The following is a 109,464-nucleotide window of genomic DNA, read 5'->3' on the forward strand; positions in this document are numbered from 1 at the left end:
CAAACCTCTCTGAACGATGAAAATGCCCTCAGTTGTACCAAAACATTGCGTAACACGAACTCCGTGATACGTCGTAGTGTGGATCTGAAACGGGGGCTATGATGCCAAGACATTTCCAAATCGGCGAAAACAACGCCACCGGCCAGTGGATCACGTCGCAGACGCATCGTGACTGGTTGAAAATCGACGCCCGGCGGCAGTTTGAGTTCTTTGCTGGCAGTTGCCGGCCAGATCCCGGTTTCTACGTTCTGGGATATGACGGCACCCCCCTTGCCGACACGCTGCAGGAACTGCACACAACGACCCGGCTTGTACATTGTTTCGCGCTTGGGAAGATCGCCGGACAACCCGGTTGCGACGCGGTTATTGACCAAGGTGTCAACTATTTGCTGAGCCACCATTTCGACCGCGAATTTGGCGGGTTTGTATGGGGTGTGGATGGCGATGAGGTCGCTGATCCGAGAAAGCTGGCCTATGGCCACGTTTTTGTGTTGCTGGCAGGGTCCAGTGCATATGCGGCGGGCCATCCAGACGGCGAAAAACTGATTCAATTGGCAGAGGCCACGATTGATCAGCACTTTTGGGAAGAAGAACATGGCCGCCTGTGTGACGAATGGAACCGGGATTGGACGCCGTTTTCCACCTATCGTGGTATGAATGCCAATATGCACGGCGTGGAGGCGCTGCTCGCCGCGTATGAGGCGACGGGGCGAGAAAAGTTCCTGACCCGTGCGGGCCAAATCCTAAACTTTTTCATGGGCGAAATCGCTCCCGAACACGACTGGCGATTGCCCGAGCATTACCATGCAAACTGGGCGGTGGACCCGTCCTATAGCGGCGATCCCATGTTTCGCCCGGCGGGCACAACGCCCGGACACTCATTCGAACTGGCGCGTTTGCTGCTGCAACACTGGGACCTGCGCGGCCGGGCCGATGACCAAGCGCTTTCAACCGCGCGAAACGTTGTACAAACTGCCTTGCAGGATGCCTGGCATGCGGATGGGGGCATCATCTATACCCTCGGTGAGGGCGGTGCGCCGTCCATATCAGCCCGCTATTGGTGGCCCGTGACCGAAGCCATCGGTGTTCTGGCAACATTTTTGAAATGTGACCCGACACCGACGGACGAAGACTGGTATCGCAAGCTTTGGACCTTTGCGGGGGAACATTTCGTTGATCCGCAACACGCCGGATGGTTCCCCGAGATCGACCATGCGGGCAACCCCACCGACCATCAGTTCAAGGGCAAGCCCGACATCTATCACGCCCTGCAAGCCGAGCTCTTCCCGCTTTGCGGTGGAATTTCAAATGCTTACAAGGGCCTTCGTGGCATTCTTGGCTGAGAATTTTTTGAACGTCCCGTGGCCGTCGGCCAATGCTCACCGGCTTCACAGCGCTTTGGCGGACAGCCTATAGTGGTGCCAATCGCCATCAACACAGCGGCTGACTTGTTTTGAGCATCAATCTTTCCGTCGAAAACCTTCGTGTCCGTTCGCGCAGTGGCCGCGATCTTGTTCAGGTCGACGCGCTGGACGTTTCGACCGGAACCTTGCTGGGCATAACGGGGCCTTCGGGGGCAGGAAAATCCACCTTGTTGCTTGCGCTTGCGGGGTTGCAGAACAATGTGACCGGCCGTGTCACTTGGGGGGCAACCGACATCACCTCGGTTTCGAAACGCAAGCGCAGCCAGTTTCGCGCCCGGCAAATAGGATTGGTCTTTCAGGACTTCCATTTGTTTGAAGAGCTGACCGCAAAAGAGAATGCCGCCCTCGTGTCCATGTTCCGCCCAAAGGCTGAGCGTCAGGGTCTTCGCAAAGCTGCGGCTGCGATCCTTGGCCGACTGGGCCTTGATGATGACCAGCGGGCTGTCGGTACATTTTCCGGCGGGGAACGGCAGCGCGTTGCCGTTGCGAGGGCTTTGGTGACCGATCCGCCCGTGATCCTGGCCGACGAGCCCACGGCCAGTTTGCATCGCAACGCGGCAGACACCTTGGCGCGAGACCTGCACGACATCTGCCGACGGGGGGGCAAAACCCTGATTGTGGTGTCCCATGACGACAGCGTTCTGGGCCGGATGGACCGGGTGCTGACACTGCGTGACGGCAGGGTAGAGGCCTAGGTTCATGTGGCAATCTCTGACACCGTTTCTGCAGAACATAGTGTTGCTTTTGACGCTGTTGGCGCCGTTGGTCGTTGCGGGATCCTGTGTGCTGCACGGATACCGGACGGCTTCGCTTACACGCGCGCTGATGTGGCGGTATCGGTGGGCCAACATTTTGTTTGTCGTGTTGATTGCCGTTTCCGTTGGCTTGGGTGTTGGCCTTCTGGCCCAGGAGCGCGGACTTCGACAGGGCACCGCGTTGGCCGCGGAAAAATTCAACGTGGTTGTCGGCGCCCCGGGCAGCGACGTGACGCTGATGATGGCATCGGTCTTTCTTCAACCCTCCGCAGTGCCGTTGATCGACGGCGAGGTTTATGCACGCATAGCAGACCACCCGCACGCCACCCTGACCGCGCCTTTGGCATTTGGCGACTCGTATCGCGGGGCGGCGGTTGTTGGGACAACGTCCGACTTTGTCGACTATCTTTCCGGCGGGCTGGTCGCGGGTCGGCATTTTCAGAACAGCTTGGAAGCCGTGATTGGTGCCGCTGCCCCGCTGCAGGTCGGCGAAGAGTTTGACCCCGACCACGGCCGGACGCCGGCCGAAAAATCGGAATTCGAGGGCGCCCATACCGGTGCCGGACTGCGGGTTGTTGGCAAGATGGCCCCAACCGGCACACCGTGGGACAAGGCAATTTTGGTTGCTGTCGAAAGTGTCTGGGAATTGCACGGATTGGCCAATGGTCATGCGCCCACATCCGAAAACCAGCTGGGCCCACCGTTCGACGCGGCGTATTTTCCCGGGACCCCCGCCGCCATTGTTCACACCGATCAATTGTTCGCGGCCTACGCATTGCAGGCGGAATTCAATCAAGCCTCCGAGACGATGGCGTTCTTTCCCGGCGCGGTGCTTTCGCGCCTTTACCGGGTGTTGGGAGACATACGCCAAGTGATATCGGTGATGGCCTTCGTCACACAAATCCTGGTCGCCGTATCCGTTGTGGTCGGGCTTTTTGTTTTGACCTTGTTGTTCCGGCGGCAAATGGCACTGCTTTATGCACTGGGAGCACCGCGCAGGTTTATCACTGGCGTCATCTGGTCCTATGGGGCCTCCCTTCTTGTGGCGGGGGCGCTTGCGGGGATGGCCTTGGGGCAGTTGGCGACAATACTCCTGTCTCGTATCCTGTCGGCACGTACCGATATCCTGATCACCGCGCCATTGGGCTGGCCCGAGGTGCATCTGGTTGCAGGTTTCGTGGGGACAGCGTCAGTTTTGGCGCTGTTGCCGGCCTTGGCAGTGGGCCGGGTGACAAGCCCGGCCGATCTGCGGGGTTAAGCGGCCAACCCGCGCGCGCCCAGCTTCAGGAACTTGTCGCGACGTTGCTTGATCAACGCATCACGGTCCTTCTTGCGCAGCGGATCCAGCATTCCGGCAATGGCTTTGCCCACCGCCTCGATCGCCGCTTCGCGGTCGCGTTGCGCGCCGCCCACGGGTTCGCGGATGATCCGGTCTGCCACGCCCAGTTCCTTGAGATCTTGTGCTGTCAAGCGCAGCGCCTCGGCAGCTTCGCGCATCTTTTCGGCGTCTTTCCACAGGATCGACGCACAGCCTTCGGGCGAAATCACCGAATAGACAGAATGCTCCAGCATCGCCAGCTTGTTGGCCGTCGCAAATGCCACAGCCCCGCCAGAACCACCCTCGCCAATCACAACCGAAACCAGCGGCACGCCGATTTTCAGGCATTTCTCGGTAGATCGGGCAATTGCCTCGGACTGGCCGCGTTCCTCGGCGCCCTTGCCGGGATAGGCACCGGGCGTGTCGACCAGCGTGATCACCGGGATATTGAACCGGTCAGCAAGATCCATCAGGCGGATGGCTTTGCGGTACCCCTCGGGACGGGCCATGCCGAAATTGCGTTCGATCCGCGATTTCGTGTCCGAGCCTTTCTCCTGTCCGATCACCACCACGGGTTCGTCGTTGAACCGGGCCAGCCCCCCCATGACGGCGTGGTCATCGGCAAAGTTCCGGTCGCCGGCAAGCGGCGTGTATTCGGTGAACAATGCTTCGATGTAATCCTTGCAATGCGGGCGATCAGGGTGACGCGCCACCAGGCATTTCCGCCAGGGCGTCAGGTCCGTGTACAGCTCGCGCAGCAGTTCCGATGCCTTTTTGTCGAGGGCGCGAGCCTCTTTGTCCACATCCATCTCTTCGTTCGCCACGCCCATTGCGCGCAGCTCCTCGGCCTTGCCTTCGATCTCGGCCAGGGGTTTTTCGAACTCAAGATAGTGCATGTATCGCTCCACATTCGGTCGAAAGGTATATGCAACCGGTTTGTCCAAGATGCAACGGGAACTCGCATCCGCCTTCGCCCCGCTTTTGGCCGTTATTTGTCCGGTTGCAGCGCGGTGGCATACATTTTCAGGCCCTCAACGCCCTTGGGCGTGACCGCGTAGATGCCGGTTTGAACCCGCTCGAACCAGCCGTAGTGGTCGGCCGCCATCAGCCGCGTTGCGGTGGGCACACCGGTGGCTTTGGCTACCTCTGCGCCTTTGGTGGGGCCATGTTCAGCCAAATGCGCAGCGCACCGCAGGGCGTCTTGCCGATAAGCGGTGATCAAACCTGCGCGGGTCGCCCCGCCGGTATTCGGGTCCCCCACGCGCCGCGCAAATTCACGCAGCAACCGCGCCTTGCGGGGTTTGGACTGACGCGGTTGATAGGGGCCGGGGTCGCAATGCACCTCTACATGGCCGTCGCGTAACCGCACGGTGATCAAACCAAGACCAAGGCGCCGCGCCAATGCGATATTCGATTTCAGCGTTTTCGCAAATGCCTTAGTCGCGGAACGGGGTACGGCCAGATAGACCCAATCGGTCACCGTTTGCCGCGCGATGCCTTGGTGAAAAAGGGTCAGCGAGACCGCGGTTTTCAGTTCGACAATCACCGGGTCTTCGCCATCACGAACCGCCACCAAATCGGCGGCTCCGACCTCGCCCTTCACCTCGTAGCCCTGCCCCTGAAGGTAGGTCTTGATCGGCGCATAAAGCTCGGTTTCGCGGATCGTGTTGGCCATGTCAGCAGCCTAGCGCGATGGACGCAGCAGGGGAATCCCCTAGCCGTCGATCAGCGCGCGCATGGCCAGTTCCGGCGATGCCAGAACAGGAACGCCCGCGTCCCGCAGCAAAGGCAGGGCAACGTCCATCGACGCCTGAGCCAACAACACAACATTGGTGTCCCGGGCGTGGTTAAGATGCCGACAGATGCCCTCGGCAATCACGCTGGCGAAACGGGATTGGTCACCGTCTTCGAAGGCCGGCCACGCATTGGGCAGGTGCAACATGTCGATGGTTTCTACCCCGGCGCTTTGCAGCAAAGCTTGGCTTGGCTGGGCCGTGCTGTGCAGGCAATAGGCCAGACAGATCCGCCCGCCAATTTGTGCGGCGCGCGCCATCATCGGCGCATCGATTCTGAGCGCGCCCAGCGTGGCGGCCAATGGCCCAAGTGTGGAGCAGGTGCAAAGAACGCGTCCCTCGGCGGCGGCGATGGCCTCGATCAGTTCCGCGGTCAGCGCGTGGTCCTGCGGGTTGTCGCGCGCAGTTTGCAGCCAATCGGGCCGCACAATATGGGTCAGCTGCTGCCTCGGCGCCAGAAGGTCACGCAGCGCATCAAACCGTGCCACGTGCACCTCAGCTGTATGCAGGAGTGTTGCGCGCACCCTATCCCGCGATCAGTTCGGACTGGGCAACGATCACCTCGGCCTGTTTGATCGACGCGATGTCGACCAGCCGGCCCTTATAAACGGTAGCGCCTTCGCCGTTGGCCTTGGCGGCCGCCATCGCGGCAAGGATTTCGCGCGCCTCGGCCACGGCTTCGTCCGAGGGGGTAAAGACCTCGTTGGCCAGCGCGATTTGCTTGGGGTGGATGGCCCATTTGCCGACCATGCCCAACGTGGCCGAGCGGCGGGCCTGGGCGCGGTAGCCTTCGTCGTCGCTGAAATCGCCAAAGGGGCCGTCAACCGGCAGCACGCCATGGGTGCGACACGCGGCGACAATGGCGGCCTGGGCCCAGTGCCACGGATCGGACCAATGCTTAGCATCCCCTTGAAGCATATAGTAATTTTCCTGCGTCCCGCCGATGCCAGTGGTCTGCATGCCCATCGAGGCGGCAAAGTCGGCGGCGCCCAGGCTCATGGCTTGCAGGCGCGGAGAGCTGGCGGCGATTTCTTCCACATGGGCAATGCCGGCGGCGCTTTCGATGATCACCTCGAAGCTGATCGGTTTGGTGCGGCCCTGCGCGGCCTCGATCGCGGTGACCAGCGCGTCAACGGCATAGATATCGGCCGCACAGCCAACCTTGGGGATCATGATCTGGTCCAGCCGGTCGCCCGCTTGTTCCAGCAGGTCCACCACGTCGCGATACCAATAGGGCGTGTCCAAGCCATTGATCCGAACAGACAAATACTTGCTGCCCCAATCCACGTCACTAATCGCTTGAATGATATTGGCCCGCGCCTGTGGCTTGTCATCGGGGGCAACGCTGTCTTCGAGGTCCAGGTTGATGACGTCGGCTGCGCTGGCGGCCATTTTCTCGAACAAAGCCGGGCGTGAGCCGGGGCCGAACAGCTGACAGCGGTTCGGACGGGCGGGGGCGGCGGGTTGCAGGCGGAAGCTCATGGCGCATCCTTTAGTAATGATATTTCGTCGTGGTTGACCGAGTTGATATATTATTGCGCGCCGGTCTTCAAGCATGTTTTCGCGTGCGCAGAAGGAGTTTCTGCAATGCGGCGTCCGGCGGGCAATTCTTCGAAAGTTTAAACAATTCTTGCAAGTTTCGGCGCGCAGAAACAGCAAAGTTTAAAATATTTCGAAGCCAATCCCGGGAGGAATCGGTCAGCCTGTCGTCAAATCGAAAGGTGCCAAGATGATCAAAACTCCGTATCTGCTGTTTCTGGGCGACGCGCCCGACGGGCTCGCTGCAAAGGTGGCACAAGGCATCCGCGATTGGCGACCGGAAAATGCGGTGGGTCAGTTCCGGATGGACGGATGCAAGGCCGATCTGGGCCTGACCGATATGGCGTTGGCCGAGGGTCTGGCCGCCGGGGCCAGGACGCTGGTGATCGGGGTGGCCAACCGCGGCGGGGTGATCAGCCCCGCGTGGAAGGCGGTTCTGCTGGATGCGTTGAAGGCCGGGTATGACATCGCCTCGGGGCTGCACAACCTGCTGTCGGACGAGGCCGATCTGGTTGCGGCCGCCGCCGAACACGGGCGGGCGCTGCATGATGTGCGTGTGCCCTCGGTGGACTACCCGATTGCCAACGGCGTGAAACGCAGCGGCAAGCGCTGCCTGGCGGTGGGCACCGATTGTTCGGTGGGCAAGATGTACACCGCGTTGGCGATGGACAAGGACATGCAGGCGCGCGGCATGAACGCGACCTTCCGGCCTACGGGGCAGACCGGCATTCTGATCACCGGTGACGGCGTGCCGCTGGATGCGGTGGTGGCCGATTTCATGGCCGGCGCGGTGGAATGGCTGACGCCCGACAACGACGCCGATCACTGGGACCTGATCGAGGGGCAGGGCAGCCTGTTCCACGTGTCGTTCTCGGGCGTGACGATGGCGTTGATCCATGGCGGGCAGCCGGACGCGCTGATCCTGTGTCACGAGCCGACGCGCACCCATATGCGCGGGTTGCCGGGCTATGACCTGCCATCGCTGGAGACGCTGCGCGATACGGCGCTGCCGCTGGCCAAGGTGGCGAACCCTGCGTGTCAGGTGGTTGGCATCTCGGTCAACACTCAGCACATGTCCGAGGATGAGGCCGTGGCTTATCTGGCTGAGGTTGAGGCGCGCATGGGCCTGCCCGCGGTTGACCCCTTCCGCCACGGCGCCGGCCGTCTGGTGGATGCGCTGGCGGCGGTCTAAGGTGCAGGCATGACAATCGAGGTCTCTTACGACGCCTTCCCGCTGGCCGAGGTGTTCACCATCGCGCGCGGGTCAAAGACGCAGGCGCAGGTGGTCACCGCGACGGTGACGCGGGGCGGCCAAGTGGGGCGCGGCGAATGCGTGCCCTATGCGCGGTATGGCGAAACGATGGACAGCGTGGCCGATCAGATCCGGGCGCTGCCTGACGGGGTCACGCGCGCCGCGCTGGCCGATGCGCTGCCTGCGGGGGCCGCACGCAACGCGGTGGATTGCGCCTTGTGGGATCTAGAGGCCAAGACGGCCGGCCGCCGGGCCTGGCAACTGGCCGGGCTGGCGGCGCCGGGGCCGGTGATCACCGCCTTCACCCTGTCGCTGGACAGCCCCGAGAACATGCGCGCGGCTGCGGCCAAACACGCCCATCGGCCGCTGTTGAAAATCAAGCTGGGCACGCCCGATGACATGCCGCGGCTGGAGGCTGTGCGCGACGGGGCCCCCAAGGCGCAGATCATCGTGGACGCCAACGAGGGCTGGAGCGCCGAGGTTTACGCCGATCTGGCCCCGCATCTGGTGCGGCTGGGTGTAGAACTGGTGGAACAGCCCTTGCCCGCCGGGGATGACGGGATGCTGGGTGAGATTGCCCGCCCCGTGCCCGTTTGCGCCGACGAAAGCTGCCATGACCGGGCCAGCCTGGCCGACCTGAAGGGCAAGTATGACGTGGTGAACATCAAGCTGGACAAAACCGGCGGGCTGACCGAGGCGCTGGCGCTGCGCGACGCGGCGCGCGAGGCGGGGTTCGGCGTGATGGTTGGCTGCATGGTTGGCAGTTCGCTGGCGATGGCGCCGGCGGTTCTGGTGGCGCAGGGCGCGCAGATCGTGGACCTGGACGGGCCGCTGTTGCTGGCCCGCGACCGCGCGCATGCGCTGCAATACGACGAACAAGGTGTGCACCCGTCCGATCCGCGCCTTTGGGGGTAAGCCGTTGCAATTCTGTGCCTTTCGCGACTTAACTTGCGTCAACACGAGGCAAGGATTTTTTTGATGAGTGTACGCGACCGTCTTCGAATTATCGAAGAAACGCTGCTGTCCGATGACTGGGCGCGGCTGACGAAATACAAAATTGCGTGGAAGCGCCGGGATGGCGGCGAGAGCGTGGGGTTCCGGCAGGCCTATGACCGGGGCAATGGCGCGGTGATCCTGCCCTATGATCCGGCGCGGCGCACGGTGTTGCTGACCCGGCAGTTCCGGTTGCCGGCATTGCTGAACGGCTATGACGAGCTGTTGATCGAGGCCGCTGCTGGTTTGCTGGACGAGGCCCGGCCCGAGGATCGCATTCGCGAAGAGGCCGAGGAAGAGCTGGGCCTGCGGCTGTCGAATGTCACGCAGGTGTTCGACATGTTCATGTCGCCCGGATCGGTCACCGAACGGCTGTTCTTTTTCATCGCCACCTATACCGAGGCCGATCGTATCTCGGCCGGGGGTGGTCTGGCGGAAGAGGGCGAAGATATCGAAGTGCTGGAGATGACGATCGGCGAGGCCATGGCCCAGGTGGCCGATGGTCGCATCCGCGACGCCAAGACGGTGATCCTGCTGCAACACGCAGCACTGCATCTGTTTGCCGATTGACAGGCGGCGCCGAAACCCCGAAACCCGCAGAACGAAAGAACAAAGGAACCCGACATGACGCGCACCGTATATGTGAATGGGCAGTACCTGCCCGAGGATGAGGCCAAGGTCTCGATCTTTGACCGCGGGTTCCTGATGGCGGATGGCGTTTACGAGGTGACCAGCGTCATCGGCGGCAAGCTGGTGGATTTTGACGGGCACGCGACGCGGCTGGAACGGTCTTTGTCCGAGCTGGACATGGGCCAGCCCCTGACCAAGGACGAGTTGCTGGAGGTGCATCGCGAGCTGGTGCGGCTGAACGAGATTGACGAGGGCGGGGTGTATCTGCAGATCACCCGCGGCGCGCCGGCCGACCGTGACTTTGTCTTTCCGCCCGCGGATACGCCGCAGACGGTGGTTCTGTTCACGCAGTCCAAGCCGGGCCTGTCGGCGGCCACGCCAAAGCCGATCAGCGTGATCTCGATCGAGGATCAGCGCTGGGGCCGGCGGGATATCAAGACGGTGCAGCTGCTATACCCGTCTTTGGGCAAGATGATGGCCAAGGCCGCCGGGGCGGATGACGCGTGGATGGTCGAGGATGGCTTTGTCACCGAGGGCACGTCGAACAACGCCTATATCGTGAAGGGCCGCAAGATCATCACCCGCCATCTGGGCAACGAGATCCTGCACGGGATCACGCGCGCCGCGGTTCTGCGGTTTGCGCGCGAGGCGCAGATGGAGGTGGAAGAGCGCAATTTCACCATCGACGAGGCGAAGGAGGCGGACGAGGCGTTCATCACCTCGGCCACGATGTTCGTGACGCCGGTTGTGGCGATCGACGGCGAACAGATCGGCAATGGCGAGGGGGGCGGCATCGCGGCCCGTCTGCGCGAGATTTACATCGAAGAAAGCCGCAAAGCCGCCGTATAAGGCAGCAGTGTCCCGCCCCCTTTGGAAACAAACTGTTTCCGGGGGTAAACAGTTCTCGACCCAGATAAACTTTCCGTTAAACTTTAGCGGAATGGCGAGTCACGAGTATGGGGGTACGGGATGCTTGCACTGCTTGGCCTATTGGGCCTTTTGGGATCTGTAGCGGTATTCGAACAGGTCACCAACAACGGTGATGATGACAACGATTCCGACCGCGGCGGGCCCGATCCATTCGAAGGCACCGATGGTCGTGATTTTCTGGTTCTGGGTGACGGCGGTGTTCTGGCCAACGCGGGTGCTGGCGACGATGTCGTCACCACCGGTGCCGGCAATGACGTGGTCAATGGTGGCGAAGGCAACGACCTGATCGAGACGACACGCGGCAATGACGTGATCAATGCGCAGCAGGATGACGATCTGGTCAATGCCGGTGCGGGCAATGACCGCGTCGACCTTGGCTTTGGCGACGATGCGTATCTGGGCGGTGTGGCCACCGGTGCGGATATCGATCTGGAAGACGTGTTCAACGACGATCCTTCTGATGCAGTGTTCCTGACAACCACGGGCGTGGACTTTGCCCTGCAATCGGATGCGCAGCCTACGGACGAGGATGCCGCGCGGCTGGATGTGGACCTGCCCCCGATCTCGGTCAATGTGCCCGATGATGACGTGGTGGACGGCAACCGGGGTGACGACACCCTGATCGACATCAAGGGCAGCGACATTCTGAACGGTGGCCGCGGCGATGACCTGATTGCGGCGATTGATGCCGGCGAGGCGTCGCTGGACAATGGTGACCGTCTGGATGGTGGCTTTGGCGACGATACGATCTTTATGGATGCAGGTGACATCGCGCGTGGCGGCGGCGGGGCCGACAGCTTTAACATCCTGTCGCGTGTAGCCAACGAAGACATTCAGGTGATCCAGGACTTCGATCCGGTCGAAGACGCGCTGACAGTGATGGTGCAGCGCGGCACGCCTGAAGAGATGGATGTGACGATCGAGGCTTCGGGGGCTGAAGACACGCATGTTCTGGTGAACGGTTCTGTCGTGGCCCTGCTGCGGGGTGTGGCGTTTGATACACTGGACGCCGACCTGATCGTTGCGGTGCATGCGGACGGAGCGGCGGAACCCGAGCCTGAGCCCGAACCTGAACCCGAGCCGGTGAAAGTGGACGGCACCGATGGTGACGACGCGATCACGTTGGGTGACGAGGGCTATGATGTGGCGCTGGGAGCAGGGGACGACACGGTTTCGACCGGTGATGGTGATGACATCGTGGCCGGGGGTGAAGGTGCCGACGTGATTGAAACCAGCCGTGGCAGCGATGTGATCAACGCCAATCAGCAGGCCGACAAGGTGAATGCCGGGCCGGGCGACGATATTGTGACGCTGGGCTGGGGCAATGACAGCTATTTGGGCGGTGTATCCGACGGGGCCGATATCGACCTGAACCTGGTTTTCAACGATGACCCGAACAACGAGGTCTTTGCCAAGATGAAGGCGCTGAAGGGACAGTTCCTGACCGACACGCCATCAAGCCTGCCGAACCCCGAGGAAATTGACGTGTTCCTGCCGGGTATCTCGGACAACGTGACCGACAATGACACGGTGAATGGCAATCAGGGTGACGACACGCTGATCGACATCAAGGGCCGCGACATGCTGTTCGGTGACGAGGGCGATGACCGTATCGTTGCATTGGACACACGCGGCGCATCGCTGGACAATGCCGACACCGTTGAAGGCGGCGACGGCAATGACGTGCTGCTGACCGATGCGGGCGACACCGTGATCGGTGGGGCAGGGGCTGATCTGTTCGGCTCGTTCAGCCGCGTATCGGGCGAGGACGTGCAGGTGATCAAGGATTTCGATCCGGTTGAAGACGCCGTGACCGTTCTGGTCGAACATGGCGCGCCCGAAGACCTGGAGATGACGTTGGTGTCGACGAATGGCGGCATTGACACCGCGATCGAGATCAACGGTGCCCTGCACGCCATTCTGGAAGGTGTCACACCGGATCAGCTGGACAGCGCGGTCATCGTCGCGGCCCATGCCGACGCATAAAGTCGTGCCCGGCGGCGTTTAAGCGTCGTCGGGTTTTACCTTTTCGAAGGTTGCCAGTTGCTCGGCCGAGGCTTCGGTCTGATACTTGGCTTTCCACTCGGCCATGGGCATGCCGTAATAGGCCTCGCGCGCTTCGTCCTTGGACATCTCGATGCCCTCGGCATTGGCGGCCTCCATATACCATCGGCTCAGGCAGTTGCGGCAGAAACCGGCCATGTTCATCAGGTCGATATTCTGCACCTCGGGGCGTTCTTCGATCAGATGCTGGCGCAGGCGGCGAAAGGCGGCGGCTTCGATGCGCAATTGGGTCAGGTCGTCCATGGGGGGCTCCTTACGATTGGGGCAGAACGCGTTTGGCGTAGATATCTGCGTTAAGCTCGCGCACGTCGGCGGACAGGGCGCCGACATCCGGCAGGGCGGCCTCCAGCGTGGCAAGGATCAGGCGCGCCACGGCGGCCCGGTCTTCGGTGGTTCGGCCCGACAGGACAAGCGCGGTGACATGGGCAAAGCTTTGCGGTTCGGTTGCGATATGCCAATGCGGGCAGGGCAGGGCGCGCACCTTGATGGCGGCCTTGGTCGGAAACAGGTCCGAGGCCATGGCCATGTCAAACAGCCGGTCGCAAAGCGCGCCGATATCGTGGCCCTCGGCCAGATCGGCGGAATGTTCGATAATCAGGTGCGGCATGGGGGTCCTTATAGTTGTGCGTCGGTCAGGGCGGCGTTCAGGGCCGGGGCAAGACGCGCCGCCCAGTCCCGTTGGCCCAGTTCATCTGATATCAGGTCGTTGCGCAATTCGATCAAGGTGCTGGGCCGGCCCGGGATCTCGGCATGGCGGTCGATGGCGTCGCCGGGCAGGTGGCCGTTATAGGGCTGGTTGTGGCCCACGCACAGGTCCGGGTCGGCGCGCAGGTGTTCGATCAGCGGCAGCGACAGGCGCGCATCGGCGGCGTGCAGGATCGCCACCTGCCACGGGCGTGGCGCATAACCGTTCAACTGCGGGGTGAAGGAATGCACCGACACGATCACCGTATCGTCGCGCCGGGCGGCCATGCGGGTCAGGGCGTCGTGGTAGGGGGCATAGCAAAGGTCGATCCGTTGCTGCAGGTCGGTGGCATCTGCATGGGCGTTGGCGGGGATGACCGAGCCGTCGTAAAGCCGCATCAGCAACGTGGGGTCGTCCAGCCCCCGGTTCGGGTCGATCACCAGCCGCGAGAAGTTCGACAACACCACCGGGGCGTCCAAAGCCTCGCCCAGAAAGGTCGCCACGCCCGCAGCACCCGGATCAAAGGCGATGTGACGGGCCATATCGGCGACCGGAAGGCCCAGGTCACCGCCGTTTACAAAGGGCGGAACCGTGTTCGCCGCATGGTCGCAGGTGATCAAAAAACGGCCGTTTCGGGCCTCACCTTTAATTTCGAAAGGGATATAATTCATTCGCCTGTCACTTTTTGCGCACAGACACTCATCTAGGCGGGATTCGCCGGTTCTGCCAGTTGCTTGTCGAAATGTTAGCGCCTATCAAGGCGCCGATTCCAGCCGCATGATGCACATTCAGGAAGAGAGATTTTGCCCATGAGACGTATGCGTAACGTAAAAATCGTAGCGACGCTGGGCCCGGCGTCCAGCGATTATGACATGATCCGGTCACTGTTCGAAGCCGGCGCCGACGTGTTCCGTCTGAACATGAGCCACGGCACCCACCCCGAGATTGCCGAGCGCCACGCCATTATCCGCAAGATCGAAGCCGACCTTGGCCGTCCGATCTGCATTCTGGCCGACCTGCAGGGCCCCAAACTGCGTTGTGGTGTTTTTGCCAACGGCCCCGAAACGCTGAAGATCGGGCAGGACTTCCGTTTCGATCTGGACCCGGCCGAAGGTGACGCCACCCGCGTGCAGCTGCCGCACAAAGAAATCTTTGCCGCGCTGAAGCCCGGTTCGACCCTGTTGGTCAACGACGGCAAGATTGCACTGAAGGTGAAAGATTGCGGCGACGATTATGCCAATTGCGAAGTGACCACCGGCGGCGAGATTTCGAACCGCAAGGGTGTGAACGTGCCTGACGTGGTTTTGCCACTGGCAGCGCTGTCCGAGAAAGACCGCAAGGATCTGGAATTTGTGTGCGAGCTGGGTGTGGACTGGCTGGCGCTGTCCTTTGTGCAGCGGCCCGAGGACGTAAACGAGGCGCGCGACCTGGCCAAAGGCCGCGCTGCGGTTCTGTCGAAGATCGAAAAACCCGCCGCGGTTGAGGCGTTTGATTCGATCCTGAAAGTGTCGGACGGCATCATGGTGGCTCGGGGTGACCTGGGCGTGGAGCTGCCGGTGCAGAACGTGCCGCCGATCCAGAAACAGCTGATCCGCAAATGCCGTGCCGCCGCCAAGCCGGTGATCGTGGCCACGCAGATGCTGGAAAGCATGATCGAGAGCCCCGTTCCAACCCGCGCCGAAGTTTCGGACGTGGCCACCGCGATTTACGAGGGCACCGACGCGATCATGCTGTCGGCAGAATCGGCCGCGGGCAGCTATCCGATCGAAGCCGTGACCACGATGAACAACGTCGCGGTCGAGGTCGAAAACGACCCCACCTATCGCGACGTGATCGAGGCCAGCCGGACCTCGACCCGGCAGGGTATCGCCGAAGGCATCGTGGCCTCGGCCCGCGAGATCGCCGAAACCTCGGACATCCGCGCGATCTGCTGCTTTACCCATTCGGGCATGACCGCCGAGCTGACCGCGCGCGAACGCCCGCGCGTGCCGATCCTGGCGCTGACACCGTTTGCCAAGACCGCGCGCCGCCTGAGCCTGAGCTGGGGTGTCAGCTGTTTCTATGCCGAAAGCGTCGATCGCTTCAAAGAAGCGGTGATCGCTGCCATCCGCGCCGCGACGACTGCCGGTTACGCGGAGGTCGAGGATCACGTGGTGGTCACCGCCGGTGTGCCGTTCAATGTGCCGGGTTCGACCAACATTCTGCGGATCGCCCCGTGCGAAGAAAGATTGATTTTCGCATCCGAGCCGGAATAATGGCCTAACCATATTTCAGGAGAGGCCATTATGAGCACGGATATCTACCTTGTCGTTGGAACCATCTGTGGTGTTTTGGCCTTTCCCAGCCTGCTGGGCGCTTATTCAGAAGGGCGCCCGCCGCGCGCTGCGGCGATTTTGATCTTGATTGCGGGGGGGCTGATTGTTCTGGCGCTGTACCAGTCGCCTCAATCCATCAGTCTGGAAGACATCCCGAATGCCTTCGTGCGCGTCTTCAGTCGCCTGCTGAGCTAATTTTCGCCTTGCCATGGGGGGCTTTGCGCCCTAATAAGCGCGCTCAATCCGCGCGACCGGCCGATGTGGCATGCCGAGTCGCGTTTACACCGCCCGACGGAAGGAGACGGAAATGCCCAAGATGAAGACCAAGTCGAGCTGCAAGAAGCGGTTCAAGGTGACTGCGAAAGGCCGCGTGAAAACGGGTCAGGCCGGCAAGCGTCACGGTATGATCAAACGTACCAACAAATTCCTCCGCAATGCGCGCGGAACCACCACCATGTCGGCACCTGACGAGAAAATCGTCAAGTCGATGATGCCCTATTCGCGCTAAGGAGGTCTGAGAGATGTCGAGAACCAAAGGCGGAACCGTCACCCACGCACGCCACCGCAAGGTCGTAAAGGCCGCGAAGGGGTATTACGGCGCCCGCAGCCGCAACTTCAAAACTGCAACGCAGGCCGTCGACAAGGCGAACCAGTACGCCACGCGCGACCGCAAGCAGCGCAAGCGGAACTTCCGCGCGCTGTGGATTCAGCGGATCAACGCCGCCGTGCGTGCCCATGACGAAGCGCTGACCTACAGCCGCTTCATCAATGGTCTGTCGCTGGCAGGTATCGAAGTTGACCGTAAAGTGCTGGCCGATCTGGCCGTGAACGAGCCCGATGCCTTTACAGCCATCGTGGACAAGGCCAAGGCCGCACTGGCCTAATTGTCTGCAAACCGCATCGTATAGAGGGCCGTCCGGTTGGGCGGCCCTTTTTTTGCCACAATCCGGGCCAACCAGGCCCGAACAAATTTAGGAAAATCGCAAACTTCCCGTTTTTGTAACGAGATTTGGCCGCAATTGAGCGGCATTTTTTTAGCGTACCGTTTGGAATTAGTGTGCAGGGTGAGGGGTCTTGGCACGTATCAGCGAACTTCATTATTCGAATGCGTATGCGGCTTCGTCCGGTGTGGCGGAGTTTCTGGAGGTGTCGCTTGCACAGGGCGAGGTTGCCTCGGACTTTACCGTCACTTTCTACCAGGCCAATGGCAGCGCAGGCCTGACGGTTAACCTGGGCGATCCCGGGGTTGTGATGACGGTGGACACGCAATCCAACGAAAACGTCTATGTCATCTCGGCGGACAATTTTAACATTCGCCTGACCGACCCGAACGGGGGCGGGTCTAATAATTATGAGGCCTATGCGCTGGTCGAGACAAGCTCGGGCACGGTGGTGGATTTCTACGACATTGGCGGCGGCACGCAGAATATCGTGGCGCAAGATGGCCCGGCGGCGGGCGCAGTGTCGGAAAACCTGCCGGTGCTTGTGGGGCCGAACCAGACCACCACGACGCTTCAGTTCAACCAACCTGATCCCGACACGCTGACCTATGGCTCGGTCAACCCCGGAGACAGCGGTGCAATCTGTTTCACCCGCGGCACCATGATCGAGACGGCTACGGGCGCGAAGCCGGTTGAGAAGCTGCGCGCCGGGGATCTGGTGCTGACGGCGGATCGGGCGGCGCAGCCCCTGCGCTGGGTCGGGAAGCGCACCGTTGTGGCCGAGGGCGACATGGCGCCCATCGTCTTTGCGACGGGGATTTTGGGCAATTTCCGGCCGTTGGTTGTCAGCCCTCAACACCGCGTTTTGATCAGCGCCGCGACCCTGTCGCTGTTGTTTGGCGAGGAAGAGGCATTGGTGGCCGCGCGTCACTTGGTTGATGGGGAAACGGTGAACCGCCGTCATGGCGGCCTTGTGACCTATTACCACCTGATGTTTGATCAGCACGAGCTGATCTGGGCCAATGGCGCGCTTAGCGAAAGCTTTCTGGTGTCGGCGCACAGTCTGTCAATGCTGACCCCCGCGATGCGGGCCGAATTCCAGACGCTGTTCCCCGAACTGCTGGCCAATCCGGTGGTCGAGCCACAGCCCGTGCGCCGCACCTTGCAGGGATATGAGGCACGGTTGCTGGCCTTGGCCGCATAGGCGGTTGCATTCGCGCCAGTCGCTTTGTATCCCCGGCATCGTCAGGATAAAGGGCGCGTCATGGAAGAGCTCCGTCAGAAATACATTCAGGCCATCGCCGATGCCGCCGATGAAAGCGCGCTGGAAGAGCTGCGCGTGGCCGCGGTGGGCAAGAAGGGCGAGGTTAGCCTGAAGATGCGCGAGCTGGGCAAGATGACGCCCGAGGAACGCCAGGTGGCCGGCCCGGCGCTGAACGCGCTGAAGGACGAGATCAACAGCGCGCTGTCGGCAAAGAAATCGGCGCTGGCGGATGCGGCGCTGGACGAACGGCTGCGCACCGAGTGGCTGGATGTCACGCTGCCCGGCCGCCCCGAACGCCGCGGCACGATCCACCCGATCAGCCAGGTCAGCGACGAGATCAGCGCGATCTTCGCCGATATGGGCTTCGCCGTGGCCGAAGGCCCGCAGATCGAGACCGACTGGTACAATTTCGACGCGCTGAACATCCCGCCCCACCACCCTGCGCGGCAGGAGTTCGACACGTTCTATATGCATCGCGACGCAGGCGACGAACGCCCGCCGCATGTGCTGCGCACGCATACCTCGCCGGTGCAGATCCGGTCGATGGAGAAAACCGGCGCGCCGATCCGCGTGATCGCGCCGGGCCGGGTCTATCGCAGCGATTATGACCAGACCCACACGCCGATGTTCCATCAGGTTGAGGGGCTGGCGATTGACCGCGACATCTCGATGGCCAACCTGAAATGGGTGCTGGAAGAGTTCTGCCGCGCCTTCTTCGAGGTGGATCAGGTGGAGCTGCGCTTCCGCGCCAGCCACTTCCCGTTCACCGAACCCTCGGCCGAGGTTGACCTGCGCTGCAGCTGGCAGGGTGGCACGCTGAAAGTGGGCGAGGGCGACGACTGGATGGAGATCCTGGGCTCGGGCATGGTGCACCCCAAGGTGCTGGCGGCGGCTGGCGTAAACCCCGACGAATGGCAAGGCTTTGCCTTCGGTCTGGGGATCGACCGGCTGACCATGCTGAAATACGGCATCCCCGACCTGCGCGCGTTCTTCGATTCAGACCTGCGCTGGCTGCGCCATTACGGCTTTGCCGCGCTGGACCAGCCGAATTTGCAGGGCGGGCTCAGCCGTTGACGCAACATCCGTGAAGAGGGCCGCAAGGACCGATGAACGGGCTGACACCCTTGTGACTGCGTGTTTACGTTTCTGGCGCTAGGCTGCGGGCATGCGAATCTTTGCCCTGATCCTGGCCCTTCTGGCCGCCGCCCCCGCGCTCGCCAATGGTGACCGCTGCCACGCCGAAACCCCCTGCAAACTGGGCGACCGCAGCTATCACGTGAAAGAGCCCGACGGCTGGGACGGCCAAAGCCCCTTGCCGGTGATGCTGCATTTCCACGGCTGGCAGCGCCAGGGCGACCTGATCGTGAAACATCAACGTATCTCGGGCGCCACGCGGCGGCGCGGCGTGCTGCTGGTGGCGCCCAACGGGCTGGGCCGCAGCTGGGACTGGTGGAACGATGATACGGTCAACCTGGACTTCGCCGACGCGGTGCTGGCCGATGTGATGGCGCGATACCCCGTGGATCGCACCCGCATCTATGTCTCGGGCTACAGCTGGGGCAGCTCGATGGCGTGGCGCTATGTCTGCGCAAGGGGCGACGGGGTAGCGGCTCTGCTGGCCATATCCGGCACGCTGGACCAGCGTGAGAATTGCGATGAGGCCCCGGCCGAGGTGCGCCACGTGCACGGGCTGGCCGACACGGTAATGGATTACCCCTTTGGCCCCGGCGGCGACGAAACCCACCCCGTCGCCCTGTGGCGCCGCACGTTTGACTGCGGGCCGGGCGTCGATGCGGGCACATGGCAGCAACGCGCGTTTCTGACGCTGAGCCGTATCGAATGGACCAATTGCGCCACCGGCCGCGTCAGCCTTGATATCCACCCCGGCGGCCATTTCATCCCGCATGGCTGGATCGCCCGGCAGCTGGACGAGTTGCTGGGCCTGCCGAACTCTTACCCCTGACCCTTGCGCTGAACCCAAATCTTTGTCATTGCCTGCGGCAACTGATCTGACTGCCCGAAGGCGACGCGAGAGATGAAATTCACCCTAAGCTGGCTGCGCGACCATCTGGAAACGGATGCGTCCATCGAAGACATCACCTATGCCCTGACCGATCTGGGGCTGGAGGTTGAGGGCGTCGAAGACCCCTCTGCCGCTTTGGCTGCGTTTACGCTGGGCTTTGTGGAAAGCGCCGAGAAGCATCCCGATGCCGACCGTCTGCGTGTGTGCCAGGTGAAAACCGATGATGGCACGCAGCAGATCATCTGCGGCGCGCCAAACGCGCGCGAAGGCATCACCGTGGTTGTGGCCAAGCCGGGCATGTATATCCCGGGCCTTGATACCACCATTCAGGTGGGCAAGATCCGGGGTGTCGAAAGCTTTGGCATGATGTGCTCGGAACGCGAAATGCAGCTGAGCGACGAGCATGACGGGATTATCGAGCTGCCCTCGGGCAATGTCGGTGACCGGTTCGTGGATTGGCTGGCCGAAAATGACCCCGCCAAGGTGGACCCGGTGATCGAGATCGCCATCACGCCCAACCGCCCCGACGCGCTGGGCGTGCGTGGCATTGCCCGTGATCTGGCCGCGCGTGGTCTGGGCACGCTGAAGCCCGCGAAAACCGCCGAAGTGGCGGGCACGTTCGACAGCCCGATCAACGTGACCATCGACGACGACACCCGCGCCGAAGGGTGCGAGGTGTTCATGGGCCGCATGATCCGCGGCGTGAAGAACGGCCCGTCGCCCGCGTGGCTGCAGGATCGGCTGAAGGCGATCGGGTTGCGCCCGATCTCGGCCCTGGTCGATATCACCAACTTCTTCACCTATGACATGAACCGCCCGCTGCACGTCTTTGACGCCGACAAGGTGCAGGGCGACCTGCGCGTACATCGCGCCAAGGATGGCGACACGCTGGTGGCGCTGGACGAAAAGGAATACGCGCTGTCCGATGGCATGGTTGTGATCTCGGATGATCGCGCGGTGGAAAGCATTGCCGGTATCATGGGGGGCCTCGAAAGTGGCTGTACCGACGAGACGGTGAACGTGTTCCTTGAGGCCGCCGTTTGGGAAACCATCCAGATCGCGCGCACCGGTCGGGCGTTGAAAATCAACTCGGACGCACGGTATCGCAACGAACGCGGCATTGACCCAGCGTTTAACGCCCCGGCGATCGAGCTGGCGACGCAGATGATCATCGAGTTGTGCGGTGGCGAGCCGTCGCATGTGGTGACCGCGGGCGCGGTGCCCGATGTCAGCCGCGCCTATAAGCTGGACACGGATCGCGTGCAGTCGCTGGTGGGCATGGAAATTCCGGCCGACGAGCAACGCGCCACGCTGACCGCGCTGGGCTTTGTCATGGATGGCGACATGGCGGGCGTGCCGTCGTGGCGGCCCGATGTGCTGGGCGAGGCGGATCTGGTGGAAGAGGTGGCGCGCGTAGCCTCACTGACCAAGCTGCAGGGCAAACCGCTGCCGCGCACCCAGGTCGGCGTGCCGCGCGCGATCCTGACCCCGATGCAGAAACGCGAAAGCATCGCGCGGCGCACGGCGGCGGCGCTGGGTTACAATGAATGCGTGACCTACAGCTTTATCGACCAGAAATCGGCGGCGGCTTTTGGCGGCGGCGCGGATGCCACGATGCTGGACAACCCGATTTCAAGCGAGATGAGCCATATGCGCCCCTCGCTTCTGCCGGGCCTGTTGCAGGCAGCGGCGCGCAATCAGGCGCGCGGGTTCATGGATATGGCCCTCTTTGAGGTTGGCCCGGTTTTCCACGGCGGCGAGCCTGAGGACCAGGAGGCGTTGATCACCGGCATTCTGGTTGGCCATACCGGCCCGAAAGACCATTACGGCACCCGCCGCCCGGTGGATGTGTTCGACGCCAAGGCCGATGCCGAGGCGGTGCTGGCCGCCATCGGCGCGCCCGCCAAGGCGCAAATCCTGCGGGATATGAACGGATGGTGGCATCCGGGACGGTCGGGCAAGATTGCGCTGGGCCCCAAGAAGGTGCTGGCCGGGTTTGGCGAGCTGCACCCGCGTGCCGTTGAGGCGATGGATGTGAAAGGCCCCGTAGTGGCTTTTGCTATCCATCTGGCCGCGATCCCGTTCCCCAAGGCGCGCAAGACCACCAAGCCGGCGCTGGCCGCGTCCGATCTGCAATCGGTCGAGCGCGACTTTGCCTTTGTCGTGGATGCCGAGGTGGAGGCGCTGACGCTGGTCAATGCCGCGCAAGGTGCCGACAAGGCGCTGATCGACGAGGTGCGCGTCTTTGACGAGTTCATCGGCGGCGCGCTGGGCGAGGGTAAGAAATCGCTGGCCATCACGGTGCGCCTGCAACCCACCGACACGACCCTGACCGAGAAGGATATCGAGGCCGTGGGCGCGAAGATCGTCGAGAAGGTCACCAAGGCCACCGGCGGCACGTTGCGCGGGTAAGCCATGCAGATCCGGCGCGCAGAACCAAGTGACGTGCCGGCCCTGCGCGATATCGTGAACGCAGCCTACGCCGGTTATGCCGCGCAAGGGGTTGCCTTGCCGGATGTTGCGGGCGGTTTGGGCGACAATCAGGCCGCCGGGCAGCTTTGGCTGGCCGGTGATCCGCCGCTGGGCGTTTTGGCCGTGGCCACGACGCCGCCGCACGCGCATCTGATGAACGTGGCCGTGGCGCCGGATGCAGGCGGCAAAGGCGTGGGCCGCGCGCTGATCTTGCACGCGGTCGACACGGCACGGGCGGCCGGATGCAGCGAACTGCGCCTGACCACGCACCGCCTGATGCCAGACAACGTGGCGCTGTACGAACACCTCGGCTGGCACGTGACCGGCGACGAGGGCGACAAGATCTTTATGACCCGCCTGCTGTGACCGCAGGGACACAGGTCGCGACCTTGCGAAAATTCGCATTTGGGTCGCGGCGCGAAATGCGCGTATGAGACAGCCCTGCAATTCATCCAAAGGAGGCACCTATGCCTGCTGAACAATCCGCGCGCCGCGCGAAACTCACCCTGTTCTGAATTGCCCGCCCTCTTTGGCCGCGGGCGCTTTTTCCCGTGGAACCAAAGACATGAGACCCTCTGACGTTCAACACTTCCGGCGGCTTTTGCCAATGGACATGCCGTTCAGCTATTACGCGGATCGCGAGAGCCCGTGGTTGCTGGGCCAATTGATGGATCGCAATGCCAACGTGGCCGAATTGCGCAAGTCGGCGGCGGGCAAACTGTTGTCGCGGCCATTGGTCAAACCCTTGGTTGCGGGATGTGGCGGTGCGCTGTCGCAGCGCGATGTTCTGGCGCTGGCCCATGCGGATAAGGCCATCGATTGGCCGGACCTGTCCAAGCCTGCGTTGCAGGGGTTGGAGCAGGTATTTGCCACCGTGTGGCAGGATTTCGTTCTGAGCTTTGCCGAGTGGGGCAAGGGGCGCCGGTGGTACGATCAGACCACGCGCAACCGGCAGAACCTTGTGGTGCAGTTGGGCTTTGCCTCGGACCACGCCGCGTTGATGGGGCGGTATTTTGGCAAGCTGCAACGCAAAGATCTGGAGTTTGACGGGCACCCGATCCGTCTGACCGGGCGGCCTACGCTGGCCTGGGCGCGGCTGGATATTTGCCGCGAGACCGGGCATGCGCTGATCGAAGAGGTACAGTCGGACTGGCTGCGCTTTGCCCGCGACGAGGTCGAGGCGTTGCAATCCGGCCGCCCGCAGGTGCGCCAGCTTGCGATGGCCGAGCAATACGAGGCCGGGCTGGTGCGGTTGTACGGCAAAATCTGGCCCCGTGTTATGATGTTGGCGGTGCTGACATTGCTGTGCGATCAACTTGGGGTGCAGACGGTCTGGATGCATCAGCCCGAGGCCGGGGTTGCTCTGAAGAACATCCACGGCACGCCGCCGCCCCGGTCGCTTTATACCGATCTGCCGCGGCGGTTCTGCTTTGCCGCAACACGCGACCGGCCGCCGTTCCTGCGCAGCCTGCCCAAACAGCGAACCAAACGGTTGCCGAAATCCGGGCCGCTGTTCTGGCGGCTGGAACTTGTCGGGTGAAATTGGGTGGTGCAGGGTTTCTGTGCCACCCTTTTTGCGCTAGGCGTTGGGCAGCAAAGCGGAGGTTGCCACATGTCCCTGAATGTTTATCTGTCGGGCGAAATTCACACCGATTGGCGGGCCGAGATCATGGCCGCCTGTGACGGGCTGGACGTGACGTTTGACGCGCCGGTGACCGATCACGGCGCCTCGGACGATTGCGGCGTGGCGATCATGGGGGCCGAGCCCGACAAGTTCTGGCACGACAACAAAGGCGCCAAGCTGAACGCGATCCGTACCCGCAAGGGCATCGCGGAGGCGGATGTGGTTGTGGTGCGGTTTGGCGAGAAATACCGCCAGTGGAACGCCGCGTTTGACGCGGGCTATGCCGCGGCGCTGGGCAAATCGGTGATCGTGATGCACGGCCCCGATCATCAACACGCGCTGAAAGAGGTGGATGCCGCGGCGCTGGCGGTGACCGAGACGCCGCAGCAGGTGGCGCAGATCCTGCGCTATGTTCTGACCGGCGCGTTGCCGGGGTGATCAGGCCGGCACAAGCCAGCCTTTTTCCACCGCCGGGCGCACCGCGAAAGTATCGCGCCAGCGAATGACGTTAGAGAAACTCTCCAACTCAAGCAGTTCGTCGGTTTTGTAGAACCGGGTCAACGTCTGAATCCAAGGGATCAGCGCGATGTCGGCGATTGTGTAATCCGCGCCGGTGATCCATTCCTTGTCGGCCAACTGCCGGTCCATCACGCCAAGAATGCGCTTGCCCTCGTCGATATAGCGCTGCTTGGGGCGGGGGTCTTCGATCTCGGACCCGGCGAATTTGTGGAAATAGCCCAGCTGTCCGAACATCGGGCCCTCGCTGCCCATCTGGAACATCAGCCACGACATCGTGGCCTGCCGCGTCTGCGCGCCCGTGGGCAGGAACTTGCCCGTCTTCTCGGCCAGGTAGATTAGGATCGCCGCGCTTTCGAAAATCGACACCGCGTTGCCATCAGGCCCGTTGGGGTCGATGATCGCGGGGATCTTGTTGTTGGGGCTGATTTCAAGGAATTCCGGCGTGAACTGATCCTTTTCGGCAAAGGAAATCTTGTGCACCTCGTAGGGCAGGCCAACCTCTTCCAGCATGATCGAAACCTTGACGCCATTGGGTGTGGCCAGCGAGTAGAGCTGCAAAATGTCGGGGTTCTGGGCGGGCCAGCGACTAGATATTGAAAAATCGGACAATTTGGTCATTAATTGTGCACCAGTGCGTTCAGGATAGACATCACAGAAAACGTAAAGAGTTCTGTGCGCACTTGTAGTGTGAACAATGTGCAATGACGCGGAGGCAATGACCCTACCGCGCACAGGGTGGAAAAAGAGGGAAAGACTATGTTGCAAGAGTTTCGGGATTTTATCGCCAAGGGCAATGTCATGGACATGGCCGTGGGTATCATTGTGGGCGCCGCCTTCACCGCGATTGTGAAATCGATGGTGGATGACCTGATCAATCCCATTATCGGTATCTTCCTTGGCGGGCTCGACTTCTCGAACCTGTTCGTCGTGCTGGGCGACGGCGCGTTTGAAACGCTGGAGGCCGCGAAAGAGGCGGGTGTCGGTGTCTTCGCCTACGGCTCGTTCATCATGGCGATCATCAACTTTCTGATCATCGCTTTCGTGGTGTTTATGCTGGTGCGTTATGTGAACAAGGTGAAAGAAGCGGCCGAGAAAAAGGAAGAGGAAGCACCGGTCGAAGAGGCCCCCGCTGGCCCAACCGAATTGGACCTTCTGACCGAGATTCGTGACGCGCTGGCCAAGCAGGCCAGCTGATCCAAAGAAACGCCGCGTCGCCGGAAAGAACCGGCGGCGCGGTGCCGTTTTCCGTTTGACACCGGGCGCGCGCTTGGGTAGGTCAGCGCCACTAAGCGTGGCGTGATAGCTCAGCTGGTTAGAGCACAGCACTCATAATGCTGGGGTCGGCGGTTCAAGTCCGCCTCACGCTACCACTTATCCCCTTTTGGTATCAGGTTTGCATGCGCCTTGCGCTGGTTTGACCTTCGCGTATCGCCTGAAACATCACGAACCCGGCCGGTCCAAACAGGAAGGTGACGGGCAAACAGGGCAGCACCAGCCAGAATCGAATGCCCGCGTCGCGTGCCGTGCGGCAGATCCATGCGCCAACGAACAGGTCGAAAGCCAGAAAGTGGATCCACCCGGCCAAGAGGGCGGATTGGCTGGTAAAAAGCCGCTGTACCTCGGCCAGACTGCCGAAGCCGCCGCCGTTTTCCGCTGGCAAGGCAATCGAAATGATCACATAACCCAGCGACAGAATGACAGGCAGCGCGATACCGGCGATCACATCCGCCACGCGCGGGAACCAGGGTGAGGCCAGCAGTACCAACCACCCGGCCATGGCCAGCAAGCTGGTGGCGGAGAAAATGAGTTCTAAATCCATGATATATACTTTCATATGCAATCATATCTGTTGCAGATGTGGGGCAATATACTTGCATATGCAAGTGATTCGACTAATATCGCGGCCATGGAAAACGTATCGAGCATAAATGCCCTACGGCTGCTGCAGGCGGCGGACGAGTTTCGTTCCCGGCTTGCAGGTGAATTTTCGGCGGTACACGGAATCTCGGTGAACGAGTTCGTGTTGCTGATGCATTTGGACAACGCCACCAGCAAACGGTTGTCGCGGGTGGAACTTGCGGGGCGCATGCATGTCAGCGCCTCAACCGTCACGCGGATGGTGGCCCCGATGGAAAAGATCGGGATGGTCGCGCGTGAGGTTGACCCGCGGGATGCCCGGATTGCCTTTGTTGCCATCACCGAGGCCGGGCAGACGCGCTTGGACGAGGCCCGCCCAACCTTTGCGAAACAGGCAGGTTATGCCTTTCGCGACCGTTGGGAAGAGGGCGAGTTGCAACAATTGTCGGAACTGTTGGGCCGCCTTATTCCACCTGCTGCGGCGGACCTGTCGTGATCTACTGTTTCAGGGCCAGGTGGGGCGCCATGACGTCGATGCCAAGGGCTTTGCCCACGGCATAATAGGTCAGATGCCCCGCATGGGTGTTCAGGCCGGCCAAAAGGTGGGGGTCATCCTCGCAGGCCTGCCGCCAGCCTTTGTCGGCCAGCGCCAGCAGATAGGGCCGCGTGGCGTTGCCAAGCGCGATGGTGGACGTGCGGGCGACCGCGCCGGGCATGTTGGCGACGCAGTAATGCATGATGCCGTCCACTTCGAAAACAGGGTCCTCGTGGGTGGTGGCGCGCGAGGTCTCGAAACAGCCACCCTGATCGATGGCTACATCGACGATGGCGGCGCCGGGCTTCATGTCGGACAATTGGGCGCGGCTGACCAGCTTGGGCGCGGCGGCGCCGGGGATCAGCACCGCGCCGATAACCATATCGGCGCTGGCGACCAGCTCGGCAGTGGACCCGGCCGAGGCAAAGCGGTTCTTGAAGACATGCCCGAACGTGTCGTCAAGATAGCGCAGGCGGGGCAGCGACATGTCCAGAACGGTCACGTCCGCCCCCATACCGGCGGCGATCCGGGCCGCGTGGGTGCCCACCACACCGCCGCCAATCACCACAACCTGCGCCGGGCCAACACCCGGCACGCCGCCCATCAGCACCCCGCGCCCGCCATTGGCGCGCTGCAACGTCCAGGCGCCCATTTGCGGCGCCAACCGCCCGGCAACCTCGGACATTGGCGCCAGCAGGGGCAGGCCGCCATTGGCGTCGGTCACGGTTTCATAGGCGATGGCCGTTACACCCGAGGCCAGCAGATCGCGCGTCTGATCGGGGTCGGGGGCGAGGTGCAGATAGGTGAACAGAACCTGGCCCGCGCGCAGCATGGCGCGTTCCTGTGCCTGCGGTTCTTTCACCTTCACGATCATCTCGGCCTGTTCAAAGATATCGGCAGCACCGGGCAGGATCGTGGCGCCGGCGGCCACGTAATCGACATCGGTGAAACCGCTGCCCAGACCCGCGCCGGCCTGGATCAGCGCGGTATGGCCGCGTGCGGTGATATCGCGGGCGGCGTCGGGCGTCATCCCGACGCGGAACTCTTGGGGCTTAATTTCTGTGGGGCATCCGATGCGCATGTTGTCCTCCCTGACACTGATCCCAGCGTTGCGCGGATCGGGTGGGAAGGGGTTGCAATCTTTGTGCGCGACATGGCTCTTGTCCGAAGAATCGTGCATCATTGGCCCAAACAGGCGAAGGAGTTTCGATATGGCCGAGTTGGACAACACGGATCTGCGTATTCTGACCGTTTTGCAGCGGTCCGGGCGAATCTCAAACGCCGAGCTGGCCGACAAGGTCAGCCTCAGCGCCTCGGCCTGTCACCGGCGGGTGCAGCGGCTGGAGGGCGAGGGTTTTGTGAAGGATTACGTTGCCCTGTTGGACGCGCGCAAGATGGGGCGGCCCACAACCGTATTTGTCGAGATCACCCTGTCAGGGCAGGCCGATGAGGTGCTGGAGGCGTTTGAAAAGGCGGTTGCGCGGGTGCCGGATGTGCTGGAATGCCATCTGATCGCCGGGCAGTATGATTATCTGCTGAAAGTGGTTGCCCGCGACAGCGAGGATTTTGCCCAGATCCACCGCCGCCATCTGGCGCGTCTGCCGGGGGTGGCGCAGATGCATTCGTCTTTTGCGTTGCGGACCGTGTTCAAGACCACGGCCTTGCCGGTATAAGGCGACACAAAAGCGTTATGCGCACCTGCTAGACCCGCGCAATGCATGACAGGAGACCCCCGATGGAATTCGAAGACGACAGCAACAAGGATTGGCTGGAAGCCGAGCTGGAAGACACGCTGGACGAGGATTTTGAGCTGGAGCTCAGCGATCCGATGCTGTCGATGGAGATCCGCAAGATCTATAACAAGCAGCATCCCAACATGCTGGACCGCAAGGTCTATTTCCGCAACCTGCTGCGGTTGCAGGCCGAGCTGATCAAGTTGCAGGACTGGGTGCAGCAAACCGGTCAGAAGGTTCTGATCATCATGGAAGGCCGCGACAGTGCGGGGAAGGGCGGGGTGATCAAGCGCATCACCCAGCGGCTGAACCCGCGCGTGGCCCGCGTGGTGGCGCTGCCGGCGCCATCGCGGCGCGAGCAGAGCCAGTGGTATTTTCAGCGCTACGTGCCGCACCTGCCGGCGGGCGGCGAGATCGTTCTGTTTGACCGCAGCTGGTACAACCGCGCCGGGGTGGAGCGGGTGATGGGCTTTGCCAACGAAGACCAGGTTGAGACGTTTTTTCAGGACGTTCCCGAATTTGAACGCATGCTGGTGCGGTCGGGTACGATCGTGTTGAAATACTGGTTCTCGATCACCGACGAGGAACAGCAGCTGCGGTTTTTGATGCGCATCCACGACCCGATGAAACAGTGGAAACTGTCGCCGATGGATCTGGAAAGCCGGATCCGGTGGGAGCAGTACACCAAGGCCAAGGAAGAGATGTTTGCCCGCACCAACATCCCCGAGGCGCCGTGGTATATCGTGGAAGGCAACGACAAGAAGCGCGAGCGGTTGAACTGTATCGAGCATCTCTTGTCGCAGATCCCCTATGCCGAGGTGGAAAGCGAGAAGGTGCAGCTGCCCGAGCGGGTGTATAACGAGGAATACGAGCGCCAGGTTCTGCCCGACGAGCTGTACGTGCCGAAGGTTTATTAAAAGGCGCGCCTTGCGGCGCAAGTGATATCTCGGGCCCCGGCCATCCGGCCGGTGCCCTCGGGCGGGCGTGTGGGGCCCGGTTTTACACCCATTTGGCCAGGGGGGGCAGGCTCATCAGCACGGCGTTGGCGTCGTGGCCGGTGGCCAGACCGAACTTGGTGCCGCGGTCCCAGACGAGGTTATATTCGGCGTAGAGCCCGCGATGGATCAGCTGTGTGTCGCGGTCGGCCTCGAACCAGGGGGTGGTGCGGCGTTTTTCGACCAGCGGGGTGAAGGCGGGCAGGAAGGCGCGGCCGATATCCTGAATCAGGGCAAAATCGGCGTTCCAGTCGCCGGTATTGTGGTCGTCCAGGAAGATGCCGCCGACACCGCGCGCGCGTTTGCGGTGCGGGATATAGAAATATTCGTCGGCCCAGTCTTTCAAGCGCGGGTAAAGGTCGGCACCATGCAGGTCGCAGGCGCGTTTCTGTTCGGCGTGGAAATGGGCGGTGTCGTCGTCGTATTCGATGCAGGGGTTCAGGTCGGACCCGCCGCCGAACCACCAGGCGCCCGGCGTCCAAAACATGCGGGTGTTCATGTGCACGGCAGGGCAATGGGGGTTTTGCATATGCGCGACAAGCGAGATGCCCGAGGCCCAGAATTGCGGATCGTCCTCGATCCCCGGCACGCCGCGCGCGGCCATGGATTTCTGTGCCGCCTCGCCCAGGGTGCCGTAGACGGTTGAGACATTCACGCCCACTTTCTCAAAGACGCGGCCGTCGCGCATGACGCTCATCAACCCGCCACCGGCATCTGATCCATCATCAGAGGCGCGCGTGGTTTCGGTGACCTCGAACCGGCCAGCCGTGGCGTCTGACATGGGGCCGGCCTGATGGCTGTCTTCGAGCCCTTCGAAAGCAGCGACGATTTGGTCGCGCAGAGTGCGGAACCATGCCGAGGCAGTGGTCTTTTGGGTGTCCATGGTCGCGGTCATGGGGCCTCCGGATCGTTGTTCGGGCAAGGCCTAGCAGGTTTGGGCACAAGGGGCCAGAATCCGCCTGCGCGCGGCAAGGTGATTTGTGTCGCAGGGGTTTCGCGCTAAGATCAGGCTTGTCCAGTAAAGGGGTCGATATGCGGAAGTATTCTCTGATTTTGTTGTTGCCATTGGTGGCCTGCGCGTCCCCGCGAGAGAAATGCGAGTTGGATGCCACCGAGGATCTGAGCATTGTGAAGGCCCTGATCGCCGAGACCGAACAAAACCTTTCGCGTGGCTATGCCATTGAACGCACGGTGGAAACACGCCCGAACCTGACGTTCTGTTTTGCCGACAAGTTCAACACGGGCAACGCCGTGTTCACCTATTGCAACGAGTTTGAGACCGCCGAGGTGAAGACACCCGTTGCCATCAACGTGACGGCAGAGAAGGCGAAACTGGCCGATTTGAAACGCAAGGAAAGCGAATTGCGATCGCGGACCAAAGACGCCTTGGCGCAATGCGCGGTGGCCTTTCCCAGCACTTAATGCGCAGGCGTTGTGACGGGGTCGATCAGAGTGCGGCCGCCGTCCACCGTGACAACCTGACCGGTCATGAAAGACGCGCCCTCGGAGGCGAGGAATTGCGCCGCCTCGGCCACTTCGCCGGGTTTCGCGATACGCGACAGCGGCGTGTGTGATTTGATATCGGCCCGGTACTCGGCGTTGTCTTTTAACGCGTCCTGCAAGCTGGCTGAAAGGACCGAGCCGAAGGCGATGGCGTTCACCCGGATCTTGTTGGGGGCAAGGGCCACGGCCAGCGAACGGGTCATCTGGTCCAGCGCGGCGCAGCTGATGGAATAGCCCAGAAGGCTGGGATTGGCGCGGCGGGCGGCGATGGACGACAGATTGATGATCGAGCCTACGCAACCGACATCGTCGGGGCCTTCCTCGGCCTGCTTGATCATCTTGCGCGCGACGCATTGGCTGAGTCGCAGAGAGGTCAGCAGGTTCTGCTGCAACATCTCTTCGACGGCGTCGTCAGCTGATTTCAGAGGGTCCGACGGGATCACCTGACGGCTGGCGTTGATCAGGATGTCCACCCGGTCAAAGGCGTCGATCGTGGCCGACAGCAGGTTCTGGATCGTCAGCTTTTCGCGCAGGTCGCCGGCGAATAGGCGGGTGTTGCCTTCGTCGGCCTCTTTGCCCAGTTCGTTGGCCAGGCTGGCCTCGTCCCGGTCAGCAAAGACAACGTTGGCGTCGTGAGCGGCGAAATGGCGGGCAATGGCCAAGCCAACGCCGTTTGCCGCGCCGGTCACAATAGCGGTTTTGCCGGCAATCGAAAAACTCATGGCCGAAGCTCCTGATTCGTCCTTGGCAGGTTAGTCACTTATGCGCGTTCGCGCGAGGGTTGCCGATGGGGCGGCGCGCAACGAACAGCTTAAAGGCCGGGCTGCCGGGGCGTTCCTCGACATTGGCAAACAGCGTTGCAAGATCGCGCTCGTACGGCAAATGGCGGTTGGCGACAAGCCAGAACTGTCCCGACGGTGCCAGTGCGCGGGCAGCAGCCGACAGAAACGCGCGACCAAGGGCGGGGTCTGCGGCGCGGCTGGTGTGAAATGGCGGGTTCGAGATAATGACGTCATAGCGGGCTTTGGGGTCTGGCCGGGTGGCGTCGGCCCAATGGAATGCGGCGCGCGGGTCGGTGACGTTACGGCGCGCGCATTCAAGAGACGCGTGGTCGGCCTCGATCAGGTCCAGATGTGTGATCGCGGGCGCTTTGCTCATCAGGGCGCCCGACAAAAACCCCCAGCCGGCACCGAAATCCGCCGCCGTGCCCTTCAGGCCGTCAGGCAGCGCATCGGCCAAAAGGGCCGAAGCCGGATCGACCCCGTCGGCCGAGAACACGCCCGGGGCGGTGATGTGGCCTGACGGCAGCGTGGTCTGACCGGCGATCCAGTCGTCGAAATCGGCGGGTTCGGCGTGCAGGTCAAAGCATTTGCCATGCGCCTTCGAGATCACGTTGCCAACCTGCCCGCGCTGGCGGCAGGGTTTCAGCATGCTGTCGATGCCGTCGGTTTTCTGTCCGTCGATCCAGACAGGTCCACCGCAGGTCAGACGCAGGGCCGTGGCGACAAGATGCCGGGCCTCGGCCTTGGCGCGGGGCAAAAAGACGATGGCGGCGTCGGCGGATTCAGGAAGCTGGGGCGAGGCCGTGAACCCGCGGGCAACCCAGATATCATGGTCTGGCTTGAAGGGTTGAACGATAGCTACCTGCGCGGCTGAAAGCGCCGACAGATCAGCATCAGCAGGCGGACCAAAGACGGCGATCCGTGCAAATTCGTCCAGCGGCGCGTCTTGCAGCGCCAGGGTTAAGCGGGGGTCAGACATGGTGACCGCCCGGTTACTCCTTTTCCATGGTGCATTGCAACGGGTGCTGATGGCGGCGGGCAAAATCCATCACTTGCGCCACCTTGGTCTCGGCCACTTCGAACGAGAACACGCCCACAACCGCCACGCCTTTCTTGTGAACGGTCAGCATAAGCTCGGACGCCTGGGAATGGCTGAGGCCAAAGAACCGTTCGAGAACGTGCACGACAAACTCCATCGGGGTGTAGTCGTCATTCAGAATCAATACCTTGTACAAAGGTGGCCGCGCAGTTTTCGCACGGGTCTTCGTGATGACACCGGTATCGTTGTCGTGGCCGTCATCCTTGTCGGACATCATAATAACAGGGCGATCGCGCACGCTGTTGTCTCCGTAATCGAAGGTTTTTGGGTTGGAAACAGGTATATAGGCTTGGGACGGGGTCTGAAAAGGGGGGGCGTGGCCAAAGAGGCCGCCCACACGCGCATCTGTGAAGGGATCAGGAAGAAAATGTCTAAACTGAAAACAATCGGCTTGGATGCGGACGATACGCTTTGGCACAACGAACAGTTTTTCCGCCTGACCCAACAACGATTCGCCGAGTTGCTGAATGACCACGCGGATCAACAGGCGCTGATCGACAGGCTGGAAGCGGCCGAGCGGCGCAACCTGGGCCACTATGGGTTCGGCGTAAAGGGATTCGTGTTGTCGATGATTGAAACCGCGGTTGAGGTGGGGGGCGATCAGGTGCCAGCCAGCGTGATCAACGAACTGTTGGAGTCCGGCCGTGAGATGCTGCGCCACCCGATCGAACTGCTGCCCGGCGTGGCCGAGACCGTCGCCGAACTGGCCGAAAGCCACGCATTGGTCTTGATCACCAAGGGCGACCTGCTGGATCAAGAGCGTAAACTGGCGCAATCGGGACTGGGCGAGATGTTTCGGGCGGTCGAGATTGTGTCAGACAAGACGCCGGACATCTATGCCCGCGCCTTTGCCGGTTTCGACGGTGGGGTCGAAGGCGCGATGATGGTGGGCAATTCGCTGAAGTCAGACGTTTTACCCGCGCTGGAAGCCGGCGCATGGGGCGTTCACGTTCCGCATGAACTGACATGGAGCTTCGAAGCGGCGACCCCGCCGGTGGATCACGATCGCTTTCACGTGGTGCCCGGCTTGCCGGATCTGGCCCCGCTGGTTCAGCGTTTATCGTGATATCTGGTGTCCGGTTTTCGATGCGACGCAAGATATCCCCATGAACACCACCCCGAAAGCGATTGAAATTTAGGTGTTTTCTGAAATAAGACCCTGTGTTACCCTGCGTTCAAACAACAATGGCTGACCGGGAAAACCCGGCGGTTTGAGGCAGACAGAGGCAATGATCGTGCAAGGTTCGGGTTTCCGGGTCCGCAAGGGTATTCCCCTTTTTCTCGCAATGATGTTGGTGCTTGTGGCGCCAGCTTTGACATGGGCCGCGCCCTATGCCGCGATGGTGGTCGACGCGCGCTCTGGCAAGGTTCTGCATTCGCGCAATGCAGATACGCGGCTGCATCCCGCCTCGCTGACAAAGATGATGACGCTTTACATCGCGTTCGAAGCGGTCGAACGCGGCGAGATCTCTCTGGACACCTTGGTGAAGGTCTCGAAAAAGGCAGCAGCAGAGCCGCCGTCCGAATTGGGTTTGCGCACGGGGCAAAAGATCAAATTGCGCTATCTTATTCGGGCGGCGGCCGTTAAATCGGCCAACGATGCAGCCACGGCCATCGGTGAGGCAATCGAAGGGTCCGAAGCGGCCTTTGCCCGCCGGATGAACCGCACCGCCAAGGCGCTGGGCATGTCGAAAACCACGTTCAAGAACGCGCATGGCCTGACCGAAAGCGGCCACTTGTCCACGGCGCGCGATATGACGACGCTGGGCCGGCACCTGTTTTATGACTATCCCGACTACTACAACCTGTTCTCGCGCATCACGACCGATGCTGGGATCAAGTCGGTCAGCAGTTCGAACCGTCGGTTCCTGGGCAGCTATAAGGGCGCCGATGGCATCAAAACCGGCTACACGCGGGCGGCTGGTTTCAATCTTGTTGCCTCGGCCGAGCGGGGCAGTGAACGGATCATCGCGACAGTCTTTGGCGGCCGCTCGTCCACGTCGCGCAATGCCGAAGTGGCCCGGTTGCTGGATCTGGGGTTCAGCCGCGCGCCCAGCCGCGTGGCCGTGAACAAGCCACGTCCGCCGGCCTATCAGGGCAAGGTCAACGGGTCCCAGGGCAAAACAGTGCGTTTGGTCATGACGATCAACTCTTCGAAATTTCCCAAGCCCCGCCCGGATCGGCCACAAATCTCGGAAGACGTACAGCTGGCGCTGCGTGAAGGGGTCGAAGACGCGTTGAAAACGGTTCAGGACTCCCCGTCGGCCAAGCCTAAGGAACGCCCGATTGTTACGGCCGCCGTGACCCCGGGCGATACCGGACAAGAGGTTGTCACGCGCCTGTCCACCTCTGGTGGGCGCCTGTGGGGCGTGAATATCGGGGTTTATGGAACCAGTTACGAGGCCGAGCGCGAGCTGTTGCAGACCGCGTTGAAAGAGCTGGAAACCTTTGACGAGGCGCTGCGCAAAGTGGCCAAGACCTCGCGCGGGTTCAACGCAAATTTCGTGGGCATGACGCAGGAACAGGCGGCGTTGGCCTGTCGGCGGCTTGAGGCGCGCGGGTCTACCTGCTCGACCATCGGGCCCACATGAGTTTCGTGATCGACCCCGCGCCGGCGCCATCGGTGGCGGTCGAGGGCAGTACGGCGCGATTTCCCGTGCGGCGGATTTTCTGCGTTGGGCGCAACTATGCCGAACACGCGCGCGAGATGGGCAATGACCCCGATCGCGAACCGCCGTTCTTTTTCACCAAACCGGGCGATGCGGTGGTGGGCGACGGGGCGCGGATTGCGTTCCCGCCGGCGACGGAGAATCTGCATTTCGAGGGCGAGCTGGTGGCCGCCATTGGCACGGGCGGCGCGGATATCGCACGCGACGCGGCGCTGTCCCATGTTTATGGCTATGCGGCGGGCAATGACCTGACGCGCCGAGATCTGCAGGCCGCCGCCAAGGCGGCGCGACGTCCATGGGATATGGCCAAGGGGTTTGACAACTCGGCCGTTTGTGGGGCGATCGTACCCGCTGTTGAACACCCCACGCAGGCGCGCATCCGCACCGAAGTGAATGGCGAGATCCGGCAGGATGCCGACATTGCCGACATGATCTGGCCGCTGGCCGACGTGATTGCCTATCTGTCGGGGTTGGTCCGGCTTGCACCGGGAGACCTGATCTTTACCGGCACCCCTGCTGGCGTGGGTGCGTTGCAGCGTGGCGATACCTGCACCGTAACCGTGGACGGGATCGGCAGCGCATCCTGCACCCTGGTTTAGGGTTTCGGGCGGCTGTCCCAGTCATCGGTCAGAATGCGCGCGCCATCGCCTTGCGGATCGTCGAACTGTTCGGACCGCAGCGCCCAGAAGAACGCCGCCAGTCCCAGCCCGCCGAGGGCCAGAGAGATCGGGATGAGGAACATGAGCATTTGCATCGGTCTACCTCAGGCGCAGGGCGTTCATCGAAACGCAGATGGATGACAGGGACATGGCCAGCGCGGCCATCAATGGTGTGGCGAAACCGGCCAGCGCGATGGGGATGGCCACGGCGTTATAGGCGGCAGCGATAGCGAAGTTTTCGCGGATACGCGCGGTGGCTTTGCGCGCGGTGACCAACGCACCGGAAAGCGGAGCGAGGTCACGGCCCAACAGAACGATGTCCGACGCCACGCGCGCCGCATCCAGCGCCGAGGCCGGTGCAACCGAGACATGCGCAGCGGCAAGCGCCGCAGTATCGTTTAACCCGTCGCCGACCATCAACACGCGGTTGTTTTGGGCGGCCAATGCCTCGACAAAGGCGGCCTTTTCGGCAGGCAGGATCGCGGCGCGCCATTCGGAAATGCCCAGCTCGCGTGCCAGGGCACCAACGGGACCGGGCGCGTCGCCTGACAGCAGATGCACCGATTTCCCCTGTTCACGCAGTGCGGCCACCAGTTCGGCGGCTCCGGGGCGCAGGCTGTCGGTGAAGGTGAAGGCGCGCGGTGGTTGATCGCCGATTTGCAGCCAGACGGCGGTGTCATTGCCCGCCGTGGCGCCGACCCATTCGGCGCGGCCCAGACGCACGGTCTGCCCTTGCCACTGACCCTGCACACCATGGCCCGGAACCTCGGCCAGCTGCTCGATTTGCGCGGGCGTAGTGCCTTCCGCCGCTTGCAGCAGAGCCTTGGCCAGCGGGTGGGCCGAACCTTGGGCCAGGCCAAGCGCAACGGCGAAACCGGTGTCGTGAACGGGGTCTTCACGCAGGCGGGGCAGGCCCATGGTCAGCGTGCCGGTTTTGTCGAACACAACGGTGTCAACTTCGGCCAAACGCTCTAACGCGGTGGCGTTTTTGACCAACAGTCCGCGTTTGAAAAGCCGCCCGGTGGCGGCGGTGGTGACGGCTGGCACAGCAAGGCCAAGCGCGCAGGGGCACGTGATGATCAGAACCGCAACGGCAATGTTCAACGCCAGCCGAAGGTCGCCGGTCGCTGTGATCCAGCCGAGAAAGGCAAACAGCGCCAACAGATGCACGCCGGGCGCGTAAATCCGCGCGGCCCGGTCGGCCAGCGAGGTATAGCGGTTGCGGCGGGTTTCGGCGATGGCCACAAGCTCGGCCATGCGGTGCAGCGAGCTGTCATTGCCGGCCGCCGTCACTTCGACCTCCAGCGGGCCTGTCAGGTTAACCTCGCCCGCCGCCACAATCTGCCCCGGTGCGGCAAAAACCGGCAGGCTTTCACCCGTCAGCAGGGCCCGGTCAATCTCGGACTGACCTTTGCGGATGATACCGTCCACCGGCACGCGGCCGCCGGGGCGCACGCGCACAATGTCGCCGGGTGTCAGAGTGTCCACGGCGACTTCCTCGGCCTTGCCATGACGGACGCGCAGCGCGCGGGGCACGTCCAGCGCGGCCAATTCCTGCGCGGCAGAGCGGGCCACGGCGCGCGACCGGTGGTCCAGATACCGCCCGGCAAGTAGGAAAAAGGTCAACGAGAGTGCTGCGTCGAAATAGGCGTGGTGGCCGGAATGGGCGACCTCCCACAAGGACATGGCGCCCGCCAGAAGGATCGCCAGCGAGATCGGCACATCCATGTTCAGCCGCCGCACCGACAAGGCCCGCCAGGCGTTGCGGAAAAACGGCTGGGCCGAAAACGCGATGGTGGGCAAGGCGATGGCGGCCGAGATCCAGTGGAACATGTCGCGGGTCGCGGCCTCGGCCCCCGACCACACGGCGACCGACAGCAGCATGACATTCATCATGGCAAAACCCGCCACACCCAGCCGCATCAGCAGATCGCGCCCTGTACGTGCGGCGGCGGTTTGGGTCAGCTGGCCGGGGTCAAGCTCGTGCGCCTCATAGCCGATATCGGCAAGGCGGGTGATGGCGTCGGTGGCGGGAAACCCCGGCGCGGTGGTCAGCGTCACCCGTTTCAACGTCAGGTTCACCCGCGCGTCCTTCAGCCCCGGCAGCCCCGCAAGGCCCCGTTCCACCGCAGAAATACACGCCGCGCAATGGATCGTGGGCAGCGACAGGATCAGCTTGTCACCGATCGCGCGCGATGCCGTTTCGCGCGCCAGTGGCGCCGCATCGCAGGCCGGGCAGGCGCTTATCGGGGCCGAAGCGGCCATCAGCCTGCCACCTGGATCGTCAGACGTTGAAAGAAGGGCGTGCCATCAGGTGCGGTGGTCGACACACGCAGCAGCCACTTGCCCGGTTCCAGCACCACGGGCGCGGCGAATTGGTCGCCGGTGGGGTTCAGCAAAAGCTCCTGATCATCACGCGCGACGGTGGAGCGCCCCACCAGAACCGAAACTGCCTCAGGTGCGAAGGCCGCGCCATCGGCATCGGTAAAACGCAACACCAGCTGGCCGCGTTCATACCCGGCGTTCAGCGTCCAACCCAGCGCGTCCTGATTGTCGCGGCTGGCCTCAAACTGTTGACTGGCGACGTAGGAATTGCGCACCTCTAACCCCGGGAACGTGCCAACGGCCAGCGTGGCCATGGTGACATTCACCGCGATGATCACGGCAAAGGCGCTGGCGGTGATGAAAAAGACGGTGCGGCCTGTTATCGGAGCCTGAAACATCAGTTTTCCTTTCCGTTAAAGACGGTGTCGGTATGGGCGCGGTCCTGATTTGTCAGGTCGGTCACCCAGAACCGGAAGGCGGTACGTTCGGCACCGGCCACGGGGGTGCCCGGCGGGGCTACCACGTAAACGCGCTGCAACTTGGTGCTGTCGGCGGGCACGGTGACGGTTTCGTATTCCGTGCCCTCCAGCGACCATGTCAGGAAGCGGTCGCCGGTGATCGAGATGCGGAAAGGCCGGTCATCGCCATGCTTGTTCCGCAACCGCACGTCATAGGTGTTGCGGACTGAACCATCGGACATGATCACGTATGTCGGGTTGCGGATAGGTGCAACGGTCAGTTCGATCTCGGGGCGGATGAACAATGCAACCAACAGGCCAACGCCCACCAGCGACCACAGGGCCGTGTATAGGATCGTCCGCGGGCGCAGCAGGTGTTTGAACGCAGGACGGGGTTTCTGACCTTCACGCTCACGCGGCTCGTCCGACAGCGCCATATAGTCGATCAGCCCGCGGGGCTTGCCGATCTTGTCCATCACCTCGTCGCAGGCGTCAATGCACAACGCACAGGTGATGCATTCCAATTGTTGACCGTCGCGGATATCGATGCCCATGGGGCAGACATTCACGCAGGCCTTGCAGTCGATACAGTCGCCCAGCGCGTCCGCGTCGGCCGATTTGCGGTGCTTGCCGCGCGGCTCGCCCCGCCATTCGCGATAGGCCACGGTCAACGTGTCTTCGTCCATCATGGCGGCCTGAATGCGCGGCCAGGGGCACATGTAGATACACACCTGTTCCCGCGCGACACCACCGAATAGGAAGGTTGTGGCGGTCATCACGGCAATGGTGGTGTAGGCGACGGGGTGGGCGTTCAGGGTGAACAGGTCCACCATCAGCGTCGGTGCATCGGTGAAATAGAATACCCAAGCCCCGCCCGTCACCAAGCCAATGCCCAGCCAGACGATCCACTTGGTCACACGCAAACGCGTCTTGCGCCCGTTCCACGGCGCGTTCCAAAGGCGGACGCGGGCGTTGCGGTCGCCCTCGATCCAGCGCTCGGTCAGTATGAAAAGGTCGGTCCAGACCGTCTGAGGGCAGGCATAGCCGCACCAGACACGACCCGCGGCCGACGTGAACAGGAACAACCCAAGCCCGGCCATGATCAAAAGCCCCGCGACGAAGTAAAACTCGTGCGGCCAGATCTCGATCCAGAACATGAAAAAGCGGCGCCCGGCCAGGTCGACCAGCACCGCCTGATCCGGCAGGTTCGGCCCGCGATCCCAGCGGATCCAGGGCGTCAGGTAATAAATCCCCAACGTGACCACCATGATGGCCCATTTGAAGTTGCGGAACCGGCCGCTAACACGGCGCGGGAAAATGGGCTCACGCGAGGCGTAAAGCTGCGGGGTAGATTGATCAGGGTTTGCCAAGGGAGACTCCGGCAATGGTGTTCGCGTGCGCTGAACCTAATGTTAGCACGCGCGGGTCACATTGACTCAGATCAAGTTGCGCGCTCCTGCCGCACCCGGCGTTTGATCCAGGTTGCAAAGGCTTGCGTTGCCGGGCGCAAAACGCCGCGGGGCGTGACAAGGTGATACCCGCTATTGGGGTCGCTTTGCGTAAACAAAACCCGCAGGCGCCCGGCGGCGATATCAGCCTCGACAAAAGTGCGGGAGGTGCCGGCGATTCCTTCGCCCCGACGCATGGCGTCAAGGATGTAGAACCCCGGCAGACGGGCGATATCGGTATGCGCGCTCAGGGGCATGCCTTCGGAGGCAAGCCAGTTCTCCATCTCTTTATGGCCGTCTTCCAGCAGCCACGGGAATTGCGCCACTTGCGTCATGTCGGTGAACACCGTGTCGCCGATCAGGTCGGGGCTGGCGGCGATGACATAGTCGGAATGCAGCAACAAGGTGCTGTCCAGCCCTGCCCAGTTGCCACGGCCAAAGCGGATGGCCAGATCGTGCCCGCCGGGCCCCAGTTTCTCGATTTGTGAAGAAGGGTTGATCACAACATCGATCCCGGGGCAGTCCGCGCGGAACTGCGCCAGCCTCCCAACCAGCCAGTTCGAGGCAAAGGTTGGTGTAGTGGCAACGCGAACCGGTTGGCTGCTGACATCTCCTCTTAAATGTTCCACCATGTCTGAGATTTGCTGAAACCCTGAGACAAGGCCAGCGGCCAGCTGCCGTCCCTCGGCTGTCAGAGTCAGCGCACGGGCAGAGCGGTCGACCAACGGTCGGCCCAATACCTCTTCAAGTTGCCGTATTTGTTGGCTTATTGCGGCGTGGCTAACATTCAGCGCCGCGCCTGCCTCGGTCACGTTTCCACGTTCGGCAAAGGCTGCAAAGGCGCGCAGGGCGGCCAGTGGGGGAAGGTTTCGCCAGTCTATCATGTAAGCCAAGGTTACATTTCAGAAATATTCCTGACTGGCAGAGTGACGTGAAACGGCGCAACGATCAAGGCAGATATCACAAGGAGATTGCCATGAAGATCGGCCAATTGTCGGATCGGGTTGCCGCCCGTCTGAACCGGGCGCAACTGCGCCCCTATCACCCTTCGCAAGACGCCGAGGCGCGGCGGCGGGCGCGGATGGAGTTCGAGTTGCGGGTTATCCGGGAAGTGGGCGCACGACGCGCCTGAGGAAACAGGCACCGACCCCGAGGAAACGCGCGAACAGGATCTAGGGTCGGTGCCATATTCCGGGGCCGTTAGGCCCCGAAACCTGTGTTATTCACCACCGCCAAGCTGGTGGACATAGGCCGCGACAGCGCGGATATCAGCCTCGGACAGGCGGTCTGCCCAGCTGGGCATCACGCCAAAGCGCGAGTTGGTGACCGTCTGCGTCAGCGCCTCTTCCGAGCCACCGAACAGCCAGATCGCATCCGTCAGGTTGGGCGCACCCTGATCGCGGTCGCCGGTGCCGGTTTCGCCGTGGCAGGCCGCACAATTGTCCGCAAAGACCACCGCCCCGTCAGCAGCCAGCGCTGCGTCGTGGGTCTGGCCGGAAAGGCTGCGAACAAATTGTACGGCCTGGGCGATCTCCTCCTCCTCAAGGATATCGCCAAAGGCTGGCATCTCCGAGTAACGGGCGTCGCCGTCGGTCTCGTTGCGGATGCCATGCGACACGGTGAAATGAATGGCCTCGATATCGCCACCCCACAGCCAGTCATCGTCCAGCAGGTTGGGGTAACCCACGGCGCCTGCTGCACCGGATCCATGGCACTGCGCGCACCAGGTCTGGAACACGGCAGCGCCGGCATTCACGGTGTAGTTGGCCAGTTCGGCATCGGCGGCGATACCGGTCAGGTCGGCGGCCACCAGCTTGGCCTCGATCGGGGCGTTCATCTCGTCGAACTTCGCGATCTCGGCGGCCACTTCGGCGCGGGTGGAATACCCCAGCACACCCTTGGTGGCACTGTTGATCAGCGGCCATGCCGGGTAGGCGATGGTATAGCCGATGCCCCAGATGATCGTGGCATAGAAGGTCCACAGCCACCACCGCGGCAGGGGGTTGTTATACTCTTCGATCCCGTCCCAGCTGTGGCCGGTGGTATCGACGCCGTTCTTGTTTTCGTCACTCATTGCCGCGGCTCCTTCGCGGGTTTGTCTTCGTTGCGAAAGGGGATCGCGGCGCTGTCACGATGGCCGGGGGTCGATCCGGGCCGAAAGGCCCAGACGATGACGCCCAGAAAGAACAGGAACAGTGCCAGCAGGGCCCAGCTATCGGCAAAGGCGCGGGTGATGGTGTAAGTGTCCATTTTGGCCTCCGTTGATTAGCGGTTGGGATCAGGCTGGAAGGTCGAGAAATCGACCAGCGTGCCCAACATCTGCAGGTAAGCGATCAGCGCATCCGCCTCGGAAATGCCCGGCTGACCATCGAAGTTACGAACCGGGACATTCTCGCCGTACCGTTCGAACAGGCCGTCGGTATCGCCCCACGGATCAATCTGCGCCTGGAAGTCGGCTTGCGCGTTCTCCAGCATTTCATCCGTGTAAGGTACGCCAACCATCTTGTGCGCCTTCAGGCTGTCGATGATGTATTCGCCCTCGATCAGCTTGCGCTCAAGAAACGCGTATTTGGGCATCACCGATTCCGGCACAACCGATTGCGGGTCACGCAGGTGGTCGACATGCCATTCATCCGAATAGCGCCCGCCCACCCGGGCCAGATCCGGCCCGGTGCGTTTGGACCCCCACTGGAACGGATGGTCATACATCGATTCCGCCGCAAGGCTGTAATGGCCATAGCGTTCGACCTCGTCCCGCATGGGGCGGATCATCTGGCTGTGGCAGACATAGCAGCCTTCGCGGATATAGACGTCGCGCCCCGCCAGTTCGAGCGGCGTGTAGGGACGCACGCCGTCGACCTCTTCGATCGTGTTCTCGATATAGAAGAGCGGTGCGATCTCTACGATGCCGCCAACCGTGACCACCAGGAAGCTGAAGGCCAGAAGCAGCGTGGCGTTCTTTTCAAGGACTTTATGTTTGTCGAGGATTGCCATTTCAGCCTCCGTTACTCAGCCGGAACCGCGGCGTGATTGGTTTGCACTTCTTTGCCGGCCGTGACGGTTTTCCAAAGGTTGACGCACATGATCACGGCGCCAGCCAGGTACATGACCCCGCCCAGACCACGCACCACAAACATCGGGTACTTGGCGGCAACGGTGTCGGCGAACGAGTTCACCAGGAACCCTTGGGCATCCACTTCGCGCCACATCAGGCCCTCCATGATGCCGCTGACCCACATGGCGGCGGCGTAAAGGATGATGCCGATGGTGGCCAACCAGAAGTGCCAGTTCACCATGCTGAGGCTGTAAAGCCGCTCGCGGTTCCACAGCTTGGGCACCAGGAAGTACAGCGCGCCGAAGGTGATCATACCGTTCCAGCCCAAGGCGCCGGAATGTACGTGGCCAATGGTCCAGTCGGTGTAATGCGACAGCGAGTTGACCGCCTTGATCGACATCATCGGGCCCTCAAATGTGGACATGCCGTAAAAACCGATCGAGATCACCATCATGCGGATCACCGGGTCGGTGCGCAGCTTGTCCCAGGCGCCCGACAGGGTCATCAGGCCGTTGATCATGCCGCCCCAGCTGGGCATCCACAGGATGATCGAGAACACCATGCCCAGCGTCGAGGCCCAGTCAGGCAGCGCGGTATAGTGCAAATGGTGCGGACCAGCCCAGATATACAGGAAGATCAGCGCCCAGAAGTGGATGATCGACAGCTTGTAGCTGAAGACCGGGCGTTCGGCCTGCTTGGGCACGAAATAATACATCATGCCCAGGAACCCGGCGGTCAGGAAGAAGCCCACCGCGTTGTGCCCGTACCACCATTGCGTCATGGCGTCTTGCACACCGGCAAAGACCTGCACCGATTTCGAACCGAAGATCGACACCGGGATCGACAGGTTGTTGACCACGTGCAGCATGGCCACCGTGACGATAAAGGACAGCAGGAACCAGTTGGCGACGTAGATGTGTTTCTCGCGCCGTTTGATAATGGTGCCCAGGAACACGGCCAGATAGGCGACCCAGACGATGGTCAGCCACCAGTCGACGTACCATTCAGGCTCGGCATATTCCTTGCCTTGCGTCGCGCCCAGCAGATAGCCGGTAGCGGCCAGAACGATAACCAGCTGGAACCCCCAGAACACGAACCACGCCAGGTTGCCGCCCCACAGTCGCGCGGCGCTGGTGCGTTGCACGATATAGAACGAGCTGGCGATCAGGGCGTTCCCCCCAAAGGCGAAGATCACCGCCGAGGTGTGCAACGGGCGCAGACGGCCAAAGTTGGCATAGCCTTGCGCCCAGTCAAAGTTCAGCGCCGGAAAAGCCAGCTGAAAGGCGATGAACGTACCCGCGGCAAATCCTACCACGCCCCAAAAGGCGGTGGCGATCACGCCGGCGCGGATCACGTCATCCATGTATTCGTTTTGCGGTGCGGCCTTCACCGGTTCGTCGGTGCGGCGCGCCGTCCAGATGAACAACCCGGCAGCCACAACCATGACTGTCAGTGCGTTCACCAGATAGGCCGCATCGCGCGCATAATTGGCGGCGTAAGCGGCCAAAAGCGCGATGATGCCCAATATGGCCATCTTAAAGTAATTCATTTCCTGCGTCCCTTCTTCGTCTCGATACGAATCGATCCTGACAGGCGTTTGGCCTGCAATTGGGGGTATGGACCGCAGCGGGACATCGTCGCTTTGATCCAAATCAAGGCGCGAACGGGCCGGGGGGACTTTGCTAGGGATGCGGGCCGAAGGGCGCGTATTCATGACATGCAAAGGATCTGAAAGATGGCCTATAAATCGATACTCACCATCGTCACCGGCCCGGATCTGGGGGCCGAGGCTCTGGACACAGCGCTGGGTGTAACCAACGCTCAGGGCGCGCATCTGGACGTGATGTGCTTGGGCGTGGACCGTGTTCAGGTCGGGTTCTATCACGCAGGCGCCAACGCGGTTCTGATGCAAGAGACCCTTGCGCAGGCGCAGGCAGACGCCGAAGAGGCGCTGACCGCCGTCAAGGCCCGGCTGACCGCAGAAACGGTGCCGTGGAGCGCTGATTCGGTGGCTTTGCAGACCGCCGCGATGCCGCATGTGATTGGCCGCCGGGCGCGATTCTGTGATCTTGTTGTTTTGCCGAAACCCTATGGGCCGGCGCGCAGCATCGATCACGAAGCCATGGCCGAGGCTGCGTTGTTCGACAGCAACACGCCTGTGGTCTTTACCCCCGCAGGCAGCGATTTCACCGCCATGCCGAAACGTGTGGTGGTCGGGTGGAACCAAAGCGCCGAAGCACTGCGTGCGATCCGTGCTGCCTTGCCGATGCTGCAACAGGCCGATCAGGTTAGTGTGGCCATCATAGACCCGCCGCGCCATGGCCCCGACCGGTCTGATCCCGGCGGCCTGTTGGCACAGATGCTGGGCCGGCACGGTGTGCGGGCCGAGATCTCGGTTCTGGCCAAGACATTGCCGCGGGTGTCGGACGTGCTGTTGCGCCATGCCGGTGACTTCGACGCCGATATGATCGTGATGGGCGCCTATGGCCATTCGCGGTTCCGCGAGGCAATCCTGGGTGGCGTCACCCGCGACATGCTGGGAGAGGCCGAGGTGCCGGTGCTGATGGCGCATTGATCCGGGCCTCGCCGCGCGTCGTGTAACCGAGACATTGCGCGGCTAGACTGGCGGCATGACCGTTACGCTTTACTCCGCGGCGCAGAACTCGGCCGGTGAACGGGTGCGGATTGCGCTGAACCTCAAAGGGGTGGCGTATGATTACGTGCCCATGGCCACGCTGAGCCGGGCCGAACGTCGGGCGCGCAACCCGCAGGGGCTGATGCCCACATTGCAGGTTGGTGATGCCTATATCACGCAGTCGCTGGCGGCGCTGGAGTATATCGCAGCCGAGCTGCCCGGCCCGCCCCTGTTGCCGCCAGACCCGGTTCTGGCGGCGCAGTCACGCAGTGTTGCGTTGGCGGTGTGTGCCGAAATGCACGCCATCACGGTGCGGCGCGTGCGTCGCTATCTGGCTGACGAGATGCAGCAGGACGATACCGCGATCGCTGCCTGGTACGCGCATTGGACAGCCAAAACCTTTGCCGCGCTCGAGCTGCAACTGGCCCCCCACCACCGGCCCGGTGCCTTTGCCTTCGCCGATTACCCCACCTTTGCCGATATCGCGCTGGTGCCGCAAATGGCCAATGCGCGGCGCTTTGATTGCGCGCTGGACCCGTACCCGACATTGCAACAGATCGAGGCCGCCTGCACCGCCCTGCCGGCCTTTCAGGCCGCGCAACCCGCGCGTCAGCCCGATTACTCGGCCCCGCCCGGCTGAGCAGGCTCAGACCAGCACGCCGCCGTCGGTGTCGTCGCCGGTTTCTTCGATCAGGCGGTGGAAATCAGGCACGGTGATACCACGCTTACCTTCCAGCACGATCACCCCGTCGCGCTTCAGGGCCGAGATCTGGCGACTGACCGTTTCCAGCGTCAGGCCCAGATAGTCAGCCGTCGCCTCGCGGGTCAGGGGCAGATCAAAATGTGCGCCGTCAGTGGGCGTCGCCTTTGTACCTGTGGAATTGCGGCGCGCGATGATGACCAGCAGGCTGGCGATTTTCTCGCGCGCGGTTTTGCGGCCCAAAAGCAGCATCCACTCTCGGGCAGCATCCAGTTCGTCCAGCGTCATTTCCAGCAAGCGTTGCGCGATATGCGGTGTGCGCACCATCAGCTCTTCGAACGGGGCGCGGCGGAAACAGCACATGGTCAGCTTGGTCGCAGCCACCGTGTCATAGGCCGCTGTCCCGCGCCCCGGGCGGCCAACGAAATCGGACGGCAGCAACAGGCCCACCATCTGGGTGCGGCCATCCTCCATCGTCTGGTTCAGCGTGGCGATCCCCTCGACCACCGAGCCCAGAAAATCCATCTGATCGCCCGACCACACGATGGTCTGCCCCGGTTCGAAGCTGCGGTAATATTTGATCGCCTCAAGCAGTGCCAGTTCATCGTCGTCACAGCGCGCACAAACCGCCCGGTGCCGGATCGGGCAACTGTCGCACTGAATACGGGTGAACGTCATATCCGTCATGTTTTGGCCGTCCGTTGATTTCGATCAAGGTTACGATAGCCGACTCGCGCTAAACGCGCCCTATGATGACAGAAACTTTTCTTGCGCGCATGGGTCTTTTTGACGCCCGGGCTCCGCGCTATACCAGTTACCCCACGGCCCCACATTTCAACGGGTCTGTGACGGGCTCGGACTTCACCAATTGGGTGCGGGCGATTCCCGAAGCCGGGCAAGTTTCCTTGTACATTCACGTGCCGTTTTGCCGGCGTCTGTGCTGGTTCTGCGCCTGCCGAACACAGGGCAGCCAGACGCTGAGCCCGGTTGCTGCCTATGTCGACACCCTGCTGGCCGAGCTGCGATTGCTGGCCGCGCAACTGCCCAAGGGTGTGACGCTGTCGCGGCTGCATTGGGGCGGTGGCACGCCCACGTTGCTGTCGCCTGATCTGATCGACACGCTGGCCGGCGCAATTTTCGACGTGCTGCCCGCAGGGCCCGGCACCGAGTTCTCGGTCGAGATTGACCCCAACGAGCTGGACGAACCGCGCCTGCAGGCGCTGGCGCGCGCCGGGATGAACCGCGCCTCGATTGGGGTGCAGGATTTTGATCCGCTGATCCAGCAGACCATCGGGCGCGAACAAAGCTATGAGGTGACGCGCGACGCGGTCGAGATGCTGCGTGGTTGTGACATTCACAGCCTGAACGCGGATATCCTGTATGGCCTGCCCTACCAAAACGAACGACGCATCACGAACTCGGTGGAACAGCTGATCGCGCTGAATCCCGACCGCGTGGCGCTTTATGGCTATGCCCATGTGCCATGGGTGGCCAAGCGACAGCAGATGATACCGACGGACCATTTGCCAACCCCGGTTGAACGCTGGCAGTTGTTCAACACGGCCGAGGCGTTGTTCACCAAGGCAGGATATCGCGGCATTGGGATCGATCATTTCGCGCGTCCCGGTGACGGTTTGGACCTGGCGGCACGGGCTGGCACGCTTCACCGCAACTTCCAGGGCTATACCGATGATCAATCTGAGGTTCTGATTGGCCTGGGCGCGTCCTCCATCTCGCGTTTCCCGCAGGGATATGCGCAAAACGCGCCCTCAACCTCGGCCTATGCGCGGGCGGTAAGCGAGGGGCAATTTGCCACCACGCGCGGGCATCGGTTCTCGGGCGATGACCGCCTGCGGGCGCGGGTGATCGAAGCGCTGATGTGTTACTTCCGCGTCTCGGAGGAGGATTTGAATGCGCGGTTTGGGACAAGCGAAGACGGCGCAAGCGCGCTCTTTGCACCCGCGTTGGAGGAGTTTGGCGAGGTTCTGGAGATGCATCGTGGTGATCTGCTGATCACTGACGAAGGTCGGCCCCTAGCCCGTCTGATTGCACGCAGCTTCGATGCCTATGAAATGGCCGCGAATGGTCACAGTCTGGCGATCTAGGGTGGCCTAGGCCGTTTCCCCTACGGGCTGAAAAGCGGCGGCCATCAGTTCGCGCGTATAGCCCGAGCGCGGATTGGCGAAGACCTGTTCGCAAGAGCCCGCTTCGACGATGTCGCCCCGTTTCATCACGATCACCTTGTGGCTGAGCGCGCGCACAACCTTCAGGTCGTGGCTGATGAACAGATAGGCCAGGTTGTATTTGCGCTGCAATGTGCGCAGCAGTTCCACGATCTGCACTTGCACCGTCATATCCAGCGCCGAGGTTGGCTCGTCCAGAACCACCAGCCGCGGCCGCAGGATCATCGCGCGGGCAATGGCGATGCGCTGCCGCTGGCCACCGGAAAACTCGTGCGGGTATCGATGCGACATGTCGGGGTTCAGCCCCACCTCGGTCAAGATCTCGGCCACCAGGTCTTCTTTGCGCTGACCGGGCGCCAACCCGTGCACGCCCAGACCTTCGGCAATGATTTCGCCGACATTCATGCGCGGTGAAAGCGAGCCGAACGGGTCCTGGAACACGATCTGCATGTCGCGGCGCAGCGGGCGCAGGTCCTTGGACTTCCACGATTGGATATTGGTGCCCTCGAAATGGATATCCCCCTTGCTGGAGATCAGCCGCATGATCGCCAGTGCGAGGGTGGTTTTTCCTGATCCGCTTTCGCCCACGATGCCCAGTGTCTCGCCGGCGCGCACGTCGATCGTGGCCTCGTTCACCGCCTTCACATGGCCAACGGTGCGGCGCATGAGCCCGCGTTGGATCGGGAACCAGATGCGCAGCTTGTCGGTGCGGATCACCTCGGTTGCGTCAGGCGACACCGGGTCGGGATGGCCGGCGGCCTCGGCCTCCAGCAGCATGCGGGTGTATTCGTGTCGCGGGTTGGCAAAGATTTCGGCGGTGGGGCCAGCTTCGACAATCTCGCCGTCTTTCATCACGCAAACCCGGTCGGCGATCTTGCGGACAATGCCCAGATCGTGGGTGATGAACAGCATGCTCATCCCCTCGGCCGCCTTCAGCTCGGCCAGCAGGTCGAGGATCTGCGCCTGGATCGTCACGTCCAGCGCCGTCGTCGGCTCGTCGGCGATCAACAAATGCGGGCCATTGGCCAGCGCCATGGCAATCATCACCCGCTGCCGCTGCCCGCCGGACAGCTGATGCGGGTACGACTTCAGGCGGCTTTCGGGCTCGTGAATGCCCACCTTGTGCAGCAGTTCGATAATGCGATTTCGCGCAGCCTCACCGGCCAGTCCCTGATGCAAAGCCAAACTTTCGCCCAGCTGCTTTTCGATTGTGTGCAGCGGGTTCAGCGAGGTCATCGGTTCCTGGAAGATGAAGCTCACATCGTTGCCGCGGACCTTGCGCAGCAACGTCTCGTCCGCGCCGATCATTTCCTGGCCGTCATAGGTGACAGACCCCGACAGCGAGGCGTTATCCGCCAACAGAGACACAGTCGACAGGGCCGTCACCGATTTGCCCGACCCGCTTTCGCCCACCAGTGCCACGGTCTCGCCGCGTTGCACATCGAACGACACCTTGTGCACGGCCTCGCTTTGCTGGCCTTCCTGCAGGAACGATACCGACAGTTCGCGAACCTGAAGCAAAGCGGTCATTGAAACGTCTTTCTGGGGTCAAACGCGTCACGCACGCCTTCGAAGATGAAGACCAGAAGCGACAGCATGATGGCGAAGGTGAAGAAGGCCACGAAGCCCAGCGACGGCACTTGCAGGTTGTTCTTGGCCTGCAGCGTCAGCTCGCCCAGCGACGGGGCCGACGATGGCAGGCCAAAGCCAAGATAATCCAGCGAGGCCAGCCCGGCGATGGTGCCAGTGATGATGAACGGCAGCAGTGTCAGCGTGGCGACCATGGCATTTGGCAGCATGTGGCGGAACATGATCACCCTGTTAGACACGCCCAGGGCGCGCGCGGCGCGGACATATTCGAAATTGCGCGCCCGCAGGAACTCGGCCCTTACCACGCCAACAAGCGCTGGCCAGCCGAACAGGATCGACAGGAACACCAACAGCCAGAAGGACCGGCCCAGGATCGCAAAGAGGATGATGATGATATAAAGATTGGGTGTAGAGCCCCAGATCTCCAGAAGTCTTTGAAAGATAAGGTCTAACCAGCCGCCGAAATAGCCCTGCACAGCACCGGCCGCAATGCCGATGATCGAGGCGCAGACCGTGACGATGATCGTATAGACGATGGACAGGCGGAACCCATAGATCACGCGGGCCAGCACATCACGCGAGCTGTCATCGGTGCCCAGCCAGTTTTGCGCCGTGGGCGGGCCGGGCGCGACGCCGTCCGTATCAACAATGGTTTGATAATGGTATGGCACCAAGGGCCAGATGATCATGCCTTTGGCAATCTCTTCGCCTTCCACCACACCATCCTTGGCGTCTTCGATCACCGCCTCGGGGTCGTCGAAACAGATGTCTAACCCGCCCGAGACAATCAGGCACTGCACCTCGGGCTGGCTGTAATCGGCTTCGGTGCGGAAGTCGCCGCCAAAGGCGGTTTCGGGATAAAACTGCGTGACCGGGGTGAAAAATTCGCCCTGATAGCGCACCAGAAGTGGCTTGTCGTTGGCGAGGAGCTCTGCAAAGAGCGACAAGCCGAACAGGATGCCAAAGATGATCAGCGACCAATAGGCCCGGCGATTTGCAACAAAGTTTGCAACTCTGCGCTTGTTCAGAGGCGAAAGTTTAAACATTTCTCAGACCTCCCGCGCCTCAAAGTCGATCCGCGGATCGATGAAGACATACATCAGATCCGACAGAATCCCGACCAAGAGGCCGATCAGGCCAAAGACAAACAGCGTGCCAAACACGATCGGGTAGTCGCGCTGCAACGCGGCCTCGAACCCCATGCGGCCCAGCCCGTCCAGCGAGAAGATCGTCTCGATAATCAGCGAGCTGCCGAAGAACACCCCGATGAACACGGCCGGAAAGCCGGCGATCACGATCAGCATGGCGTTGCGGAAGACGTGGCCATACAGCACCCGCCCCTCGGACAGGCCCTTGGCGCGGGCGGTCATGACGTAGTGCTTCTTGATCTCGTCCAGAAACGAGTTCTTGGTCAGCAGCGTCAGCGTGGCAAAGCCCGAGATCGAGGTGGCCACAACCGGCAGCGTGATGTGCCAGAAATAGTCGGCAACCTTGCCCAGCGCGCTGAGGTCGTCGAAATTGTCGGATGTCAGCCCCCTGAGCGGGAAGATCTTCCAATAAGATCCGCCCGCGAACATGACCAGCAACAGGATGGCGAACAGGAACCCGGGAATGGCATAGGCGGCGATGATCGCACCCGATGTCCAGCTGTCAAACGGTGTGCCGTCGCGCACCGCCTTGCGGATACCCAGCGGGATCGACACGACATAGGCGATGATGGTGGACCACAGACCCAGCGTGATTGAGACGGGCATCTTCTCCCATACCAGTTCAAAGACCGGCGTGTCGCGGAAGAAACTGTCGCCGAAATCCAGCGTCAGATAGTTGCCCATCATGATAAAGAAACGTTCGGCAATGCCGATATCCTGTTTCTCGCAGCCCTCGGCATCAAGATCGGGGTCGCCGACGTGATCCGGCCCGCAAACGATGCGGGCAAAGCCCATGTCAACTTCCAGCTGGTCCAGGAATTCCTGCGGCAGCCCGCGCGCGCCCAGATAGCGGCTGTCGTCGCCCAGATCCTCGACCTCTTCACCGCCACCGGCGATGTTCTGAAACACGTCGCCTTCGCCCTGGGCCCGTGCGATGACCTGTTCGATAGGGCCGCCCGGCACAAATTGGGTCAGCACGAAATTTATGATCATCACGCCCAGAAGCGTGGGGATGACCAGCAGCAAACGCCGTAGGATATACGCGCCCATGTGGTTCCGATCTGCTCGTTGTTCAGAAGGCGCCAGCGGCCTTCAGTTTTTCTGCCTTTTCGGCATTGTACCACCAGAAATCCAACTGGCCCAGCGCATAGGGCGGCAGCGGATCGGGGTGCTCGTAGATGTCGTAATAGGCCAGCGTGTAGGTGCCCTTGTACCATTGCGGCACCACGAACCGTTCGGCCCGCAGCACCCGGTCAAGGGCGCGCACGGCCACGTCAAGCTCGTCCTTGGTTTCGGCCTCGATGATGGTTTCGATCAAGGCGTCCGCCGCGGGGCTTTTCAGGCCGGCCTTGTTAAAAACCGAGGTGTCGGCGGTTTCCGAGCCGAAATATTGCCGCAGGCCCGCGCCGGGGAAAAAACCCATGCCGAAACTGTCGGTAATGATGTCGAAATCATAGCTGCGCTCGCGGTTGGTCATCTGCGCGGGGTCGACGCGCTCCATCTTGGCGTTAACGCCCAGGGACTTGAGGTTTTCCACATAGGGCAGGATCACGCGGTCAAACGATTGGCTGTCGTTCAGGAACTCGACATCCAGGGTTTGGCCGTCTTTGCGGCGCATCCCGTCATCGCCCACCTCCCAGCCCGCCGCGTCCAGCAGGGCCGAGGCTTTGCGCAGGTTCTTGCGGTCGATCTGACGGGGGGACGACACCGCGCCCGACACCGGCTCGGATGTCAGCACACCCTCGGGCAGCATGTCGGCCAGCGGTTCCAACAGCGCCAGTTCGGCCCCTTCGGGCACACCCGTTGCAGCGAGATAGCTGTTCTCCCAGAACGAGTCGATCCGGTCGTAGATGCCATAAAACAGCTTGTCGTTGGACCATTCGAAATTGAACATCAGCCCGATGGCTTCGCGCACACGCGGGTCTTCGAATTGCGGGCGGCGCAGGTTGAAGACAAAAGATTGCCCTGTGGCAATGTCGCCATCAATCGGCGTGTCCAGCTTGACCCAGCCTTTTTCCACGGCGGGGAAGTCGTAACCGGTGCCCCAGATCTTGGACGAGGCCTCGTTGCGGAATGTGTACTGGCCGGCTTTGAACCCTTCAAACGCGGCCTGATAGTCGCCGTAATATTCGATGCGGATGCTGTCGAAATTGCTGCGGCCGATATTGATCGGCAGGTCGTTGCCCCAGTAATCGGGGTTGCGTTTATAGGTGATGCTTTTGCCCACATCCATCTGATCCATCAGATAGGGGCCCGAGCCGACGAACGGGGTCAGCGTGGTTTCTTCCAGGTCATAGCCGTTTTCCTCGAAATCCAGTTTCGAGAAGATTGTCAGCCCGCCCACGGTCTGCGGCAGGTCGCGTTTGGCGTGGTCGGCCTTGAAGGAGAACTTGACCGACAGGGGGCCCAGTTTCTCGGCGCTTTCGACCTGTTTGGCCAGCACGGCGCGATAACTGGGCAGGCCCTTGGTCAGGAAGGTTTCGTAGGAAAAAATGACGTCATCGGCGGTAACCGGGTTGCCGTTTGAAAACCGCGCCTCGGGACGGATGTGGAAGATGACCCACGAGCGATCCTCGGGGTATTCCATGCTTTCGGCCAACAGGCCGTAGCTTGCCCCGATCTCGTCAGCCGTGCCGGTCAGCAGCGACTCGTAAGGGGCCGAGGCCAGGGCGGCACCGCGCCCCTTGGTGGTATAGGGGTTCATCGTGTCGAACGTACCGAAGGCCCACAACGAAATCTCACCACCTTTCGGCGCGTCGGGGTTCACGTAAGGCAAATGGGTGAAATCGGCCGGCAGGTTCAGACCACCAAAGGTCGAAATGCCGTGGGACTTGGTTACATGCCCGTCGGCCCTTGCGAAGGGGGCGAACAGAACCAGCGCCAACAGAACAAGCGGCAGGATCAGCAGCGGCAAGAGGCCCCTTTGGCTGGGCGCGGGTTTGCGGGCTGCGATTGCGCGAGCGGTGGCGGGTTTGTTCATCGACGTCCTCCGAACATGTGGCATTTGACAAGTTAATCTAACGCTAGCGGCGGCAAGGGCGAGGTTTCAAGCAAAGAAATCGCGATCACGTGTGATCAAATCAAAAAAACGGGTGTGGCGTGGAATTGGCCGGAAAATGGGTTACAGCGCGCGCAGGCTATAGTCTGGCGACCCGTTCCATTCCATGGCCCAACTGGCACCGGGCCTCACATTCTGGATGATTCCCGGATCAAAGGCGACAAAGCAACGCCCACCTGAATGCCGGACCGAGGGGTAAAGCAATCCACGATGTCCTTGCCGTTGCAGCTCTTCGGCAAGCGTTTGACCGGCTGGATAGCCGGCAATCGTGTCCGCCTGCAGCGCGGGGTGGGAAGGTTGATCGCCAAGATCGGGGAAATCACCGATGAAATCGGCCAGAAGCTCTACGTAGATCGCGTGATCTTCGTAGATGCCGATGTATCCCAGTTCGCGCGTGCGGTGGTATCCCACCTCTGCCGCCGAGGTCAGGGTTTCGAAACTGCAATACCACGCGCCGCGATCCCCGGTGTTGAACCGGTTGCCCGTGGGGCGGGTATAGGTGAAGGCGGCGTTGATATGGGTTTGGCCGTAAACGCGCAGGTCTTCGGCGCGGCGGGCAAATACAAGCTCGCGCCGGTCGATGCCAGGGGTGCCTTCCTGTTCGGCCATGATCCGGGCGCTTGTCATGGCTTCGAGCGCGGCGAGGGTTTCGGCCTCGTCATCGCTGTCAACAAGGCCGCGCAGTACGGGCGGTTTGTGATGGGTTTGCGGGATCAGACGAACGAGGCCGCGGTCATTCAGCGGCGTGAGCTTCACACGCCACCTCGCAAGGCATCAACGTACATGCGCACCCGCAGGATCTTTGGCAGACCGCCGGCGATCATCGCGTCCACCGGGCGCTGACCGTTGAATTCGGGTCCGGCATTGGCCAGACGCACCCATTGCGCGGCAATAGGGGCAGAGAAATACAGTTGCAGCGATTTATACAGCCCCACCAAGGCGCTGATGCGCAGGGTTTGATCCCGGGTCAACTCGCCCCCATAGCCGGGCTTGCGGGCGCGTTTCCACGTTGAAAGCGACATATCGGTCAGCGCCGCAGCCTCGGCCAGCGGCAGCGACCAGTCCTGTGCGATACGGTCAAACGCTTTCAGCGCGATGGCCTGTGTTTGCTTGGCCGAAGGGGGATGTCGGATGGGATCCAGCATAATAAGCAAAGATAGGGTCATATGATCCGATAATCAAGGCCATATGGCCCGAATCGGTTGCCCACAAAAAAGCCGCCCGGCATGGGGCGGCTTTCGAAATTCGTTTGGGGGCCGTTTAGCCGCCGATCGTTTGCAGATAGGCGATCAGGTTGGCGCGGTCTTCCGGCTTGGCCAGACCGTTAAAGCTCATCTTGGTGCCCGGTGCGTATTTCTTGGGGCTGGTCAGGAAGCCGTCCAGCGCCTCGGGCGTCCAAACGTCAACCACGGCGATCAGCTTGCCCGAATAGCCGAAGTCCTCGGCCGCAACGGCGCGGTCAACAATATTGTAGAGTGTTGGGCCGGTGCCTTGCTTGCCTTCTTCCAGAGCGTGACAGGACTTGCACTTGCCAAATACTTTCTCACCTTTGGTGGCGTCCGCGGCGGCAAAGTACTCGGCGAACGAGATCACTTCGACCTCTTCTTCCTCGCCATGTGCTTCGGCAACCTGGATCACGTAACCCGTGCTGGCATGCTCGTCACCGTGGGCACCATGGCCACCACCGGTGTGATAGATCGTCTCTGCGGCCCAGCCACCCAGAAGGAAGATCAGCAGAGCGCCACAAAGGCCACCAACAACTTTCGTCAACGTCATTGTGTCGAACATGTCGCGTTCCCGTAACTGCGTAATTCGCGGCTATCTATCCGCTTCCCTATGCGGGATGCAAGGTGTAGTTACCGCCTTCAGGCCCATATCGGGGGGGGAAGGACAATATGACACAACGCATTGCATTCCAGGGAGAGCTTGGCGCCTATTCGCACGAGGCCTGCCGCAATGCGCGCCCCGACATGGAGGCGCTTCCCTGCCGCACCTTCGAAGATGTCATCACCGCCGTGCGTCGTGGCGAGGCCGATCAGGCGATGCTGCCGGTGGAAAACACCACCTATGGCCGGGTTGCCGATATCCACCGCCTGTTGCCGGAAAGCGGGCTGCATATCGTCGACGAGGCCTTTGTGCGTGTGCATATCAACCTGTTGGCGGTTCCGGGCGCCAAGCTGAGCGATGTGACCGAAGCGCATTCGCATCTGGTACTGCTGCCGCAATGCGCGGGTTTTCTGCGCGAACATAGCATTCAAGGCCGTGTCAGCCCCGACAATGCCCGCGCCGCGCGCGACGTGGCCGAATGGGCCGACAAGTCTCATGCCGCGCTGGCTAGCGAACTGGCGGCCGAGATCTATGGCCTGGACGTTTTGGCGCGGCATGTGGAGGACCATGACAACAACACCACGCGCTTTCTGATCATGTCACGCGAGCCTGACCTGAAGCGGCGGGGTGACCACGGCATGATCACCAGCTTTGTGTTCCGCGTCCGCAATATTCCGGCGGCGCTGTACAAGGCCATGGGCGGGTTCGCGACCAATGGCGTGAACATGACCAAGTTGGAAAGCTATATGGTGGACGGCTCGTTCTCGGCCACGCAGTTTTACGCGGATATCGAGGGCCACCCCGATGACCGCAATGTGCAACTTGCGTTGGAAGAACTGGAATATTTCACCAGCCAGATGTCGTTGTTGGGGGTTTACCCGGCCGATCCGCGCCGCCGTTAAGCGCGCCGCGGTGCACCGTTCAGCCGGACTTCCATATCACGGATGTACTTGTGAACGCCGTCCTTGAAACGTTGGGTGAGGTTCGCCCGCGCCAGCCGCAGTGACTGTACGAACAGGCGCGCGGTGATGGTTTTCGGCTTAACCTCGACCTCGATCTTCACGCGGGTCTGACGTGGCGAAAGTGCAACCAGCTGAATCTCCACAGCCGTTTCCAGACCTGCACCGTCGCCTTGCACGGACATGCCCTCTGGCGCTGAGAAATCCGTCACTTTTGCCTTCATCTTGCGGGCCTTGCCGCGGAACGCAAAAACAATCGACCACTTCGAGCCCAATCCAGGAGCCCCTTGGGGATCTTCGCGCTGAACCTCGGCACCGCGCCGCAAAGCAGCCCGTTCAGCAGTGTCAAAATCCGACAATGCAGCAAACACTGCATCAATCGGGGCAGAGATATCTTCGCGCGCAGAGAATTTCATGATTTTCCCGTGGTGGAATCCTGCCGATGTTTTGCGTTTATTCCAGTGTATCCGCAAGCCAGTTTCTAATCAAAAAATGCGCAATTGCGCCCTTTCTTGCAGGTGTTACATCCTTGTGCTCGCCTGCCATAATTTCGAGCATTTCTTCACGCGAAAACCACCGTGCATCCTCGATTTCGGCAGGGTCGATCTTGATTTCGGTGCTGGTCGCATGGCCGCGGCAACCGAACATCAACGAGGCCGGGAAAGGCCAGGGTTGCGAGGCGAGATACGCGACATCACCAACCTGAATGCCTGATTCTTCCAAAACCTCGCGTCGCACGGCACCTTCGATGGTTTCGCCCGGCTCAACAAATCCTGCCAGCAGCGAATACATGCCTTGCGGCCATCCCGGTGAACGGCCCATCAATACCGAATTCCCGTTTGTTATCAGCATGATCACAACCGGATCGGTGCGCGGGAAGTGATGGGCGCCGCAATCCGTGCAGGTTGCCTGCCACCCCGCCATCGACAGGCGATTGCGACCACCACACAAGGCGCAGAAGCGGTGCGTGCGGTGCCACTCCACAATCGCTTTGCTGGTGGCGGCCAACTCGGCGTGGCGCGGGGTCAGCCCCGCCATGATGCCCCGCAATTCGCGGAACACAACGCCGTTGGGCAGGTCGGGGTGTTGTTGGGCCGAGGGATCGAAAAAGCCGTTCAGGCTTTCAGGCAAGGCGTCGGGTTCCCAATCAGAGATATCGACGGCAAAGAGTCCCGCCTCGTTTTCCAACCCAAGGAACACGGCGGCCGGTTGGCGGTCTGCCAGAATCGGGTGAGCGGACGGCAAGAGCGCCAAGTCATCGTTTTCGGTAAGCGGTTTGCCGCGCCACAGCAGCAGTACCTGCGCCTTGGGGTCTTTCCACAGGGTGTCCAGCGCGGCCTCGTCCCCACGCAGATGCGCCGCCCGGTCCAGCCCTGAACCCCCAAATGTTACCGTTTCTGCGTCACGCATCGCTTTTCCTGCCAAACTGGGTTCGCCGCACACTAAGATTTGAACGAACGGTCAAAATTGCACTCGCCTTTAACGCGAAAAGTGCTGTCTCTTTCTGCATCAGCATCTATAGTGTCATTCGTCCGTCATGGTGTTCGTTTCTGTTGAGTGGTGGGAGTTTATTTGAGGAGTTTCCAGAAATGGCAAGCCAAACCCGGACACCGAACTTGAACCGCCGCAAATTTCTTGGCGGCACTATCGCGGGGGCGTCATTGATCGCGCTGCATCCTTTCTCGGCCAGGGCTGCGGGCAGCCAGGCGCATTTACGCATCATGGAGACGACGGACCTTCATGTGCATGTTTTTCCATATGATTACTATTCTGACCGTCCGATTGACACCGTTGGCCTTGCCCGGACCGCCGCACATATTGCCAATGTGCGTGCCGAGGCGACCAACTCGATGCTTGTAGATAATGGTGACTTTCTGCAGGGCAATCCCATGGGCGATTACATCGCTTACGAGCGTGGGATGAAAGAGGGCGACATGCACCCGGTGATCACCGCGATGAACGCGGTGGGTTTTGATGCCTCGGCGCTGGGCAATCACGAGTTCAACTATGGGCTGGATTTCCTGATGAAATCGCTGGCCGGTGCAAACTTCCCGGTTCTGTCGGCCAACGTGGTCAAGGAAATGGGCGCCACGCCGACGCAGGACGTGACGCTGGTGAAACCCTATACGATCCTCAAGCGCGAGGTTGTCGACGGGGCCGGTGCAACCCATGCCATCAACGTGGGGCTGATCGGCTTTGTGCCGCCGCAGATCATGAACTGGGACCGGCGCCATCTGGAAGGCAAGGTGCAGGCGCGCGATATCGTCGAGACCGCACGCGCCTATGTGCCCCAAATGAAGGAAGAGGGCGCCGACATCATCATCGCGCTCAGCCATTCGGGGATCGGGTCGGCCAACCACACCGACGGGATGGAAAACGCATCCGTGCCGCTGGCCGCTATTGACGGCATCGACGCGATCATGACAGGCCACAGCCATCTGGATTTCCCCGGGCCGCGCTATGAAGGCTTTGCAGCCGTTGACCACGTGAACGGCACCATCCACGGCAAGCCGGCTGTTATGGGCGGGTTCTGGGGCAGCCATCTGGGTGTGATCGACCTGATGATCGAACGCGCGGGCAATGAATGGAAAGTGGTTGCCGGCAGTTCCGAAGTGCGCCCGATCTCGAAACGCAACGAAGACCGGTCGATCACCGCGTTGGTCCAAAGCGATCAAATGGTGTTGGACGCCGTGGCCAAGGATCACGAAGAAACGCTGGCTTATGTGCGCCGCGCGGTAGGCAAAACCTCGGCCCCGCTGCACAGCTATTTCGCGCTGGTGGCTGACGATCCGTCGGTACAGATCGTGTCGATCGCGCAGAAATGGTACATCGAAGAGATGCTGAAAGGCACCGTGCACGAAGGCCTGCCGATCCTGTCGGCGGCGGCGCCGTTCAAGGCCGGTGGCCGCGGTGGCCCCGAATATTACACCGACGTGCCCGCCGGGGACGTGGCGATCAAGAACGTGGCCGATCTGTACCTTTATCCCAACACCGCGCGCGCGGTGCGCGTGACCGGGGCGCAGGTGAAGGACTGGCTGGAACGTTCGGCCGGCATGTTCAATCAGGTTGAGCCCGGCAAGGCCGATCAGGTGCTGCTGAACCCGAACTTCCCCAGCTATAATTTCGACGTGATCGACGGTGTGCAGTATCAGATTGATCTGAGCCAGCCGGCCAAGTTCGAAGACCGCTCGGGCGAGGTGGTGAACCCCGACGCCAACCGCATCGTGAACCTGACCTTCAACGGTCAGCCGGTGAAGCCAACCGACGAGTTCATCATCGCCACCAACAATTATCGCGCCGGTGGCGGCGGGAACTTCCCGGGCGCCGATGGCTCGACCACCGTGTTCGAGGCCCCCGATACCAACCGCGACGTGATCGTGCGCTATATCGTGGAACAGGGCACCATCAACCCGTCGGCCGACGCCAACTGGACCTTTGCGCCGCTGGAAGGCACCACCGTGCTGTTCGACACCGGCCCCAAGGCCGCCGAATACGCCGACAGCGTGCCGGGTGTGAACATGGAAGCCGCGGGCGAAGGCCCCGACGGCTTTGCCCGGTTCCGCATTCAGCTGTGAGCGGGTTTGCGGTAAGCAAATGAAACAAGCGCGGCGGCTGCGATGGTGGCCGCCGCAACCGTGAAGATCGCAGCCCCCAGCTGCACATAGGCAAGCCCGCCCAAAACCAGCCCCAGTATGCTGGCAACCGCAGCAGCGCTGCCGGCGAAACCCTGCACCGTTCCTTGCAGCTCGGGCCCCGCCGATTTCGACAGGGCAGATTGAAACGTGGGCCACATCAGGCCGTTGCCAAGGGCAATAAGCGCCGCGCCCAGATACAATGCAAACAGCTCGGGCCGTGTCAGGGCCACAAACCCGGCGGCCAGTACCAGCCCGCCATATACCATCAGCGTGCGCTCGCTGAACCTGTCGCTTGCCCACGACAGAACCGGCCCCTGAACCACCACCATCAGCAAGCTGAGCACGGCGAAATAGGTGCCGATCTCCACAACATCCCAATCAAGGGCGCCCACCGCATGCACCGGAAAAGTCGCATAGAAAAAACTGAACCCCATCATGATCAGAAAGTTAACCGACATCAGCGCTGGCATGTTGGGCAAATGCCAGAATGTAGGCTTTTGGCTGGCTGCATCGCATTCCAGTTTGTAGCTGGGCCGCACCTCCTGACCGTAAACACGGCACGCGTTGCGGGTGCCAACAGGCGCCTCGACCGGTGTCGGGATAACCTCTTGCAGGCCAAAACGGATCAGAACCAGCGCGACGGCCGAAATGGCAAAAGCGGTGGCCACAGGCAGCACCTCGCCCAGCACGGTTGCCCCCAGCAAGCCTGCCAGTGCCGGGCCGATGATAAAGCCCAGATTGGTCGACATTGCCATGCGCCCGTAATTGCGGCTGCGGTCTTGCTCGGAGGTTATATCGGCCAAATAGGCATTGGCCACCGACACGTTGCCGCCAGTTAGCCCGTCCGCCGCCCGCGCCAGAAACAGGACGATCAGGGGCAGTGTCAGCGCAAATTCGCCAAAAATCGCGCTGCTGATTTCCAGAAGCCGGGCATCGGGCAGCACGAAGGCAACAAGAAACAGCCCCCACGAGGCCAACGTTCCCGCCTGGCTGATCAACAACACGCGCCGCCGCCCGATCCGGTCGGACAGCCGTCCCAGCACCGGCGCGCCGATCAGTTGAAAGGCTGAATAGGTGGCCGCGATCAGGCCGTAAACCACCGCGTTGCCGCCCCACAGGGTGACCAGCGTCACCAGGAACGGCACCACGATGGAAAAACCAAGCGTGCCGACAAAATTCACGGCCAAAAGCGGCGCCAGCTGCTGCGATGGACTTGCGGTTGGGGGGTGATCGGTCATGATCAGACGCTAGCACGCCTGTGCCCGCGCCAAAAGCACTGCCTTGCCATCAACCGCCCCACCGGGGGTTGATTTCAAGGGATGCTCCGCCCTAGGTAGGGGCCGCGACCCAACGATACAGGACACCGCCGGTTGGGCCGATAGCCACCCGACCGAACGCGGGTGACGATGGTGCAGACATGACCCCCTCATTTGCAGCCGTGATCTTTGATCTGGACGGTACCTTGCTGGACACCGAGGCCAGCAATACCGAGGCGAGCCTGGCCGCGATGCGGGCTTTTGGATTGCCGCCGGATGAGGCTTTTCTGGAGCTGATGATCGGCCGCGATTACGAAACCTGCGAAGCGATGATGGCCGAGCGGTATCCCGGTATCGACCTGGCGGCCTATGGCCGCGTGCTGACCACCGAGTTGGAGCGGGTCGAGGCCGCGGGGTTCCCACTGAAACCCGACGTGCGCGAGGTTCTGGGTGATTTGCAGGCGGCCGGGAAGCCGCTGGCGCTGGTGACCTCGTCGCGGCGGTCGCGGGCGGATCTGAAGCTGAGCCGCGCAGGACTGACCGATTTCTTTTCGGTGACCGTCACGCTGGACGACGTGACCGCCGCCAAGCCGGACCCGGCGCCCTATGCGCTGGCGGCGCAGCAGCTGGGTGTTGCGCCCGACACATGCCTGGTGTTCGAAGACAGCGAAACCGGCGTGGCCTCGGCGTTGGGGGCGGGCATGAAAGTGGTGCAGGTGCCCGACATGTTGCCCGCCGGTGGCCACGCCCATGTGACCGCCGACACGCTGTGGGCGGGCGCGCATTCCGTCGGGTTGCCCGTGCGGGCTGCGGCGCCTTGCGAATCCGCTGTGTAACATCTATGTAAGCCCGTGAGGGGTTGGCGCGGGCAGGCGCCTCGCCAACCTGGTCAGGTCCGGAAGGAAGCAGCCACAACGAGCCCCGCTTGGGTCGATGTCCAACCTCTCACCCTACGACCGCTGTAACGTCTGGAGGAATTTAATGATTGTCATCACGCACCTTCAGGCAGGCGGTCTGTAAACGCGGCAACCCCGCGCGCCCCTGCCTGACAAACCACCCGTTTCGCCCGCGTTTGCGGCGCGATGGGTCGTGTTTTCCTGTAATCAGGCAGAGCAATGACTTTTTCTATGACAGACCTTGGATGGTCTAATTTCTTCGCCCGCCAGTCCGGCGGGGCGCCGGAGGGCGTGTGTTTTGGGCGCGTTGCCGAGGTGCAGCGCGACATGGTAACGGTGCTGGGTCCCGACGGGGCCGTCACGTGCGAGACCAAGGGCGGGCTGAGCACCGCCGAGATCGCCGTGGGCGATTGGGTGGCCTTGTCCGCCGATGGTCGGATCGACCACGTGTTGGACCGGCAGACTGAACTGAGCCGGCGGGCCGCAGGCACCGATGCGCGGGTGCAACTGATCGCGGCCAATGTTGATGTGCTGTTCATCACCTCCAGCTGCAACGCGGATTTCAACGCCGCGCGGTTGGAACGCTATCTGGCATTGGCGCAAGGCGCGGGGTGTTACCCGGTGATCGTGCTGACCAAGGCCGACACGGCCGAAGATCCGCGCGACTTTGCCGCGCAGGCCGAGGCGCTGGCGCCGATGCTGACCGTTTTGGCGGTGGATGCGCGCGACCCCGACGGGTTGGCGCAGGTGGCGGCGTGGTGTCCCAAGGGGCAGACGGCGGCATTGGTGGGGTCATCGGGCGTGGGCAAGACCACGCTGATGAACGGGCTGACCGGCGCTGGCGCCGAAACGGCGGGCATTCGCGAGGATGACGCCAAGGGCCGCCACACCACCACGGCGCGGTTTCTGCGGCCGATGACCAACGGCGGCTGGCTGATCGACACGCCGGGGATGCGGGCGCTGCGCCTCAGCGACACCGGCGACGGGATCGACGCGGTGTTTGCTGATCTGGCGGCACTGGCCCTGGACTGCCGGTTTTCCGACTGCACCCATTCGGGTGAGCCGGGCTGTGCGGTGCAGGCGGCGATTGACCGGGGCGAGGTCTCGGCCGAGCGGCTGGAACGCTGGCAAAAGCTGGTGGCCGAGGATGCGCGCAATAGCGAAACGCTGGCGCAATCGCGCGCCCGCGACAAGTCGTTCGGCAAGATGATCCGTCAGGTGAAATCCGAGATGAAACGGCGCGGCAAGTACTAGACGGTTATGGGTGCGAAAACCGCGCCCATAACACCACGCCGATCAGGGCCAGCAGCCCCAGGGCAATCAATGCCAGGGGCAACGTGCTGAGCAATCGCAGGGGGGTGCCTTTGGGCAGCCCCCGACCCGTCACGAATGCCACCAGACCAAGCGCGCCCGCCACCAGTTGCCAGCCCAGAAACCCGGTTATCCGGTTCATTCCGCGGGTGAACCCGTCGCCGGTTGGCGGCGTGGTGTGAAACGACCAGAATGCCCAAGCCATGACCGCCGCCCATGCCAGCAGCAGCAAAGAGACCAGTGTTGTAGGGTCGCGTTCAGGTTGGTTCATGCCGCACAATGTAGCGCATTTTAAGGCGAATGTGCGCCCTATCTGGCAGGAAAGGCCGCCTGCGCCTGCTCCTTGCTAAGCAGCTGCGGTGTGGCCACCGGGGCCCCCTTGGCATCAAAGAACGGGTTTTTGCGGAACCGCAGTGTCAGGATTGCCGGGATCACGCGCTTGGCAAATCGCAAGACAAAGGCGCGCACGGCCTTGTTCCCGCTGGGTTGAGGACGCTGGGCCGCGGGCAGGTGATCGCAAAAGGAATGAAGCTGCACCGGCCCCAGGTCTGCGTCCCCCATCGTGTCGGCGTAAAAGCTGGCGAACGGCGGCATGCGCCCGGCCAGGGTGTTGGCAATCGGGGTGCCGCAGCAGGATGCGTACCAGCGCAGCGGCCCTTTCGGCGTGAATTTGAGGCACGCCAGATGCTCGGACCCTTGGTCGATTGTGACATCATCCGGGGCAACCTGAACAAGGTTCACCCAGCCGCCGTCACGGATGTATTTATCGCCCGTGCCCAGATGGGTCGGAAAGCCGAGGCAATATTTGCAATAGCAGGTCAGATGTCCGATTTTTTGCGGCGTAACGCGGTCAATACGTCCCTGCATTTTGCCGCAGTCGCAAGCGAAGTTCAGCGTGGTTTGCATTGGAAGGCCCCATCAGGTTGCAGTGAAACCAAACAGGGCCAATTGGCCAGCGTCAACTGACAACCTGTTGCCTTATCCGACGCCCCCGAGGATCACCTGCCCGGGATGCGCCTCGGCCCAGTCGCGGAGGAATTCGGCAACATCCTCGCGCGCCGCGTGGTCAATGGCCGCTTTTGGCAGCGCCACGCCGCGTTCCAGTGCCAGTTGCAGGCATTCCAAATAGTCGCGGCCCGCCCGGTTTGGATTGTTCTCCGACCCGTGAATGATCGTGCTGAGCAAGGTGCCGCCATAGCCGTTGATATGGCTGAGGTCGGGGCCAAGCTTGAGGAAATAGCCGACCATATCCGGCAGCCCCTCCCACCCGGCGACCTGCACGGGCGTCAGCCCCTCGGTATCCGGGCGGTCATATTCCAAGCCAAGCGCCACCAGCTCTTGAACGTGGTTCATTTTGCCCGGAAGGTGCAGGATGTTGCGAATGATGTTGCGATAGCTGTCAGACAGCGTGTCCGGGTCAATGAACGTGCCGGGCGTGTCCTGCCCATCGGCGGCGGCGGCCAGAAGGGTCTCGGTCTGGGACAAGGGAGGCGGCGTGCCTTGCGCCTCGATCGCGCGGGCCATGGAGGTGTTGCCAAAGACACGAGCGTAAGCATAGGCCGTGGCCCCGTCGAATACGCGCGCGGGGTCGGCGCCACCTTTCAACAGGATGTCGATCATGCGGGCATCAGACATGCGTCGCGCGGCCTGATGCAGGGCGGGCACAACCCACGGCGCCTCGCCGCCCACGTGCGCGCCGTTGAAATCATCTGCCTTAGCGCCCGCATCCAACAGCATTTGCACCGCCTCGTGGTCGTTGAAATCCATTGCCCGCAGCAAGGCGTTGGTGCCAGCCGGGTCCGCGCCGTGTTTCAGCAAAAGGCGCAGCCCCTCGTGATGGCCCAGCTCGGTCGCGTGGTACAGCGACTCGCCGTCATTTGGATCCGCGCCGTTCTCCAACAACCAATCGCCCAAAGCCATGTTGTTGGCATGCCCGATGGCACCGTAAAGCGCAGACAGTTGATAGTCTGTGTCCATGCTGGCGGCGCGGCTGTCATTCACATCGGCGCCGTGATCCAGCAACATTTGCGCGATGGCGATCATGTCGTCGGCAAGATCCGGGTTGGTATGAATCCAGCGCGAAAATGCCAGGTGCACGATGGGCCGGCTGATGCCGTAGACGGTGGTGGCGCGGGTCGGATCCTGGGCCAGCATCTCGGCCACCTTGTCGCGGCGCAATAGGGCGACCTGAAGGGCGAACATGCCGTCCGCCAGATCGGGCGTGTCTTCAAGCAGGCGCTGGGCCCGCAGGTTGTTGCCATGTGCCAGAGAGATCTTCAGATGCTGAAGCTTTTGCGCGCGATCCAACCCCTGGATCATCGCGGCTTCTTTCAGAATGGGCCAGCTGAGAAAGCCATGCTCGCGGGCAATGACATGCAGGAAATCCGCATGTTTCAGCTCGGCCCCGTCCGAACGGGGCGGGTGCACGCGCAAACGCTCAATTCCGGCAGGCTCGCCGGATTCGTAGGACTTGCGCAGCTGTTTGGCTGCACGGCGCAGTTTTTCAATGGAATCGGTCATCGGTTTCTCCCAATATTGCCCGCCGGTTCGCTGAAATGGGCAAGGAAAAGCCGAACATGTCTCGGTTTTCGTATATGCGAGGTGCTGTCACAGCTTTCCGCGAACCTGGGTGCCGCCTCGGGATCGGCAGCCAGATGTTACCGCGCCGCTTCGGACTTCGCAAGATACGGGGCAACGGGTTGTCGGCGACACGGGCGCAAATTGGGGTGGTCAGATGCCAGGGCAATTTCGGTCGGGCAGGTGGGACATGCGCGGGTCCGATAAGGCGTCCGAACAGGGCCGCGATTTGCTGTTTCCGCCGCCGGGCATTGAAGCTAGTCTGGGTAGCGACCCGAACGGTGGAAAGTCGGAATGAGCGACAAGAGTGACACAGCCTATCAGGTGCTGGCCCGTAAGTATCGGCCGGAAACCTTTGCCGATCTGGTGGGGCAGGACGCGATGGTGCGCACGCTGCGCAATGCGTTCGAAGCGGACCGAATCGCGCAGGCCTTCATCATGACTGGCATTCGGGGCACCGGCAAAACCACCACGGCGCGGATTATTGCCAAGGGCATGAATTGCATTGGCGAGGACGGGCAGGGTGGCCCCACCACCGATCCGTGCGGCAAATGCGAGCATTGCGTGGCCATTTCGGAGGGCCGCCATGTGGATGTGATGGAGATGGACGCCGCCAGCCGCACCGGCGTGGGCGACATCCGCGAGATCATCGACAGTGTGCATTACCGGGCGGCCAGCGCGCGCTACAAGATCTATATCATCGACGAGGTGCACATGCTGTCGACCAGCGCGTTCAACGCGCTGCTGAAGACGCTGGAAGAGCCACCCGCGCATGTGAAGTTCATCTTTGCCACCACCGAGATTCGCAAGGTGCCGGTGACGGTGCTGAGCCGGTGTCAGCGGTTCGATCTGCGCCGGATCGAGCCCGAGGTGATGATCGCTATGCTGCGCCGCATCGCCGATGCCGAGGGTGCGGCGATTGCCGAGGACGCGCTGGCACTAATCACGCGGGCGGCCGAAGGCTCGGCCCGCGATGCGCAATCGCTGCTGGATCAGGCGATCAGCCATGGTGCGGGCGAGACCACCGCCGACCAGGTGCGCGCGATGCTGGGGCTGGCGGATCGGGGCCGCGTGCTGGACCTGTTTGACCTGATCATGAAAGGCGACGCGGCGGGCGCGCTGACCGAGCTGAGCGGGCAATATGCCGACGGGGCTGACCCGATGGCGGTGCTGCGCGATCTGGCCGAGATCACCCATTGGGTCAGCGTCATCAAGATCACGCCTGAAGCGGCCGAGGACCCCACCGTTTCACCCGACGAACGGGCACGCGGGCAGGCCATGGCTGCGGCGCTGCCGATGCGGGCGATGACACGGATGTGGCAGATGCTGCTGACGGCGATCGAAGAGGTGGGCCAAGCCCCCAACGCGATGATGGCCGCCGAGATGGCGGTGATCCGGTTGACCCATGTGTCGACCCTGCCAGCACCTGAAGACCTGATCCGCAAATTGCAGGACACACCGCCACCGGCATCGCCGGGCGGAAACGGAGGAGGCCGCCCCGGCTTCGCCGGAACGTCCGCGCCTGCGGCGGGCGGGGGGGCCTCGGCTGGCGCCTCGGCCCCGACCGGTGCGCCGGTGGCGCAGAACAGCGGTGGGGTTGCCACAGCGCTGGCGGCTGCGCCCGAGACGGCTTTGGCGCGTTATGCGACGTTTGAACATGCGGTGGAGTTGATCCGGGCCAATCGCGATGTAAAGTTGTTGGTTGAAGTGGAAACGACGCTGCGTCTGGTAAGCTATGCGCCGGGGCGGATCGAGTTCGAGCCAACCGAAGCGGCGCCGGCCGACCTTGCCGCGCGTTTAGGGCAAAAGCTGCAGGCGTGGACCGGGGCGCGCTGGGGTGTGTCGGTTGTTGGCTCTGGCGGTGGCAGGACGATTGCCGAGGACCGCGACGCCGAGGCGCTGGCCCTGAAGGCCGAGGCGGAAAAGCACCCGTTCGTGCAAGCCGTGTTCGACGCGTTCCCCGGAGCAAAAATCACCGTTATTCGTACCCCCGAAGCATTGGCGCAGGAGGCCGCCGCCGAGGCTTTGCCCGAGGTGGAAGACGAATGGGACCCGTTCGAAGAGAACTAGCGCCCTTGTCGATCGCCGGTGGCGATGCGATATGCAAGGCAGAACAGATATCCTTTGCCCAAGGCGGCAAAGCGCAAGGAGAGTGACGATGCTGAAAGGACTGGGCGGGCTTGGCGACATGGCCAAGATGATGAAAGCCGCGCAAGAGATGCAGACCAAGATGGGCGAGATGCAGGAAGAGCTGGCCGCGATCACCGTGACGGGCGAGGCCGGGGCCGGGCTGGTCAAGGCAACGGCCACCGCCAAGGGCGAGCTGACAGCGCTGGAGATCGACGAGAGCATCTTTGTGCCATCCGAGAAGGAAGTGGCCGAGGACCTGATCCTGGCCGCGATCAAGGACGCGCAGATGAAAGCCGCCGAGCGCAGCCAGGCCGAGATGGCCAAGCTGACCGAGGGGCTGGGCCTGCCGGCCGATATGAAGCTGCCTTTCTGAGGCGCGCGTGGGCGGCACCGACGACATCGAGGCGCTGATCGACCTGATGGCCCGGCTGCCGGGGCTTGGGCCACGATCGGCGCGTCGAGCGGTGCTGCATCTGATCAAGAAACGCGGACCGCTGATGACGCCATTGGCCGATGCGCTGAGCCATGTGGCGGTGACAGCACGCGAATGCGTCAACTGCGGCAATATCGGAACATCCGATCTGTGCGACATCTGCGCATCGGAAAAACGCGGCAATGGCGAGATCTGCGTGGTTGAAGAGGTCTCGGACCTCTGGGCGATGGAACGGGGCGGGGCGTTCAAGGGACGATACCATGTGCTGGGTGGCACTCTGAACGCGCTGGATGCGGTTGGGCCGGACGACCTGCGAATCCCGCAATTGGTGACCCGCGTGGCAGAAGAAGGGGTGAAGGAAGTGATCCTTGCCTTGAACGCCACGGTGGATGGGCAAACAACGGCGCATTACATCGCTGAGCAACTGGAAGGCACCGGCGTAACGGTGACCTCGCTGGCGCAGGGCGTGCCCATTGGTGGCGAGTTGGACTATCTTGACGACGGGACCATCAGTACAGCCCTGAGAGCCCGCAAAAACTTCTAGCGGGCCGCAACCAAATAGCGCGCCTTGCGGCGCAAGACATTCTGATTGGTGCTGCTTTGCATCCTTGCGCATCGCCGAAAGAACGCACTTCGTTGCAGCCCTCGACAGCCCGAGCAAGCCGCCGCAAGGCGGTGAAGCGAGATATGGATTGCGCCGCAAGGCGCGCTATTTGGTTGTACACGCAGATGTCAGTTCGAGGTGACGGTGCAATTTGTATGGTTTGTCCAGATCAAACTTTCGGAGTGTCCTCTCGTGTTTCGCAAAACCCTCGCTGTCCTTGCCCTTTTGTCCTTTCCCCTTCCCGCATTGGCGTGTGGTCCTGATGATGATTGTCTTGTTGAAACCGGCAATTACCGGATCAGCATGCCCGAGGCGGCCCCAAGGGGCGCGTTGGTCTTCGCCCACGGGTATCGCGGGTCGTCGCGCGGGGTAATGCGCAATATGGCGCTGCGGCGATTGGCGGATGAGTATGGGTTTGCGCTGGTTGCCATTAACTCGGTCTCGGGCAGCTGGAACCTGCGTTACTCCCCCGGTAAAACGTTTTCGGAAGGTCGCGACGAGATGGCGTATGTCGACGCCGTTCTGGATGACGTCATTGCGAAATATGGCGTGCCGGCTGGAAACGTCTATGCGACCGGGTTTTCCGAGGGCGGGATGATGACCTGGACCTTGCTGTGCGAGCGGGGCAGCCGTTTTGCCGGATTCGCGCCGATGTCGGGCACATTCTGGACGCCTGAGCCGGCGGAATGTGCCTCGGCCCCTGCTGATGTGGTGCATATTCACGGCACAGCGGACCCCACCGTGCCTATCACAGGGCGCCAGATTGGTCAGAGCAAACAGGGGAACCTGAACACGGTTCTGGCCATGTATCGCGCTCATGGTGATTACCGTGATGCGGGCCGCGAAACGCTGGATACCATGACATGTGAGTTCGCGAGGAACCCCGAGGGTCGCCGGCTGGATCTGTGCCTGTTCGACGGCGGCCACTCGTTTTCTGTTGCGCGGCTGCGTCAAGCGTTGGACTGGCTGACGCAGGGCTAGGCCCAATCAGGGCTGTTCGTCTTCGTCACCGCCTTCGGGCAGGTTGAAGAAGCTGTCGGCGTCGATGGGTTCTTCCTGTTTCTCCTCGGCGTCGTCTTCGGTCAGCGAGAAGGTTTCCAGGCCTGAGATGGCGGACGGAATGCGCGGTTCGGGCTCCATACCCAGCGACTGTTCGGTCGACAGCAGCTTGCGGCGTTCGTCATCGTCCATCGGCGTGCCTTCGGCTGCCTTGGTCTTGGCGGCTTTCTGCACGGCGGCGTCCAGTTCGGACTGCTTGCACAGCCCCAGTGCAACCGGGTCGATCGGTTGCATGTTCGAGATGTTCCAATGCGTGCGCTCGCGGATCGACTGGATCGTTGGCTTGGTGGTGCCCACCAGCTTGGCGATCTGGCCATCGGTCAGTTCGGGGTGGAACTTCACCAGCCACAGGATCGAGTTCGGGCGGTCCTGCCGCTTGGACAGCGGTGTATAGCGCGGGCCGCGGCGTTTCTCTTCGCCCACGGCGGCGGCGTTGAATTTCAGCTTCAGCTTGTGCAGCGGGTTGGCCTCGGCCTTTTCGATCTCGTCCGCGGTCAATTGGTTGTTGGCAATCGGGTCAAAACCCTTAACACCGGCGGCCACGTCGCCATCGGCGATGCCCTGCACCTCAAGCTCGTGCAGTTCACAGAAATCAGCGACCTGTTTGAAGGTCAGCGTCGTGTTGTCCACCAGCCATACGGCGGTTGCTTTTGCCATAATCGGTTTGGCCATCAGAGCGCTCCTTTACGCAAATCTTCCCCGTCGCCCCGCAGGGCGGCCCGGATTTGGGCGGGTTCTCGTTGTCGGGGAACTTGAGGCGTATATAGTGCGGCCGCACCAAAAGGGGAAGAGGAAATGCGCTGGCTGCTGATTCTGCTGTTGTCTGCCACGATTGCCCGGGCCGAGGGTGAGCGGGCGGGTGATTTCGATTACTACGTGTTGGCGCTCAGTTGGTCGCCGACATGGTGCGCCATCGAGGGGCGCGAGCGGGGATCGCCGCAATGTGATGCCGATCACGGCTGGGTTCTGCATGGCCTTTGGCCGCAATACGAAGATGGCTGGCCCAGCTATTGCCGCACCATGCATCGGCCCGCCACACGCAGTGAAACAGGGGCCATGGTGGATATCATGGGGTCGTCCGGGTCCGCGTGGCACCAGTGGAAAAAACACGGGGTCTGCAGCGGCCTGTCGGCGCCCGATTTCTTTGCCCTGTCGCGCCTTGCGTATGATCAGGTGAACCGCCCCGACGTTTTCCGCAAGCTGAGCAAGCCCGTCAAACTGCCTGCCCGTGTGGTCGAAGAGGCGTTTTTGCAGGCCAACCCGGACTGGGCTGCGGATATGCTGACCATCACTTGCCGGGATGCCCGGATACAGGAGGCGCGCCTGTGTCTGACCCGCGATATGAAGCCGCGGGTTTGTGGTGCGGATGTGCGGCGCGATTGCACCATGCAAGACGCGCTGTTCGACCCCATCAACTAGCGCTTGCCGCAACGTCAGCCTGAACCTTCGGAATTTTTCGCAGTCGTCCTGCGTTTTCCAATCGACGCCCGATTGGGACCATTTGCAAGACGAAGGAAATTCAGATGTTGTTTATGACCGACACCCGCAAGCACGCCTTGATGACCACGCTGGCCAAAACCCGCCGCCATTGCAGCCTGATCGAACAAGAGATGGCCTTGGTGACCGGAGACATTACACGGCAGAACGTCAAAAACAGGCTGGTCTTCGTCGATGCGGGAAACCGTGTGACGTCGGATTGCGGGCAGATGGAAGGCACGCGGGCGATCTCGACGCAAGGTCAGCTGGGATGGGTGGTGCGACACCAGCGTGGTGAGGAATGGGTGGCGGTAAGCGACCCTTTTGAGGCCTTCGACGATGTTGCGCGCGGTATTTTCGCCGGGGCGTTTGGCGGTGACATGCGCAACCCTTTCAGCGTTTTGCGGCAGGTGGGGCGGAAAATTCCTTTCTTTTCTGCACCCTAACACGGGTTGGTCGCCAAACTGTGATCGCCTTGCTGCGGAAATTCTGTTACGCTTTTAACCATCCTCGTTGATCGGTTCGGCCGTCAGCGTTTCAGGGCCGGACCCCTCGGCGGCATGCTTTGGCAGACGACGGGAGGAACCACTTATGCCACAAACCATCGGAAACCCGGCCAGCTGGGGCCTGCGCGGATTGCGCACAATTGGCGGTCACATGGTCGACAGCTCGCGCCGAGTAGGCAGCGACGACGCCACCGAGATGCCACAGATCCGAACGCTGAGCCGCATGGATATGCGGGCAGCGGTCTGGGCGGGGTGGCGCGACTTTCAAGCCAGTCGGTCGGACGCGATTTTCCTTGTGTTGCTGTATCCGGTCATTGGCCTTGTCCTGATGGCGGTGGGGTTGCAGATGGCGGCGTTGCCGCTGCTGTTTCCGCTGATGGCGGGTTTTGCGCTGTTGGGGCCGGTGGCGGCGGTGGGTCTGTACGAGATCAGCCGGCGGCGCGAGACCGGGGAAAACGCCAACTGGCTGAGCGCTTTCAGCGTTGTTCAGCGCCCGCGGTTCGGGGCGATCTTTGTGCTGGGCCTCTATCTGGCGGGGCTGTTTCTGCTGTGGATGATGGCCGCCAACGCGGTTTACGTGCTGACACTTGGGCCGGGTGCGCCGACAAGCCTTTCACAGTTTGCAATGGATGTGTTCACTACCGCGCCCGGCTGGGCGATGATGATTATCGGCTTTGGTGTTGGGTTTCTTTTTGCCTTGCTGGTTCTGGTGGTCAGCCTGATTTCCTTTCCGATGCTGTTGCACCGGAACGTGGGATTGCCCGTCGCCGTCGCAACCTCGGTCGCGGTGTTTCGCCACAATCCGCGTATTGTGCTGAGCTGGGGAGCAATGGTTGCCGCTTTGCTGATGCTGGGCAGTATCCCAATGCTGGCGGGGTTGATCGTGGTCATGCCCTTACTGGGGCACGCCACTTGGCATTTCTATCGCCGCGCCGTGATTTAGTCGCCGGAGACGCGCAGAACGATTTTGCCGATATGGGCGCTGCTTTCCATGCGGGTGTGGGCGGCGGCGGCCTCGGTCAGGTCGAATTCGGAATCCATCACCGGGGCCAAACGAGCGGCGCCAAGCAGCGGCCAGACCTCTTTTCGCAGCGCATCGGCAATACCCGCCTTGGCGGCATCCGATTGCGGGCGCAGGGTTGAGCCGGTGATGGTCAGCCGCCGGGTCATGACCTGAACAAAGTTCATCTCGACCCGCGGGCCTTGCAGAAAGGCGATCTGCACCAGCCGCCCGTCATCGGCCAGCGCCTTGATATTGCGCGGGATATAAGGCCCGCCCACCATGTCGAGGATCAGGTTGGCGCCACCTTCGGCCCGCATCACCTCGACAAAATCCTGTTCGGTATAGTTGATCGCGACCTCGGCCCCCAGTTTCAGGCAGGCGGCGCATTTCTCGGCTGACCCGGCGGTCACAAAGACCCGCGCGCCAAAGATACGCGCCAGCTGGATGGCAGTGGTGCCGATCCCGGACGAGCCGCCATGTACAAGGAACCGCTCGCCCGCCTGCAGCCCGCCGCGCATAAAGACGTTGGACCAGACAGTGAAAAAGGTTTCGGGCAGACAGGCGGCGGCCTTCAGGTCCATGCCTTCGGGCACCGGCAGCGCGTGGGCCGCGTTGGTCGCCACGTATTCGGCATAGCCGCCGCCGGGCAGCAGGGCGCAGACCTTGTCGCCTACTGACCAGCCGGCGACACCCTCGCCGATGGCCGCGATGGTGCCCGCGCCCTCGAGCCCCGGCAGGTCCGAGGCCCCGGGCGGTGGTGCGTAAGCGCCGGCGCGTTGCAGCGCGTCGGGGCGGTTCACACCGGCAAAGGCTAGGCGGATCACGATCTCGCCCGCGGCGGGGCTGGGCACGGGGCGTTCGGTCAGGCGCAGCACATCGGGGCCGCCGGGTGCCGAGATTTCAACGGCACGCATCGTCTGGGTCATGTCGGGGGGCCTTTCTTACTTGTGACCGGGCATGTGGTCGCGCGATTGCGGGGCGCGTATGCGCGACAGGATGGCCATGGGGCCGGCCAGCAGCGGGGCCAGCGCCTTGTTGCCACGAATTTGCGCCTTGGCTTTTTCGAACTGCATCACGTCGTCGATCCGGCGGTCGAGGAAGTCCCACGTGGCGGTGTGCCCGTCGCTGTCATCGCCCAGCCAGAACAGCACCGTGGCGCTGAACACGCCCGACAGGGTCGCACGCTTGGAGTACCAGTTGAAATCGGTGTCGGTGTCACCCAAAGCCGTCCAGATCTTGCCTGCCGTCTGCCAGATCGCGCCGGTTCCGGCGGCGGCATTTTGCGGCAGCGCAAACAGGGTTGTGGCGCGGCGCACCGCCTCTTTGTCGTCGATCGCTTCAAGTCGGGCGCGCACTGCAAAGGCGATCCGGTCGCGAAACCGTATTTCGGAAAGATCGGCAGCAGCCAGTTCAGCCAGCATCGCGTCGTCGCCACGCGCGTGATAAGCCAGCGCCAGATCGACGCCGCCCCGCGGGAACAGGGCGCGGGCCAGCGCCGGTTCGATCCCCGTTTCCGCCGCCGCCGCGGCCAGGGTTGCGCTGGACCAGCCGTCAAAGGCGACATGGGCCAGGGCGGCATCCAAAAGCTGGCTTTCAAGGGGCTGAGTTTCGGTCACGAACGGGCTCCTGATCATCTGCGCAACCAATGTAGACAACCCGGGCGGCTTTTGCTATACGGCCCACTCCTGCGATTGACCGAAACTCCAGATTAGAAAGGTGGTGAAAACCACGATGCAGGTTAGTGTTCGCGACAACAATGTTGATCAGGCGCTTCGTGCCCTGAAAAAGAAGCTGCAGCGCGAAGGCGTGTTTCGTGAAATGAAGCTGAAGCAACATTTCGAGAAACCGTCCGAGAAGAAAGCGCGCGAAAAGGCCGAGGCGATTCGCCGGGCTCGCAAGCTGGCACGGAAGAAAGCGCAACGTGAGGGGATGCTCTAAGCACCCGCAACATTGCGAACCGGGCTTTTGGCCCCTTGATGACCCCCGGATTTCCGGGGGTTTGTCATTTTTGGAACCCTGTCCGGCGATCAGGCCGTCAGGTCCTTCATCACCGCCAGAAACGCCGCGACCTCGGTGACCGAGTTATAGTGGCACAGCGACACGCGCACACAGCCCGGCTCGCCCAGCGGGGTCAGGATATTGCCCGAATAGTGATCGGCCTTGCGCAGGTGGGTGCGAATGCCCTCGGCGTTCAGTTTTGCCACGATGTCGGCGGCGTCCTGCCCGGCGACGGTCAGCGACACCAGCCCCTCGCGCGCCGGGTTATCAACCCCGCCGATGATCGTCACGCCCGGCATCTCGGCCAGGCCGGGCAGGTTGCCGGTGCCGTGGATCATCGCATCGGTCAGCGCGTGTTCGTGGGCGTGGATGGCGGCACCTGCGGCCAGAAACCGGGTGCGTTTGTCGGGGCTGTCGGTGTGCTGCGCGCCCAGCCATTCGAGGTATTCGACCACGTTCAGCATTGTCGCATAAGCGCCGGTGTCGCGGGTGCCAAGTTCCCACACACCTTCGGGGCCATCCAGCAGGCTGTCATGGGGCAGCGCCGCCAGCCGGTCCGAGATCCAGGCAATGCCATAGCCGTGGCGCGAGAACATTTTGTAGGGCGAGATCACGTAGCCGTCGATGCCATAGCTGGCGATGTCGATCAGGCCATGCGCCGCATGCTGGATGCCATCAACGATGATAAAGCAATCAGGCGCCACGGCGCGGATTGCGGCGGCGATGGCGGGCACGTCCATGCCCATGCCGGTCACGGGCGAGGTGTGCAGGATCGTCGCCACCGCCGTATCGGGCGTGACCTGCGCGGCGTATTGGTCGGCGGTGACCAGACCGGCGGCGTGGTCATGTTCGATCAGCACATGGGTTTTGCCAGCAACCCCGGCCCAGCGCGCGCAGGCGCTGCGGGTGGCGGGGTGTTCGACGGTGGAGCCCAGAACCGTGCCACCATCGGCCCCCAGACAGGCATTCATGATCAAGCGAAACAGCAGCTCGGTGCCGCTTTCGCCAACGAAGACCTGGCCGTCGGGCGCGTTCATCATCTCTTTGATCGCGCGCTTGGTGTTGGCGATCAGCGCGGTCAGGGCGTGGCTGCCGACATTGTCGCGGCCCTGATTGTCGGGGATCGCGGCGTAATGGGCGGCGGTTTCGACCACGCTGTTCAGCGTCAGCGCCCCGCCGGCGTTTTCGAAAAACACGCGCGGGCCCTGTTCGGGGCAGCTGTCCACATGGGCAAAGCGGCTGCGGATCTCGGCCAGCAGCGCGGGGGCGAATTCGGTCATATCGGTGTTCCGTTGCAAAAAGCTCGCCGCACCATAATGTGGATTATTAATAATTCCAAGCCCACTTAGGCACTGCGCACGGTTTCTATCATCAGGGCAACGTTGTCGGGGTTGGCATCCGGCGTGATGCCATGGCCCAGGTTGAAGATATGCGGGCCGTTGCGGAAGGCCTCGACAATCCGGCGGGTCTCGTCGACCAACGCCTGCCCGCCAGTGACCATGTGGCTGGACGCCAGGTTGCCTTGCACGCAGCCATCAGGTTGCAATGTCTGGGCCGCCCATTCGGCCGAGACCGAGTTGTCGATGGCCAGGCAATCGGCGCCGGTGGCCTTGGCAAAGCCCACATAGCCCTCGCCCGCCTCGCGCGGGAAGGCGATGACGGGGATGCCGGGGTGGCGTTCTTTAAGCGCTGCGATGATGCGTTTGGCCGGTTCCAGCGCGTATTTGGCGAAGGCGGGGGCGGGCAGCGACCCGGCCCAGCTGTCGAACAGTTTCACCACCTCGGCCCCGGCGGTGATCTGGGCCGACAGGTATTCGATCGTGGCCTCGGTGATACGGTCCATCAGCGCGTCGAACGTGGCGGGGTCGCCGGTCATCAATGCGTGGGCCGGGGCCTGATCGTGGGTGCCGCGCCCGGCGATCATATAGGTGGCGACGGTCCATGGCGCGCCGGCAAAGCCGATCAGCGTGGTTTCGGACGGCAGTTCGCGCGACAGGATGCGGACGGTTTCGTAGATCGGGTTCAGGGTCTCGTGGATCGCGTCGACCGGTTTCAGGGCGGCCATGTCGGCCGGGCCGGTGATTGTTGACAGGCGCGGGCCCTCGCCCGTGACAAACCACAGATCGGCACCCAGCGCTTGCGGTACCAGCAGGATATCGGCGAAGAGGATCGCCGCATCGAACCCATAGCGGCGGATCGGCTGCAACGTGACCTCGGCGGCCAATTCGGGGTTGTAACACAGCGACAGGAAATCGCCCGCCTGCGCCCGCGTGGCGCGGTATTCGGGCAGGTACCGGCCCGCCTGACGCATCATCCAGATCGGCGGGGTGGGCAAGGTCTCGCCCGCCAGGGCGCGCAGCAGGGTCTTGGTCATGTCCGGTCCTTCTTCGATGGTGCAAAGGTGGTCGGACGGATGCGGCGGCATGTCAAGCGGTTCTGCATTGTCAGGGCGATCTGCCGCGACTAGACAGAGGGCCATGACGGATTTGTTGCCCTCCCCCGATGCACCCCTGAAAATTGGCACGCGCGGCTCGCCCCTGGCGCTGGCGCAGGCTTTTGAGACTCGCGACCGGCTGATGGCGGCGTTCGAGCTGCCTGCGGCGGCGTTCGAGATCGTCAAGATCTCGACCACCGGCGATCAGGTGCAGGACCGGGCGCTGAAAGAGATCGGCAACAAGGGGCTGTTCACCAAGGAGATCGACGAGGCGATGCTGGACGGGCGGATCGACATCTCGGTTCATTCGACCAAGGATATGCCGGTGGAGTTGCCGGATGGTATTCTGCTGGAGTGTTTTTTGCCGCGCGAAGACGTGCGCGATGCGTTCTTGTCGGAGCGGTGCGGGGCAGTGACGGAATTGCCGCAGGGGGCCGTGGTGGGCACGTCGAGCCTGCGCCGGCGGGCGCAGCTGATGCGGCTGAGGCCCGATCTGCAGGTGGTGGAGTTTCGCGGCAATGTGCAGACACGGTTGAAGAAACTGCGCGATGGTGTGGCCGAGGCGACCTTTCTGGCGATGGCTGGGTTGAACCGGTTGGGGCTGGACGATTTACCTGCGCACGCGGTGCCGGTGGACCAGATGCTGCCGGCGGTGGCGCAGGGGGCCATCGGGATCGAGCGGCGCGAAGGTGACGCGCGGGCCGAGCGGATGCTGGCCGCGATCCATGACGCGGAAACCGGGCAGCGGTTGGCGGCTGAGCGGGCTTTTCTGGCGGGGCTGGATGGGTCTTGCGAAGTGCCGATTGGCGGTTTGGCGGTTCTGGTCGGCGATACGCTGTGGCTGCGGGGTGAGTTGCTGAGCCCGGATGGGGCGCAATTGGTTGCCGGTGAGCGGCGCGGGGCAATTACGGAAGGCGCAGCCTTGGGTCGCGATTTGGCGGATGAATTGCGGGCCGGTTCCGCCGGTTGGTAAATCGCGCGCCTGCGGCGCAAGACAGTCTCATCGACCCCCACCCTGTCCCTCCCCCCGTCCGGGGGAGGGGACCTGCGCCGCGGTGTCAGTTTGTGGTTTCGACAGCGTTGAGCAAGGTGAGCACGGCGGGGCCGAGATCCTGCACGATCAGAGCGACGCCGTCGGCATTGGGGTGAATCCCGTCGGCTTGCATCAGTGCGGTGGGCACTTGCGTGCCGTCGGTGATGGCGGCCAGGAAATTGCGGCGCATCTGTGTGCCGAACTCGGCGGCGAGTTCGGGATAGATGGCATCGAAGGCGGCTTTGTAGTCGGGGCCGTAATTGCCCGGGGCCGGCAGGCCGATCAGCAGGGTGGGCAGGTTGCGCGACTGCGCCTCGGCCAAGATGCCGGCGAGGTTGGCGCGGCTTGCCTCGGGCGGGATGCCGCGCAGCAGGTCGTTGCCGCCCAGCGCCACGATCAGGGCGTCAACCTCGGGTGTCAGCGTCCAGGCGATGCGTGACAGGCCCCCGGCGGTGGTGTCGCCCGAGACGCCGGCATTGATCACCGACACCTCGGCCCCCTGGCCCTGCAGCCAGCGTTCCAGTTGCGGCACAAACCCCTGTTCCAGCGGCAGGCCAAAGCCTTGGGTCAGGCTGTCGCCCAGCGCGGCAATGGTGGTTTCAGCCTGCGCGGCGGGTGCAAGTGCTGCGAAGAGGGCCATTGCGGCGATCAAAAGCTTGTGTTTGGCCATGTCTGCCCCATATCGCCATGAGAGGATGAGTGAAGAAAGGCGCCCGATGAGCGATGTGATTCTGAGCCTGGAGAACGCGGCCCTGTCGCTGCGCGGCAATGCCGGCGAGGTCGAGATCTTGCGCGGTATCACACTGGCGGTGAGACGCGGCGAAACGCTGGGGCTTGTGGGGCCGTCGGGGTCTGGCAAGTCGTCGCTCCTTATGCTTCTTGGCGGGCTGGAACGCGCCACCGGCGGGCAGGTTCAGGCGCTGGACCGTGATCTGACCGCGATGGACGAGGACGCGCTGGCCCGGTTTCGCAGGGATCATATGGGCGTTGTGTTTCAGTCTTTCCACCTGATCCCCACCATGACGGCGCTGGAAAATGTTGCAACCCCGTTGGAGCTGGCCGGCGCATCGGACGCGTTTGAGCGGGCGGCCGACGAGTTGCGCGCCGTTGGGCTGGGCGAACGGCTGGACCATTATCCGGGCCAGATGTCGGGGGGCGAGCAGCAGCGTGTGGCGCTGGCCCGCGCCGCGGCGCCGCGGCCCGATATCCTGTTGGCGGACGAGCCGACGGGGAACCTGGATGGCGCCAATGGTGCGGCGATCATGGACATGCTGTTTGGTCTTCGCGAGCGGCACGGCACCACGCTGGTTCTGGTGACCCATGCGCCGGAACTGGCGGCGCGTTGTGACCGGGTGATCACCCTGCGCGACGGGCAGATCGACAGCGCCGAAAAGGCCGCGGCGGAATGAGCGTCGCGTGGCGGATCGCCCGGCGCGAGCTGCGCGGTGGCTTGCGCGGGTTTTATGTGTTCCTGGCCTGTCTGGCGCTGGGCGTGGCGGCCATTGGCGCCGTGGGTTCGGTGCGCGAGGCCATCGCCGAGGGCTTGCGCGAAAACGGGGCCGAGATCCTGGGCGGCGATGCGCAGATCCGGTTCACCTATCGCTTCGCCACCCCTGATGAACGCGCCTGGATGGACGGCCGCAGTATGCAGGTGTCGGAGACCGTCGACTTCCGGTCGATGGTCACGGTGGCGCGTGAAGAAGGCACCGACCGGGCGCTGACGCAGGTGAAGGGGGTCGATGATCTCTATCCGCTTTACGGCGCGGTGGAGTTGAGCCCGGATGTGCCGCTGGATCAGGCCCTAGCGGGCGATCAGGCGGTGCTGGGCCAGTTGCTGGCCGACCGGTTGGGCCTGCAGGTGGGGGATCGGTTCCGGCTGGGCCAGAAAGAGTTCACCCTGTCTGCGGTGCTGATCGCTCTGCCCGATGATGGCAGCGCGGGCCTTTCCTTTGGCCCGCCAACGCTTCTGCGCCGCGCGGCGTTGGACGGTACGGGGCTGATCACGCCGGGCACGCTTTATGAAAGCAGCTATCAGTTGAAAATCCCGCCCTCGGCGGATCTGCAATCGATGCAACAGGCCGCCGAGGCCGCCTTTCCCAATACCGGCATGCGCTGGCGCGACAGTCGTAATGCCGCGCCCGGTCTGACCACTTTCGTGGATCGAATCGGCGCGTTTTTGGTGCTGGTCGGGCTGGCGGGCATGGCCGTGGGCGGCGTCGGTGTGGCCGCCGCCGTGCGCGCCTATCTGGAGCGCAAAACCGCCGTGATTGCCACCCTGAAAACGATTGGGGCCGAGGGGCGGATGGTCTTTGCCACCTATCTGATCCAGATTGGCGTTCTGGCAGTGCTGGGCATCGCGCTGGGCCTGGTTCTGGCCATTCTGGCCCCGCTGGCCCTGGCGCCGATTGTCACGGCGCAGCTGCCCCTGCCGGTGCAGATCGCGATCTATCCCGGCCCGCTGGCCGAGGCGGCGCTTTATGGCGCGCTGTCGGCGCTTTTGTTCACGCTGTGGCCGCTGGCGCGGACCGAACAGATCCGCGCGGCGGCGCTTTTTCGCGATGCCGCAGGCCCGTCGCGCGGCTGGCCGGCGCCGCGGATGCTGTTGGCGATGCTGGTGGTGATCGTGGCTCTGGTGGGCAGCGCGGCCTACCTGTCGGGTATCCCGACGCTGACCTTGTGGGCGGCGGCGGGGGTGACCGGCGCGATGGTTCTGCTGTGGCTGTCGGCGCGCGGGGTGCAGGCGCTGTGCCGATACCTGGCGCGGCGCCCGGCCTTGCGCGGGCGCACCACGCTGCGGCTGGCGCTGGGGGCCATTGGCGGGCCGGGGGGCGAAACCGGCGCGGTGGTCCTGTCGCTGGGTCTGGGGCTGACGGTTCTGGCCTCGGTCGGGCAGATCGACGCCAACTTGCGCGCCGCCATCGCCCAGGACCTGCCCGAGGTTGCGCCCTCCTATTTCATCGTCGATATCCAGCCCGCGCAGCTGGACGGATACCTCGACCGGGTCGAGAACGACCCCGGCGTGACGCGGGTGCAGACCGCGCCGATGCTGCGCGGCATCATCACCCGGATCAACGAGCAACCGGCGGCCGAAGTGGCGGGCGAGCATTGGGTGCTGAGCGGCGACCGGGGCGTGACCTATTCGGCCACCCCGCCACCGGGCACGGTGATCACCGCCGGCGATTGGTGGCCCGAGGATTACGTGGGCGATCCGGTGATGAGCTTTGCCGCCGAGGAGGGGGCCGAGATGGGGCTGAAACTGGGCGACGCGGTGACCGTGAACATCCTGGGCCGCGACATCACCGCCACCATCACCAGTTTCCGCGAGGTTGATTTCTCGACCGCCGGGATCGGCTTCATCCTGTCGATGAACCCCGCCGCGCTGCAAGGCGCGCCGCATACGGCGATCTCGACCGTTTATGCAGATGAGGCGGCCGAGGCGCCGCTGATCCGTGACCTGTCGAACGCTTATCCCAACATCACCGCGATCCGGGTGCGCGATGCGATCGACCGGGTGTCGGGCATTCTGACCGGGCTGGCCGCGGCGATCACCTATGGCGCGCTGGCCACGCTGGTCACCGGCATGTTCGTGCTGATCGGCACCGCGGCGGCGGGCGTGCGCGCGCGGGTCTACGAGGCTGCGATCCTGAAGACCATTGGGGGCGAGCGGGGGATGATCCTGCGCTATTTCGCCCTGCGCTCGGCCATTCTGGGTGCGGCGGCGGGGGCGGTCGCGGTGCTGGCCGGGGCGTTGGCCGGCTGGTCGGTGACCGAGTTCGTGATGGAGGGTGATTACGCCTTTCAGCCGCTATCGGCCCTCGTGATCATCGCCGGAGGTGTCCTTGCCACCCTTCTGGCTGGCCTCGCCTTCGCCTTGCGGCCGCTGGCCGCCCGCCCCACCGGCGTTCTGCGCGCGCGCGAGTGAGCGGCGCGTGCGGGCCACGGCGAACGGGATCAGCGCCGACAGAAAGAACAACCGGAACACGTGATGCGCGGCCACATAGGCCGGGTTCGCGTCCAGCAGCACCGACATCGCCATCATCGTCTCTAACCCGCCGGGCGCAAAGGCGATGACCACGGCCACCAGCGGCACCCCCAGCAACATCGATACAGGCACCGCAAACACCAGCGCCGTCAATGCCGCAAGGCTGGTCAGGGTGAAAGAGGCAATGATGGCGCCGAGGAACATGCGAATGGTGACGCCGTTGAACCGCGTGCCGATCAGGCTGCCCATGAAGGTGAACCCGACCGCCGTCAGCCACGGCGGGAACTGACCGGTCATGCTGCCCGATCCGTGCAGCACGCCCGATACCGCCATGCCGCCCAGCAACAGCGCCGCCGGCAGGTTCAGCCGCTTGAACACCAACCCCAAAGCCAGCGCGGCCAGGCCCATCGGCACCAACAGCCACAGCGCCGTGACCGCGCGCGCAGAGGGTTCGGGCAAGGGGCCGCGATCCAGCAATTGCACCAAAACCGGCACCAGCAGGGTCAGAAACAACACGCGCAGCGATTGCACCAGCGCCACCCGGCGCGTGTCGGCCTCGCCCTCCTCGGCGATGGACAGAACAAAGCTCAGATGCCCCGGCGTGGCCGCCAGAAGCGCGGGCAGCCGGTCCAGCCCGATGACCCGCCGCATGAAGAAGGCTCCCAGCGCCATCATCACCGTCACCGCCAGCGCCAGCGCCAGCAGGCTGCCCGGCCAGCGCGCGGCGGTGGCCACGGCCTCGGGCGTGACGGCGGCGCCGACATTCATCCCGATCAGCAGAAAGAACGGATCGCGCAGGCGCGCCGGGATGCCCACCGGCAGACCGGCCAGCGCCGCCAGGGTCACCATGGTGGCCGGCCCTGTCAGAAACGGTGCAGGGACTCGCAGGAATACGGCCAAGACAGCGCCAAAAGCACCAGCACCCAATGCAATAGCCGCGGGCAGATAGATCGATTTGAATGCGGAGTTCACGGCCCTTATTGCGCCCCTTCGCCTGCGATTGTCAATTGACCGACGTCGGTAACGCCCATCGCGGTTCGACATGGATACTCTGGTAACGGCTGCGCTTTCCTAAGCAGGTGACGTGACATCAGTATGATGGTGAAAGCCGCCCAAGCGGCGCTGTTGCGGCGGCAAAGTGCCGAACGCTGTGACCGATAGTTATGTTTGCGCAAAGATTATTGTATCAGCCTGCGACGCAATTCGGGATCGGGCAAGGTGCACATGTTGCCTTTGCCGAACAGCGCATATCGGTTGCGGGCAAGACGTGCATAAAGCCAGTCCTGCAACCGGCGGGGCAACCAGTTCAGCAGGCTTACCGGGCGCAGCCAAATGCGAAGCTGGGGGTAGAACTGTGCCATGGCTTGCAACGAGCCATACGCCCGCCCGTCCTGGATAACCAACCACGTGTCCGGGTCGTCTGGTGCCATGCCGTAATGTTGCAGCAAGGCTGCACCAAGGGGGGACTGAACCGGCGCAATTCGCACACGGTCGTCCGTGTCCCATCGCGCAACGCGTCGCGCGCCGACTGAACATAACGAACACTCGGCATCCATCACCAAAAGTATCCGGCCTTGGTCGAAAGGCGGCACTTGCGGATCGCCGAGATAGGAAAACGGGGCGTGAGAAATGGGACGCATGACACTCACCTTACTGTTTTATAGGTAGGTTCGGTTCAAATATGACTCAAGCGCGAACGTCTGAGAATCGTTGCTGTCCTGACGGAAATTTTGACGCAGTGGGGTCGATTTTCTGGCGCCCAGACCCAGCTGGGATAAGGTAGCCGCAGTGAACAGGAGTGCCCGATGATAGAGATTGCCGCGGTGTCCAAAAAGTTTTCGGACGGGCAAAGGGTTTTGAACGGTGTGTCGCTGAAATTGGCCGCGGGTGAGAGCCTGGCACTGATGGGCGACTCGGGATCGGGCAAAAGCACATTCCTGAACATCTGCGCGGGGCTGGAGCCGCCGGATAAGGGGCAGGTGCGTATCGCCGGCGAAGATATTGCGGCCTTGTCCGACACGGCGCGCGCCACGTTGCGGGCGCGCAGGTTGGGGCTGGTGTTTCTGCATTTCAACCTGATCCCGTCCCTGTCGGTGTCCGACAATCTGGTGTTTCAGGCACGGTTGGCAGGACAGTACGATGCAGCGTGGACAACCGACCTTGCAGCGCGATTGGGCCTGACGAACCTTCTGGCGCAGTATCCCGAGACCCTTTCGGGCGGCCAGCAGCAGCGTGTGGCGATCGGTCGGGCGCTGGCCGGGCGTCCGGGGCTGATCCTGGCGGACGAACCCACCGGAAATCTGGACGAAGGCACCAGCGACAACGTGATGGACCTGTTCCTGTCGCTGATCAGGGATACAGGCGCGGCGCTGTTAATGGTCACCCATTCGCCGCGCATGGCGGCAATGTTGCAATCGCAGGCGATCCTGCGCGGCGGCGAGTTGATAAGGTGAGGGGCGTGGTCCTCAAGGCGTTGCTGAGCCATTGGCGGCGGCGTCCGTTGCAATTGTTCAGCCTTGCCTTTGGACTGGCGCTGGCGACGGCGTTGTGGACCGGTGTGCAGGCGATCAATGCACAAGCGCGGCAATCTTATGCCGAAGCGGCGCGCAGTTTGGGGCAGATCGGATTTGACCAGATCATCGCGCCGGGCGGTGTATTGTTCGATCAGTCGATTTATGTGGCGCTGCGCCGTGCCGGATGGCAGGTGTCGCCGGTGCTGCAGGGCCAATTGCGTGTTAACGGACCGCAAAGTGTTGATGTGATTGGCATGGACCCGCTGAGCATGCCTTCGCCGGTTACAAGCAGCGCGATGGAAGGCGGGGCGGGTTTGCTGACCTTTATCACCCCGCCGGGTCAGGCCATGGCGCATCCCGAAACGGTTGCCGCGCTGCAGGGTGCCGAAGGGTTGCCTGAACTGTTGCCTGTGGACGGCGTGCCGCCGGGGCAATTGATGGTGGATATCGGCGTGGCGCAGCACTTGCTTGACGCACCGGGGCAGGTGAGCCGCCTGATCGTGTTAGACGAACAGCCACTGGCCCGCGCGGCGTTGCATGAGGTTGCGCCAGAGCTTCAACTGCGCACGGGGCAGGACACGTCGGATATCGCGCGGCTTACCGACAGTTTCCATTTGAACCTGACGGCCTTCGGCTTGCTGTCCGCCGGAGTTGGGCTTTTCATCGTGCATGCGGCAATTGGCCTTGCGTTCGAGCAACGCCGGGTGATGTTCCGCACCCTTCGCGCGCTGGGCGTGTCGCTGAATGCGCTGACACTGGCCTTGGTGGCTGAGTTGTTGGTTTTTGCAATTGTCACCGGCGCGATCGGTGTGGTGTTGGGATATGTCATCGCTGCGTTGCTTTTACCCGATGTCGCGGCGACCTTGCGCGGTCTTTACGGTGCCGGGGTATCGGGCACACTCAGTCTGCAGCCCGCTTGGTGGTTGGGCGGATTGGGCGTGGCGATGTTGGGCACCGCGATCTCTGCATCGCAAAGCCTTTGGCGGTTATGGCGCATGGGTATTCTGGCCCCGGCGCGCCCCCGCGCATGGGCGCGGCAATCGCAGCGCGGATTGTGGCGGCAACTGGCGGTGTCGCTGGTGCTGGGCGTTCTTGCGGTGGCTTTGGCGCGCTGGGGGCAGGGGCTGGTGGCTGGATTCGCGATGCTGGGCGCATTGTTGATGGGGGCGGCTTTGGCGCTGCCACCAGTTCTGAGCGGGTTGGCTGCACTGGCTGCTCGCGCTTCACGCGGCGCTTTGGCCGGATGGTTCTGGGCCGATACACGGCACCAGATGCCGGGCATTTCGCTGGCATTGATGGCGCTGCTGTTGGCGGTGGCAGCGAATATTGGCGTGTCGACCATGGTCGGCAGCTTCCGGGCCGCATTTACCGGATGGCTGGATCAGGTGATGGTGTCCGAGCTTTATGTACAGGCACGTGACGAGGCCGAGGCCGAAGCATTGGACGACTGGTTCGAAACCCGGGCGGATGCGGTTCTGCCCATCTGGTCGGACCGGGTGGAGTTGTCGGGCCTGCCGGGCGAGGTTTATGGGATCGTTGATCACAGCACTTATCGCGACAACCGTGTTTTGTTGTCTGGCCGCGAGGATGCGTGGGATAGGGTATTTGCCGAGCAAGGGGCCCTGATCAGCGAACAATTGTCTTATGGGGCCGACCTGTCTGTGGGTGACGTCCTGAGCTTGCCCGGCGGGCTGGGTTTGTCGGTTGTGGGCATCTATGCCGATTACGGCAATCCCATGCCGCAGGCGCTGATTGCACAGCCGGTTTTCAATCGCGTTGCCAACGCACCGCAGCGCCTGCGACTGGCCGTGCGGGTGGCCCCGGAGAAGGTTGGCAACCTGATGCGCGAGACCGTAGAAGATTTCGGCCTGCCGGGCGAAAACATGACAGATCAGGCGTCGATCAAGGCAGTTTCGATACGCGTGTTCGAGCAGACATTTGCCATCACGGCGGTATTGAATGTTTTGACACTGGGCGTCGCCGGGTTTGCGATTTTGACCAGTTTGTTGACGCTTTCGGGCATGCGCCTGGCGCAGCTGGCACCAGTATGGGCCATCGGCCTCTCGCGATCGCGGTTGTCGGTTCTGGAGTTGGGGCGGGCCGCGCTCCTGACAGTGGTGACGGCCATCGTTGCTTTGCCGGTTGGGCTGTTGCTGGCATGGGCGCTGTTGGCGGTGGTAAACGTTGTGGCCTTTGGCTGGCGCATTCCCATGCAGCTGTTCCCTGTAGATTGGGCGGTGTTGGGCGTTGTGACGATGGTGGCCGGGGTCCTGTCAGCGGCCTGGCCAGCCTTGCGATTGGCACGGATTGCGCCGGCGGAGTTGTTAAAGGTGTTCGCGCATGAACGTTAAAGCAATTCTCCTGCCCATGGTCTGGCTGTTTTGGGTGGTTTGCGCCCAAGCACAGAGTTTTGCCGGGTTGGGCAGCGCGGCTGATGCAGGATTTGCCACGCCTGTGCGGGGTCAGGCCTTGTCCTTCCCTACGGATCACGGTGCGCATCCGGCATACCGGATCGAGTGGTGGTACATCACGGCGAACCTGCAGGCCGAGGATGGGCGCGATCTGGGGGTGCAATGGACCTTGTTCCGATCAGCCTTGGCGCCGGAGGGCGGGCAGGGCTGGTCGGTGCCGCAGGTCTGGATGGGCCATGCGGCGGTTACAACCGCTCGGCAGCATTTCACCTCCGAGCGTTTGGCGCGCGGTGGCGTTGGGCAGGCCGGGGCCGAAGCGGCACCGTTCCGGGCGTGGATCGACGGTTGGTCGATGCGCGGGAACCCCGTCACCGGCCCCGTAACCCTAAAGGCCGAGGGACGTGACTTCGCTTATGACCTGACTTTGACGGCCAACCGTCCTTTGGTGACGCATGGAGAGGCCGGCTATTCCGAGAAATCGGATAGCGGTCAGGCGAGCTACTATTACTCGCAACCCTTCTATGAGGTGGCCGGGGTCGTGGAACTGCCAGAGGGGCCGATCAACGTCACCGGACAGGCGTGGTTGGATCGTGAGTGGTCTTCGCAGCCGCTGGACGAAAACCAGGCCGGGTGGGACTGGGTCTCGTTGCATTTTGAATCTGGCGCAAAGCTGATGGGGTTTCAGGTGCGCGATGACCAGGGGGCGTTTACCTCGGGTACGTGGATACACGCCGACGGGCGAGTGGAGCCGTTTCGCGATGCCGTTGTGCAGTTGACCCCGGGCAAAACCGTCCGGGTGGAAGGGCGACGGGTGCCCATAGAATGGCAAGTTACCGCGCCGCGTTTCGGGTTGGATGTACAGATCACCGCGTTGAATCCCCAAGCCTGGATGCCGATGCTGTTTTCCTATTGGGAAGGCCCGGTCACCATCGCGGGCAGCCACCGCGGAAAAGGGTATTTGGAGATGACAGGATATGACTGACAGTCACGTTGCCGTTGGCACCCTGTCCGGGGCGCAAGGGTCGCGCTAAACATGGCTCGGAACAAAGGAATTTCGTGATGCATGTGCCTCTACCTATAACCCGTGATCTTGTGCTTGTTGGCGGTGGGCACAGCCACGCTCTGGTCCTGCGATCGTGGGGGATGCGGCCTTTGGCCGGCGTGCGGGTGACGGTGATCAATCCGGGGCCAACCGCGCCATATTCCGGGATGTTGCCGGGGCTGGTGGCGGGGCATTACCGTCGCGAAGAGCTGGAGATTGACCTGGTGAAGCTGGCACGGTTCGCGGGCGCGCGTGTCGTGCTGGGCCGGGCCGAGGGGATCGACCGGGATGCCCGGCTGATACATGTGCCCGGACGCGCACCAATCTACTATGACCTGGCATCGGTCGATATCGGTATCACCTCTGATCTGCCGGCCCTGCCGGGGTTCACAGATCATGCTGTGCCAGCCAAGCCATTGGGTGCTTTTGCAAGCCGGTGGCAGGCATTTGTGGCGCAAACTGTTGCGGGAAAGGCCGCGCCGCGCGTTGCGGTCATCGGCGCGGGCGTCGCGGGTGTTGAACTGGCATTGGCCTGCAAGCATCGATTGGCGCAGGAAGGTGTCGGGGGCGAGGTCGCCTTGCTGGAAGCAGGTCCCGAACCCCTGCGCGACATTGGCAAGGGCGCGCGCGCGGCGTTGTCTGACCAGATCGCGGCCCAGGGTGTCTCGTTGATGACCGCCGCTGCGGTGTCCGAGGTGACAGCCGACGGCGTGGTTCTGCAAGACGGTCGACAGGTAGAAGCGGCATTGGTGATTGGTGCAGCAGGCGCCGCGCCGCAAGGTTGGCTGGACCAGACCGGGCTGGCCCTGACCAATGGGTTTATCGATGTGGGCGCCGACTTGCGTGCAACCTCGGATCCATTGATTTATGCGGTGGGCGACTGCGCGCATCTGACCCATGATCCGCGACCAAAGGCGGGTGTTTTCGCGGTACGCGAAGCGCCGGTGCTGCTGCACAATCTTCGGGCCGATCTTTCAGGAGGTAAACGGCGGGAATATCACCCGCAAAAGGACTATCTGAAATTGATGTCGACCGGCGGCAAACATGCGGTTGCGGACAAGCTGGGCCTGCGGCTTGAAGGTGACTGGCTTTGGCGGTGGAAGAACCAGATTGATCGCAGTTTTATGCGCAAATTCCACGAACTGCCGCAGATGGATCCACCCAAGCTGCCGACCGAGGCTGCGGATGGTCTGCGTGCGATAGTTGAGAATGGCCCAATATGTGGCGGCTGCGCGGCCAAGGCGGCGGCGGATGTTCTGCACGATGGCGTTGGCCGGTTGGGCGATGATGCGGCGCTGATATCTGTCGGGGGGGCGGAACTGGCGCTCAGCACGGATCACTTCCGCGCCTTCTGGGCCGACCCGTACGTGCTGACCCAGATCGCGGTGGCGCATGCGCTGGGCGATATCTGGGCGATGGGCGGACAGCCACGCGCGGTGCTGTCGCAGGTCACTTTACCCACCGCCAGCGACCGGGTGCAACGGCACATGCTGCGCGAGATTACGGCTGCGGCACGTGCGGCGTTGGGTGACATTCCCTTGGTCGGTGGACACAGCGCAGTGGGGGCCGAACTGATGGTTGGGTTCACCGCACTGGGCCAAGCCGGTGCCGCGCGCCGCGTGACCGGGGCGCAGGTTGGCGATGCACTGATCCTGACAAAGCCCCTTGGCTCGGGCACGCTCTTTGCGGCCGAGATGCAGGGCAAGGCAGATGGCGGTGACATCGCGCGGGCCTTGCAGACCATGGCGCGCCCGGTCCGCGAGGATGCGGTGGTTCTGGCACCCATGGCTCATGCAATGACCGATGTCACCGGATTTGGGCTGGGGGGGCACCTGCTGGACATGCTGCGAGACGGTGGTCTCGACGCCGAGTTGGTGTTGAACGACGTTCCGTTGATGCAGGGGGCCGCGGAACTGGCCGCAGCAGGCGTTCGCAGTTCGCTTTACCCCAAGAACGCAGAGCTGTTGCAAGCGGTCGGTCTGGACACAACATCCACCCCCCGAGCGGCCTTGTTGGCAGATCCACAAACAGCAGGTGGGCTTTTGGCGGCAGTACCAAATGGCGATGCGGCCATGGACGCAATGCAAAAGGCCGGTCTGCAGGCGTGGAAAATCGGTCTGCTCACCGAAGGCACGGGGAAAATCAAAGCGCGCTAGCACCATCGATTGCGGCGGCGATGCGGGGCAGTTCTGCTGCCAATGCTGTGCCGCTGAGATCGGGCAGGTCCACAGACAGGCAGCGCGCCGCATCCACCCAGCGCGCCCGTTGTCGCGCGTAGCGTGGGTCGTAGTGATGGGTCAGCAGTCCTTCGACCAGCGCCCCGTCGTCACCTTGCGCCACATGTTGCTGCCACGTGGCAATGCGTTCGCCTGAATGGCGCGTGGACAAAGCCGCAACCAGGTCAGCCAGCCGTGCGCGATCTGCAGAGATGTCCCCATAGCTTTGCAATAGATATCGGCGCCGGGCCTCCATCGGCGCTCGGATCTCAACCCGTGGGGCATCCTTCATCGCGGCCCAGATTGCAGGCGGCAGGTTCAGATCGCCGATCTTGCTGCTTTCGGCCTCGACAATCAGGGGGCGGGCCGGGTCCAATGCCGTCATCGCCATGGCGAGATCGCTTTCAAAGCCTTTTTGCGCAGGTTGCCCACCGGCCACACCACCAAAGATGGAGCCCCGGTGGCAAGCCAGCGCCTCGAGGTCCAGAACCTGATGGCCAGCATCTTTCAGCAGCGACAGAATCACCGTCTTTGCGGTGCCGGTGTTGCCATCCAAAATCATCACCTTGCCCGGCCAAGCCGCGCCATGCATCGCGTTTTGCACCAAACGGCGATAGCTGCGATAGCCGCCATCGATGGTTTCGGCCCGCCAACCGATTTGTTGCAGGATGATTGCCACCGAGCCCGACCGCTGCCCGCCGCGCCAGCAGTAAACCAGCGGGCGATAGTCGCGTGGTTTGTCGGCAAGCACCTCTTCGATATGGCGCGCCATGTTGCGCGACACCAGCGCCGCGCCGATCTTGCGCGCCTGAAAGGGGCTGTCCTGCACATAGATCGTGCCCACGCGGGCACGTTCGTCGTTGCTGAGCGCGGGCAGGTTGATGGCGCCGGGGACGCGATCCTCGGCAAACTCGGCCGGCGAGCGGACGTCAATGACCTGGTCAAACGGCAGGTCCCGCAATTGGCTCAGATCGGTCAGTCGCATCGGCATATCCCCCTGATAGGCAATCCTTTTGTCTAACGCCACTGCATTCACCGCTGACAAACGGGTTTGGCCGCGCAATACTCGGCACAACCAGGGAGGAATGGATGCAAACTCGGATCGCGCTGTTGCAGCAATCGGGGCTGGAACGGCCTTATTCGCAGTCAAAACCGCTGAAAATCGTTCAGGCAGAGCTTGGGGAGCCGGGGCCGGGCGAGATGAGGGTGCGCATGGCGGCGGCGGGGCTGTGCCATTCGGACCTGTCCACCATCAACGGCGACCGCCCGCGCGAGATGCCGATTGCGCTGGGCCACGAAGCCTCGGCCGTGGTCGAGGCGGTGGGCCCGCATGTCACCGCCTTTGAACCGGGCGATCACATCGTTTTGGTCTTTGCCGGGTCCTGTGGGCAATGCACGCCATGCGCCGAGGGGCGCCCGTCGCTGTGCGAGCCGGCCTTTGTCGCCGCGGGCGGCGGTACGCTGATCGGCGGCGACCGACGGATCAGCGTGGATGGCCACGCTGTGAACCACCATCTGGGCGTGTCGGCCTTTTCCGAACGCGCCATCGTGGCCGAGGCGTCTTGTGTGAAGATCGACAAATCCGTTCCCCTGGAGCGCGCGGCGTTGCTGGGCTGTGCGGTGCTGACCGGGGTGGGGGCGGTGCTGAACTCGGGCGAATTGCGCGTCGGGCAGCGGGCCGCGGTAATCGGGTTGGGCGGTGTTGGTCTGGCCGGGTTGCTGGGTGCGATTGCCGGCGGGGCGCGGCAGGTGATCGCGGTGGATCTGGCGCAGGACAAGCTGGACTTTGCCCGCGAACTGGGCGCGACCCATACGATCAACCCCACAGATGACACCGCGGTGGAACAGGTGTTGGAGATCACCGATGGAGGCGTTGACCTTGCCGTGGAACTGGCCGGTTCGGTGCCCGCGCTGGAGTTTGGCTGGAACATCACCCGGCGCGGGGGCACCTGTGTGACCGCCGGGTTGCCGCACCCGTCCAAGGCGCTGTCGGTGCCCGCCGCGGCCCTGTCGGTCAGCGAGAAAACGCTGCGCGGGTCATATGTGGGCTCTTGCGTGCCCAAGCGCGACATCCCGCGCTTTGCCGATCTGATGATGCAGGGGCGGTTGCCCATCGAAAAGCTGATGACACACACGCTGAGCCTGGATGAGATCAACGAGGGGTTCGAGCGGCTGGCCGAAGGGGCTGCCATCCGGCAGGTGATCACCTTCGACCAGGACTAAGGTTCAGCGCGACAAGCTGTCAGCCAGGCGCATCAGGGTGATGGCCTCGGCGCGGTAGCCAAACGGGTCGTCGCCCTTGGCCGCGTTGGCCAGCGCGATGGCGTCGGAATAGGACCAGTCGCCGGTATAGACGCTGCCGCGCAAAAGCTGGCCGAACCCGGCGATGGCGGTGGCGAACTGCGCCTCAGACTTGGCGGCGGTTTGCAGCGGGATCGGGGTTTCGATCAGCTGGCTGGTGTCGTCGCCCGGCGCCTTGTAGCGCAGGCGGAGGAAACCCAGCTCATCCGCCGGGCCGCTTTCGGCCTCTTGCGCACGATAGCGCAGCGGGTCGTTGAGCGCGGCGGGCGATCCTGCGGGCGTCACCTCGTAGATCGCGGTGACCGCGTGGCCCGCGCCGATCTCGCCGGCATCCACCTTGTCATTGTTGAAATCCTCGCGCCGCAGGGCCCGGGTTTCATAGCCGATCAACCGGTATTCGGCGACGGTGGCGGGGTTGAACTCGACCTGCACCTTCACATCGTTGGCGATGGGGAAAAGCGCGCCGGTCAGCTGATCAACCAGCACCTTGCGCGCCTCACCCAGCGTGTCGATATAGGCCGCCTGACCGTTGCCGTTCTGGGCCAGCGCCTGCATCGTGGCATCGTCCAGATTGCCACGACCAAAGCCCAGCACCGACAGGTAGGTGCCGGTGTCGCGCTTGTCGGCGATAAAGGTTTTCAGCGCCTCGGGGTCGTGGATGCCGACGTTAAAGTCGCCATCGGTGGCCAGGATCACGCGGGTGACATCGCCCTCATCGGCCATGTCCTCGGCCACCGCATAGGCCTGTTGCAATCCGGCTTGCCCGGCGGTGGAGCCACCAGCCGCGAGGTTATCCAGTGCCGCCATGATCGTGGCGCGGTCTTCGGCGCGGGTGGGGGCCAGCACCTGCCCGGCGCTGCCGGCATAGGTGACGATCGAAACCTGGTCGGCGGGCCGCAATTCTGCCAGCATCAGCCGGAAGGATTGTTTCAACAGCGGCAGCTTGTTGGGCTGGTTCATCGAGCCGGACGTGTCGATCAGGAACACCAGGTTCAGCGGCGGGCGGGTGTCGATCTCGGGCAGCGCGCCTTGCAGCGCGATGTGGACAAGCTGCGTGTCGGCGTTCCACGGGGTGCCCGTCACGGTGACGGTGGGTTGGAACGGGGCCTCGCCATCGGGCGCGGGATAGGTATAGGGGAAATAGTTCACCATCTCTTCGATCCGCACGGCCTGCGCGGGGGGCAGGTGGCCGGCCATCAGCGATTGGCGGACCACCGCATAAGACGCCGTGTCAACGTCGATGGAGAAGGTCGAGACCGGGTAGTCGGCCACCACTTTCAGCGGGCTGGCCGGTTCGTTGGCAAAGCTTTCGGTGTTGGGTGGAGCGTCGGCAAATTGCACGTCCATGTCTGTGTGAAAAGTCGTTGGTGCGTTTGCCCCGGCGATGATGCCCAATTCGGGGGCACCGGTCACGCTGATACCTTGGCGTTCCGCTTTCGCTGCAGGTGGGGAAGCCAGACGCATGTCTGCTGTTATTTCTGGTGCGGGCGCGGTGTTTTCCAGCAAGGGGGAAGACAGCTCTTCAACGATGATTGGCGGTTCTGTAACGGAAACCGGTGTGCCAAACCGCATGGGCTCGGGCCCATCCATTTGCGGCAATACGACCACCACGGCCAATCCGACGGCCACGAGGCCAGATGTCGTCGCAAGCGCGGTGCGCGCGGTAAGCATGTTCAGCATCTTTCCAACTCCTTCAATCAGACCTGCGCCGGATGTCCGGCGCTTGTTGGTCTGACGGGTGTCGGAGGTATTTTCTTGGAGCGCGGCAAAGCTTTTCTGCGCAAGTTCCAGATGCGCAGCCTTGGTTGATGCATCGGGCGCAGGCGTCGCGCGCAGGGCGGATTTCAGGTGGTCCAGCTCGTCTGTCATGCCTGCTCCTCCTTCTGATGCAAAGCGCGAAGGTGCTTTTTCACCTGGCTCATGCGCCAGGCAATGGTGCCTTCGGAAATACCAAGAACTTCAGCAGCTTGTGCCTGAGTCAGATCTTCGCCCAGCACCAAGGCCACCGTATCGCGCAGGTCGGTTGGCAGGGCTTGCATGGCTTGCGCCAGCCAGTCATTGGCCGCGGATTGATCTGCGATCTCGGCCTGGCGTGCGACCTCCCAATCGCCCCAACCTTCGGCGGCACGCGCATGTGTTGCCGCCCGGCGACGGCGGTCATGCGCGGCGTTCACCGTCACGCGGTAAAGCCACGTCGTAAACCGCGCGGTACCCTGAAAGCTCCGCAGTTTGGCCGGCAAGGCGGCGCAGATGTCTTGGGTAAGATCTTCGGCTTCGGCACGATGTCCCGTCAGCCGGAAAGCAAAGGCAAACACGCGGTCGTAATGCCGCGACAACAGGGTCGAAAACGCCCCGCCGTCCCCCTGTGCCGCCGCCAGGGCCAATGCCTCGTCCGAAGTGCTCATACGCATGACATTGGGTTTGACGCGACCCCGCGGTCAATCCTTGGCCGCAGGGGAAAGTTTTTTCAGGAAACCCTTTGCAACGGTGCGCCGTGGGTTGTCATTTGGTCCATCGTTGTCTCGGACACGCGTTCGGTACTGAGACGGTGCAACAATTCCACATGACAACTGGTACCGGTTTTCAGAAAGATCGACCTCAGGTGCGATCTGACCGTGGGTTCACGAACGTTCAGCTTGTTTGCAATGGATTTGACCAGCATGCCTTCCTGAACCAACACGCAAACTCGGTACTCACAACGGGTCAACCCCAATGGATTGGCTGCGTCCAAAACCCGGAACTGTTGTTCTTGTCCAAATGCATGAACGTTGTTTGATCCGGCATTCTTCTGGGCCGTTCCGGGCAGGCGAGATTGCCAGGTTTTGGCCAGAGTTGGGGCCAAAATCGTCAAAAGGTTCCGATCAGCTTCGGCCACTTCCGTGGTGAAGTGCAGTTCCAAATAGTCTGACGTTTCCGACTCGCCGGACAGGCGGATGGCAACGACATCGCGTGTTTTGCTGGATGACATCCTTGTGTGCAGCGTGATCAGCGCGTCGCGGTTCATCATCCCGTTTCGCTCGGCTTCTTTCAGCGATATCACCGACCCAACACGCATGACATGCAGGTGTTCACCAAGCATTTCGCGCAAGTAAGAACTGGGCCGCGATCCTGAATACTGATCCTTTTGGTCTATCGTCGATGCGATGATCTTTAACGAAATCCGACCCTCTACTTGCCGCAAAAGCGACGCACTGTCCGCGCGCACGGTTTCAGCCAGATGAACCAGCGAGCTTTTTACGTCACCATGCCCATGCAGGGTTTCTACCCATTCGGCCAAAAGATCCAACGAACCTGGTGCCGGGGCAAACGGATTGCCCCCATACGTTTCACTCAGCATATCCCCCTCCCGGAAATCCAACTTCGCCAGACAGCCTGTGGATTTCCTTGTCACCACTCAAAAAAAACTATTCACAACAACAGTTAGCAAGGCGCAATTGATGGGGATGAGTCAACGCAATCCGGTATTCTGCGAGGTTGACCCTGCGTCAACTTTTTGAGTGAGTCATCGAAAGAAGTGTTTATTAACAAAGCCTTAACTTCGTGATGTCTTGCGTGATCAATTCTTTATCGAATGGTTCAATATTCAGCGCAACTTGTATCTATTTGGATATAATAAAACAAAAATCCCGGTAATTATGGTTGCGTTAGGGGAATATCGGGCGATTCGGCTGCGCCAAAAGAGGCGATGGAACGAGTGGATTATTCCCGTCAACATCTATATCAAAATTATCCACACAACTTTTGCGATAATTTCCAATCGAAACAATGAGCTTTAGGTGAGCAAGGATTTCCTAGCCTGAATACGATCTCGGGGTTGGCCTCGAAGTCATGCCCTGTCGGGTGAAGTTAAGATCAATTTGTCATTTTGGGGGATCCAATGACCATTAAACTGTCAAAGACTATCAAGCGTTTTGCAAAAGACGAATGCGGTGCCGCAATGGTGGAATACGCTGTCGCCTTGCTGGTTGTAACCGGCATCGGCATCGGTGCCATGGCAACGATCGGTGAAAACTCGGGCGGTCTGGTGGGCACCGCGTGCACCGGTCTTGAGACCGCAGCAAGCGCCGGGGCAGGCACCTGCTGATCTCGATACCTCTGGCTCTTGCGTTCGCACCCTGATCGCAAGAGCCGTAACCCGCGTTGCGTGTGTCATCGGATACAGAACGCGCACCGCATTTAGGCGGAGAGACATCATGCGTTTCGGTTCCTTTCTTGTCACATTGGTTGGCGTCGGACTGGCTGCCGGCGCTGTATTTCTCGCCAAAGACTACCTGGGCGATCCAACCGGTGCCGCCACGGCGTCGCCGGCAACTCCTCAAACAGTCAACATCGTCATTGCCAAGCGCGATATCGAATTCGGGCAACCCGTAGGCCCGCAAGCGCTTACCGTACAGCAGTGGCCTGCCGAGGCAGTGCCCCGAGGTGCGTTTACATCAATCAGCGCATTGGTCGGCGACGACGCGACGCAAAACAAACGCGCTCTGGTCCGGCTTTACGAAGGCGAGGTTATCCTTGCCTCGAAACTGTCAGAACCCGGTGAACGCGTGACCATTGTTCAAAAGCTCGGGGAAAACACCCGCGCAATGGCGATCAAGGTTGACGCGGTGACCGCCGTGGGTGGTTTTGTCACGCCGGGCGATTATGTCGACATCCTGCTGACGCAAACCAGTGGCGACAGCATGCGCGCCGGAACCATTCTGCAAAACATTCGCGTAATCGGCGTGGATCAGCAGTCGGAAGAGAGTGCCGACCAGCCCGTTGTCGCCCGTACCGTAACGGTCGAGGTATCACCCGACCAGGGTCAGCGCCTTGCGTTGGCGCAACGGGCCGGCACGCTGAGCCTGACTTTGCGCACGTTGAACGAAGTGCAGGACACGGCGCTTGACCTTGTTGAACTGAGCGATCTGTTTGCAGCGCCTGAACCCGAGGTTGAAGTTGACGTGCAAGCCGAAGTCGAAGCGCCCGTTTCGCCACGCAAACCGTCGATCACCGTTCGCCGAGGTACGGAAACGCAAACCGTGCAGCTGCGCTGAGCAACTCGTTTAGGATTCGCAAACATGCGCCCTGCTTCATTCATAGTTAAGCCGCCTATAGCGCTGATTTATATATCGAATTCCTGGGTGGTCGGCGTGCCATCATGTTGACCATCGACAGCGCCCTGGACGGTTTCCGGTCCTTTTTACCCGTCGGCGCCCGGGAAATCTCTGTTTCGCTGCCTGTCGAAGATTGGGCGCTTGGAGGTGTTGGATGACTGCCCTAACCAAAGGTAAACACGCAGAAACCGGGCACTCTGTCCTTATTGTCTCGGAAGACCAGAGGTTCATCCAAGACGTTCAGGGCCGCTTTTTCCAGAAGAACGGCGATGCTGTCGCGTCCGAACCGCGCGGCTTTCATGGGATCAACGGTCGCGGGGCCAACCTGGCTTATGCCAAGGACGTCGTTGTATTTGATCCGCATCCGGACGACCCCAAAGAGGTCGAGGCACTTGGCAAGCTTCTGGCCAAACGTGGCGCGGACACCGTGTTTCTCGGGCTGAGCAGTGACGAGATGTCGATCCTTCAGGCGCGCCGGCTGCGCGATGTTGGCGTGGACGAAGTGCTGCCTTTGTCGATCTCTGAACAAGAACTGAGCGATGTCATAGACGATACTTTGGCGTCGCGTCGCAGAGCGCCGTTTCCTGGGGCCACTTCCGGGGCACCCGGTTCGGTGATTTCGGTGGTCCAGGCCCGTGGGGGTATTGGCGCTACAACCGTTGCGGTTAACCTTGCTTGCGAGTTGCGAAATACGCGTCGTGACCGGCGTTCGGACATGCCGCGCGTCGCATTGTTAGATCTGGACATCCAATTCGGCAACGCGGGCGTATTCCTTGATCTGGAAGATAACGGCGCCATGCGAGCCATGGTCGAAGACAGGGTTACACCCGACGTCCCGTATTTGCACAAGATGGTTCAACGTCATGAGTCCGGTGTGGATGTCATCAGCGCACCGGCTGGTGTAATCCCTTTGAGCGCGTTGGAGAATGATGCCGTTGCAGGTTTGATGGACGCCTTGGCACAGCGCTACGACTATGTCGTTGTGGATTTGCCCCGCGCGTTGGTGGACTGGCTAGAGCCGGTGATCAAGCGAACGTCCCTTTTGCATGTCGTGACGGACCTGTCGGTGCCGTCGGTTCGGCACGCCAAGCGACTGATCGAATTTTATGAAGAAGTGCAAATGGGCCTGAAAGTCGACGTGATTATCAATCGCGAAAACAAGCCCATGGTGCGCATGGGGCAGTGGCGCGACGCCGAAACGGTGCTGGAACGCAAGTTTGTGCATTGGCTTCCCGATGGCGCCAAGATGGCGCGCAAGGCCGCGGATATGGGGCAACCTGTGCGCAAGGTTGCAAGGCTTGCACCACTCAGCCGGGCACTGACGCGACTTGCGCGCGACACAGCGGCGGCAGTGCGCGAAAGCGGCCAAGAAGAAAAGCTAAAGCGGGGGTAAAACAATGTTCAGCGATTTTAGAAAAAGAGACGCAGCCCCCAAGAACGTGGTGGCGCTGAAACCTGGTCATGAGGATCAGCCCAACCCCGAAGTCGACAAGGCTTTGATGGCGCATCTGGAGCTAAAAAGCCGCCTGCACCGGGAATTGTTGGACCGGTTGAACCTGTCGGTAATCGACAAGGTGGAATCGGCGGAATTGCGACGGCAGATTGCCAGTTTTGTTTCAAAATACCTTTCTGAACATGCGACGCCCCTGCGGGCGGACGCATTTTCGGACCTTGTGAACGAACTGATCTTCGAAGTTATGGGGCTTGGCCCGCTGGAGCCTCTGCTGGCCGATCCTACCGTGAACGACATCCTGGTAAATTCACACGAACAGGTGTTTGTGGAACGCAATGGCGTGTTGGAACGCAGTGACGTGCGCTTTCACGACGAACGTCACCTGTTGCGGATCATTGACAAGATTGTCTCCAGCGTTGGCCGCCGTATCGATGAAAGCCAGCCCTGGGTGGATGCACGTCTTGCCGATGGCAGCCGGGTGAACGCCATCATCCGCCCCTGTTCGGTCGATGGGCCGGCGTTGTCGATCCGCAAATTCTCGCGCAATCCGCTGACGCTTGATCGTCTTGTGGCACAAGGCAGCATGCCGGCCAGCGCGGCGCGGTTCCTGGAGGCGCTTGTTCAGGCACGCATGAACGTCCTGATCTCAGGCGGAACCGGGTCTGGCAAAACCACCCTGTTGAACGCGATGTCGTCCTTTATCAGCGCGGCCCATCGGATTGTCACGATCGAAGATGCCGCCGAGCTGCAATTGCAGCAGGATCACGTTGTGCGGTTGGAAACCCGGCCTGCAAATACCGAGGGCAAGGCAGCGGTCACGCAGCGCGACCTGGTTCGGAACGCGCTGCGGATGCGTCCCGACAGGATCATTGTGGGCGAGGTTCGGGGCTCGGAGTGTTTTGATATGCTGCAGGCGATGAACACCGGCCACGATGGGTCGATGACGACGGTGCACGCGAACTCGGCCCGTGACGCGCTTAGCCGGGTCGAGCAGATGGTGACGATGCTGGGTGGCGATCTGCCTATTCGTACGATCCGTTCGCAGATTGCCGCCGGATTCCAAGTGGTTGTTCAATTGTCGCGCCTGAGTGACGGCAAGCGCCGCATGGTTTCGATTTCCGAGATCACCGGGATGGAAAACGACGTCATCACGATGCAAGACCTGTTTGTTTACAAGCGGAATGGCATCGGGGAAAACGGCGAGGTTTTGGGCGAGTTTGTGCCAACCGGCATTCGCCCTCAATGCGCGGACATGCTGCAAGCCGCCGGTATCAAACTCGACGCGCGTAACTTCCATTTCGACGGAGAAACGGTATGAACGCGCTTCCGCAAGCTACAGTTGGCTTGTTGATCTACGTGGCCGTTTTCGTTGGCGCCTTGATCGCGTTCGAAGGGTTTCGCCAAGTACTGTCGCGTACCGAAGATCCGCACCAAGCCCGCAATCGCCGCATGCGCGCCCGGGCGAAAGGAGCCAAGACCGCCGACCTGCAACAGCAATTGTTGGAGCGTAACGCCGTTATCGGCAAACAGTCTTTGCTGGGCCGATTTCACGCCATTTTGGGGCAGGCGGGCTGGGTGATTTCCCCGGTGCGCTTTGTTACCGGGCAACTTGGGTTGGCCATTCTCGTTTTTCTGGCCGCGTCGCAAGCGTTTGCAATGCCGGTCGCGGCTCTTTTGGGGGTGGTTGTCGGGTTTGCCCTGCCAATGTTGTTTGTGCTGGCGTCCCGCGCGCAACGGTTGGAAAAGATCACCGCGCAGCTTCCGGATGCGCTGGACTTGATGGCGCGCGGCTTGACCGTTGGGCATCCGCTCAGCGTGACGGTAGGCAATGTTGCCAATGACATGCCCGACCCGATCGGCAGCGAGTTTGGCCTGATCCAGGATCAGGTTCAGTTCGGCGATGACATCACCGAAGCCTTCGCCGCGTTTGCACAGCGTGTCGGGACCGAGGATGCGCGATATGCCTCTGTCAGCGTGGGCATACAACACGGCACCGGGGGGAACCTGGCGCATGTGCTTGGCGTGCTGGCCAAGGTCATTCGTGATCGGGCGACGATGCGCAAGAAAATCCGCGCGATCTCGGCCGAGGGGCGTTTGAGCGCATTCATTCTTTCCATTCTGCCTTTTGGCATCTTCGGCATCATCAACATCACCGCACCAACGTTCTATGCGCAGGTGTGGGATGATCCGATGTTCAAGTACTTTGCCATTGCGGTGTTGGTTCTGGTTGCTTTGCAGATCCTGATCCTCTTCCGCATGGTCAATTTCAAGTTCTGAGGAGGCAACCATGTTGGCCCGAATTCAGGAACTATTCGCCGCAACCGGCATGTCCGAGCAGCAGTTGATATTGGCCTTACTGGGATTGGGTGTGTTCGTGTTTGTTTACGGGCTGTCCGCGGTTTTTGCCGGCCCCACGGCGCAAGAACGTCGGATGCATGCATTAGCCGGAGCCAAAGGCGGCCGCGCTCGATCGGATGTGCTGCGTCTGGACGACAACGATCCCAAGGGGATATTGCGGGCGTTGGTGCCAAAAACCCAGAAAGAGCGCAGCGATGTTGCCAAAAAGCTGCGCCAGGGCGGCCTGCACCGCAAGAACTCTGTACAGTGGTTCTATGCGGTGCGTACGGTTTTGGCGTTGGCCTTGCCTTGTGCCTTTTTGGTGTTGCTTTCCACGATCGACGTCTTGCCCTTGCCGGGCATCGTTGCCGCAAAGCTGACCAGCCTGACCTGGGGGCAGACTGTTTTGGTGCTGTCGATCCTTGTTCTGATTGGGTTCTTCCTGCCTTCGATGTGGCTGCGCGAACGGATTGCTGCACGCCGATTGGCCATCGAACAGGCGCTGCCCAACGCGCTTGACCTGTTGGTGGTGTCGCAAGAGGCCGGGTTAGGATTTGATGCCGCAATGACCCGTGTTGCCCATGAGATTGGGCCGGTGGCCCCCGAGATAGCGCAAGAGTTCACGATCATGCAGCTGGAAATTCAGGCCGGCAAAGACAGGATGAAAGCGTTCTCGGACATGTCGGCAAGAACCGGCGTGGACGAGGTCACGGCATTCTCGAACGTGGTCATCCAATCGCTGCAATTCGGGACCTCCGTGTCAGAGGCCCTGTCGAACTATGCCCGCGAAATGCGAGTAACCCGAGAACTGCGTGCGCAGGAAAAGGCCAACAAGCTGCCGGTGAAAATGTCAGCCGTTTTGGCCGGGCTGATGATGCCCGTGCTGCTGATGATTTGCCTAACCCCGATCCTGATCCGCTGGTTGCGGATGTTCGCCGAGATCTAGGGGATTACATCTGATAGCAGCGCGATTTGATGCCGCCGCCACTGACGCCGCAGATATATGTACCTCGGCGGCCAGACCGCCCTTTGCCCACAATCTCAAGCGGCGAGCGCGCAGCCTTGCGCGTTTCGGGTGCCTTCTGGGTCACCGTCAGAACCACGGGGGCGGACTTGCTTGAAATCAGGGATGTATCTGCCTGTTCTACAGGTTCCGGTGTCATGCAGGCACTTGTCATGCATGCAATGGCAAAAGCGGCCAATGTCATCTTAGGTCTGCTCGTTTTCTTTTGCGCCGGAACAAACCGGCGGGGTTGTTGATGTTCCACTGCTCGTCCCTTCTTATTGACGCTGGCAAAACCTGCCTTCTCGGGACTCCGGGATAGCGTCTGAAGGTGTTCTTATTGCGGCGGGAACGTAAAGAAATCGGTACAAGTTTGCCAGACATGCGTCAAAGACACGGCAATTGTGACGCCGATTTTCATCAAATATGGTGGATGCGTGGCTGGCGTTTCAAAAGACGCGCGCCGAAAACTTTGTGTAATCAAAGTGAAAGGCCGCGTTGGGGCACGCGGCCTTTCGGTTGGTGAAGCAGGCGGTTTTTCGCCGGTCTATGGCGGGTTATTGTCTGACGACGCGCTCGCTCACCTTCCAATCCGGCAGGCCAAAGTCATCGGGCCACGGATAGACTTCTTGCTGGTTAAAATAAACGACCGAGGTCAGTCGCGGGTATTCCGGGTAATCCTGCCGAACGCTGTTCTCCCAATCGTCGACATATCCGGCGTCCCCGACATAGCCCAGCTCGGCCACGATCACAGGTTTGCCAAAGCCTTGCACGCGTTCATAACGCGGGCCGAATATATCGGTGAAGGTCTGAGCCTCGCCAAGGATCTCTTCTTCCCAGGCTTGCAGGCCAAAGACCGACAGGCCGATAACGTCAACATAATCGTCGCCGGGATAATACTCTTCCAGTCCCTCGCGACCCAGCGGCGACCACATCACCGTGACATCCGGTGCAACTGAGCGGCACACATTGATCATTCGCTGAAAGGCGCTGACATAGATGGACGGCTCCCAGTTGGACCAGATGAACTGACCGCTGTCGTCGTCCATTTCCTGTGCCCAACGCACGGTTACGTCACTTTCCAGATCATCCAGGATCGAACAAATGGCGCGCATGTTTTCGTCGTAAAGACCCGTACGTATGCCATTGATCAGGAAGCTTGGCGTGTTGCGGCTGTCACGTGTCCATGTCCACGGCTCGATCGTGACCATCAGGTCGCGATTGCGCTCTCGCGCATAAACATCCGCGTCGTACAGGCTGCCCAAGAACACGTCTTCCCACGGCAGGAACAAGTGCTCGGTCGTCAACTCGCGATCCGTTGAAAACTCGCCGGGCGGATCGTAGGCGCCGAAGGGCAAACCACCCGGCGGGGCCGCCTGTGCCGAATAACTCGTCATGCCGATCAGCAACGGCACGATAATGCCGCCAGATCGCAATCGTTTGGGTATCATTTCATGGAGCTTCATGATGCATTCTCCCGTTCAAGTAGCGATTTGGGCCAATCCAGAATGTCCTTGCGAAACTGGTAGTGCACGCGCCCTTGCGATTGCCCGGCACCCGACACGTAAAACCGCATCTCGGTTACCTGGTAGGGGCCTAACCCCACGGTTAGCGCATGCAGCCCGTGGGTGCCTCTGGCCCAGAACGAGGCCCCCACCAGCGCAATCAGAAAGACGGATGCAGCGAACTGTGTCGAAAGGCGTGGCACATAGCGTTGCCAGTCGACCGCGTTTTCGCGCAGATGCCGGATCAGGATGGACGCAAATGCGCCCGCGTAGATTCCGGCGTAAAGCAGTGACAGAACGTAAAAGCCGCCGGCCTTGGTCAGGTTATCGACCATCAGGACCGGCAACGCAGACATCGCGGACAACAGGAAGTACGGTGTCAGGATGCGGGTCGGCAGCGGAGGCTGGCTGGTTTGCCCTTTGGGTGTGATGCGGAAATCCACGAAGCTGCCGGTCAGGCGGTCACGCAACGCCACAAGGCAACCCAACAAAACCCACGGCCACTGCAAGAACAGGAACAAGATCTTGTCCCAACTGAAAATCTTTGCGTTCAATGGACGCATCAAACCGTCCTTCCGGGCCTGCAAGACGATCCATGTCAGGATAGCAGCCGCCGGGATGGCATGGCCGATGAACGCCGGATACGTCACGTTTGCGAACCGGATGTCGAAGGCAACAGCCAGCACTGGCATCAGGAACATCGCAAGATGCGTCAGCGCCGAGAAAGGGTACAACAACTGGCAAAACAGGAACTGAAACCGCAGCCGCGGTGGCAGGTTTCGTAAATAGCGCGGCGTGTGGCTCAGCAACAGCGTTACCAGGCTGCGCGACCATTGAAACTCCTGCGTGGCCAAATCCGAGATGCTCTCAGGCCCTGCGCCGTGGGCAATGGCATCTATCGCATGCACGCCACGCCAGCCACCGGCGTTCATGATCATTGTTGTCGAGTGATCCTCTGCCAGGTCCGGTCCCAGCCCACCGACATCGCGCAGCGCCTTGGTGCGCACCGCATAGTGCGAGCCGATGCACATGGGCGCCCAACCATCGCTTAGCCCACCCTGAAACGCGCCGTGAAACAGAGCCTCTGTATAAAGGCGGGTGCGCGCGGCCCAGCTGTATTGGGCGTTTGCATCGCAAATCGACGGAGCGCTGACATAGCCGACACGCGGGTCAGCAAAGCCTTTCATGATCTCGCGCAGGTATCCCGGCTGCGGCACATGGTCGGCATCCAGCTGGGACACAAAGTCATAATTCTCATAGCCGTAATGGTCATAGAAATAGGCCAGATTACCTTCCTTGCACCGGGTGCGACGGGGCCACGTCTTTTGGTGGTATTCTTCGCAGCCCTTTCGGGACGAAATGTACACGCCATGTGCCTCGCACCATGCAATGGTATCTGGTGTTGGGTCTTCGTCCGCCAACCAGGTGTCATGCGGCACATCCTGTGACAACATCGCGGTCAGGGTGGTCTTGAGAAGCGAAAGCGGTTCGGACGGTGTTTTGGTGACAATCATTGCCACCCGCACACCTTCGTGCGGCCGGATCCACCCCGCCGGTCGTTTGGACCGCAAAAAGAAGGCGAAGAAGTAGAATACAAGAAAATTGGTCCAGCCCAGAACCATCGAAACCAAGATAAACCGGCCCCAGCCGATCACGTGTTCGGCCTGAAACCACCACGACCAAAAGTACAAACTGGCCAAAACCGCAACGCCAACCGCAATGCGATACTTCACCTTTTGCGCCGTTGAAAACACCGGCTCAAGGAATGGGCGCGCGACGGGTTCAGGCATTCTGGGCCTCCTTCTTTGAAAGGCCAAAGAAGGGAGCGGCGTCGCGGATGATCTGCGCCATTGAGGAATGAAGGGTATGAAAGCCCAGTACCTCGGCCGCAAGTGACGGGTCAGCCGTAAGTACCGGCGGATCACCCGGACGTCGCGCCGCGAAACGAGCCGGCACCTTACGGCCCGTAACATTCTCAATCTCTTCAAGTACTTGCAGAACCGAGTGGCCTTTGCCACTGCCAAGGTTCAAGGCAAGCGAGGCCCCGCCATCCAGCAGATGCTGCAATGCTGCAACGTGCCCATGCGCCAGGTCATCGACATGGATGTAATCGCGCACACATGTGCCGTCTTGGGTGGCGTAATCCGTGCCAAATATTTGCAATTCGTCATGCAGCCCCGCCGCCGCCAGCATCGCCAGGGGCAATAAATGCGTTTCGGGATCGTGTCGTTCGGCAAGTTCACCATCAGGGTCGGCGCCGCAAGCGTTAAAGTATCGAAGGGTTGCGTATTTGATCCCGTAGGCGTGGGCGTAGTCGCGGATCATCTGCTCGCCAATCAACTTGGTTCGACCGTAAGGATTGATTGGGTTCTGCGGGCTGTCCTCGCGGATCGGCTGGCTTTCTGGAATGCCGTATGTGGCACAACTGCTAGAAAAGATAAGGTTTTCTACCTTTGCCGTGACGCAGGCATCCAGAAGGGCCTGCATGCCACCAATGTTGTTTTGATAGTACTTTCCTGGGTTCCGAACGGACTCGCCCACATAAGCCGACGCCGCAAAATGCATGACATGACGAATGTCGTGGCGGCTGATGACATCAGCAACAGCCAACGAATTGCGGACGTCCAATTCGTAAAACGGCCCCCATTTCACAGAATCCCCGTGGCCGGTGCAAAGATTGTCGATGACAACGGGAAGAAACCCCGCCAACGACAGTGCCTTGCACGCATGGCTTCCAATAAAACCCGCGCCGCCCGTTACAAGAATGGGTGCGTCAGCCATCTTACCGACCTACCGCGCCACGCGCGGACTTGCGTTCAAGTTCCGATTGAAAATAGGCAATTGTCTGTTGCAGGCCTTTTTCCAGTGACACATGCGGGTGCCACCCCAACAGCGCCTCGGCCCGGGTAATGTCCGGACGCCGCTGAAGCGGATCATCTTGCGGAAGGGGATGGAACTGCAGAGCCGATCGTGATCCGGTTTTCTCCAACACGATTTCGGCAAGCTCGCGAACGGTAAATTCGACAGGATTCCCGATGTTTATGGGAAAGTTGACCTCAGCCGGGGCTGCCATAAGGCGGATCAGGCCGTCCACCAGGTCGTCGACAAAGCAGAACGAACGGGTCTGTTCACCTTTGCCGTAAACCGTGATCGGCTTCCCCTTGAGGGCCTGGATCACAAAGTTGGATACCACGCGCCCGTCACTGGCGCGCATGTTGGGGCCGTAGGTGTTGAAAATACGGGCGATCTTGATGTCAACGCCGTGGCGTTCCGCGTAGTCGTGGAACAAGGTTTCGGCCGAGCGTTTGCCCTCGTCGTAACAAGATCTTGGGCCAAAGGTGTTCACATTCCCAAAATAGTCCTCGGACTGGGGGCTGATATTGGGGTCGCCGTAAACTTCTGAGGTCGACGCCTGCAGGATCCGCGCCCCTTTTTCGCGGGCAAGATCCAGCAGGTTGATCGCCCCCAGCGCCGACGTCTTGAACGTGTGGATTGGGT

The 109,464-nt window shown here is 61.9% G+C and carries 111 protein-coding genes, 1 tRNA gene and 1 other RNA gene (1 of these 113 only partly in view); 59 read left to right on the forward strand and 54 right to left on the reverse strand.

Features of this window, described 5'->3' with window-relative positions; translation table 11 throughout:
• The first annotated feature begins 101 nt into the window (after positions 1-101).
• The 3 genes from ACMU_RS11905 to ACMU_RS11915 all read left to right on the forward strand — a co-directional run bounded on the left by ACMU_RS11905 (position 102) and on the right by ACMU_RS11915 (position 3,437).
• Positions 102-1,343 (forward strand): AGE family epimerase/isomerase, encoded by a 1,242-nt coding sequence (locus ACMU_RS11905; protein ID WP_035260559.1) that lies wholly within the window; start codon positions 102-104, stop codon positions 1,341-1,343.
• Between the two features lie 110 nt (positions 1,344-1,453).
• On the forward strand, positions 1,454-2,119 hold the full coding sequence (locus tag ACMU_RS11910) for an ABC transporter ATP-binding protein (protein ID WP_035259902.1): 666 nt from the start codon (positions 1,454-1,456) through the stop codon (positions 2,117-2,119).
• Between the two features lie 4 nt (positions 2,120-2,123).
• Positions 2,124-3,437 carry an ABC transporter permease family protein gene (locus ACMU_RS11915; protein ID WP_035259903.1) on the forward strand — a complete coding sequence of 438 codons (1,314 nt, stop codon included), beginning with the start codon at positions 2,124-2,126 and terminating at the stop codon, positions 3,435-3,437.
• Here ACMU_RS11915 and ACMU_RS11920 read toward each other — a convergent pair.
• From ACMU_RS11920 to ACMU_RS11935, 4 genes are all read right to left on the reverse strand, one after another.
• Positions 3,434-4,393 carry an acetyl-CoA carboxylase carboxyltransferase subunit alpha gene (locus tag ACMU_RS11920; protein WP_035259904.1) on the reverse strand — a complete coding sequence of 320 codons (960 nt, stop codon included), beginning with the start codon at positions 4,391-4,393 and terminating at the stop codon, positions 3,434-3,436. The genes ACMU_RS11915 and ACMU_RS11920 overlap by 4 nt on opposite strands.
• Positions 4,394-4,485: 92 nt before the next feature.
• Positions 4,486-5,172 (reverse strand): DUF2161 domain-containing phosphodiesterase, encoded by a 687-nt coding sequence (locus ACMU_RS11925; protein ID WP_201769889.1) that lies wholly within the window; start codon positions 5,170-5,172, stop codon positions 4,486-4,488.
• Positions 5,173-5,211: 39 nt separating this feature from the next.
• On the reverse strand, positions 5,212-5,778 hold the full coding sequence (locus ACMU_RS11930; RefSeq protein ID WP_236626255.1) for a hypothetical protein: 567 nt from the start codon (positions 5,776-5,778) through the stop codon (positions 5,212-5,214).
• Between the two features lie 37 nt (positions 5,779-5,815).
• Positions 5,816-6,772, reverse strand: coding sequence for an L-malyl-CoA/beta-methylmalyl-CoA lyase (locus ACMU_RS11935; protein ID WP_035259906.1), 957 nt, complete (start codon positions 6,770-6,772; stop codon positions 5,816-5,818).
• Between the two features lie 247 nt (positions 6,773-7,019).
• Between ACMU_RS11935 and dgcN the strand changes: the two genes are divergently transcribed.
• From dgcN to ACMU_RS11960, 5 genes are all read left to right on the forward strand, one after another.
• Positions 7,020-8,021, forward strand: a complete 1,002-nt coding sequence (gene dgcN / locus ACMU_RS11940) for an N-acetyltransferase DgcN (protein WP_035259907.1) — start codon at positions 7,020-7,022, stop codon at positions 8,019-8,021.
• 9 nt (positions 8,022-8,030) lie between these two features.
• The gene (dgcA, locus tag ACMU_RS11945) at positions 8,031-8,996 is read left to right on the forward strand and encodes an N-acetyl-D-Glu racemase DgcA (RefSeq protein WP_035259909.1); all 966 of its coding nucleotides are present in this window, start codon (positions 8,031-8,033) and stop codon (positions 8,994-8,996) included.
• 63 nt (positions 8,997-9,059) lie between these two features.
• Positions 9,060-9,644: an NUDIX domain-containing protein gene (locus tag ACMU_RS11950; protein ID WP_035259912.1), complete on the forward strand. Its 585-nt coding sequence runs from the start codon at positions 9,060-9,062 to the stop codon at positions 9,642-9,644.
• Positions 9,645-9,698: 54 nt separating this feature from the next.
• Entirely contained in the window at positions 9,699-10,553 is an 855-nt protein-coding gene (locus tag ACMU_RS11955) for a D-amino-acid transaminase (protein WP_035259914.1), read from the forward strand.
• A gap of 120 nt (positions 10,554-10,673) precedes the next feature.
• Positions 10,674-12,620 (forward strand): calcium-binding protein, encoded by a 1,947-nt coding sequence (locus ACMU_RS11960; protein ID WP_035259917.1) that lies wholly within the window; start codon positions 10,674-10,676, stop codon positions 12,618-12,620.
• A gap of 18 nt (positions 12,621-12,638) precedes the next feature.
• Here ACMU_RS11960 and ACMU_RS11965 read toward each other — a convergent pair whose 3' ends face one another.
• The 3 genes from ACMU_RS11965 to ACMU_RS11975 are packed head-to-tail and all read right to left on the reverse strand — an operon-like array spanning position 12,639 to position 14,054.
• The gene (locus tag ACMU_RS11965; protein ID WP_035259920.1) at positions 12,639-12,941 is read right to left on the reverse strand and encodes a DUF1244 domain-containing protein; all 303 of its coding nucleotides are present in this window, start codon (positions 12,939-12,941) and stop codon (positions 12,639-12,641) included.
• A 10-nt stretch (positions 12,942-12,951) separates the two neighbouring features.
• Positions 12,952-13,305 carry a 5-carboxymethyl-2-hydroxymuconate Delta-isomerase gene (locus tag ACMU_RS11970; protein ID WP_035259923.1) on the reverse strand — a complete coding sequence of 118 codons (354 nt, stop codon included), beginning with the start codon at positions 13,303-13,305 and terminating at the stop codon, positions 12,952-12,954.
• A gap of 8 nt (positions 13,306-13,313) precedes the next feature.
• Entirely contained in the window at positions 13,314-14,054 is a 741-nt protein-coding gene (locus ACMU_RS11975) for an N-formylglutamate amidohydrolase (protein ID WP_035259924.1), read from the reverse strand.
• A gap of 138 nt (positions 14,055-14,192) precedes the next feature.
• Here ACMU_RS11975 and pyk point away from each other — a divergent pair, with 138 nt between their 5' ends.
• From pyk to ACMU_RS12030, 11 genes are all read left to right on the forward strand, one after another.
• Positions 14,193-15,638: a pyruvate kinase gene (pyk, locus tag ACMU_RS11980; protein ID WP_035259925.1), complete on the forward strand. Its 1,446-nt coding sequence runs from the start codon at positions 14,193-14,195 to the stop codon at positions 15,636-15,638.
• 30 nt (positions 15,639-15,668) lie between these two features.
• Positions 15,669-15,893, forward strand: a complete 225-nt coding sequence (locus ACMU_RS11985) for a hypothetical protein (RefSeq protein ID WP_035259927.1) — start codon at positions 15,669-15,671, stop codon at positions 15,891-15,893.
• 112 nt (positions 15,894-16,005) lie between these two features.
• On the forward strand, positions 16,006-16,206 hold the full coding sequence (rpmI, locus tag ACMU_RS11990; RefSeq protein ID WP_035259929.1) for a 50S ribosomal protein L35: 201 nt from the start codon (positions 16,006-16,008) through the stop codon (positions 16,204-16,206).
• A gap of 13 nt (positions 16,207-16,219) precedes the next feature.
• On the forward strand, positions 16,220-16,582 hold the full coding sequence (rplT, locus tag ACMU_RS11995) for a 50S ribosomal protein L20 (RefSeq protein ID WP_035259930.1): 363 nt from the start codon (positions 16,220-16,222) through the stop codon (positions 16,580-16,582).
• A 190-nt stretch (positions 16,583-16,772) separates the two neighbouring features.
• A complete protein-coding gene (locus ACMU_RS12000) occupies positions 16,773-17,843 on the forward strand; it encodes a Hint domain-containing protein (RefSeq protein WP_035259932.1) in 1,071 nt (356 codons plus the stop codon).
• A 60-nt stretch (positions 17,844-17,903) separates the two neighbouring features.
• Complete coding sequence (pheS, locus tag ACMU_RS12005) at positions 17,904-18,977, forward strand: phenylalanine--tRNA ligase subunit alpha (RefSeq protein WP_035259934.1); 1,074 nt, start codon at positions 17,904-17,906, stop codon at positions 18,975-18,977.
• A gap of 91 nt (positions 18,978-19,068) precedes the next feature.
• Positions 19,069-19,866, forward strand: coding sequence for an alpha/beta hydrolase family esterase (locus ACMU_RS12010; protein ID WP_035259935.1), 798 nt, complete (start codon positions 19,069-19,071; stop codon positions 19,864-19,866).
• Positions 19,867-19,938: 72 nt separating this feature from the next.
• The gene (gene pheT, locus ACMU_RS12015; protein ID WP_035259936.1) at positions 19,939-22,338 is read left to right on the forward strand and encodes a phenylalanine--tRNA ligase subunit beta; all 2,400 of its coding nucleotides are present in this window, start codon (positions 19,939-19,941) and stop codon (positions 22,336-22,338) included.
• Between the two features lie 3 nt (positions 22,339-22,341).
• On the forward strand, positions 22,342-22,764 hold the full coding sequence (locus tag ACMU_RS12020) for a GNAT family N-acetyltransferase (protein ID WP_051588307.1): 423 nt from the start codon (positions 22,342-22,344) through the stop codon (positions 22,762-22,764).
• A 199-nt stretch (positions 22,765-22,963) separates the two neighbouring features.
• On the forward strand, positions 22,964-23,938 hold the full coding sequence (locus ACMU_RS12025; RefSeq protein ID WP_152544600.1) for a hypothetical protein: 975 nt from the start codon (positions 22,964-22,966) through the stop codon (positions 23,936-23,938).
• 72 nt (positions 23,939-24,010) lie between these two features.
• Positions 24,011-24,460, forward strand: a complete 450-nt coding sequence (locus ACMU_RS12030; protein ID WP_035259941.1) for a YtoQ family protein — start codon at positions 24,011-24,013, stop codon at positions 24,458-24,460.
• On the opposite strand, the gene ACMU_RS12035 is transcribed toward ACMU_RS12030, so the two are convergent.
• Positions 24,461-25,159, reverse strand: a complete 699-nt coding sequence (locus ACMU_RS12035; protein WP_035259943.1) for a glutathione S-transferase N-terminal domain-containing protein — start codon at positions 25,157-25,159, stop codon at positions 24,461-24,463.
• Between the two features lie 138 nt (positions 25,160-25,297).
• On the opposite strand from ACMU_RS12035, the gene mscL reads away from it, so the two are divergent.
• On the forward strand, positions 25,298-25,735 hold the full coding sequence (gene mscL / locus ACMU_RS12040; RefSeq protein ID WP_035260565.1) for a large conductance mechanosensitive channel protein MscL: 438 nt from the start codon (positions 25,298-25,300) through the stop codon (positions 25,733-25,735).
• A 99-nt stretch (positions 25,736-25,834) separates the two neighbouring features.
• A tRNA-Met gene (locus tag ACMU_RS12045) sits at positions 25,835-25,911 on the forward strand.
• A gap of 17 nt (positions 25,912-25,928) precedes the next feature.
• On the opposite strand, the gene ACMU_RS12050 is transcribed toward ACMU_RS12045, so the two are convergent.
• Positions 25,929-26,360: an ABA4-like family protein gene (locus ACMU_RS12050; protein WP_035260568.1), complete on the reverse strand. Its 432-nt coding sequence runs from the start codon at positions 26,358-26,360 to the stop codon at positions 25,929-25,931.
• An 87-nt stretch (positions 26,361-26,447) separates the two neighbouring features.
• Here ACMU_RS12050 and ACMU_RS12055 point away from each other — a divergent pair, with 87 nt between their 5' ends.
• Entirely contained in the window at positions 26,448-26,894 is a 447-nt protein-coding gene (locus ACMU_RS12055; RefSeq protein ID WP_035260571.1) for a MarR family winged helix-turn-helix transcriptional regulator, read from the forward strand.
• Position 26,895: 1 nt separating this feature from the next.
• Here ACMU_RS12055 and ald read toward each other — a convergent pair whose 3' ends face one another.
• Complete coding sequence (gene ald, locus ACMU_RS12060) at positions 26,896-28,014, reverse strand: alanine dehydrogenase (RefSeq protein WP_035260573.1); 1,119 nt, start codon at positions 28,012-28,014, stop codon at positions 26,896-26,898.
• Positions 28,015-28,144: 130 nt separating this feature from the next.
• Between ald and ACMU_RS12065 the strand changes: the two genes are divergently transcribed.
• Complete coding sequence (locus ACMU_RS12065) at positions 28,145-28,606, forward strand: Lrp/AsnC family transcriptional regulator (RefSeq protein WP_035259945.1); 462 nt, start codon at positions 28,145-28,147, stop codon at positions 28,604-28,606.
• 62 nt (positions 28,607-28,668) lie between these two features.
• A complete protein-coding gene (gene ppk2, locus ACMU_RS12070; RefSeq protein WP_035259947.1) occupies positions 28,669-29,583 on the forward strand; it encodes a polyphosphate kinase 2 in 915 nt (304 codons plus the stop codon).
• 82 nt (positions 29,584-29,665) lie between these two features.
• Here ppk2 and hemF read toward each other — a convergent pair whose 3' ends face one another.
• Positions 29,666-30,556: an oxygen-dependent coproporphyrinogen oxidase gene (gene hemF / locus ACMU_RS12075; protein WP_035259948.1), complete on the reverse strand. Its 891-nt coding sequence runs from the start codon at positions 30,554-30,556 to the stop codon at positions 29,666-29,668.
• A 137-nt stretch (positions 30,557-30,693) separates the two neighbouring features.
• On the opposite strand from hemF, the gene ACMU_RS12080 reads away from it, so the two are divergent.
• Positions 30,694-31,083 carry a hypothetical protein gene (locus ACMU_RS12080; protein WP_035259950.1) on the forward strand — a complete coding sequence of 130 codons (390 nt, stop codon included), beginning with the start codon at positions 30,694-30,696 and terminating at the stop codon, positions 31,081-31,083.
• Here the strand turns inward: ACMU_RS12080 and ACMU_RS12085 are convergent.
• The 3 genes from ACMU_RS12085 to clpS are packed head-to-tail and all read right to left on the reverse strand — an operon-like array spanning position 31,080 to position 33,259.
• Entirely contained in the window at positions 31,080-31,886 is an 807-nt protein-coding gene (locus ACMU_RS12085; RefSeq protein ID WP_035259951.1) for an SDR family NAD(P)-dependent oxidoreductase, read from the reverse strand. The two genes, ACMU_RS12080 and ACMU_RS12085, sit on opposite strands and share 4 nt — an antisense overlap.
• A gap of 34 nt (positions 31,887-31,920) precedes the next feature.
• On the reverse strand, positions 31,921-32,925 hold the full coding sequence (locus ACMU_RS12090; protein WP_035259953.1) for a class I SAM-dependent methyltransferase: 1,005 nt from the start codon (positions 32,923-32,925) through the stop codon (positions 31,921-31,923).
• A gap of 13 nt (positions 32,926-32,938) precedes the next feature.
• Complete coding sequence (gene clpS / locus ACMU_RS12095; protein WP_051588346.1) at positions 32,939-33,259, reverse strand: ATP-dependent Clp protease adapter ClpS; 321 nt, start codon at positions 33,257-33,259, stop codon at positions 32,939-32,941.
• Positions 33,260-33,412: 153 nt separating this feature from the next.
• Between clpS and ACMU_RS12100 the strand changes: the two genes are divergently transcribed.
• The 3 genes from ACMU_RS12100 to ACMU_RS12110 all read left to right on the forward strand — a co-directional run bounded on the left by ACMU_RS12100 (position 33,413) and on the right by ACMU_RS12110 (position 36,313).
• The gene (locus ACMU_RS12100; RefSeq protein WP_035260575.1) at positions 33,413-34,111 is read left to right on the forward strand and encodes an HAD family hydrolase; all 699 of its coding nucleotides are present in this window, start codon (positions 33,413-33,415) and stop codon (positions 34,109-34,111) included.
• A gap of 223 nt (positions 34,112-34,334) precedes the next feature.
• Positions 34,335-35,636 (forward strand): D-alanyl-D-alanine carboxypeptidase family protein, encoded by a 1,302-nt coding sequence (locus tag ACMU_RS12105; RefSeq protein ID WP_035260576.1) that lies wholly within the window; start codon positions 34,335-34,337, stop codon positions 35,634-35,636.
• Positions 35,633-36,313 carry a fumarylacetoacetate hydrolase family protein gene (locus ACMU_RS12110; RefSeq protein WP_035259955.1) on the forward strand — a complete coding sequence of 227 codons (681 nt, stop codon included), beginning with the start codon at positions 35,633-35,635 and terminating at the stop codon, positions 36,311-36,313. The genes ACMU_RS12105 and ACMU_RS12110 overlap by 4 nt, the downstream gene beginning before the upstream one ends.
• On the opposite strand, the gene ccoS is transcribed toward ACMU_RS12110, so the two are convergent.
• The 5 genes from ccoS to ACMU_RS12135 all read right to left on the reverse strand — a co-directional run bounded on the left by ccoS (position 36,310) and on the right by ACMU_RS12135 (position 41,488).
• Complete coding sequence (ccoS, locus tag ACMU_RS12115; protein WP_035259957.1) at positions 36,310-36,468, reverse strand: cbb3-type cytochrome oxidase assembly protein CcoS; 159 nt, start codon at positions 36,466-36,468, stop codon at positions 36,310-36,312. The two genes, ACMU_RS12110 and ccoS, sit on opposite strands and share 4 nt — an antisense overlap.
• Positions 36,469-36,472: 4 nt before the next feature.
• Positions 36,473-38,638, reverse strand: a complete 2,166-nt coding sequence (locus tag ACMU_RS12120) for a heavy metal translocating P-type ATPase (protein ID WP_035259959.1) — start codon at positions 38,636-38,638, stop codon at positions 36,473-36,475.
• Positions 38,638-39,096 carry a FixH family protein gene (locus ACMU_RS12125; RefSeq protein ID WP_035259962.1) on the reverse strand — a complete coding sequence of 153 codons (459 nt, stop codon included), beginning with the start codon at positions 39,094-39,096 and terminating at the stop codon, positions 38,638-38,640. The genes ACMU_RS12120 and ACMU_RS12125 overlap by 1 nt, the downstream gene beginning before the upstream one ends.
• Positions 39,096-40,526, reverse strand: coding sequence for a cytochrome c oxidase accessory protein CcoG (ccoG, locus tag ACMU_RS12130; RefSeq protein WP_035259963.1), 1,431 nt, complete (start codon positions 40,524-40,526; stop codon positions 39,096-39,098). The genes ACMU_RS12125 and ccoG overlap by 1 nt, the downstream gene beginning before the upstream one ends.
• A gap of 71 nt (positions 40,527-40,597) precedes the next feature.
• Positions 40,598-41,488, reverse strand: coding sequence for a LysR substrate-binding domain-containing protein (locus ACMU_RS12135; RefSeq protein WP_081805520.1), 891 nt, complete (start codon positions 41,486-41,488; stop codon positions 40,598-40,600).
• A gap of 92 nt (positions 41,489-41,580) precedes the next feature.
• On the opposite strand from ACMU_RS12135, the gene ACMU_RS19500 reads away from it, so the two are divergent.
• On the forward strand, positions 41,581-41,736 hold the full coding sequence (locus ACMU_RS19500) for a hypothetical protein (protein WP_161635674.1): 156 nt from the start codon (positions 41,581-41,583) through the stop codon (positions 41,734-41,736).
• An 87-nt stretch (positions 41,737-41,823) separates the two neighbouring features.
• Here ACMU_RS19500 and ccoP read toward each other — a convergent pair whose 3' ends face one another.
• The 4 genes from ccoP to ccoN are packed head-to-tail and all read right to left on the reverse strand — an operon-like array spanning position 41,824 to position 45,208.
• Positions 41,824-42,678, reverse strand: a complete 855-nt coding sequence (gene ccoP, locus ACMU_RS12145) for a cytochrome-c oxidase, cbb3-type subunit III (RefSeq protein WP_035259965.1) — start codon at positions 42,676-42,678, stop codon at positions 41,824-41,826.
• Positions 42,675-42,854: a CcoQ/FixQ family Cbb3-type cytochrome c oxidase assembly chaperone gene (locus ACMU_RS12150; RefSeq protein ID WP_035259967.1), complete on the reverse strand. Its 180-nt coding sequence runs from the start codon at positions 42,852-42,854 to the stop codon at positions 42,675-42,677. Before ACMU_RS12150 ends, ccoP begins: the two co-directional genes overlap by 4 nt.
• A 15-nt stretch (positions 42,855-42,869) precedes the next feature.
• Positions 42,870-43,598, reverse strand: a complete 729-nt coding sequence (gene ccoO, locus ACMU_RS12155; protein ID WP_035259969.1) for a cytochrome-c oxidase, cbb3-type subunit II — start codon at positions 43,596-43,598, stop codon at positions 42,870-42,872.
• An 11-nt stretch (positions 43,599-43,609) separates the two neighbouring features.
• Positions 43,610-45,208: a cytochrome-c oxidase, cbb3-type subunit I gene (gene ccoN, locus ACMU_RS12160; RefSeq protein ID WP_035259970.1), complete on the reverse strand. Its 1,599-nt coding sequence runs from the start codon at positions 45,206-45,208 to the stop codon at positions 43,610-43,612.
• A 186-nt stretch (positions 45,209-45,394) separates the two neighbouring features.
• Here ccoN and ACMU_RS12165 point away from each other — a divergent pair, with 186 nt between their 5' ends.
• Together ACMU_RS12165 and maiA are read left to right on the forward strand one after the other, a co-directional pair.
• Positions 45,395-46,234 carry a universal stress protein gene (locus ACMU_RS12165; RefSeq protein ID WP_035259971.1) on the forward strand — a complete coding sequence of 280 codons (840 nt, stop codon included), beginning with the start codon at positions 45,395-45,397 and terminating at the stop codon, positions 46,232-46,234.
• A gap of 55 nt (positions 46,235-46,289) precedes the next feature.
• Positions 46,290-46,934, forward strand: coding sequence for a maleylacetoacetate isomerase (gene maiA / locus ACMU_RS12170; protein ID WP_035259973.1), 645 nt, complete (start codon positions 46,290-46,292; stop codon positions 46,932-46,934).
• Between the two features lie 6 nt (positions 46,935-46,940).
• On the opposite strand, the gene fnrL is transcribed toward maiA, so the two are convergent.
• Complete coding sequence (gene fnrL, locus ACMU_RS12175; RefSeq protein ID WP_035259974.1) at positions 46,941-47,681, reverse strand: transcriptional regulator FnrL; 741 nt, start codon at positions 47,679-47,681, stop codon at positions 46,941-46,943.
• Positions 47,682-47,743: 62 nt separating this feature from the next.
• Between fnrL and hemN the strand changes: the two genes are divergently transcribed.
• Entirely contained in the window at positions 47,744-49,099 is a 1,356-nt protein-coding gene (hemN, locus tag ACMU_RS12180) for an oxygen-independent coproporphyrinogen III oxidase (RefSeq protein ID WP_035259977.1), read from the forward strand.
• A gap of 6 nt (positions 49,100-49,105) precedes the next feature.
• On the opposite strand, the gene ACMU_RS12185 is transcribed toward hemN, so the two are convergent.
• The 7 genes from ACMU_RS12185 to ACMU_RS12215 all read right to left on the reverse strand — a co-directional run bounded on the left by ACMU_RS12185 (position 49,106) and on the right by ACMU_RS12215 (position 56,761).
• Positions 49,106-50,707: an ABC transporter ATP-binding protein gene (locus tag ACMU_RS12185; RefSeq protein WP_035259979.1), complete on the reverse strand. Its 1,602-nt coding sequence runs from the start codon at positions 50,705-50,707 to the stop codon at positions 49,106-49,108.
• Positions 50,704-51,813, reverse strand: coding sequence for an ABC transporter permease (locus ACMU_RS12190; protein WP_035259980.1), 1,110 nt, complete (start codon positions 51,811-51,813; stop codon positions 50,704-50,706). Before ACMU_RS12190 ends, ACMU_RS12185 begins: the two co-directional genes overlap by 4 nt.
• A 3-nt stretch (positions 51,814-51,816) precedes the next feature.
• Positions 51,817-52,965, reverse strand: a complete 1,149-nt coding sequence (locus ACMU_RS12195; RefSeq protein WP_035259982.1) for a microcin C ABC transporter permease YejB — start codon at positions 52,963-52,965, stop codon at positions 51,817-51,819.
• Between the two features lie 22 nt (positions 52,966-52,987).
• Positions 52,988-54,895, reverse strand: a complete 1,908-nt coding sequence (locus ACMU_RS12200; RefSeq protein WP_035259984.1) for an extracellular solute-binding protein — start codon at positions 54,893-54,895, stop codon at positions 52,988-52,990.
• A 141-nt stretch (positions 54,896-55,036) separates the two neighbouring features.
• The gene (locus tag ACMU_RS12205; protein ID WP_035259986.1) at positions 55,037-55,729 is read right to left on the reverse strand and encodes an RES family NAD+ phosphorylase; all 693 of its coding nucleotides are present in this window, start codon (positions 55,727-55,729) and stop codon (positions 55,037-55,039) included.
• Positions 55,726-56,118, reverse strand: coding sequence for an antitoxin Xre-like helix-turn-helix domain-containing protein (locus tag ACMU_RS12210; RefSeq protein ID WP_051588308.1), 393 nt, complete (start codon positions 56,116-56,118; stop codon positions 55,726-55,728). The genes ACMU_RS12205 and ACMU_RS12210 overlap by 4 nt, the downstream gene beginning before the upstream one ends.
• A gap of 115 nt (positions 56,119-56,233) precedes the next feature.
• Entirely contained in the window at positions 56,234-56,761 is a 528-nt protein-coding gene (locus tag ACMU_RS12215) for a c-type cytochrome (protein ID WP_035259989.1), read from the reverse strand.
• A gap of 107 nt (positions 56,762-56,868) precedes the next feature.
• Here ACMU_RS12215 and ACMU_RS12220 point away from each other — a divergent pair, with 107 nt between their 5' ends.
• Positions 56,869-57,702, forward strand: a complete 834-nt coding sequence (locus ACMU_RS12220; protein WP_035259992.1) for a prephenate dehydratase — start codon at positions 56,869-56,871, stop codon at positions 57,700-57,702.
• Here ACMU_RS12220 and ACMU_RS12225 read toward each other — a convergent pair.
• Together ACMU_RS12225 and nudC are read right to left on the reverse strand one after the other, a co-directional pair.
• Positions 57,699-58,175, reverse strand: a complete 477-nt coding sequence (locus tag ACMU_RS12225) for an SRPBCC family protein (protein WP_035259995.1) — start codon at positions 58,173-58,175, stop codon at positions 57,699-57,701. The genes ACMU_RS12220 and ACMU_RS12225 overlap by 4 nt on opposite strands.
• A gap of 37 nt (positions 58,176-58,212) precedes the next feature.
• Positions 58,213-59,169 (reverse strand): NAD(+) diphosphatase, encoded by a 957-nt coding sequence (gene nudC, locus ACMU_RS12230; protein ID WP_035259996.1) that lies wholly within the window; start codon positions 59,167-59,169, stop codon positions 58,213-58,215.
• A gap of 179 nt (positions 59,170-59,348) precedes the next feature.
• On the opposite strand from nudC, the gene ACMU_RS12235 reads away from it, so the two are divergent.
• On the forward strand, positions 59,349-61,334 hold the full coding sequence (locus ACMU_RS12235) for a bifunctional 2',3'-cyclic-nucleotide 2'-phosphodiesterase/3'-nucleotidase (RefSeq protein ID WP_035259997.1): 1,986 nt from the start codon (positions 59,349-59,351) through the stop codon (positions 61,332-61,334).
• Here ACMU_RS12235 and ACMU_RS12240 read toward each other — a convergent pair.
• Complete coding sequence (locus tag ACMU_RS12240) at positions 61,325-62,632, reverse strand: MFS transporter (protein ID WP_035259999.1); 1,308 nt, start codon at positions 62,630-62,632, stop codon at positions 61,325-61,327. The genes ACMU_RS12235 and ACMU_RS12240 overlap by 10 nt on opposite strands.
• 179 nt (positions 62,633-62,811) lie before the next feature.
• On the opposite strand from ACMU_RS12240, the gene ACMU_RS12245 reads away from it, so the two are divergent.
• The 3 genes from ACMU_RS12245 to rsgA all read left to right on the forward strand — a co-directional run bounded on the left by ACMU_RS12245 (position 62,812) and on the right by rsgA (position 64,800).
• The gene (locus tag ACMU_RS12245) at positions 62,812-63,486 is read left to right on the forward strand and encodes an HAD family hydrolase (RefSeq protein ID WP_035260001.1); all 675 of its coding nucleotides are present in this window, start codon (positions 62,812-62,814) and stop codon (positions 63,484-63,486) included.
• 16 nt (positions 63,487-63,502) lie between these two features.
• Positions 63,503-63,601, forward strand: an RNA gene (gene ffs, locus ACMU_RS19090) — signal recognition particle sRNA small type.
• 176 nt (positions 63,602-63,777) lie between these two features.
• On the forward strand, positions 63,778-64,800 hold the full coding sequence (gene rsgA, locus ACMU_RS12250; protein WP_236626256.1) for a ribosome small subunit-dependent GTPase A: 1,023 nt from the start codon (positions 63,778-63,780) through the stop codon (positions 64,798-64,800).
• A 4-nt stretch (positions 64,801-64,804) separates the two neighbouring features.
• On the opposite strand, the gene ACMU_RS12255 is transcribed toward rsgA, so the two are convergent.
• From ACMU_RS12255 to ACMU_RS12265, 3 genes are all read right to left on the reverse strand, one after another.
• Positions 64,805-65,128, reverse strand: a complete 324-nt coding sequence (locus ACMU_RS12255; RefSeq protein WP_035260004.1) for a hypothetical protein — start codon at positions 65,126-65,128, stop codon at positions 64,805-64,807.
• A gap of 38 nt (positions 65,129-65,166) precedes the next feature.
• Positions 65,167-65,763, reverse strand: coding sequence for a DUF6151 family protein (locus tag ACMU_RS18830; protein WP_051588309.1), 597 nt, complete (start codon positions 65,761-65,763; stop codon positions 65,167-65,169).
• A 72-nt stretch (positions 65,764-65,835) separates the two neighbouring features.
• Complete coding sequence (locus ACMU_RS12265; RefSeq protein ID WP_035260005.1) at positions 65,836-67,377, reverse strand: ankyrin repeat domain-containing protein; 1,542 nt, start codon at positions 67,375-67,377, stop codon at positions 65,836-65,838.
• Between the two features lie 351 nt (positions 67,378-67,728).
• Between ACMU_RS12265 and ACMU_RS12270 the strand changes: the two genes are divergently transcribed.
• The 4 genes from ACMU_RS12270 to ACMU_RS12285 all read left to right on the forward strand — a co-directional run bounded on the left by ACMU_RS12270 (position 67,729) and on the right by ACMU_RS12285 (position 71,582).
• Positions 67,729-69,504 (forward strand): DNA polymerase III subunit gamma/tau, encoded by a 1,776-nt coding sequence (locus ACMU_RS12270; protein WP_035260007.1) that lies wholly within the window; start codon positions 67,729-67,731, stop codon positions 69,502-69,504.
• 88 nt (positions 69,505-69,592) lie between these two features.
• The gene (locus ACMU_RS12275; protein ID WP_035260008.1) at positions 69,593-69,937 is read left to right on the forward strand and encodes a YbaB/EbfC family nucleoid-associated protein; all 345 of its coding nucleotides are present in this window, start codon (positions 69,593-69,595) and stop codon (positions 69,935-69,937) included.
• 7 nt (positions 69,938-69,944) lie between these two features.
• Positions 69,945-70,541 carry a recombination mediator RecR gene (gene recR, locus ACMU_RS12280; protein ID WP_035260010.1) on the forward strand — a complete coding sequence of 199 codons (597 nt, stop codon included), beginning with the start codon at positions 69,945-69,947 and terminating at the stop codon, positions 70,539-70,541.
• A 252-nt stretch (positions 70,542-70,793) separates the two neighbouring features.
• The gene (locus ACMU_RS12285; RefSeq protein WP_035260582.1) at positions 70,794-71,582 is read left to right on the forward strand and encodes an alpha/beta hydrolase family esterase; all 789 of its coding nucleotides are present in this window, start codon (positions 70,794-70,796) and stop codon (positions 71,580-71,582) included.
• A gap of 6 nt (positions 71,583-71,588) precedes the next feature.
• Here ACMU_RS12285 and ACMU_RS12290 read toward each other — a convergent pair whose 3' ends face one another.
• The gene (locus ACMU_RS12290; protein WP_035260013.1) at positions 71,589-72,332 is read right to left on the reverse strand and encodes a DUF1013 domain-containing protein; all 744 of its coding nucleotides are present in this window, start codon (positions 72,330-72,332) and stop codon (positions 71,589-71,591) included.
• Between the two features lie 123 nt (positions 72,333-72,455).
• On the opposite strand from ACMU_RS12290, the gene ACMU_RS12295 reads away from it, so the two are divergent.
• The 3 genes from ACMU_RS12295 (at position 72,456) to ACMU_RS12305 (ending at position 74,585) form a co-directional block, all read left to right on the forward strand.
• Positions 72,456-73,079, forward strand: coding sequence for a ribonuclease T2 family protein (locus ACMU_RS12295; RefSeq protein ID WP_035260016.1), 624 nt, complete (start codon positions 72,456-72,458; stop codon positions 73,077-73,079).
• A gap of 113 nt (positions 73,080-73,192) precedes the next feature.
• Positions 73,193-73,582 (forward strand): hypothetical protein, encoded by a 390-nt coding sequence (locus tag ACMU_RS12300; protein ID WP_161635675.1) that lies wholly within the window; start codon positions 73,193-73,195, stop codon positions 73,580-73,582.
• Between the two features lie 145 nt (positions 73,583-73,727).
• On the forward strand, positions 73,728-74,585 hold the full coding sequence (locus ACMU_RS12305; protein ID WP_035260021.1) for a DUF2189 domain-containing protein: 858 nt from the start codon (positions 73,728-73,730) through the stop codon (positions 74,583-74,585).
• Here ACMU_RS12305 and ACMU_RS12310 read toward each other — a convergent pair.
• Positions 74,582-75,571, reverse strand: coding sequence for an NAD(P)H-quinone oxidoreductase (locus ACMU_RS12310; protein ID WP_035260023.1), 990 nt, complete (start codon positions 75,569-75,571; stop codon positions 74,582-74,584). The two genes, ACMU_RS12305 and ACMU_RS12310, sit on opposite strands and share 4 nt — an antisense overlap.
• Before the next feature lie 15 nt (positions 75,572-75,586).
• A complete protein-coding gene (locus ACMU_RS12315) occupies positions 75,587-76,279 on the reverse strand; it encodes a COQ9 family protein (RefSeq protein ID WP_035260024.1) in 693 nt (230 codons plus the stop codon).
• Between the two features lie 97 nt (positions 76,280-76,376).
• Between ACMU_RS12315 and rpsU the strand changes: the two genes are divergently transcribed.
• A complete protein-coding gene (gene rpsU / locus ACMU_RS12320; protein WP_008207378.1) occupies positions 76,377-76,583 on the forward strand; it encodes a 30S ribosomal protein S21 in 207 nt (68 codons plus the stop codon).
• Positions 76,584-76,672: 89 nt separating this feature from the next.
• Here the strand turns inward: rpsU and ACMU_RS12325 are convergent, their stop codons facing one another.
• Positions 76,673-77,923, reverse strand: a complete 1,251-nt coding sequence (locus ACMU_RS12325; RefSeq protein ID WP_035260026.1) for an aminotransferase class V-fold PLP-dependent enzyme — start codon at positions 77,921-77,923, stop codon at positions 76,673-76,675.
• Positions 77,924-77,988: 65 nt separating this feature from the next.
• Positions 77,989-79,017: a uroporphyrinogen decarboxylase gene (hemE, locus tag ACMU_RS12330; protein WP_035260584.1), complete on the reverse strand. Its 1,029-nt coding sequence runs from the start codon at positions 79,015-79,017 to the stop codon at positions 77,989-77,991.
• Between the two features lie 103 nt (positions 79,018-79,120).
• Between hemE and hemC the strand changes: the two genes are divergently transcribed.
• Positions 79,121-80,050, forward strand: a complete 930-nt coding sequence (gene hemC / locus ACMU_RS12335) for a hydroxymethylbilane synthase (protein ID WP_035260028.1) — start codon at positions 79,121-79,123, stop codon at positions 80,048-80,050.
• 85 nt (positions 80,051-80,135) lie between these two features.
• Here hemC and ACMU_RS12340 read toward each other — a convergent pair whose 3' ends face one another.
• A complete protein-coding gene (locus ACMU_RS12340) occupies positions 80,136-80,780 on the reverse strand; it encodes an arylesterase (RefSeq protein ID WP_201769890.1) in 645 nt (214 codons plus the stop codon).
• A 46-nt stretch (positions 80,781-80,826) separates the two neighbouring features.
• On the opposite strand from ACMU_RS12340, the gene ACMU_RS12345 reads away from it, so the two are divergent.
• Positions 80,827-81,519, forward strand: coding sequence for an ABC transporter ATP-binding protein (locus ACMU_RS12345; RefSeq protein WP_035260030.1), 693 nt, complete (start codon positions 80,827-80,829; stop codon positions 81,517-81,519).
• Positions 81,516-84,032, forward strand: coding sequence for an ABC transporter permease (locus ACMU_RS12350; protein ID WP_035260032.1), 2,517 nt, complete (start codon positions 81,516-81,518; stop codon positions 84,030-84,032). Before ACMU_RS12345 ends, ACMU_RS12350 begins: the two co-directional genes overlap by 4 nt.
• Here ACMU_RS12350 and ACMU_RS19095 read toward each other — a convergent pair.
• Both ACMU_RS19095 and ACMU_RS12360 read right to left on the reverse strand, forming a co-directional pair.
• Complete coding sequence (locus ACMU_RS19095) at positions 83,916-85,064, reverse strand: AbrB family transcriptional regulator (RefSeq protein ID WP_161635676.1); 1,149 nt, start codon at positions 85,062-85,064, stop codon at positions 83,916-83,918. The two genes, ACMU_RS12350 and ACMU_RS19095, sit on opposite strands and share 117 nt — an antisense overlap.
• 206 nt (positions 85,065-85,270) lie before the next feature.
• Entirely contained in the window at positions 85,271-85,732 is a 462-nt protein-coding gene (locus tag ACMU_RS12360; protein ID WP_035260589.1) for a thiol-disulfide oxidoreductase DCC family protein, read from the reverse strand.
• Between the two features lie 165 nt (positions 85,733-85,897).
• Between ACMU_RS12360 and ACMU_RS12365 the strand changes: the two genes are divergently transcribed.
• From ACMU_RS12365 to selD, 4 genes are all read left to right on the forward strand, one after another.
• Complete coding sequence (locus tag ACMU_RS12365; RefSeq protein WP_035260034.1) at positions 85,898-86,545, forward strand: ABC transporter ATP-binding protein; 648 nt, start codon at positions 85,898-85,900, stop codon at positions 86,543-86,545.
• A complete protein-coding gene (locus ACMU_RS12370; protein WP_035260037.1) occupies positions 86,542-88,956 on the forward strand; it encodes an ABC transporter permease in 2,415 nt (804 codons plus the stop codon). Before ACMU_RS12365 ends, ACMU_RS12370 begins: the two co-directional genes overlap by 4 nt.
• The gene (locus tag ACMU_RS12375; RefSeq protein WP_035260040.1) at positions 88,946-89,998 is read left to right on the forward strand and encodes a lipocalin-like domain-containing protein; all 1,053 of its coding nucleotides are present in this window, start codon (positions 88,946-88,948) and stop codon (positions 89,996-89,998) included. The genes ACMU_RS12370 and ACMU_RS12375 overlap by 11 nt, the downstream gene beginning before the upstream one ends.
• Positions 89,999-90,075: 77 nt before the next feature.
• Positions 90,076-92,214 carry a selenide, water dikinase SelD gene (gene selD / locus ACMU_RS12380; protein WP_035260043.1) on the forward strand — a complete coding sequence of 713 codons (2,139 nt, stop codon included), beginning with the start codon at positions 90,076-90,078 and terminating at the stop codon, positions 92,212-92,214.
• On the opposite strand, the gene mnmH is transcribed toward selD, so the two are convergent.
• Entirely contained in the window at positions 92,201-93,265 is a 1,065-nt protein-coding gene (gene mnmH / locus ACMU_RS12385; protein WP_035260046.1) for a tRNA 2-selenouridine(34) synthase MnmH, read from the reverse strand. The two genes, selD and mnmH, sit on opposite strands and share 14 nt — an antisense overlap.
• A 98-nt stretch (positions 93,266-93,363) precedes the next feature.
• On the opposite strand from mnmH, the gene ACMU_RS12390 reads away from it, so the two are divergent.
• Positions 93,364-94,497: a zinc-dependent alcohol dehydrogenase family protein gene (locus tag ACMU_RS12390; RefSeq protein WP_035260049.1), complete on the forward strand. Its 1,134-nt coding sequence runs from the start codon at positions 93,364-93,366 to the stop codon at positions 94,495-94,497.
• 3 nt (positions 94,498-94,500) lie between these two features.
• Here ACMU_RS12390 and ACMU_RS12395 read toward each other — a convergent pair whose 3' ends face one another.
• From ACMU_RS12395 to ACMU_RS12405, 3 genes are all read right to left on the reverse strand, one after another.
• The gene (locus ACMU_RS12395) at positions 94,501-96,444 is read right to left on the reverse strand and encodes a vWA domain-containing protein (protein WP_035260052.1); all 1,944 of its coding nucleotides are present in this window, start codon (positions 96,442-96,444) and stop codon (positions 94,501-94,503) included.
• Complete coding sequence (locus ACMU_RS12400; protein WP_035260054.1) at positions 96,441-96,980, reverse strand: RNA polymerase sigma factor; 540 nt, start codon at positions 96,978-96,980, stop codon at positions 96,441-96,443. The genes ACMU_RS12395 and ACMU_RS12400 overlap by 4 nt, the downstream gene beginning before the upstream one ends.
• Positions 96,981-97,042: 62 nt before the next feature.
• Positions 97,043-97,912: a helix-turn-helix transcriptional regulator gene (locus ACMU_RS12405; RefSeq protein WP_035260056.1), complete on the reverse strand. Its 870-nt coding sequence runs from the start codon at positions 97,910-97,912 to the stop codon at positions 97,043-97,045.
• Between the two features lie 540 nt (positions 97,913-98,452).
• Here ACMU_RS12405 and ACMU_RS12410 point away from each other — a divergent pair.
• The 6 genes from ACMU_RS12410 to ACMU_RS12435 all read left to right on the forward strand — a co-directional run bounded on the left by ACMU_RS12410 (position 98,453) and on the right by ACMU_RS12435 (position 104,404).
• Positions 98,453-98,659: a Flp family type IVb pilin gene (locus ACMU_RS12410; protein WP_035260058.1), complete on the forward strand. Its 207-nt coding sequence runs from the start codon at positions 98,453-98,455 to the stop codon at positions 98,657-98,659.
• A 109-nt stretch (positions 98,660-98,768) separates the two neighbouring features.
• The gene (gene cpaB / locus ACMU_RS12415) at positions 98,769-99,608 is read left to right on the forward strand and encodes a Flp pilus assembly protein CpaB (protein WP_035260060.1); all 840 of its coding nucleotides are present in this window, start codon (positions 98,769-98,771) and stop codon (positions 99,606-99,608) included.
• A gap of 214 nt (positions 99,609-99,822) precedes the next feature.
• A complete protein-coding gene (locus ACMU_RS12420; protein WP_035260062.1) occupies positions 99,823-101,061 on the forward strand; it encodes an AAA family ATPase in 1,239 nt (412 codons plus the stop codon).
• A gap of 4 nt (positions 101,062-101,065) precedes the next feature.
• Positions 101,066-102,439, forward strand: a complete 1,374-nt coding sequence (locus tag ACMU_RS12425; RefSeq protein WP_051588311.1) for a CpaF family protein — start codon at positions 101,066-101,068, stop codon at positions 102,437-102,439.
• Positions 102,436-103,398 carry a type II secretion system F family protein gene (locus tag ACMU_RS12430; protein WP_051588312.1) on the forward strand — a complete coding sequence of 321 codons (963 nt, stop codon included), beginning with the start codon at positions 102,436-102,438 and terminating at the stop codon, positions 103,396-103,398. Before ACMU_RS12425 ends, ACMU_RS12430 begins: the two co-directional genes overlap by 4 nt.
• 10 nt (positions 103,399-103,408) lie before the next feature.
• Entirely contained in the window at positions 103,409-104,404 is a 996-nt protein-coding gene (locus ACMU_RS12435; RefSeq protein ID WP_035260064.1) for a type II secretion system F family protein, read from the forward strand.
• Positions 104,405-104,408: 4 nt separating this feature from the next.
• Here ACMU_RS12435 and ACMU_RS12440 read toward each other — a convergent pair whose 3' ends face one another.
• The 5 genes from ACMU_RS12440 to ACMU_RS12460 all read right to left on the reverse strand — a co-directional run.
• Positions 104,409-104,621, reverse strand: coding sequence for a hypothetical protein (locus ACMU_RS12440; RefSeq protein ID WP_152544603.1), 213 nt, complete (start codon positions 104,619-104,621; stop codon positions 104,409-104,411).
• 397 nt (positions 104,622-105,018) lie between these two features.
• Positions 105,019-105,927 (reverse strand): glycoside hydrolase family 26 protein, encoded by a 909-nt coding sequence (locus ACMU_RS12445; protein ID WP_152544604.1) that lies wholly within the window; start codon positions 105,925-105,927, stop codon positions 105,019-105,021.
• Positions 105,924-107,756 (reverse strand): glycosyltransferase family 2 protein, encoded by a 1,833-nt coding sequence (locus tag ACMU_RS12450; protein WP_051588313.1) that lies wholly within the window; start codon positions 107,754-107,756, stop codon positions 105,924-105,926. Before ACMU_RS12450 ends, ACMU_RS12445 begins: the two co-directional genes overlap by 4 nt.
• On the reverse strand, positions 107,749-108,747 hold the full coding sequence (gene galE / locus ACMU_RS12455) for a UDP-glucose 4-epimerase GalE (RefSeq protein WP_035260070.1): 999 nt from the start codon (positions 108,745-108,747) through the stop codon (positions 107,749-107,751). The genes ACMU_RS12450 and galE overlap by 8 nt, the downstream gene beginning before the upstream one ends.
• 1 nt (position 108,748) lies before the next feature.
• Positions 108,749-109,464: the 3' portion of a UDP-glucuronic acid decarboxylase family protein gene (locus ACMU_RS12460; RefSeq protein ID WP_051588314.1), read on the reverse strand. The gene runs 307 nt beyond the window's last position; 716 of the gene's 1,023 nt are visible here — the last part of the coding sequence; its start codon lies beyond the right edge, outside the window; its stop codon occupies positions 108,749-108,751.

It is taken from the genome of Actibacterium mucosum KCTC 23349 (assembly GCF_000647975.1).
GTDB classification, from domain to species: Bacteria; Pseudomonadota; Alphaproteobacteria; order Rhodobacterales; family Rhodobacteraceae; genus Actibacterium; species Actibacterium mucosum.

What these genes read in the sequence shown, in the direction of transcription:
- fnrL (WP_035259974.1), bottom strand. Translation starts at nt 47,681, where the DNA reads ATGACGGATATGACGTTCACCCGTATTCAGTGCGACAGTTGCCCGATC.
- ACMU_RS12410 (WP_035260058.1), top strand. Translation starts at nt 98,453, where the DNA reads ATGACCATTAAACTGTCAAAGACTATCAAGCGTTTTGCAAAAGACGAA.
- ACMU_RS12090 (WP_035259953.1), bottom strand. Translation starts at nt 32,925, where the DNA reads ATGTCTGACCCCCGCTTAACCCTGGCGCTGCAAGACGCGCCGCTGGAC.
- ACMU_RS12405 (WP_035260056.1), bottom strand. Translation starts at nt 97,912, where the DNA reads ATGCTGAGTGAAACGTATGGGGGCAATCCGTTTGCCCCGGCACCAGGT.
- ACMU_RS11955 (WP_035259914.1), top strand. Translation starts at nt 9,699, where the DNA reads ATGACGCGCACCGTATATGTGAATGGGCAGTACCTGCCCGAGGATGAG.
- rpsU (WP_008207378.1), top strand. Translation starts at nt 76,377, where the DNA reads ATGCAGGTTAGTGTTCGCGACAACAATGTTGATCAGGCGCTTCGTGCC.
- ACMU_RS12350 (WP_035260032.1), top strand. Translation starts at nt 81,516, where the DNA reads ATGAGCGTCGCGTGGCGGATCGCCCGGCGCGAGCTGCGCGGTGGCTTG.
- ACMU_RS11975 (WP_035259924.1), bottom strand. Translation starts at nt 14,054, where the DNA reads ATGAATTATATCCCTTTCGAAATTAAAGGTGAGGCCCGAAACGGCCGT.
- ACMU_RS12135 (WP_081805520.1), bottom strand. Translation starts at nt 41,488, where the DNA reads ATGATAGACTGGCGAAACCTTCCCCCACTGGCCGCCCTGCGCGCCTTT.
- ACMU_RS12375 (WP_035260040.1), top strand. Translation starts at nt 88,946, where the DNA reads ATGAACGTTAAAGCAATTCTCCTGCCCATGGTCTGGCTGTTTTGGGTG.
- ACMU_RS12325 (WP_035260026.1), bottom strand. Translation starts at nt 77,923, where the DNA reads ATGACCGAATTCGCCCCCGCGCTGCTGGCCGAGATCCGCAGCCGCTTT.
- ACMU_RS12445 (WP_152544604.1), bottom strand. Translation starts at nt 105,927, where the DNA reads ATGAAGCTCCATGAAATGATACCCAAACGATTGCGATCTGGCGGCATT.
- ccoP (WP_035259965.1), bottom strand. Translation starts at nt 42,678, where the DNA reads ATGAGTGACGAAAACAAGAACGGCGTCGATACCACCGGCCACAGCTGG.
- ACMU_RS12120 (WP_035259959.1), bottom strand. Translation starts at nt 38,638, where the DNA reads ATGGCCGCTTCGGCCCCGATAAGCGCCTGCCCGGCCTGCGATGCGGCG.
- ACMU_RS12395 (WP_035260052.1), bottom strand. Translation starts at nt 96,444, where the DNA reads ATGACAGACGAGCTGGACCACCTGAAATCCGCCCTGCGCGCGACGCCT.
- ACMU_RS12150 (WP_035259967.1), bottom strand. Translation starts at nt 42,854, where the DNA reads ATGGACACTTACACCATCACCCGCGCCTTTGCCGATAGCTGGGCCCTG.
- ACMU_RS18830 (WP_051588309.1), bottom strand. Translation starts at nt 65,763, where the DNA reads ATGCAAACCACGCTGAACTTCGCTTGCGACTGCGGCAAAATGCAGGGA.
- ACMU_RS12025 (WP_152544600.1), top strand. Translation starts at nt 22,964, where the DNA reads ATGAGACCCTCTGACGTTCAACACTTCCGGCGGCTTTTGCCAATGGAC.
- rsgA (WP_236626256.1), top strand. Translation starts at nt 63,778, where the DNA reads ATGACAGACCTTGGATGGTCTAATTTCTTCGCCCGCCAGTCCGGCGGG.
- hemN (WP_035259977.1), top strand. Translation starts at nt 47,744, where the DNA reads ATGATGACAGAAACTTTTCTTGCGCGCATGGGTCTTTTTGACGCCCGG.
- ACMU_RS11920 (WP_035259904.1), bottom strand. Translation starts at nt 4,393, where the DNA reads ATGCACTATCTTGAGTTCGAAAAACCCCTGGCCGAGATCGAAGGCAAG.
- pheT (WP_035259936.1), top strand. Translation starts at nt 19,939, where the DNA reads ATGAAATTCACCCTAAGCTGGCTGCGCGACCATCTGGAAACGGATGCG.
- mscL (WP_035260565.1), top strand. Translation starts at nt 25,298, where the DNA reads ATGTTGCAAGAGTTTCGGGATTTTATCGCCAAGGGCAATGTCATGGAC.
- ACMU_RS12275 (WP_035260008.1), top strand. Translation starts at nt 69,593, where the DNA reads ATGCTGAAAGGACTGGGCGGGCTTGGCGACATGGCCAAGATGATGAAA.
- ald (WP_035260573.1), bottom strand. Translation starts at nt 28,014, where the DNA reads ATGCGCATCGGATGCCCCACAGAAATTAAGCCCCAAGAGTTCCGCGTC.
- ACMU_RS12425 (WP_051588311.1), top strand. Translation starts at nt 101,066, where the DNA reads ATGTTCAGCGATTTTAGAAAAAGAGACGCAGCCCCCAAGAACGTGGTG.
- ACMU_RS12200 (WP_035259984.1), bottom strand. Translation starts at nt 54,895, where the DNA reads ATGAACAAACCCGCCACCGCTCGCGCAATCGCAGCCCGCAAACCCGCG.
- ACMU_RS12225 (WP_035259995.1), bottom strand. Translation starts at nt 58,175, where the DNA reads ATGAAATTCTCTGCGCGCGAAGATATCTCTGCCCCGATTGATGCAGTG.
- ACMU_RS11935 (WP_035259906.1), bottom strand. Translation starts at nt 6,772, where the DNA reads ATGAGCTTCCGCCTGCAACCCGCCGCCCCCGCCCGTCCGAACCGCTGT.
- dgcA (WP_035259909.1), top strand. Translation starts at nt 8,031, where the DNA reads ATGACAATCGAGGTCTCTTACGACGCCTTCCCGCTGGCCGAGGTGTTC.
- clpS (WP_051588346.1), bottom strand. Translation starts at nt 33,259, where the DNA reads ATGTCCGACAAGGATGACGGCCACGACAACGATACCGGTGTCATCACG.
- ACMU_RS12400 (WP_035260054.1), bottom strand. Translation starts at nt 96,980, where the DNA reads ATGAGCACTTCGGACGAGGCATTGGCCCTGGCGGCGGCACAGGGGGAC.
- ACMU_RS12055 (WP_035260571.1), top strand. Translation starts at nt 26,448, where the DNA reads ATGGAAAACGTATCGAGCATAAATGCCCTACGGCTGCTGCAGGCGGCG.
- mnmH (WP_035260046.1), bottom strand. Translation starts at nt 93,265, where the DNA reads ATGCCGATGCGACTGACCGATCTGAGCCAATTGCGGGACCTGCCGTTT.
- ACMU_RS11905 (WP_035260559.1), top strand. Translation starts at nt 102, where the DNA reads ATGCCAAGACATTTCCAAATCGGCGAAAACAACGCCACCGGCCAGTGG.
- hemE (WP_035260584.1), bottom strand. Translation starts at nt 79,017, where the DNA reads ATGACCAAGACCCTGCTGCGCGCCCTGGCGGGCGAGACCTTGCCCACC.
- hemF (WP_035259948.1), bottom strand. Translation starts at nt 30,556, where the DNA reads ATGACCGCGACCATGGACACCCAAAAGACCACTGCCTCGGCATGGTTC.
- ACMU_RS12035 (WP_035259943.1), bottom strand. Translation starts at nt 25,159, where the DNA reads ATGACCAAATTGTCCGATTTTTCAATATCTAGTCGCTGGCCCGCCCAG.
- dgcN (WP_035259907.1), top strand. Translation starts at nt 7,020, where the DNA reads ATGATCAAAACTCCGTATCTGCTGTTTCTGGGCGACGCGCCCGACGGG.
- ACMU_RS12310 (WP_035260023.1), bottom strand. Translation starts at nt 75,571, where the DNA reads ATGACCCAGACGATGCGTGCCGTTGAAATCTCGGCACCCGGCGGCCCC.
- ACMU_RS12305 (WP_035260021.1), top strand. Translation starts at nt 73,728, where the DNA reads ATGCCACAAACCATCGGAAACCCGGCCAGCTGGGGCCTGCGCGGATTG.
- rplT (WP_035259930.1), top strand. Translation starts at nt 16,220, where the DNA reads ATGTCGAGAACCAAAGGCGGAACCGTCACCCACGCACGCCACCGCAAG.
- ACMU_RS11925 (WP_201769889.1), bottom strand. Translation starts at nt 5,172, where the DNA reads ATGGCCAACACGATCCGCGAAACCGAGCTTTATGCGCCGATCAAGACC.
- ACMU_RS12295 (WP_035260016.1), top strand. Translation starts at nt 72,456, where the DNA reads ATGCGCTGGCTGCTGATTCTGCTGTTGTCTGCCACGATTGCCCGGGCC.
- ACMU_RS12315 (WP_035260024.1), bottom strand. Translation starts at nt 76,279, where the DNA reads ATGATCAGGAGCCCGTTCGTGACCGAAACTCAGCCCCTTGAAAGCCAG.
- ACMU_RS12065 (WP_035259945.1), top strand. Translation starts at nt 28,145, where the DNA reads ATGGCCGAGTTGGACAACACGGATCTGCGTATTCTGACCGTTTTGCAG.
- ACMU_RS12430 (WP_051588312.1), top strand. Translation starts at nt 102,436, where the DNA reads ATGAACGCGCTTCCGCAAGCTACAGTTGGCTTGTTGATCTACGTGGCC.
- ACMU_RS11965 (WP_035259920.1), bottom strand. Translation starts at nt 12,941, where the DNA reads ATGGACGACCTGACCCAATTGCGCATCGAAGCCGCCGCCTTTCGCCGC.
- cpaB (WP_035260060.1), top strand. Translation starts at nt 98,769, where the DNA reads ATGCGTTTCGGTTCCTTTCTTGTCACATTGGTTGGCGTCGGACTGGCT.
- ACMU_RS12440 (WP_152544603.1), bottom strand. Translation starts at nt 104,621, where the DNA reads ATGACACCGGAACCTGTAGAACAGGCAGATACATCCCTGATTTCAAGC.
- ACMU_RS12210 (WP_051588308.1), bottom strand. Translation starts at nt 56,118, where the DNA reads ATGCTGGATCCCATCCGACATCCCCCTTCGGCCAAGCAAACACAGGCC.
- ACMU_RS12215 (WP_035259989.1), bottom strand. Translation starts at nt 56,761, where the DNA reads ATGTTCGACACAATGACGTTGACGAAAGTTGTTGGTGGCCTTTGTGGC.
- ACMU_RS11950 (WP_035259912.1), top strand. Translation starts at nt 9,060, where the DNA reads ATGAGTGTACGCGACCGTCTTCGAATTATCGAAGAAACGCTGCTGTCC.
- ACMU_RS12085 (WP_035259951.1), bottom strand. Translation starts at nt 31,886, where the DNA reads ATGAGTTTTTCGATTGCCGGCAAAACCGCTATTGTGACCGGCGCGGCA.
- ACMU_RS12270 (WP_035260007.1), top strand. Translation starts at nt 67,729, where the DNA reads ATGAGCGACAAGAGTGACACAGCCTATCAGGTGCTGGCCCGTAAGTAT.
- rpmI (WP_035259929.1), top strand. Translation starts at nt 16,006, where the DNA reads ATGCCCAAGATGAAGACCAAGTCGAGCTGCAAGAAGCGGTTCAAGGTG.
- ppk2 (WP_035259947.1), top strand. Translation starts at nt 28,669, where the DNA reads ATGGAATTCGAAGACGACAGCAACAAGGATTGGCTGGAAGCCGAGCTG.
- ACMU_RS12010 (WP_035259935.1), top strand. Translation starts at nt 19,069, where the DNA reads ATGCGAATCTTTGCCCTGATCCTGGCCCTTCTGGCCGCCGCCCCCGCG.
- ACMU_RS12345 (WP_035260030.1), top strand. Translation starts at nt 80,827, where the DNA reads ATGAGCGATGTGATTCTGAGCCTGGAGAACGCGGCCCTGTCGCTGCGC.
- ACMU_RS12030 (WP_035259941.1), top strand. Translation starts at nt 24,011, where the DNA reads ATGTCCCTGAATGTTTATCTGTCGGGCGAAATTCACACCGATTGGCGG.
- pheS (WP_035259934.1), top strand. Translation starts at nt 17,904, where the DNA reads ATGGAAGAGCTCCGTCAGAAATACATTCAGGCCATCGCCGATGCCGCC.
- ACMU_RS12300 (WP_161635675.1), top strand. Translation starts at nt 73,193, where the DNA reads ATGACCGACACCCGCAAGCACGCCTTGATGACCACGCTGGCCAAAACC.
- ACMU_RS11915 (WP_035259903.1), top strand. Translation starts at nt 2,124, where the DNA reads ATGTGGCAATCTCTGACACCGTTTCTGCAGAACATAGTGTTGCTTTTG.
- ACMU_RS12125 (WP_035259962.1), bottom strand. Translation starts at nt 39,096, where the DNA reads ATGTTTCAGGCTCCGATAACAGGCCGCACCGTCTTTTTCATCACCGCC.
- ACMU_RS19500 (WP_161635674.1), top strand. Translation starts at nt 41,581, where the DNA reads ATGAAGATCGGCCAATTGTCGGATCGGGTTGCCGCCCGTCTGAACCGG.
- ACMU_RS12080 (WP_035259950.1), top strand. Translation starts at nt 30,694, where the DNA reads ATGCGGAAGTATTCTCTGATTTTGTTGTTGCCATTGGTGGCCTGCGCG.
- ccoS (WP_035259957.1), bottom strand. Translation starts at nt 36,468, where the DNA reads ATGCAAATGCTCATGTTCCTCATCCCGATCTCTCTGGCCCTCGGCGGG.
- pyk (WP_035259925.1), top strand. Translation starts at nt 14,193, where the DNA reads ATGAGACGTATGCGTAACGTAAAAATCGTAGCGACGCTGGGCCCGGCG.
- ACMU_RS12110 (WP_035259955.1), top strand. Translation starts at nt 35,633, where the DNA reads ATGAGTTTCGTGATCGACCCCGCGCCGGCGCCATCGGTGGCGGTCGAG.
- nudC (WP_035259996.1), bottom strand. Translation starts at nt 59,169, where the DNA reads ATGCGTGACGCAGAAACGGTAACATTTGGGGGTTCAGGGCTGGACCGG.
- ccoO (WP_035259969.1), bottom strand. Translation starts at nt 43,598, where the DNA reads ATGGCAATCCTCGACAAACATAAAGTCCTTGAAAAGAACGCCACGCTG.
- ACMU_RS12290 (WP_035260013.1), bottom strand. Translation starts at nt 72,332, where the DNA reads ATGGCCAAACCGATTATGGCAAAAGCAACCGCCGTATGGCTGGTGGAC.
- ACMU_RS12050 (WP_035260568.1), bottom strand. Translation starts at nt 26,360, where the DNA reads ATGGATTTAGAACTCATTTTCTCCGCCACCAGCTTGCTGGCCATGGCC.
- ACMU_RS12190 (WP_035259980.1), bottom strand. Translation starts at nt 51,813, where the DNA reads ATGTTTAAACTTTCGCCTCTGAACAAGCGCAGAGTTGCAAACTTTGTT.
- ACMU_RS12165 (WP_035259971.1), top strand. Translation starts at nt 45,395, where the DNA reads ATGGCCTATAAATCGATACTCACCATCGTCACCGGCCCGGATCTGGGG.
- ACMU_RS12450 (WP_051588313.1), bottom strand. Translation starts at nt 107,756, where the DNA reads ATGCCTGAACCCGTCGCGCGCCCATTCCTTGAGCCGGTGTTTTCAACG.
- ACMU_RS12265 (WP_035260005.1), bottom strand. Translation starts at nt 67,377, where the DNA reads ATGACCGATTCCATTGAAAAACTGCGCCGTGCAGCCAAACAGCTGCGC.
- ACMU_RS12020 (WP_051588307.1), top strand. Translation starts at nt 22,342, where the DNA reads ATGCAGATCCGGCGCGCAGAACCAAGTGACGTGCCGGCCCTGCGCGAT.
- ACMU_RS11985 (WP_035259927.1), top strand. Translation starts at nt 15,669, where the DNA reads ATGAGCACGGATATCTACCTTGTCGTTGGAACCATCTGTGGTGTTTTG.
- ACMU_RS12220 (WP_035259992.1), top strand. Translation starts at nt 56,869, where the DNA reads ATGACACAACGCATTGCATTCCAGGGAGAGCTTGGCGCCTATTCGCAC.
- ACMU_RS12420 (WP_035260062.1), top strand. Translation starts at nt 99,823, where the DNA reads ATGACTGCCCTAACCAAAGGTAAACACGCAGAAACCGGGCACTCTGTC.
- ACMU_RS12340 (WP_201769890.1), bottom strand. Translation starts at nt 80,780, where the DNA reads ATGGCCAAACACAAGCTTTTGATCGCCGCAATGGCCCTCTTCGCAGCA.
- ACMU_RS12360 (WP_035260589.1), bottom strand. Translation starts at nt 85,732, where the DNA reads ATGCGTCCCATTTCTCACGCCCCGTTTTCCTATCTCGGCGATCCGCAA.
- ACMU_RS12235 (WP_035259997.1), top strand. Translation starts at nt 59,349, where the DNA reads ATGGCAAGCCAAACCCGGACACCGAACTTGAACCGCCGCAAATTTCTT.
- ccoN (WP_035259970.1), bottom strand. Translation starts at nt 45,208, where the DNA reads ATGAATTACTTTAAGATGGCCATATTGGGCATCATCGCGCTTTTGGCC.
- ACMU_RS11960 (WP_035259917.1), top strand. Translation starts at nt 10,674, where the DNA reads ATGCTTGCACTGCTTGGCCTATTGGGCCTTTTGGGATCTGTAGCGGTA.
- ACMU_RS11970 (WP_035259923.1), bottom strand. Translation starts at nt 13,305, where the DNA reads ATGCCGCACCTGATTATCGAACATTCCGCCGATCTGGCCGAGGGCCAC.
- ACMU_RS12255 (WP_035260004.1), bottom strand. Translation starts at nt 65,128, where the DNA reads ATGAACCAACCTGAACGCGACCCTACAACACTGGTCTCTTTGCTGCTG.
- maiA (WP_035259973.1), top strand. Translation starts at nt 46,290, where the DNA reads ATGACCGTTACGCTTTACTCCGCGGCGCAGAACTCGGCCGGTGAACGG.
- ACMU_RS12100 (WP_035260575.1), top strand. Translation starts at nt 33,413, where the DNA reads ATGTCTAAACTGAAAACAATCGGCTTGGATGCGGACGATACGCTTTGG.
- galE (WP_035260070.1), bottom strand. Translation starts at nt 108,747, where the DNA reads ATGGCTGACGCACCCATTCTTGTAACGGGCGGCGCGGGTTTTATTGGA.
- ACMU_RS12185 (WP_035259979.1), bottom strand. Translation starts at nt 50,707, where the DNA reads ATGACCGCTTTGCTTCAGGTTCGCGAACTGTCGGTATCGTTCCTGCAG.
- hemC (WP_035260028.1), top strand. Translation starts at nt 79,121, where the DNA reads ATGACGGATTTGTTGCCCTCCCCCGATGCACCCCTGAAAATTGGCACG.
- selD (WP_035260043.1), top strand. Translation starts at nt 90,076, where the DNA reads ATGCATGTGCCTCTACCTATAACCCGTGATCTTGTGCTTGTTGGCGGT.
- ACMU_RS12240 (WP_035259999.1), bottom strand. Translation starts at nt 62,632, where the DNA reads ATGACCGATCACCCCCCAACCGCAAGTCCATCGCAGCAGCTGGCGCCG.
- ACMU_RS12365 (WP_035260034.1), top strand. Translation starts at nt 85,898, where the DNA reads ATGATAGAGATTGCCGCGGTGTCCAAAAAGTTTTCGGACGGGCAAAGG.
- ACMU_RS12390 (WP_035260049.1), top strand. Translation starts at nt 93,364, where the DNA reads ATGCAAACTCGGATCGCGCTGTTGCAGCAATCGGGGCTGGAACGGCCT.
- ACMU_RS12195 (WP_035259982.1), bottom strand. Translation starts at nt 52,965, where the DNA reads ATGGGCGCGTATATCCTACGGCGTTTGCTGCTGGTCATCCCCACGCTT.
- ACMU_RS12435 (WP_035260064.1), top strand. Translation starts at nt 103,409, where the DNA reads ATGTTGGCCCGAATTCAGGAACTATTCGCCGCAACCGGCATGTCCGAG.
- ACMU_RS12105 (WP_035260576.1), top strand. Translation starts at nt 34,335, where the DNA reads ATGTTGGTGCTTGTGGCGCCAGCTTTGACATGGGCCGCGCCCTATGCC.
- ACMU_RS12245 (WP_035260001.1), top strand. Translation starts at nt 62,812, where the DNA reads ATGACCCCCTCATTTGCAGCCGTGATCTTTGATCTGGACGGTACCTTG.